This window comes from bacterium, assembly GCA_016699045.1.
GTDB lineage: Bacteria > Babelota > Babeliae > Babelales > RVW-14 > AaIE-18.
The window spans coordinates 346,029-461,371 of record CP064957.1 but is presented as its reverse complement, the minus strand read 5'-3'; the positions used below and the strand labels follow the sequence as shown (position 1 = coordinate 461,371).

Genomic DNA, 115,343 nt, shown 5'->3' with positions numbered 1-115,343 from the left:
CTTATTTTGGTCCATTTATTGAAAAGGGCCCCGTGCGTCGCGTTTTTGATTTTTTGATGAAAACATTTCGCTTAAAATTGTGTGGCAAAAAAATTGCGAATGGCTGTTTGTATTACCATCTTGGTATGTGTGCGGGTTCGTGTCGTGCAGATTTTGATCAAGAAGCTTACAAAGCTCGGCTTGAGTTAGCGAAAAAGGCCTTAGTACAAGGCCATAAAAAGTTTTTTACTTATCTTGAAAAACAGATAAAAGATTATAGTGCCAACCGTGAATTTGAAAAAGCGCGTGAGTTGCACGGGTATCAGCAGGCATTTGAGCGTGTTTTTATGACGCTTGATGTGAAACCAACTCGGGTTGAAATAGTTGGCCTTAAGCATGTTTGGATACTATCGCTTGATAATCTCGTGCTTTTTTTCTTTGTTGAGCGTGATGGCGTGTTGCAAAAAAAACGACTTTTTTATTTACCATTTTTTAGCGAAAAAGATGCGCAGCTTGAGATTGTTATAGAATATTTTTTAAGTTACTATCGCATGATGCCGCCCGCTTCAACTATTTTAACGAACATTGATATTCCCAAACATGAGCGCACATTGCTTGAAAAGTTTTTAGAAACCTGGCATGAGCGAGAGGGTGATATTTCGATCAGCAAGCCAACGCAAGATCATCACGCGGGTATTGTGCGCATGGCGCTCATTCATGTCGAAGAAGAGCTTAAAAAACATGCAACTTTGGGTAAAGAGCTTAAGCGGTTACTTAAGCTGCCTCTCGAGCCGCGTACTATCGATTGTTTTGATATTTCGCACAAACAAGGAACGTTTATGGTTGGGGCCTGCGTGCGATTTAAAGATGGGCAGCCCGACAAAGATAACTTTAGACGTTTTAAAATCAAAACCGTGCACGGGCAAGATGATTATGCCTGCTTGCGTGAAATTGTGTCGCGGCGTTATCACAACGTTGCCGAGCTACCTGACCTGATCGTTATTGATGGCGGCAAGGGGCAACTGAGTGCCGTAGAACACTTATTTCCTCAAACCGAATTTGTCAGCCTTGCAAAACGCGAAGAAACCGTTTTTTCAAAACGATTTCCCCACGGGTTAATGCTTGATCAAAAAACGCATGCTGCCCAATTGCTGATAGGTTTGCGTGATTACGTTCATCATTTTGCCATTACGTATCATCGTTCATTGGCAACTATTTTTTAACTAAATTGTCGGCTTTGCTCATCCTCTTCTCCTTTGTCGCTTTCAAAAGGCTTTGAGTAAGATGCTGATGTGAGCAGCGATGATGTTGAGCTTTGGCTGTGTGGCGATGGCGTGTGTGGTGAGTTAGCAGCGGGCGATGAGGCTTTGCTTCTGCTGAATTGCGATGGAAGCTCGGTCTTGTTTCTTTGAAGTGCTTTGCTGATGCGTAAATTGCCCAGCATTTTTCTTGGTGCATGAGGTGGGTATTCTTCGCTAGATTTTTGCGATGGCGTGCCTGGACGGTGAGGACTTCCTGAAGAAGGGCGTCCATCTTCGCGCAGAGAGAGTCGTTTTATCAAAGGATTTGTTTGAGGAGGCGAGCTTGTGTCTTTTTTGTGCACAACTTCATCTAGGCTGCCGCGGGGATTGATAACGCTTGATTTTTTGAGTGGTGGAGAGGGACGTTTAGGTTTTTCTTCGTCTAGAGTTCTTGGGGATATTTCTTTTCCATTAAGCATTCCATGATAGTAACTTTAGTTGAATTGCTTTGGCTGCTTTTTGGCTGATGAATTTCTAAAGGAGCCACTTTTTTTACGGGGCTTATGCGTGTGAGTGGCGACGAGTATCCATGTTTAGGAGGGTTGTGCGTGAAGTCGCCATCGCAGTCTGGGCTTCTGTCTATTCTGTCGAGATGGTGTTGTTTGAGGGATAATCCATGTTCTATCGTTGGCGTAGTTGGCATACTTGAATGCCTTTTGATTTTATCGTCTGATTCATTGCCGCTGCTGCTGACCGGGCTGTTTGAAAAAGTCGATCTTATACGGCTGCTGCCTTGTTTGAGCGAAGAGAAGGGTGATTGTGGCGTATAAATAACGATTTCTTTGTTGTATTCTAATGTTTCAATTAGATTATACCAATAAAAATTATTGCCGGCGTTATATAAAATTATTTGTATGCATTCGGCTACATTTTCTGCCAATCTTATGTTTTCATCATCTTCAAAAAAGTATAAAGTGTAATCTATTAAGATTTTTTCAATATCAGGTATGTCTGGTGATGGGGGGAGTTTGTCGGCTACAAACTTGGTTATTTTGTCAAGAAGGAGCCCTATCTTGGTATCTTGCTTTTGATATTCTTTTGGATAAGTAAGTAAAAAATTGCACAGATAACATAAAATTGTTGTTTCAGTTTCAAGTCTTAATTTTTTTGTTTCGCCGAGCAATGTGCATAACTCAACTATTTTTTTATGTATTTCTTCAAAAAAAAGGTAAGGAACTTTTGTTTTTGATGAGACGATTTTGACTATTTTGCTCGAAGGATCTTCTGTATCAAGTGTAATAAATTGCAATGGTAAATTGGCTGCACCATGAATTTTTATGCGGCATGAGAGTGTTGTCATTAATCCCATGAATATTATTTTTTTCACGATCTGCATTGTCTTGTTGTTAATTGTGTTGAAAAATTGATTCTTTTTTACCATATTGGTTTTTATTTTTTTTAATTTTTATTTTTCTCATTTTTTCTAATTCATTAATAGTGAAATGACAATAAAAATCTTCAATGAGCTCGGTAATAATTACTTGAATGCATTGATGTGCCATGTCGGTTATCATGCCATTATTTTTGATAAGAAAAAAAGCATTATGCATTGATTGTGTTAAACCAAATTCTTGAGCAAATACCATAATGTCGTGAGTAAGAGCTTGGCCTGGTCGAGCGGCAAGAAGGTGTTTGAAAAAATTAAAAAAGCGTTCTTCTTCGCGTGGTTGTAATTTTTTTATATGAGCGAGATGCGAAAATATGGTATCAATTTTTTTTTCTATTTCTTTAAAATATAAAAAAGGAATTTGAGTATTTGTTGCAACAATGATAATGACGCTTTGTTGAGCGGCAGATAATTCGCTTTTAGATCTGTACAGAAAAAGTTCGCGTGCTGTTCCGTATCCGCTTATTGTATAAAAAATATTTATGAGGCTTAAAGCTGCTATTGTTTTTTTTTCCATAATCTTATGTGCTTTTCAGAAGACCTGTGGCAGAATTTGTTTTTTGCTTTTTTAGTTAGGACAATTCTTTTTTTTGCATTTTTTTTGATTCGAATATTTTTTTTCTTTTGTGATTCTTTTTTAGGTTGATTGTATTGATTGACGATATCTGAGATTTGCACAGCTTTACAATACTCAAGATCTGAGATCATGTTATACCAAAAATAGCCTGATTGTTGTTGGTAAAGTATCAGTTGAATGCTGTGATAAATCATGTCCGACATGGTATTATCATCGCCAATGAAGAAGAGTGATTGCTTGCAAGATTTGGTAAGGCCATAACGCGTAGCCGCGATGATGACATTTTCAGAAAAGGCTGTCTTTGGTGCGTTTGTATGAAAAGCTTCTAATAACATTAACAAACAAGCTGCTTCTTCTTGCTTGTGATATGTTTTTGCCCGATAAAACATTTCACAAAGGTAGACTATTTTTTCGTGTATTTCTTGAAATAACAGGTAGGGAATTTTGATTTCTGACGCGGTAAGAAAAACCATTTTTTTGATTAATTCTTCGTGGGTGGGCTTGGGACGTGCCGTTAGAGGTGCTGCTCCGTAATTGGAAGGAGCATAAATATTTACGAAGATTCCCAATGCTACGAATATTTTTTTAAGCATTTTTTCCTTCGCATTATGAAAGATTATTTTAAAAAATTACTTGTTTAGGTACAGTAGCATGGTTACTAAAAAAAAAGCAAATAATGTTTTTTAGAATAAAAAATAGTCTAGATTCTATGGTTATAATCAAAAAAGGCACGGTATTTTGTTCCGTGCCTTTTTACGATAAATATAAGAAAACGTGTTTATTCTTTAAGTAGCATGAGTTGTATTCAGAAACTTGTAACATGCATTAAGTTTTTTAGTAATGTCATGATCTGACTGAAAATTCAGCGCTGTTGTATAGTGTCTAATTGCTTGCTGGAAGTCTTGCCTTTTTTCCGCAAGTTCGCCCAAATCAGCATAAATTTTACTGGTATTTTGGCAGTAAGCGTTTTTACTATAAAGGTGAGCATCTTCCGTGTTGTTACGTGCAAATAATAAAAATGCCCACCAAAAAAACAGTAAGCCGCCTAAAAACATAACAGGAATTTTAATGCGGTTAACCATCTTTGTAAGCTCCTTTTTTTATTAATTAAGATTTATCAAGGTCCTTAAAAAGTGTTTTAATGCCACTTAATGAACCCATAACAGCACTTGCTTCATACGGAATTACAATGAGTTTGCCATTTTTATCTTTCATCATTTCTGGTAATACCTTGATGTAATTGATGGCGGTCATGTATGGCAGTGGGTCTTGGTTTGGAATTGCATCTCGCACCAATTTTATAGCATCTGCTTCACCTTGCGCCAGCAAGCGACGAGCATCAGACTCACCTTTTGCGCGCATGACTTGAGACATTTGCACGCCTTCAGCTTCTAAGATGGCCGCACTCTTTTTACCTTCAGCTTCCAGAACCGCAGCTGTTTTAAAACCTTCAGCTTCTAAAATGTGGGCACGGCGATCACGTTCTGCTCGCATTTGTTTTTCCATCGCATCTCTAATATCGCGTGGTGGGTTGACTTCTTGGAGCTCAACGCGATTAACTTTAACGCCCCATTTATCGGTTGCTTCATCAAGAATGAGCGTAAGTTTTTCGTTGATCATATCGCGTGAAGTGAGCGATTCATCAAGATCCAATGAGCCTATAATGTTACGTAAGGTTGTCTGGGTGAGTTTTTCAATACCTTGTGGCAAGTTGTCTATTTCGTACGTTGCAGCTATTGGATCGGTAATTTGGAAATAAAGCAGGGCGTTAATTTCCATGGTAACGTTGTCTTTGGTAATAACGTTTTGTTTTGGAAAATCGTAAACGCTTTCGCGCAAATCAATACGTTCAATATAGCGAGAGAATCGATACATTTTTCCGCTGCGTGCTTCTTCTTGAATAAATGTCCACAATACTTGGCGGGGTTTGTCTGCAAATGGCATAACAAAATTGAGGCCTGGCTTTAAAACACGTTGAAAACTACCAAAGCGTTCGATGATTACAACTTCAGCTTGTTTGACAACGTACGTTGCTTTGATCAGCAAAAAAGCCAAGAACAAAAAGAGAATGCCGAAAAAAATGAGAAAAATCATAGTGGGTTCCTTTATGTCTAATTAATCTGTTTTGACAATAACTTTATTGCCTTTGATGCCAATAATGCGAACTGAGGTTCCTTTTTGTAAAATGATCGTGTGGTTGGCGCTTAATGCTGGCCATTCTTCACCGTTAATTTTTACACGGCCTGCGGTATGGGTCTCAATGGTTTTTACAACAATTCCATGTTTATTGATTAATGCTTCGCTGTTGGTGGGCAATGTTGGTTGTGCTGGTGCGCCAAAGTAGGAGCGCAGGCTGGCAAAAGCGAGTGTTGTAATGCCCAGCGCTACAAGGCACTGGGAAAAAAGGCTGTAGTCAAGCAGTGCTAACACGCTCGCAGTAAAACAGCCACAAGCCAAAGCGATGCAATAAAAAAGCCCCGGCATGTTGATTTCAATAATGAGCACAAAGATGCCAAGAACAAACCACCCCAGGCTGATGAGGGCTTCAGGCGTTGTGAATGATGAAAAATGGGGGTAAAGGAGTTGTTCGAAAAAAACAACGAGTGAATCTAAAAAGATCATAATGGAACTCTTTTTTGTTCTCAAATAAAACAGATAATATGTTATGAAAATCATAACATGAGGAGTCCAAAATGGCCAGAGAAATCGTATGCTTTGGTGTATTTATTTTATACAACGAGCAGGGCGTTGAGTATGGCATTTTTGAGGGGTTGAACTAGACTTTCTAATTTGGTTGATCCACTCAGGCCAATTTCAATAACCAGAGCGCTTGGCTGGATGCCGGTTAATGCCTTAAGCGGTCGACCAGAGGGGCCATAACAATCGAAAAGTTGTTGGTAGTCGGTGCTTGATAGTGTCTCTTTTATGCTTTCAGCTCGCTTGATCGAGAGGCGCAGGTTAGGTAGATGGGCTTGGGAAAGGGGGGTAAACGTACGATCGTTTACGGTCGGGCGGGGGGCAAGGTCGGTGAGAGGGTTATGAAGCTTGTAGTAAATGTACATGCGCGGCTTTGCCGTGAGCTCGTGGTAACAATGCAAGCGCACAAACAGGTTTGTCTGAAGCCGGTTGGCAAAAGATGCTGCCTGTAGCGGGAGGCATTGCTCGCCTGGTTGGCGGCTTAATAGCGGATAAAGTCCTGGTTCTTGCGAGAGCTCGTGGTGCAATTTTTCGGCCAGCGTGAGCGTTGCGCCGCGCTCATAACCTTGCGCAAGTTTGCGGCCCAGCTCATGCGAGTCCCCGGCTGGATCAAACATGATGACCGTGCGCGGGTTGGCCGGCACGGTCAGTGTCAATATGAACAATAATAAAAGGGCTTGGTGGGTTGGTTTTATCATGGTGTCTGAATTATTAAGAGTGAGATTCGGTGACTATGTTAACAAATTCCGAGGTGTCTTCATCTTCTGACGTGTCTTCATCGTGAGATTTAGGTACCATACTAATAAATAAATTAATCGGGTCGATCGTGCCTTCATTAAAAAATTCTTTGTAATTGTTGTAAAAAATTTCTATGGGAGTTTCTTTTTCAAAATTTTCTGCAAATATATCAGCGCCAGATTTGATGAGTCTTTCAATGCACTTAAGGCAACCTCTTTTGCTGGCAAGATGAAGAGCGGTATTTTTGTATGCAGTGGCAGGGTTGGCGTTTGCACCGGATTGCAATAAAAGTTTAACGCATGCACAGTTATTTTTATTATGATTCCACCAATAAAGTGCGTTGAGCAATGGTTCTCCATCAATTTTAAGGGCATGCGATACTTCAGGTTGAGCGAGAAGGACGCTCAAGCACTGTACGTTTCCTTGCTGAGTGCATGCGGCCATAAATGTGCTGAGCTCGCTTGGTGTTGGCGTATTTGTTTCAAGTAAGTTTATGACTTCTTTTGTTTCATTTTCTTGGCATAACTTAATGCCATAGTTTAAAAAAACGGCTCTTATTTTTCTTGCTTGCGATCGCGTGGTAACGCTGTGTGCTGACGAAAGTATGAGCGAGAGTGCGCACAACAATAAGCTTATTTTCTTCATTAAAATTCTCCGGTTGTGATGCGTAGACCATTCAAAAATACTATGTTTATTTTTATAGCCGATGGGTTGCGTGATGTCGAGAAAAACAATCATGAGCGTGATTTTAGGAAAGTGTAGAATTTTTTAGACTTTCATTTTTTCGTGCTAGGCTTTGGCTGGTTAATGTTGTCTAAAAAAGTTATGAAAGGAGATTATTGTCATGAATCGTTTATTTTCAAAAATTATGAGTTTATTAGTGTTCTGTGTGTTTTCTGTATCTTTGCGAGCAATGCCAAATGAGTTGCTATCGGTAGAGTCTGTTGTTGATAAAGTCATGAGCATTATTGAGTTAGGTAAAGATTATGATTATATCGGCGAAGCAATTACGCAGTATGAACACGCCATTCAATGCGCGTATCAAGCGAGGTTGGCCGGCTGCGATGACCAAATTGTTATTGCTGCCTTGCTTCACGACATTGGCCACTTGTGTGCTGCAAAAGATAGCGAGCAAATGGATGGCTATGGCGTTGCGCATCATGAAGATATTGGCGCTGATTTTTTGAAACAACATGGATTTTCAGATCTTGTTGCAGCACTTGTCGGAGCTCATGTGCAAGCGGGTATCTTGTTTCTCGGCAACCCGATTATTTACAGCAGATTTCGCCCGCAAGTCAGGAAACATTAAAGCGTCAAGGCGGGGCTATGACTGAACAAGAAGCTGAAGCTTTTGAAAAAGATCCATTGTTTAAAGAAAAATTGATGATACGTCGTTTAGAAGAAAGCGCAAAAACGGTGGGAGCTTCTGTTTCTGAGCTTGCAGAGTATCGGCAGATGTTGGTTGATCATCTTGCATACAATGCTTACAACAGGCAATAACAAAGCATTTTTTAGCATCAAAACAAAAAATATTGCAAAAAATAATGCGTGATGTACACAATTTGAAAAAAAATGTTGATAGTTTTTATTTGCAGGCCATTATTGTTTTGCTACATTATGCGCATGTTTTTTATTCACATTTTTCGGTTTTTATCCAACGAGGAGAGTAGTTATGGGTATGCCACGTGCGCTGTTGTTCAGTGTTCTTTTTTTATGTTCAATGTCATTGAATGCAGTAAAGCATGAATATGTTGTGTACGATCATCAATTTAATAATTTTCTGAAACAACGGTGTCAGTTTGATCTTGATGCCAAATGGAAAAGCATTTTTAAAAAAGTAGTGTTTGACGGGGGAAATCAATTAACAGATTTACAAAAACGATCACTGAGTCGGCTGCAAGCAGAGATGATGCCTGCTGTTATGGCACATCTTTATACTGATCTTGCATACAGTGAAGCGTTTCGTTTTTCTGCCGATGAGCTTGATAAGTTGCTGACGCCAAGAATGCCAGAGCTACCTGGTATTCAAGATCAAATTCAGCAGCAATTGATGTTAATTAATGCTGCCGTGTGTGAGCGTGCTGACAGGCATGATGGTGGTGGTACATATTGTCATATGAGTGTAAAAAATTATAATAAACGAGAATTTCTTGAGCGCTTATTTAATTTGATTGTCGATTTTTTTGATCCACGTTCGATACAAGTTCGATTGACGAATGATAGGTCAGGTGGTGCTCTTGTCAAAAAATCACCACTTGTAACGATTCTGATTTCATATGACGATGAAAAAGAATCGATGGAAACAAAATCATTTCCTACGGAGACGTTTATTAATGGCGATCAAATTCTTGATTGTCCGCATATTTTGTATGACGATGAGTCTGCTCAAAGTCAATCATGGGTCATCAAAGCTTGTGGGTATGGTTTGTTGGCATTGTTGGTAGGCGCTGGCATTTATGAAAATCGTGTGGCGATTTCAGAAAAAGCTCATGATGTAAAAGATGCGCTATGGAATCCAAATCAATGCGATACCCACCTGTTTGCAGGACCTACGTGTATAAATGCATGGCAAATTCGTTGCAAAAAACAAGAATATTCGATTAATGATAAGATTGATTTTTCTTGTATTAATGCGTCGAAAAATGATGGGTCAAGTTTGTTGCCAATAATACTTTGTAATGGGAAAAACTTAGCTTTTGTTGGCGATGTAACTCCGGGCGCATGGCATTGTTCCGTTGGAAAAAAAGGATTTCATTTTTTACCAGACGGTCGCTTGTGTTTTCAAAACTTGCCGGTGATTCGCGAAGGAGTTGAAAAACCTTTTTGTGATAGAGATAAGCTATATTGTGATTTGCCAGATGGCTTGCGATTGTACCGACATGGCAATGATATGCTGCTGACCCCGCCATGTGGCAATGGTGTTAAAATTTGTACTGTTGATGATTTAAAATTTTACCTTCATGAAGATGGATCGTATAAAGAAACGTCGCCGTGTGCTGATGGCGAGCACTCAGAGGCTGTCTGTATTTTTGATGAAAACATCATAGAATTTTGGAATTACCAAGAAAAAAAATGGCAGAATAAACCGGTTAATTGGGCTGCAAACAAAAAGCTCTATCGCTTTATTAAATCTGATCAAAGTGGCGTTTTAGTTTTTTGCAACAAAGATGGTAGTTGCAGCGTCAAATTTCCTTGCCAACCGCGTGAAGGAATTTGCATTGTTGATGGGACTGAATTTTTCAGAAAAAAAGATGCTTCGAGTTGGACTGAGGGTATGCCGTGCGATGCGTACTCGGACAAATACTGCGTTCTTGAAAATGATGCCGTGTACTATCCTCACATAAAGAATGGAACCAGTTCTTGGGAAGATACGCCAGCGTGGGATTGGTCTGTATCGCACCAAGGTGTTTTTAAAGGACCTGATGGACGTATTTTTATACCAAATGATGATTGCACGGGCTGGGTTCGTCTTGAAGATGCAAGTAAGTGCATGATTCAAGGAACGACCCTAAGCTACTGTACCAAAGATGGCAAGGTTAAATATTGGAAGAATATGGGTAATGGCTGCTGGTGGAGTGATATCCCTTCTTGTGATGATTTTGCCGACCTTAATTATTGTGTGGGCGTTGATGGTACGTTATTTCAACGCAATGCTGCCGGATACTTTGTTGAGTTAAAAGAACCTGAAGATGTAATCAAATCTCGTTTAGTTGATTTTGGCGATGGTAGAAACTACGCAACCTGGGATCCTGAGCAAAAGAAGTGGCTTATTAATGATGCACCGCAGGCTTGTAAAAAAGCGAATAGTGGTGGATTGTTAATGAGGCTTACTGGTCAAACAAAGGGCTATTGTACACTTGATGATGGCAATAGACTGTATGCTGGTACGCTTGATGGCAAGACGCTGTGGCTTTTAAATCTTGATGTTGCACTAGATGTTCGCTTGATTAGATTTGGAGATGGTGCGTATTTTTGGTTTGGCAATGATGGATGGAAGCCGGCCGATTTATGTGGCGATAAATCATCTGTGCCATATTGTAGGCAAAGTGATGAAAAAACGATTCTGTATCGCCATGGCAATCAATGGAGCTTAGAGCCTTCATGTGAAAAAGATTCGGTGCTTTGTCGTGTTGGTGATCTCAAGCTTTATTTGCGTTCTGATGGAACGTATAGTGAGGTTTCTCCATGTGGTGTTGGTGTATCGGGAGAAGTATGCGATCTAGGCGGTGTTTTGGAATTTTGGAGTGCGGCAAATCAGCAGTGGCAAAATACGCCTGAAGATTGGAATGATCAACAAGTATTGTATCGTTTTGTTAATAAAGCTGGCAAAAAGATAAATGTATTTTGTGATGAAAATGGTCATTGTTCGTTAAATCCACCGTGTGATTTGAGTGCTGGTATCTGTGAAGTTGATACCAGAACCGATTATGCAACAACGTTTTATTCAAAAAAAGATTCTGGTGTTTGGACTGAGGGAATGCCATGTACGCTTGAAGAGGCAGATTGTATGCTGCAAAATGGGCGTATTTTTTACCGCCATTTTGAGGATGGTGTACTTTCGTGGCAAGATGTTCCGTATTGGGATGAGGAATCATCAGAAGTCTGTGCGGGTAAATTTGTTGGTAAAGATGGTAAAATCTTTATACCAAATGATAATGCTAATGCGTGGGTTTCGTTAAGCGGTTCTGATTGCTTTTTTGATAACGCAGGTAATTTGGCATATTGTGATCTAAATGGCGATGTTTATTATTGGCATTCAGATTGTGATGATTATGGTTGGTATGATGCGCCAATGTGTACTGGTAATGAACGCGATGGCATGTGTATGGGGCCAGATGGTCGCGTCTTTATACTTAATGATGATTTGACTGAATGGGTTTTAATGTCTGATGATTGCAACAATGACTCTGCATTGTTTTGCATTAATGAAGACAGTGACGCTGAAAATAATGCAGTGAAATATTGGCATCGCGGAGAAAGTGAAGACGAAACCGGACGATGGGCCAATGTTCCTGATTGTAAAGACTTTGCGGGACAAGAATATTGTTTGGGCCCGGATAATCGGTTGTTTAAGTTGAATGAGCAAGCCAGTCAATTTGAGCTTTTCAGCCCAACTGACGTTGCAAAATCTCAATTGGTGACGTGGAATGATGGTGCACGTTTTGCAACGTGGGATCCTGCACAACACATGTGGCTACTAAATACAGCCCCAGCTTCCTGTGAGCTAGCGGATCATGACTGTTGCTCTCTTGATGATGGCAATGAACTTTTTGCAAATAAAGATAAAACGGCGTGGGCTCTTGCGCCGCATGCTGAAGCAAATGTAGATGTATTTAAGTGTGAAGATGGTACTCGTCGTTGGAGGCAATTGCCACATCGTTCGTCTTTGTGGACAAACGTGATGCCGTGTCTAGATTCAGACAAATCGTTTACGGTATCTCCTGAGCTTTATGCAAGGGCTGCGCAAATGCAGGATGAAAACGGACGAGCAAAAGTGTTGGTAGATGAGGATACGTGTAAGAATGTTCGCGTTGCAAACTTGCATGAAACCTGCGATAACTGCCAGGTTAAAGAATAATTTTTTAACATTTAAAGAGAATTTTTGTCTGAGGGGCATTCGAAAAAGAGTGCCCCTCTCGTTATTTGTGAGTTGTGAGATTGTAGTTTGCTCAAGCATATTTTTTCCGTTACATTGTGCAGCAAGCAGTTAGTAATAAACGCTTTTTGTGAGTGTAATGTGTGGCTAATAAAAAAGGATGATCGTATGATGCCCGCTCGTGATGATCGATTAAATAGAGAAAATTTTTGGGAACAACAAGCTGAAAAGTTAGCATGGTTTAAGCGTTGGAAGAGGGTTCTTGATTGGCAAGAACCGTACGCGCATTGGTTTTCTGGCGGCACGCTCAACGCGTCGTACGCTTGCGTTGACGTGCATATCAAAAATGGTCTTGGTAATAAAGTTGCCTACCATTGTGAAGACGAGCAAGGAAATGCTGTTACTTGGACCTATGCCGAGTTGTATAAACAAGTTAATCAGTATGCGCATGCGTTGCAAAAAATTGGCGTGAGCAAAAATGATATTGTGATGGTCTACCTGCCAATGATTCCGCAAGCGATTGCAGCCATTTTGGCAATCGCACGCCTTGGTGCTACGCATTCGGTGGTGTTTTCAGGTTTTAGTAGTCATGCGCTCAAAGATCGAATTGATGATACGCAAGCAAAATTTGTTATCACCGCTGATGCGGGTGTTCGTCGTGGGAAAAGAATTGAACTTAAAAAAATTGTCGATCATGCCGTGAGCGAATGTTCTTCAATTGAAAAAGTGTTGGTGATAAAACGCTTTGAACAAGAAGTTTTTTTACAACCAGGTCGTGATGTTGTTGCGGATGATTTTTTTGAAGAGAATGTTTTTGTTGAACCGGTTGCGGTTGAAGCAAATCATCCGTTGTTTATATTGTACACGTCAGGAACTACGGGAAAACCAAAAGGCTTAATGCATTCAACTGGCGGCTACTTGACGTACGCACGAACGACGATGGAGTGGGCGTTTGATCCAGATCATACGTCGGTTTATTGGTGTACGGCAGACATTGGCTGGATTACTGGTCATTCGTATGTTGTCTATGCACCATTATTGCTTGGACTTACCTCCGTCATTCATGAAGGCACGTTGGACTATCCAGATCCATCGGCATGGTGGCGTTTGGTTGAAAAATATCGTGTTTCAATTTTTTACACGTCTCCAACTGCTATTCGCATGTGCATAAAGTATGGTGATCAATGGCCGGCAGCGTGCGATCTTTCAAGTTTAAAAATATTGGGAACCGTTGGGGAGCCAATCAATCCTGACGTGTGGCGCTGGTATCATGAACGCATTGGTGCCGGGCGTTGTCCAGTGATTGATACCTGGTGGCAAACAGAAACTGGTGGCTTTATGATTGCGCCAACCGCGGGCCTTGATTTGGTAGCGCTCAAACCTGGTTCTGCAACCGTGCCACTGCCAACCATAGCTGCAGAAGTTGTTGATACGCATGGCAATCCAGTGCCGGCAGGAACCAAGGGATATTTAGTTATCAAAAAACCATGGCCCGGTATGACGATTGGTGTGTACAATGATCCAGAGCGATTTAAAGAAGTTTATTGGAGTCGCTTTAAGGGCATGTATTATACCGGCGATTATGCGCGCGTTGATGAAGACGGTTATTTTTGGTTACTTGGTCGAGCTGACGAAGTAGTTAACATTGCAGGGCATCGCATTGGTACGGCAGAAATAGAAAGTGCTGTGGTAACGTTGCTGATGATTGCAGAAGCGGCAGCGATTGGCGTGCACGATGAATTGCGCGGTGAGGCGGTGGTGTTGTTTGTTATTTTGAAAAATAGTGGTAGTGAATCTCACGATCATGTCAAACAACAGATTACCCAGGTAGTGCGTGAGTACATTGGTGCTTTTGTGATGTTGTGTGGCATTTATTGTGTTGATAAATTGCCTAAAACACGTTCAGGAAAAATTATGCGTCGCTTGCTTAAGGCGGTTGTTGAAGGATCGCCGGTTGGTGATGTGAGTACGCTTGAAGATGGCGCGTCGCTTGAAGAAGCGAAACAAGCGTATTTGCAATTGCAAACAATAATTAACAAGACAATAGCGACATAATAAATAGGTATGTTCTAAGTCCCGTTCTCCCTGAGGAGATCGATGTAATCGATCGTCTCGAAGGGTCGATGTATATTCAACACTTCGAGATGCGCCTATGGCGCTCCTCAGTGTGAACGGAAAAAATAGTGCATTGGGGGGAAGGCAGGCTAAAATTATCGAGTTCGCCTCATTTATCCTTGTATTTGAGTGCAAAATATTTTTCAACTGTGTTGACTTGCGATGTCGGATATTTGAGTGCCGACTTGGCGAGTTTGTCTCTAAATGCTTGTGATATATCAATGTTGGTAAGGTTCGCAAAATTTAGGCAGCAAAATAAAATATCGGCTAGTTCTTCTTTAACTTGAGTTTTGAATTTTTCATTTTGTTCAAGCTCTGTATAAATTTTTTCGGTTGAGCGCCACAAAAATAATTCCAAAAGTTCGCCAGCCTCAACGCTTAAACTGGCAGATATATCTTTTGGGCTGTGGTACTTTGCCCAGTCGCGTTCGTTGATGAATTTTTGTGTAAGTTCGCTGAGTTCTCGGAGTGTTGTGTTGGTATCGTTTTTCATGATGGGCCTTGTTTTTTGTGAAATAATATCAGCAGCGATAAATGCCTGCTCGTTTGCTCAGTGGCCTGCGACCTTTGCCAAAGCGCACGCCTTCTTCTGGCGTTGGTATGATACTTGGCGGGGCACCCGTTGTTTTTTTTTCTGATGTTGGTTGCGCTGTTTTTGGTGCGATAGTTCTAAAGGTAATATCAGTTATTTGTTCACGGTTGCCATCTTCATTTACCACCCATGCTTTGGTAATGACAGGAACCATGAGTGGTTCCTGCAAAATGCGTCCTTGTTCTTCGGCAGAATCTTTTACTGTCGGTTCTTGTTTTTCTTCTGTTGTTGGTAGAGCGCGTTGCGTTTCTGGCGTTGGAATAACATAATTGCCTGAAGGGTCTATGAGTGGCAGTACCAATTTGGTTATGTAATCTCGCTGCTCGTGCGATGGAAGTGGTGACTGCAAAAGATTGAGCAAGAGTTTTTTGAACGCAAGTTTTTCTTCTGGCCCTTGTGTTGGCAGTTCGTAAAAAAGACTCATAAAAATAGCTTTAATATCTTGTTGTATTGCTTCATTTAAAGCGTCTTTTGGTGTTGTTTTAATGAGTAGATTGAGTGTATCTATTTTTTGATTAAAATTGAGCGACATTAACATGTCTATATCTGAAATGTTTGTTGAGAATAACGATCCAAAGCTAAAAAATATGCCAAACAGTAAGCCTATTTTTAATAATATTTTTTTCATGATATGGTACACGCTTTTTGCTTATGTTCTTTTTGCCATGTTATTTCTGCTGTGCGTAGTAGGGCTGCAAGCTCTTGGTGACCGAGTTCTTCTGCGTAATCTGCTGCTGTTTTGTTTGTGGCATTTTTTAGTGTTGGGTTGGCGCCGGCAGCTAGAAGCAGCGCTATGCAATTAGTGTGATTTTGTTTTGCTGCCCAATGTAATGGTGTTGCTTGTTCAATGAAATTAATTGCATTAATTGGTGCATTATTATTCAAAAGAAATTGTACGATGTCTGTGTAGCCTTTCCATGCAGCGCAATGGAGAGGTGTGCCGCCGTGTGGTGTGGTGGCAGAAATATCAGCACCGTTATTAACGAGTAATTCAGCACATTTAAGATGTCCTTCACTCGCTGCATGATGAAGCAACGAGCCTTCTTCATATTCAAGATTAACATTTTTATGGAAAAGAAGAATTCGTTCTAATGCTTCGTGAAGCCCTTTTTTTACCGCCGTGATCAGTTGTTTGTCTTCAAGGCAAAAGTCATCGGGAATGCTTGGGCAGATGGAAAATTCTTTTTCTGTAGCAGTTCCTGCTGCTATGGCGGTGCTGGCAAATATTACAGCAAAAATTAGCGAGTAGTGAAATGTTTTCTTCATAACAGATTCTCCATAATTTTAAAAAAAATGATTTCGATCTTTTGTTATGACTGGATTATAGCACGCTAAAAAATTATGCCAAAAAAGAAGTGCTGGTCAATGGTTACTTGCAAGAATATGAACCGCTACGGTAGAGCCAATGCCGCCCATGTTGTGTGCAAGGCCAGTGCGTGCATTGGCAATTTGTCGTTTGCCGGCAGTGCCGCGTAGCTGTCTGATAAGTTCAATAATTTGTGCAAGGCCAGTGGCGCCAACGGGATGTCCTTGTGCTTTGAGTCCACCAGACATGTTGACGGGTAGGGTGCCATTGAATTTTGTGGTGCCTTTTTGTGTTGCGTAAGCTGCTTGTCCCGGTTCAAAAAAACCTAAATCTTCAAGCGCCATAATTTCGGCCATGGTAAATGCATCGTGCACTTCAACCAGATCAATATTTTCCGGCTCAATGCCAGCTTGTTGATAAGCACTATGTGCGGCTAATTTTGTGGCGACAAAAGATGTGAGTGTCGTGCGTTCGCCAAACATTAATGAATCAGTGGCAACGCCAGAGCCAATGATCAACACCGGCTTGATGCCTTTGCGTTTCGCAAATTCTGGTGTTGTGATAATGATCGATGCAGCGCCGTCAGAAACTGGTGCGCAGTCAAAAAGACCCAGTGGGTCGGCGACCATTGGTGCGTGTAGCGCCGTTTCAAGAGAAATGTCTTTGGTAAAATGTGCGTTGGGGTTTAAGCTTGCGTGCAAATGATTTTTAACGCTCACGTGTGCAAGGTGCTTACGCGTAATGCCGTGCTCATTAAAATATAAACGCGTGATGAGTGCAAAAAGGCTTGGGAAAGTAAGGCCCACAAAATGATCTGTTTCCTGTAAGCTGGCGCCAATCATACTCGTTGCCAGTGTGCCGGCATCAACATCAGTTAATTTTTCAACGCCGCTGACTAGTACTACTTCTGCCTTGCCGGCTTCAATAAGTGCTATACCTTGTTGCAGTGCTAACGCACCTGATGCACAGGCTCCTTCAACGCGCATACTTGGAACATTGAGATTTAAAATATGTGCAGCTAGTGCGCCAAGATGTACTTGACCTCCGGTACTTTCTCCACACATGTTGCCGACCACCAGTGCTTCAATTTCTTGTGCTGAAATATTAGCATCTTTGAGGGCTGCAAGTTGGCTGTATGCAAGTAAATCTTGCAGCGAACTTTCCCACAATTCACCGAATTTTGTTTGGCCAATGCCGATAATCGCAATGTTCATAATGCACCGTACAAGCAGGTTAAATGATGAAGATATGTTGCGTAGGAAATATACTTTTTTTCTGCCAAATATTCTTGGGTGCGACGTGCTTTATTTTGGACCGATAAAATTTTTTCAGTTGTTTTAATTACGAAAGCATCGCAGCCGCTGCCGCTGCCATAACTAACTAATAGAATAGTTTGGTTGGGTAGTGCGTTGTCCAGTACCGCCGTAAGACCCAAAAGTGAATTAGCGCTGTACGAGTTGCCCATTTTTTCAACAAGTAAGCCGTTGGCCAGTTGGGCCCGAGAAAAACCAAGTTGCCTGGCGGCCATCACGGGGAATTTACCATTTGGTTGATGAAAAATAACATGATCGATGTCGGTTGGTTTGAGGTTGTGTGCCGTTAAAAGTTGTTGTGTTGCCGCCACAACATGCGCAAAGTAAGCTGGTTGTGCAGTAAAACGTCCGCCATGTTCTGGGTAGGCAGCTGATGAACGACGCCAAAAATCTGGCGTGTCTGAACTGTACGATAATGTTCGTTCAACAATTGCGCACGCTTCATCAAGATTGTTTGAAACAATAAAAGCGGCGGACCCAGCGGCGGCGGCATATTCTAAAATATCTGTTGGCTTTGCTTGAGCGGTATCGCTGCCGGCGGCCAACGCGTACGAGGCCATCCCAGCCTTAACCACACCAAGAGCGGCTTGCAGGGCAGCGGTGCCGCCTTTGCAAGCAAATTCAAAATCGGCAGCCATATAATTGGTGCCAATCCCTAAAGCTTCACCTAAAATTGTTGCGGAAGGTTTGACGGCGTAGGGATGGCTTTCGCTGCCAACATAAACTGCTTGCAGTGATGGTGCTGGTAACGTTGCCCGTTTTAAAGCATTTTTTGCCGCAGCAACGACCATCGTGAGGCTATCTTCATCTTTGCCCGGGACTGATTTTTCGGCAATTGCTAGTGAGTTGATAATCTGTGTAGCATTGTCGTCAAGAGCTTGTGCGAGTTTTTCAACGCTGATTCGGTAGCGTGGAATGTAAGCCCCGTAGCCCATAATGCCACCAATCATAGGGACCCTTTCGTCAAAAGTGTGCGCGCATGCGCAACTGAAATTTTTTTCTTTGTGATCATTTGGTGGGCAATATTGTCGATAGCCTGGCCGGTAGCGCCCGCGGTAATGGCAATGTTTTGGCTGTGCAGTCGCATGTGCCCGTGCTGAATTCCTTCAGTTACCAATGCACGCAGGGCGGCAAAGTTTTGTGCCAGTCCTACAGCTGCAGTAACGCCGGCAAGTTCTTGTGCGCTGGTAATGGTAAGAATTTTTCTGGCGATACAGGCAGTTGGATGACTTTTAGTTATTCCGCCAACGGTTGCGATGGGTAGGGGCATTGCTAGGTGTCCCACTAAATCGCCTGCTTCATTTTTTTCATACCAGCTAAGTGGTTGGTAGCGGCCCGTGAGAGCGGCGTACCCATGTGCTCCTGCTTCGATGGCCCGGGTATCGTTGCCGGTGGCCAACGCGACCGCAATAACGCCGTTCATAATTCCTTTATTGTGTGTTACGGCTCGATAGATATCGGCTGCTGCAAAGGCACTGGCTTGTATGATAGCATCGATAGTTGGTAACCCCAGCGTTTCTTGGTCCCAGGTGCCGGTAACGTGGACTAAGCGATCGGGAGAAAAATTTGAAACAATACACAATCTGACCAGGCCACCGCATACTTTTTGAATGAGTGGTGCAATAAATTCTGTCATGGTGTTAACAATGTTGGCGCCCATGGCATCACCGACATTCACGTGCAATTTTATAGAAAGGCATAGGTCTTTGTTGAGTACAAGCTCTTGAGCAGTCAGATCTACTGCCCCTCCGCCATGCTCGAGCAGTATGGGGTCGAGTTGGTTGGCAAGCGCAAGGAGCTCTCTTTTTTTGTTGTTCAAAGCTTCGAGTGCGTTAGCAGAATTGGATATATTTGCTAACAATATTTGGCCAATCATGAGTGGATAGCCGCAACTAGTGGTAAAACCGTCGGCATTTCGCGCGAGTTTGGCGCCGTGCGAGGCGGCTGCAATGACGCTTGGTTCTTCAGTGACCATTGGAATCAGATAATCTTGACCGTTGATCATGAAATTGGTGGCGACGCCAAAAGGCAAAGACATGACTGAGATGACATTTTCGCTCATTTTTTCGGCGAGAGGAATGGGAAGGGAGGCCCCCGACTCTAGCTCTTTGATTTCTTGATGAGTAAGGTTGGCAAAGGTTTCGACGTATTTTAAACGCTCGCTGAGGGATTTTTTATGAAAAGCAGGGATTCGACTGTTTTTGTCTTTCAATGTAACCACCACGAGATCAGTCTATTTTGGCTTGCTTGTTTATCTCTAATTTGAAGAATATCGTGGAATGTAATGGATATTCGGGCCTCTGTCAATTGCTTATTCTTGAGGCTTTTATTCTTGAAAATGCTTTCGTTCTTATAATTTTTACTAAAATCATTGCAATTAGTAATTGCTATTTGATATTTTTGTAAGTAGTAGGCGGTAATAATAAGGAAGGAGTATCATGACGACATTGTGCTCAATGGTAAGGAAAGTGTGTGTGTTGCTGGCGGTAGCTGTGCTGACAATGCATTCCGTTGCTTTTGCGGCTTTTAATATTCCAGACAATTTTGCAAGTCAGGCAGATATTGATACCCTTATTAAGAGTTATTTTACCAAAATTGGGGCTATGGCAGTTGTGGATCAGAAAATTCAAGCGCTATCTTTGTTGCTTGACCGTTCTGGTAGGGCGACATTTAATGCTAGAACCAAAACTGATTTTGGTAATTTACTTGATGCTACCAACAAATTGGCTACAACTGAAGGTACGCAGCTTGCCATGTTGCCGATTCTTTCTCGAGCACAAGCGAGTTCATTGCTTTCTCCGGTCCAGCAAAAGTATGTGGCAAAAACCATGGTGCCAAGACTTTTAAAGAGTCTTGTTATGGCGGCAGCACAAAAAACTACCTTTCAGGATAGTTTGCAAAGTCTTTCAGCGCTTGCAAATCCAACTAACTTTTCTACCAAGGGTGGCTTGCGAGTGGTTCTTAATGCTGGCATTCGTGATATGTTTTATAAATCACTTGTTCAGTTGTACGATCAACGCGCCAGTCAGTCTGATCAGGCACAAGCGCAATTGCGTGAGTTGATGCGAAACGTTTTGCAAGGCAATGTACCTTTGCTGGATAAGGTGCGTCGTCAGTATGTAAGCCAGCAATTATTGCCAGCGTTGGACAAATTCAAAGATTTAAAACAAGCAAATGTGCTTGGTGTATCGCCAGCGGTTGCGACGGTAGCAAATGCATCAATGGTTGAGTCGGCAGACGTGACGCAGCAAGTATTGACTGATGACCGCGTAACGCGCTTGCTGGCAAGTATTAGCAAACAGCCGTTGCTTGATGATCGGTTGCGCTTTTTGTCAAAATTAACAGCAGGGGCTAGTGCGGGTGCTTTTAGTACCGCAACGCAGCAAGCATATGCGGATGCATTGGTAGCGCTTGCTACGCAAAGTAAAGATATTGCAAAGAAAACACTTGATTTGCTTAATGCAGCGCGTACGTCTCCACTTTTAACTAAAGACCAACAAACGTACGTTTCTTCGACCATGATACCGGAGCAGATCAAGCCTGTGGTGGTAGTACGTGATAATCAAGCGGGTACTCCAACCAAGCCTGGCAAAAGAGTAGGCACTAAAAAACAACGGAAAAAAGCTCAACAGCAAAAAAGTGGCGCTCGAAAGGGAGCCAAGATTGGCAAAAAGATGATGAAAAAAAATCCTAAAACGAATAGTGTGAATTAAATGAATTATGATGAAAAGAGGAGATATGAGATGAGTGGAAACATAGTGCAGGCTATTTTTTAAACTTTGGTGCAGGAACAGAATCTTACGCTGTTACCAAAGCATCTCATTATGAGCGACAAGTAAATAAGTAAGAAAGTAGTAAAGGAAGTGGAAGAGATTACAGCGAAAGCTGAGGAATCGAAATAATAAGGAGATCGATGATGAAGAAGATAAGTTTGAGTGGGCTCTTGTTAATAGCCCTTACGTTGGCATCAAGTGCCATGTTTGCAGCTAAATCAGACTCGACAGTCAAGACAGTCAAGACGGGTAAAACGGGTAAGAAAAAAGCTAAGAAGGTAGTTAAAGTTAAAAAGCTAGTCGCTGTTAAACCGGCTGGTTCGGCAAAAGCCTCTACCAAAGATCTTACCGATGAAAGCATTCAAAAGTCATTGCAAGATTTAAGTAACAAATCGCACGCTGATAAAATAAATGAATTGGTTAAATTGGCCTCAGAAGCAGATGCTGGCGATTTTACCGGTAAAACGCATCGTGCGGTTGGTAGTGGCGTTGCACAAGTATTAAAAGAACATAATGATCTTACAACTGCAATGCGCAATTTGTTAGTACAAGCAAGTACTTCGCCTCTTTTGGCACAAGCACAACAACAATATGTTATCTCGACATTGATACCGAATTTGCCACAAGCTATGCAAAATGTTCCAACGTTGGGGCAACCTTCCGTTGGTAAGAAACAAGTTTCTACGAAAGCTCAAGTCGCTAAGAATATTAAGAAAGCTCGTGCCGGAAAAGTTAAAGTAGGCAAAGTGAAAAAAGCTGGTAAAAAAGCTGTAGGCAATGTTGGTAGTCAAAAAACAGGCAAAAAAATACGTAAAAAAGGTAAAGGGAAAAAAGTAACCAAAAGTACCACTACTGCCACATCAGGTACAACTGTAGCAGCAGACAATGCCGAGACAGAAGACTCAGTTGTAGATGATCAATCCGCTGATCAAAATTAAAAAAATAGGAGAATTTAATCATGAATAAGAAGTTTATAAAATCACTTGCTGGGGTTGCGATGTTGGCAACCAGCATGGCTTACGCAGATGATGCGTCAGTTCAAAATTCGATCAATCAATTCAGTGGACAATCGATTGATAGTACATTGATAAATAATGTTACATCGTTGGCTACTTCTAATAGCGCGGGTACTTTTACTGCTCAAACGCAGCAAGCGTTTGCTAATTTGCTAATGCAATTGATAAGCGAACATGCAGCGAGTGTTACTCAATTACAGACATTGCTTCAATTTTTAAGTTCTTCCCCATTGTTATCAAAAGCTGATCAAAAAGCAATTACTCCCGTAATTGCAAGCTTGACGGCAGTGGGGTCAACTCCTTCGGCACCGGTAGCAGCGGCAGCAACTCAAGCAGCAACGCAAGCAGCAGCTTCGGCAACGCAAGCAGTAGCTGAATCAGCAGCGACTGGTACGTCGGCAGCAGCAGCAGTAGCTGCAACGACAGCAGCAGCTGCAGCAACACAAGCAGCAGTAACAGCTGCAGCGACAGGAACGCCAGCAGCAACACAAGCAGCAGCGGTTGCAACGCAAGCAGCAGCGACAGCGACGCAAGCAGCGGCGGTAGCAGCTTCGACTGGAACGCCTGATGCAACGGCAGCAGCTCAAGCAGCAGCTGAAAAAGCAGCTCAAGCAGCAGATAAAGCAGCTCAAGCAGCAGCTCAAGCAACACAAGCGGCAGCTCAAATATTGGCTGAAAAAACAGCAGCTGAAAAAGTAGCAGCTGATAAAATAGTAGCGGCTTTGAGTGCGTTGGCAAACCCTGCTCCAGGTTCTTCGCCAGCTCAATTAGCTCTTAATGCGTTGCAAGCATTCCAAGGTATGCCATCGTTGGATTCAAGTATTCAAACTGCTTTGAGTCAAGCAATTACTGCTTTACAAGGTAGGATTGCAGTAAGTCCAGTAACGCCAACAGGTACTCCAGTACCTCCAGTAGTTGTTTCTGTTGACCCAGTGCCGCCAGTCGTAGTGGCAGGTCCAGCTCCAGTTGCAAATCCAGCGGTTACGCGGACATTGAGCGATATTGCTGCGTTGAGTGTTCTTGTTAATGCAGGAGTTACCGGTGCTCCTATGACGTCAGCCGTTCAAACAGTTAACAACGATTTAACAGATCCGGTTGTGGCTAATGATCCATCAGTTGTGGCTGCTTTGACGCCAGCAATTAGAGCGGCTCTTGTTGTGCCACAAGGTGTTACTCAAGTTTCTGGAACATCAGCAGCGTCAGCTCAACAAATTACGCAAGCATTGACTGACATTGCAACATTGGCCAGCCTAGTAGTTAACATCTCGGATTGGAATAATGTAAAAAATATGGTTGCTGTAGTACCGGCAGTTCAAGCGGTTAATGCTGCTTTGGCTGTTCCTGAGGTTTCAAGTGATTCATCAGTTCAAGCTGCTTTAAATCAAAATCCAACAATTCAGGCTGCGAGAAATACTGTTGCTCTAATGCCACAGTTGATTGTTAAGACTTTGACTGATATTGCTGTGGTAGCTAAAATGATGCCAAACGCTGCAAATACATCTCTTGATGAGCAAGTTGCCGTAGTGACTGTAGTACAAGAAGATTTACAAAATTTGAAGAATATTAAGTCGCAAAATAATCCATTAGTTCAGGCAGCGTTGCAGCCAATTCAGTATTATATGGACCAAGTTAAAAATCTTCAAGCAATGGCAGCTCAAGGCGGTCAAGGTGGCAAATACAACAAATACAACAAATACCAAGGTAAGAAAGAATACAAAGGTAAAAAAGGCAAAAAATAAGCGCCAATTTTAACTAAGTTTGAGTGAATTTTAAATTCGCTAGCAAAATAAGAAAAGGCCGCTTTTTTAGCGGCCTTTTCTTATGCCATAATTTTTTGTTGTTTGACAATAACTCATTGTTTGATAAAGTTTTTGCACGGAAAAAATATGTGCCTTCACTCTATAAACACAGCTAAGAAACAAGGGATTTTTCTATGCGTAACTTTTACGTCAAATTGATAGTTGTTTTTCTTTGTTCGCAGAGTTTGCTTTTTGCTGGTCGAGAATTTACGGGCCGAATGTATGGAGACTTTGAAGGTTGTATACAAAAGTTTTCGCAAAATTTTGAGCAGACCTTTTTAGAGCGACGCGAATTAGAGCCACGTGAACGAGATCGTTTTTTATTGTTAGAAACTAACGAGAATGATCTTACAATCCTTCATAGTGCTGTGTACGATGGAAATCTTTCATTGGTAGAAAATCTTATAAAACGGGCGCGAGCATGTCTTTCAGATGACGAATTTCATTATTTTATTAATAAGCCAGAAAAAAGTTGTGGATGGACGCCTTTGCATATTGCGGTGGCAGTCAAGTTTGTTGAAATTCAAGCAACACTAATTTATGCTGGGGCGAGTGTTTTAAAGAAAGATTTTGAAGGCCTTATGCCGGCAGAACTTGCTGAGTTGATTACTGATCTTGAAAATTTTGGTAATAAATAAATTGTATAGAAATGTTATGTATTGAGAGCTTGCGAATTGCATTCGCAGGCTTTTTTTTTATAAAGATACGCCTATACTTTGGTGATATTTATCGATCAAGAAAAATAAGGAGTGGCGTATGTTTAGCGATAGTCCGATTATCGATTGGCGCTTGTATCCTCAACGATATCGCTTGATGGGGGTGCAATGTGCTGTGTGTTATCAAAAATTTTATCCAAAAAAATATTTATGCACGTGTGCAAGCACGGAATTTAAGCCGGTTGAGTTGAGTCATTGTGCGACGCTCTTGTCGTTTACGCAGGTCATGCATGCGCCGCGTGAGCATAAAATGTATGAGCCGTACTGTGTTGGTTTCGTTCAACTAGCAGATGGTCCGCGTATTATGACGCAATTGGCTGATGTTGATTTTGAAGAGCTGATCATTGGTATGCCTTTAAGAGCAGCTCTGCGCAAATATTATGTTTCTGGACTGAATGGCATCATTCATTACGGTCTTAAATTTGTGCCGGAGCATCGCGCATGAGTAATGTGGGTGGATACGGTAAAATAATTTTGTTTGGTGAGCATTTTGTTGTGTATGGCTTGCCAGCTCTTGTATTTGCATTGCCGCAGCAAACCCATGCGGTTGCAAAAATTATTAGTGGTCCGTCGCGCGTTGTTGACCAGCGTTGTTTTGCTGATAATTCATTGAAATGTTCGGCTGAAAAACTGAATCATTTTTTATCAGCGATAATCAATTTTTTGGGCATCACGCAATCGCTTGAAGTTACGTTGTCGGGCGATTTAGTGGTAATGTCGGGCGGTACCGGTTCCAGTGCGGCAGCTGCGGTGGCAACTGCGCGAGCTATCAACAAAACATGTAATCTCAATCTTGATGATAATGCTATCAGTATGGCTGCTTTGCAGGCTGAGAAAATAGCGCACGGCAACCCGAGTGGGATTGATAACACGGCAGCAACGTTTGGTGGCTTTTTTATTTTTGAAAAAGGCAAAGACCTACATTTTTTTGGATCACGAGCAGACCTGCACTTTGTTGTGATTGACAGTGGCATGCGTAGTCAAACGAGTGGTGCAGTGGTTGCAGTTCAACGTTATCGTGCTAGGCGGTCTGAATGTTTTGCTCGCTTGTGTGCTGATTATGAGAAACTTTTTTCGTTGGGTGTGCAAGCTGTTGAGCAAGGCAATCTTACGGCATTGAGCATGTGCATGACCATGAATCATGAGTTATTGAAAGAGCTTGGTGTTTCAAATGCGGACCTTGAAGCTATTATCAAAAAGACTCTTACTGCCGGCGCGCTGAGTGTTAAAGTGACGGGAGCTGGTGCTGGCGGGGCGCTTGTTGCGTTGACAAAAAATAAGCAGCAGCAACACGAAGTCGCTACTGCTTTACAAGCGCAAAATTTTTTTGTGATGCCGGTTACTTTGAGCATGCCTTTGCAAAATACTCAGCAACCACAGGCCAGTTGATTACATTCCACCACGTGTTAACATAATCAATGCGTTTGTTTTGGTATTTTAAATAATACGCATGTTCCCATATGTCCAAGCCAAGAACAGGGATTAATCCATCCATCATGGGATTGTCTTGATTGGCGGTTGATGTGATCACCAAATTATTATCGCTATCAACACATAACCATGCCCAACCGCTGCCAAAACGTGTTTTTGCTGCTTCAATAAACAATTTCTTAAAATTTTCAAAAGAACCAAATGTCTTATCAATTGCTTGTGCTAATTTGCCTTCAGGTTGTCCGCCGCCTTGTGGTGACATAATCAGCCAAAACATTGAATGATTGGCATGTCCACCACCATGATTTTCAACGACCTTGAGTAAACTTTCTGGTAATGTTTTGGTGTGAGCAATTAAATCAACGAGTGACTTGCTTTGAAATTCTGGATGTTTTTCAAGGCATTCATTCAAGCTGTTGATGTACGCTTGATGATGTTTGGTGTGATGAATATTCATGGTTGCTTCGTCGATGTGTGGCTCAAGAGCATTGTAAGTATACAGCAGTGCTGGCAGTGAAAACGGATATTTGAGATCGCCAAACGTGCGCAGTGCGCGTGTGGTTGTTTTCTGTATTGATGTTTCTTGTGTGCTGCGAACGTAAAAAAGTACCCCCACGCCAAAAATGACGATAACGAGGCAATAGAAAAATAATGACATGAAAAACTCCTTGTTTGATTATTACATTAAATAAGGGCAGGTGGCTAGCAAGCGTTCTTTATGCTACACCAAGAATATTATTTAGAAAAGTAGGGGTACGTTTTCTGTTTATATAACGCTCTTTCGATCATTATGATTTTTGTAAATTAAATGATTGACCCTTTACTCACCGTCGATGGCCACACTTGTATATTCCAAAAGATTGCATACATTTTTCTGTTTTTGCATCATGATCCCGCTCGTGCTGAGCTTGTCGAAGTATGGCGGGATAGAAGTGGGCTTCGATTCTTCTCGGCTTTTCAGACAGACAAAAAAGAGCCCGTTCAGATGCTTCGACAGGCTCAGCACGAACGGAAAGATACAAAAAACTGCTCTGGTCAAGTAAATGTAGATACTTTTTAAGAGAGATTTAATTTTTTTTCATAGGGTTCAAAATTACCGTGTTGATAATTTTAATACCCATTGCCGCCCACTCGTGATTGATGTTTTTTTCGCGGTTATTTTCAAAGCAGATTGCAATCACGCAGTCGCCTCCACCAGCGCCAGAAAATTTGGCACCAGTGCCGTGCTTTTGCGCCGCGGCAATAAGCGAACTCATGACGGGAATGTCAATTTGTGCGTCAGACAAATCTGACAAATTTCGCAGTGATTTTTGTTGTTGATTAATTAAATCAATAATTGTTTGTTGTTTATTATTTTCAAGAGCTGTTTCTAGTTCAAGAATAATTTTGTTGGTTGTCGTGCACCAGTTTTGGTATTGTTCGGTATGCTCATTTTTAAAATGTAAAATGCGCTGCGCAAGGGTGGTTGTTGAAGCGCTTACGCCGGTGAAGCCGACGCACATATGAAACTTTTGCGGCAGTGTGATTGGCTTGATGATCAGCCCTGGCCATGGTTGTTCTATAATTTTTTTAATCGAATCGGTTCTTTGTGTGGCAAGCCATGCGGCATCAAAGCGCTGGTAGCTGAGTGGCTGGGCGTACGTTGACGCAGCGATATCAAACCCGCTGCCGATTTTTTTTTGTGCGTGATAATGTGCCAGCGTTGCTAGTTTGAAAATAGTAAGATCGTCTGCAATAAATTGATGCAACGTAAGTAACGCGCGTGTTATGCCAACGCACACGGCAGCACTGCTGCCAAAGCCGAGTTTTTGTTGATGATAAAAAAATTGGTCGGTATTGATGGTGAGATTAAATTTTTTGAGTGTGACCTTGTGTTCGTTTAAAAAACGCAATGTGGTGTTGAGTACCGCTTGTGCCATAAAAAGTTGTGAGTCGTTCGATGCAATTTTGTATGCATAATTTTCGTACGTAATTATTGCATTGGCAATGCCCAGCGTTGGTGCTGATAGTGTTGATTCTGTTGCTTCTTGAATCTGACAGATTGCAAAACGATTGATAGGAAGAACGATGCAGCGATTATCTGGTTCAAGAACGCTCCATTCGCCCGCGAGCATCAGTTTGCCGGGCGTGTGAATGGTAATCATGTGATTATTGGCTCACATGCAATGCGATTACGGATAATGTTGTTTACTTCGTTTAATGCCATGAGTGTTTGTTCGATAATTGCCGCATCGCGTTCTTCACACAAAATTTTAACATTGGGGCCGGCGTCGGTGGTAAAGTAGCAGAGTATGCCGGCAGCGCGCAGCCGCTGGACCGTTTTAATAACTACCCACGATGCGCCTGAAAGATACTCGAGTGGTGGTTGTGTATCGCGCATGGACTTATACATTCCGTGCCAGTCAGCTTCTGCTAACATCCCGACCTGTTCTAAATCGCGTTTTGCAATCGCTTGGTGCATGGCACTGATGCGTTTTTCAGATTCTGTGCACCAGGTGTTAAATGATGGGCTGGTGGTAACGGTTAAGCGCATGCCGTCTCGTGAACTCATTTTTTTTATTGATGCATCAACGACTACCACCAAAATGCGTAATGTTGGCCAATGGTTGGCATCGTACAATTGTTCGGCAAAGCAATTGTTTCCGTTTGCAAGAGTGCCTTTATGCCACACAACAAAGCCACCAAGGACTGAGCGAGCGGCAGAGCCTGAGCCCAAGCGTGCGCGTTGAGAAAGTTCTTGCTTGCCGAGTTTGAGATCAAATAATTTATTCAAACCGAGTGTAAGAGCTGCAAAGCCACTCGCGCTGCTAGCAAGGCCGGCTGCCGTTGGAAAGTGATTGTGTGTGGTGATTTTGATTGGTTGGGTAATACCGTAATCACGGCGTAACTCGTTGACAAAGTTCATAATTTTTTTTTCAAAATTTGATTGGTGGTGCTCTGTTGTTACGATCTTGTCGTGCTCTGCTGTTTCAAATTCTGTTGTCGTTGTGAGTGCTGAAAGTCCCACAGAAAGACTACTTTTGGCTGGCAGCATGAGCCGTTCGTCGCGCTTGCCCCAATATTTTATGAGAGCGATGTTGGCGGTGGTCGTTACAGACACGGTGTTCTTTTTCATGATGCAGGGAAACTTTGTTGTTGGGATCTGAGCTTTATTATTGCTACTCTCCGCCCTAATTCAGCCCCGTAGAGGATGGTGCCTGCTAAACCTATAATTTCTGCAATCTGATCGTTGAGCCATTCTTTTTCTGTAGAGGATAAAAAATCTGCTAGAGATATATTTTTTTGTAAAAGATGGAAATTATTTTTGATAATTTTTATTGCTTTAATGAAATACAAAAAACTTTCTTTGTTTTTTGGAGTAACGTCCTTTTCAAATTGTTGAGGGAGGAGATCTATATCGTCCAAATCTTCTTGGGAAAAACTTGTCCCCATGTTGAGCTTTTTAAATAACTTTTTGTTTCCGTGAATATCTGCTTCTTCAATAAACAGTTGAATTTTGACAAATAAGTCCATTATTTTATTTGTGGTCTTAGGAAGGCAATTTAAATCAAAATCGCGAATAGTTTTCATGCTGAGCGAGATGGTAGTCTTAAAATCTTTTTTTTGATGTGTTTCTGTTGCCGCTCCAACAAGAGTTTTTATGCTGAAAAATGCGATCAATAAAATATAAATCATGCGATTCATCTGTTGTCTTTCTATCAATAGTTTGGTGAGGGTTGGTATTGTTAGGATTTCAGATTATGATTATAAACTTTGAAAATATTTATTCAATTCGAGTGGCGTTCTTGCTAATAATTAAAGTTCATGCTGCTCAATTGTACATTCAGTATTGCTAGGTCATTTTGAGTAAGAATCTCGCTCACTGATGTTAGTATATTTTCGATATGGTTTTCGATATCTTTTTGTTGCTCTGCCAAAAGATAATGTTTTGATGAACGGACTTTTTTTTGTAGGAGTAAGAAATTTCTTTTGATGATTCTAAGTTGCTTGATCAAGCTGGTATATGCCTGATTATCAGTTTCAAATGGCGTAGTGATCGGCAGGTCTATTTCTTGACTGGTAAAATTTGGTCCTAAGCCTAACCGTGGCAGGAGCTCTAAAGGTGTTGCTATGCAACGAATGAAATAATTGATTTGCTGAAACAACTTAAGCAATGTTGGATGTGACTGAGCGTATGTATGAAATCTCCACAAAGTTTTTATGCTTTCAATGATAGCATTTTTATATTTGCTGGTGTACTGGTAACTCTGAAGAACATTATTAATGTTCTCTATAATTTGGTTGATTACGCTTTGCGTCCATGCTCGATCGCCACGGTTCATTGTTCCTAATTCTGAAAGATCACTGTTTATGCAATAAAATCTTCCTTTGAGAATAGTAAGAGCTTGAATAAAAGATGGTGTTTCTTGGGGAGTAAGATTTTTTTCTCCATCCAGTTGAAAGGATGCTAATGTATCAAGTTCGTCAATTTCTTGTTGCCGAAAGCTAGGTCCCAGCCCCAGTTTTGGAAATAGTGCTGACGACATTTCTTCGTCTGTCATAAATTGTTTGATTGTTACAATTACATTAAAAAGCGATTCTTGTCTGTCATATTGGTTATAAAAATAGGTAATAATTTTTAAGTTGTGCAGAATGGCTATTTTACCATCTTCTGGCTTTTCTGCTTTGTTGGCGGCGCAATGCAGCTGTGGCATACTGAGAAAGGCAATAAAAAAGAATGGAACGATAAGAAGCATGTGGATACCTTTCTTTAAATAATCAATAAAGCATATCCTCAGATGATCGTATGATCGTGCTTCAAGTATTTTTAGTCTTTTTGTTGATTCGAGTCAATAGTTTGCGATTTAGTCGAAAAATAATTTTTTTAATAATTTTTGTTTGATGTTCTGTAATTGTTTTTTATATTAAAAAATTATCGAAATTCGATAAATTCTTATTGATATTCGATATTTTAACTGATAATATTTGAGCGGAGTAAAACAAATCAACAACCTTTTTCTGAAGGGAATTTTCTATGAATAACGTTAAACGTTATGCTCGTCGGCTCGAATTATTAAGTATGGCTTTGGTGCCACTGGCTTTCTGCTTTCTTTTATTGAAATGGTTCTTTTGCAAAATTCCGATGGACGGAAATTTTTGTAATTTTTATCTTCGTTTGGCATACGATTTTGAAGCAGTAGAGCTGCCTTTAATTTTTAGATTTTTTGGCATCATGATTGATGGTGTTGGCCTTGGTCTTTTGTGCTACGGGATTGTGTTGTTTACCAAAAGCTTGCGTTTGTTTCAGCGGGGCGAATTTTTTTCATTGCACACCACCATACTTTTTAAGCGTATCAGTAAAATATTGCTGTGTTGGGCTGTGTACTCACCACTCAGCAAAACCTTGAGCACGTTGGTGGCTACCGCAACCAACTCGTCGGGTAATCGAGTGCTTGCGATAACGTTTGGCCATGACGATCTGCTCAATATTTTTATGTTTGGTTTTTTGGTAATGATTACTTCATTGATGCATGAAGCGTACCAATTGAAATCTGAACAAGATCTTACGGTTTGAGGTTTTTTATGAGTATTATAGTGAAACTTGATGCATTATTGGTAGAGCGCAAAATGAGATTAAATGAATTGGCCGAGCGCGTTGGCATTACGGAAGCGAATCTTTCTATTTTAAAAATGGGAAAAGCGAAAGCGATTCGTTTTGCAACGCTGGAGCGACTTTGCAAAGAACTGAGCTGTCAGCCGGGTGATTTGTTGAAATTTTGCGACGAAAAAGATGAGTAATGTTTTTTTGTGAGTTTCAAAAGAGGCTGATTGTAAGGAGAAGGATTGTGTGATGAAGAAAAAATTTTTAGGATCATTTTTACTTGCGTTAGCTTGTGCAACCAATGCTATGCCAGCGGCTGAAAAAGCGTCAGAGGCTGAGTTGGATCTAATCGATGCTGCTTGGCGGGGTGATTTGAAAAGCGTTAAGAAGCATCTACAAATTCCTGGGATTAATGTTGATGCTAAGAACGTGGATGATGATACAGCTTTGTCCCTGGCTGTTATTAATGGCGAGGCTGAGTGTGTGAGAGTACTTTTAGTTCATGGTGCTGATGCCGATGTTCTAGAGTGCGATCAGGGTACGCTGCTTCATATGGTCGCTCGCAAGGGCTATATTATTTGCTTGGAAGAGCTTCTTAAAAGACCGCTTACTAATGTCAATGTGCAAGACTGCTACGGCAATACACCTTTGCATCATGCAGCAGCAAAAGGTCATATTGAATGTATTTTAGAGCTAATGCAACATGGTGCCGATGTTACTCTTGCGAATAATGATGGCCAAGTACCTTTGCAATTTGCTGAATTGAAAGGTCATGTTGCTTGTGTGGAAATACTTCAGGCAGCTGGCAAAAAACAGCTTGAAGAGCAAGGCTAGAGTGGAAATGATATTGAAGAAGATATTATTATATTAACCGAAGAAGGCGATGTAGGTCCTTCTAAATTGTAGCGAGAGGCCTATGGAAAAGCATCATAAATTGCATGTTAGCTAATTTATGTGCTTTTTTAAAAGTTAAAAAGAGCTTTTTTCCTGTTGACTCTGACACGATGTCATACTTTATGATCGGTTTAGAAGGGAACAATGATGGCACAATGGCGTATTAAAGAAATGAGCGATCTGACGGACATATCGGTCCGCATGTTGCGGTACTACGATAAAATGGGTCTGCTCAAACCGTCAGCGCGCTCGGCCAATGGGTACCGCTGGTACAATGAGCAAGACTTGGCAACGTTGCAGCAAATTTTGGCACTCAAGTTTTTTGGTTTTGATTTGAATCAGATTAAAACCATGCTGCAACAAAAGCTCGGGATTCGGCAACATTTGCATGCGCAGCAAGAGATGCTCAAAGAACAAGCGGCGCAGTTGAGTCAGGCACATGAGGCTTTAGAAACGGTCATTGCTCGTCTTGGACCATCAGGCATTCCCGATTGGAATGATTTAATTTCATTAATCGAAAGGTATCGTATGAGCGAAGCAATAAAGAAAACATGGGCTGGAAAGAATCTTAATAAGAATCAATTAGCAGATTGGATTGAGATTCGCAAGCAGCATCCCAAAGAATTTGAGTTATACGAAAAGTTAATTGAGCAAATCAATGAGATGAAATTTGGCAAACCTGAAAGTGCGCAAGCGCAAGAGATTATTTTGCAATTGATTGATATTAATAAAAAAATCAAAGACACGCTTGCGCAACTACGCAAGTTGAATGCTGATATCATACGCAGCATCCAGGTGGGCAATATTTCTGATTTGGCGTTGACCAGAGAAGGTAATCTGTGGTTCCAACGAGCGCTGCTGTTTTATTGGCTTGGCCGTTGGGAAAGTTTGTACCAAGAGATTAAGAAAAATCTTGGTGCCGATCCGCACGGTGCTGCCGGCAAAAAAGTGGCGCAGGCATGGCGCGGTCTTTTGGCCGAACAGTGTGTTGGCACATCGCCAGATTTAGTTTTAGGAACCATGCTGTGGCACGATATGGCGCGGCAACAGGTTCAGTTGCCAGCAAAAGCTGCCGCATCGCCAGCAGAAGAATTGATGAAAAATATTCATATTGATTTTTTACTTGACGCTGACGCAATGAATTGGGTTGAAGTAGCGCTCAGTTCGCATTAAAAATAGTTTTAGAAATGGGCTGATCGCGGTTTGCGGCTGGCCCCTTTTCTATGGTTCGGAATGGCTTCAAAGTAAGCAAATAGCACCCTTTGGTTGAAATTAGTTGCAAAAGGTTTCCGTTTGTGATATGCTCCAAATAAGAGCTTGTTATCAATAAATTTGAGGAGGAAGTCATGGCAACTGCAGTTAAATTGTCAGAAAGTATTGTTTCTAAAGCCAAGAAAATTTCAAAGGCTTTAAATCGTTCGGTGGCGGGTCAGATTGAGCATTGGGCAAAGATTGGCAAAATTGCTGAAGAGAATCCCGATTTAACGTATGAGTTTATTAAAAATATTCTCATAGCTCAGCAAGAAGCAAAATCAGAAGATTTAGAACCATATCTTTTTGACAAAAAATAATGCTTAAGATTGTACAAACACCAACTTTTTCTCGGCAGGTAAAAAAGTTGCACAAGAATCAAAAAAAAGATTTGGATGTTGCTGTCAGTACGATTTTAGCAAACCCTTTGGTTGGTGAAATGAAAAAGGGTGATTTGGATGGTCTCCAAGTTTATAAATTCAGAATGGTTAATCAGCTGATGTTGTTGGCGTACGAATTTTATGAAAATGAAGTACGCTTGTTATTAGTTGCTCTTGGATCGCATGAAAATTTTTATCGTGATTTAAAAAAGTAAGAAATTCAGATCATGGACCTCAAGCCATTAGACCAAAGCACGATCAACGAGATAAACAAGCGTCTCGTAAAAACATATAATCCGCGTGCTATCTATCTTCTTGAACCTGAAAACGACGATTATACAATTGACGTGAGCATTTTAGTGATTGTTGAAAATGCCAATCTTCAACAGCGTTATGCTTTGATGGCTGAGGGGCATAAAGCGCTGATTGGTGTTGATGTTGCTAAAAATATTTTGGTATACACCCCAGAAGAGTTTGCCGAATATTCACAAGATTCTTCTACGCTGAGCTACGTCATTAAGAAACGCGGAAAGCGTGTTTATGCACAAGCTGGGCAATTAGAGCCCTACGCCATCAGTTTGGACTGAAGCGTCTTTGGCACCTCTGCCAATTCATGAACAACCGTAAATAATTCAGGTTTTAAACGCGCGATACCAAGCGCATTCTCTCGTTGGTGGGCCGTTGTTTTAGTGATGAGCGGGACCACAATGCTGTGCTTGCCAAAAAATAATAATTCAAAAAGTGTGCCAGCGCCAGCGCGCGTGATTACTAAATCAGCCGCGCGATAAAAATTTTTAAGACTTTGTTGGTACGCAAACGTGTGAGCGGGAATGTTACGTGCACGATAAAACTCCTGCCAGCCGGCAGCATCGTACTCGCCCGTCTGATGAATCACTTGCACTTTTTGTGACGCATCATGCATCGTAACAAAAAAATCTTTGAGTGTTTTATTGAGCGAAACCGAACCTTGCGAGCCGCCCAAAATTAACAACGTGGTGCGGTTGGTAGCAAAGCCAATGGTTTGTAAAAATTCATGTTTATTAAAACTACTATCATCGCGGTCTGCCGTACTGTAGCGCAGAGGATAATCGTACGTTGTGCATTTTCTTGCCGGTAGCTTTGGGTGTGTAATGGAAAACGGCAGCATGATGGTTGTAGCAAAACGTGCAAGAAACATGACCGCCAAGCCGGGCTCGGCATTCAACTCATACAACTCGATTGGGTAGCTTTGCAGCCAGGCCGCAACACAAACCGGCAGCGAAACAAAGCCGCCAGTAGAAATAATTTTTTCCGGTTTAAGTTTGCGCAATACAAAAAAACTTTTTACAACCGCCGCTATCAACTGCCCGGCCATGAGCGGCAGCATAACCATTTGCTTAATACGACCGCCAGAGCGTTTTGCCAGTGATAAAAAACTAGTCGAAAAATTGGTGGTCGGCATGTCGCTCAGCGCATCGTTAAACCATTGCCGCTGGCGCGTAACGTCGGTTATGAGCACAACGTTGCCGTCTGGGCATTGTGCAAGCCAGCGCTTACCAAGCACGAGGCAGGGAATAACATGGCCGCCAGAGCCGCCGCCAACAAGAACGATGGTTGGTCTTTTATTTGATGTCATACTTTGCTTGTTTTAAATGTTGTTCAATAATACTGTCGTTGGGTGCCAGTTCGAGTGCCTTTTTAAACACGGCTGTCGCTTCTTGGTTTTTTCCAAGCTTCAACAAAACATATCCTTTGGTATCTAAATAGTCATGGCGCTGGGGTGTTTTTTCAAGTGCTTTATTCGCGAAAACCAATGCTTGCTCAAGCTTGGTGCCTTGGTCGGCGTAAAGATAGGCAAGGAGGTTGTAGGCTGAAGGGTAAGCCGGTTCATGTTGGATTGCTTGCAAAAGTTTTTCGCGTGCGCTATCGGCATTTTTGTTCATAAAATGGACGTAGCCAATTTGGAACAATACTTGTGATTTAAATTGGTTGTGTTGCGCTAGCTTATAAACTTTTTCGTACGCGTGGAGCGCTTGCTCTTTTTGTCCAGCTTCTAAATGAAGGTCGGCCAGAGCTGATGTTAATCGCAGATTTTCAGGATTTTGCAGACCAGCTCTTGTAAGGCATCAGCCAGAAGCGAGACCGGTACATTTGTTTTGCGTAGCAATAAAAATGTGTGCAGCGTTGTTTGGCTCATTGGGTCGTTGGCGACCAGGCCGGCCATGAAGGAAACGGCATCTTTTGGTTTGGCATTAGCCAGTAAAATTTCTACTTTAAGCAATTGTGCTTGTTTAAAGCCAGCTTCTTTAGCCAACGTTGTTGATGGCTTTGAGTGCTTCTTCATATTTTTTTGCTCTAAAATTTAAGAGTGCAAGATCAAAATGGTGGCGCGGGGTATCATTTTTGATGCGGCTCATGTACAACGCAGCTTCATCAAATTTTTCTTCAACAAAAAGGAGCTGAACAAGTTGTTTTTCTATTTGTTCGTCGCCGCCTGTCAAATCGAGAAAATGTTTATAGCCTTTGATTGCTTCTTTCGTGTTGCCCAGTTGTTCCATCAGCATCGCTTTGACCAGCCAACCGCGATCAAATTGAGGAAACATTTTTATACTTGCTTCGATGGTGCGCAGGGCTTCGGTATATTTTTTTTGATCCAAATAAATTTTTGATTGCAAAAAGAGAAAGAGAAAATGTTTTTGTGCAAGTTGCGGATTTTTGATGCATTGTTCAAGAAATTCGAGCGCTTTGGGGATATTATTTTTTTTGATGTACGACATCGCGGTAAAGTAAGCGATTTGTGGATTGTCGGGAAATTTTTTGAGCAGCTTTTGAAATAGATCTTCTGCTTTGTCTTCTTGGCCGGTAAATGCGTACGTTTGGGCAAGAATTAAATCATGTTCGTGTTGATCTTTAAAAAGTTCTTTGAACTCTTTGCCTTTGGTTGCGTAGAGTTTTTTTATGACGTCAAATTGACCGGTATCTGCCAATAGTTGTATGAATGAATCGTAAACGAAGGGCGAATGTTTTTTTGCTAAAAGAGCACGAAAGCTCTGCAAGGCTTTTTGAACATTGCCTTTGCCGTACTGATAATTGGCGGCTAAAAATTGTGCGTATTGGTCTGCCTTGCCACTGGTTGTGTCTTTACTCAATTGAATTGATGATTTGGCTGATGACTCAATTCCCAAAACAAGTATCAAAACTAAGAAGGTGCTTAAGCACTTCATAATTAACTCCTCTTTGTTTTTTTGCAATGAATAAGAAATTTTTGTAATGATGCGCGTAGTTCGTTATCTTCAACTTTTTCAAGGTGCTCATATTCATCATTATTCAAAGCGTATCGCTTTGGATCATCTTCTTGCAAGGAGTTGTTGTCCTGATGGTTTTTTTTTGTTGGGTCCGGCTTTTTTGTTTTTAAAATGCGGAAGCGAATTTCTTTAACACGCTCTTCTTGTAAGACCGTATTAATTTTTCTTTTGAGCATTGGAGCCAGCATCATGAGCTCTTGAGCCCATGCGGGATGAGTGACGCCAAGATAAATACAATCGTTGGTGATAGATTCAAGTGTAACGTTTTGTTTCATGGGACCAATGATATCTTCCCACTTTTGTAAAAGCGTTATCTTCCAACGATGTTCTTGATTAATACAGTCAAATATTAATCGTTTAATTGCAGTTGCCACAAAATCCCTAATTATAATTTTTTGAAGAGTGAATAAAGGTATACAAAATATTTACAAAAATTTAAAGTTTTCTGATAAAATATTCATGCGTTTTTCGAAATAATTTTTTTATTAAAAAATAGTTGAGAGATAGTTTGTACGTAGCCGTTAATTGAGTGTGTTTTTTATGGGAGAGAGAAGAATGAAGAGAGTAATGAGCTTCTTGGTTTTTACAATGTTTTGTGAAGTTGGGCTATCCAATTTGATGGCAAATTTTGAACAGCAAAGAATTGCAAGAGTCTGTGCCTCTCAAGCCGTTGGAATTAGTCATGAGGTCCGTGAAAAATTAGCAAAAGAAGTTTTTACGCCGGGCAATATAGATAAGCTAAATGAGCTGTTTGATAGTCACTATAAAGTAGGCTTTCAATTTAAACATACCAATGCTGACATTCAAAATCTGGCTGAACTTTTTATTTCTGGTGTATTGAGTCTTCGTGGGAACTTTGATGAAAAACAAAGTAAATCTTTTTCTCAAGCTCTGAAAATGTCTTGTGGGATAAAATCTCCTTCGCAAAAAAGAAAATTTACGAGGGAAAGTTTTGAAGATGCTACGACAACGCTTATTGCTCAGTTTTTTAAACATTATTGGGAAGTTCGGGATGTTAGTAAGTATTGGGACGAAATTGCTGAAGTAATTGACTGCTCTTATGGTTGGCGGTTTGTGAAAGAATTACTTGCACTTTTTCCTTCAGAAAGCGATGCATTTTTGGATAAACTTGTAGAAATGAATCTTGGTGATAAAGTTGAAGTGCTTCAGGTTGAATCTGCGGTAAAAAAATTTATAGCAGATGCTATTTACGATAACGAGAAGCGTTGGCCATACCAAGCTTGCCCTGCAAACTATTGGAAGCCTGCTTTTGATCGTACGGTAGCGGATTTGACTCAATGTAGTTCAACTGTTGGCATCAGTGCCATAGTTCTCGCAGCATTTATGGAAACACTTGAAGCTGATGGCTATATTGATCCTGTTGATAACGTTGTTATGGTCGAAAATTAAAAAGATAAAGGAATTGTGTGCAGAACTCATGGCTTGTTTTATTACCACCGTTGATAGTGGTTTTCTTGGCAGCAACGACGCAGCGTGTAATATTTTCGCTGTTGTCTGGTATTTTGACCGCGTTGTTAATTGTTAATGATTTTTCCATAACGAAAGCGGTGCCGCAACTTCTCGCTCGTATTTGGGCGCGAACCGAGTTGGGGACCATTACCTCATGGCAATCATTTTGGGCAACGTGGAATCTTTTTATCGTGTTGTTTTTATTAATTTTGGGCATTTTGATTGTTGTCATTAATGCATCAGGTGGCGCGTACGCCTACGCTGATGCGGTGAGCAAGCGTCTCAAAAGCCCAAAGCATGCCGAGTGGTCATCGTTAGTTCTGTCACTCTTTTTCTTTGTTGATGATTATTTTAGTTGTTTAACGGTTGGATCGGTAATGCAGGCCATTACCGACCGCTTCAGTATTCCGCGCGTCAAATTGGCGGTACTGGTTAATTCGATGGCGGTGCCGTTGGTGGTTATCGTGCCGGTTTCAAGTTGGGTTGCAGAGATTACCATGCAGCTGCGTACGTCTGGTGTTGCAGCAGCAGGTGCATCTGATGTTTTAGTGGTTGGTGATCCATTTTTTATTTATACGCACGTCATTCCCTTTATTTTTATTCATTCATTTTGGTTGCATCTGTGTTTTTTATGGTGAGTAGTCGTTTGTCTTTTGGCTTGGTCAGATTGCATGAAAACATAGCGCTTGAAAGTGGCAATCTTTTTGGTGGAAAAATTCCAGTTACGCGTCGCGTGAGAAATCTTGATCATGACTCAATGAAAAAAAGCTCTGTCATTGATTTTATGTTACCCATTGGCGTTCTCTTTGGTGCCGTTGTTGTTGGGATTCTTTATTTTGGTAATTATAGTGCCATGGGTGGCAGTAACTCATTAATTGAGGCCTTGCAGCAAACCAAAATAGCGCCGGCCTTATTTGTGGGTGCGGTCGCTGCATTGATTGCCAGCTTGGTGCTCTACCTCATTGAAGGCAAATTTTATTTGCGCGAGATCCCCGGCCTTTTTGTTGACGGAATCAAATTGATGGGGCAAGCGGTTTTTGTTTTAATTTTAATTTGGACATTAAGTAAGTTAATGATCAATGATTTGGCGATTGGCACGTATTTGGCGAATGTTTTAATTGGCCACTTACCGCTTGCGTTTTTACCGGTCATGTTTTTTGTTACCGCTGTTTTGACTGCTTCAACGATGGGTTCGGCCTGGGGTAGCATTGGCATTTTGGTACCGATTGCAGTTCCTATGATAACGAGTTTTTCGTCGGTGCATGGGGCGATTGATGTTGCGGCTTTGCCTATTTTGTATCCGTTGATTGGCGCAATCATTTCTGGCGCGGTGGTGGGCAACCACGTTTCGCCGATTTCTGACACGATGCTAATGTCTTCAACAAGTGCGGGTGCGTATCATCTTGATGTGGTGCGTGCACAATTTGAGCTTACGTTTCCAACGATTATTTCAACTGCTTTGGCATTTTTGATTGCCGGTGTGTTGATGGCAAACGGCCATTCATGGCTGATAAGCTCTGGCGCTTCGCTTGGCGCTGGGCTTGTGTGCAATGTTTTAATTTTGTCTTTGTTAAGCAGACGACTATAGATTTAAATATCTTTATTTCTTATAAAAAAATTATGGCCCACAAATTCTAAGAACTTGTGGGCCATTTTAATTATCAGGACTTGTGTACGAAGCTTACTTAAGTTTACGTTAGATAAAATTCGTTCTTTATGGTTTCAGGCGCCGAACGATTTTTTCAATAGCTGGATAATAGTGTGCAATCTTGGTGCTTAGAATTTCGGCAACTTCTTCCTTGTAGCGATGGGAGGTCTCATTGCGATAATCAATCATTTCAATGAGAAGACTTGCTTCTTGCTCAGAAATAATCATTGCTTGGCAACATGTGCGAATAATTGGTCTTGATGCTTGAATTTCGTGTACAACTCTAAATTTTTCATAGCTGTAATCTTTTAAATATTTCCAAAGATTTTCTATGGTGTATTCAAAGCGCTGGATCATGGAATCTCGTATATGAAGTTCGAGATCATGTACGAGATCGGCGGCGTATTCTTTTGGTGCTGTTTTTTTTACTTTTTCTAAGTTTACAATAGCATTTTCCAAGGTAGCTAAGGCCTTGCAAAGATATTTATGTTTTACTTCTATTTTTGCCATAAAATTCTGTCATTCATAATTTCGTTTTTTAGATCTGGAGAGGCGTCTTGCAGATCTACGAGATCTACAAAAATAGGAATGGTTGAATCTTCAATATCAGATTTAATTTTGAATAAAGTAGAAATATCGAGTTTTTTCCCACAATCAAGCGCCAAATCAATATCGGCACCCTCTCGATGAGTATTGCGTGCTCGAGAGCCAAAAAGGTATACTGAGCATTCGGAAAGATGCTTGTTGATGATTTCAAGTAATTTGTCTTGATAGTTTTCGATTGTTGGTATCATGTCGAATCTCCACGAGTTTCACAATAATTACCTGTCAGGCTACTAAGAACGTATCATTAAAAATATTTTTGATCAATAAAACTGTTTTTTGAATGAGTGTTGACAAAAATTAGGGCCCACAAGTTCCAAGAACTTGTGGGCCCTAATTTTTGTCAGTCTATAAACACGAAACTTACTTACGTTTACGTTCGCCTGCTTTCAAATAACGCTTTCTCAAGCGAATTGATTGCGGCGTAACTTCGATAAGTTCATCGTCGTTAATCCAGTCAAGTGCTGTTTCCAGTATCATGACTTTTGGTGGGGCAAGTTTAACCGCATCATCAGTGCCTGAAGCACGCATGTTGGTCAATTTCTTACCTTTGGTTGGGTTAACGTCAAGGTCATTATCGCGGCTGTGTTCACCAACAATCATGCCTTCATAGCATTCTTGAGTTGGTTTAACAAACAGAATCCCACGAGGTTGCAAGCCATCAAGCGCGTACGCGGTAATTTTGCCGCCTTCCATAGAAATCATAGCGCCTTTTGAACGACGATCAAGGTCGCCAGCATAAGGCCCGTAGCTGTGGAAACGGTGGCTCATCAAGCCGGTACCGCGCGTGTCGGTCACAAATTCACTACGGAAACCAATCAAGGTTCGAGCAGGAATTTTGAACTCAAGTTTAACTTTGTTCGTGCCGTAATGGGTCATGTTTTCCATGAGACCTTTACGCTTCCCAATGTTTTCCATGAGTACGCCTTGGTGTTCTTCTTCAACGTCCAACGTTAACAATTCGAATGGTTCGTGACGAGCACCATTAACGGTCTTATAAATAACCTCAGGTGCTGAAACTTGCAATTCAAATCCTTCGCGACGCATTTCTTCAATCAAGATACCAAGATGAAGCTGGCCACGACCGGACACTTTGAACGTGTCGCCGTTTTCAGTTTGTTCAATACGCAACGCAAGGTTTGTTTTAATTTCTTTTTCCAGGCGGTCCCAAATTTGACGCGAGGTCAGCAAGCTGCCTTCTCTGCCGGCAAACGGAGAATCGTTTACGGAAACGTAAATGGACAAGGTGGGTTCATCGATGTCGATGTATGGCAATGGGATTGGGAAACCAACGTCGCACAAGGTCGAGCCGATGGTTAATTCTTCCGCAAAGCCGGTAACCGCAACGATATCACCAAAGCGTGCGCTTTGTGTTTCTTTACGTTCAAGGCCTTCGAAAAGGTAAATTTTGGTTACTTTGATCGGTGCACTTGCTTTTTCGCCCTTGCAAATAATAATTTGCTGACCAACGCTTAGCGTGCCGCTAAAGATTCTACCAATACCAATTCTGCCCATGTAGTCTGAATAGTCCAAGTTGGTAATCAGCAATTGTAAGGTTTCTGCTTTTGCAACTGGGGCCGGAATGTGTTCCAAAATAGCATCAAACAATGGTTGCATGGTGCCGCTGGTAACGTTTGGCGATGTGGACATGTAGCCGCCACGTGAAGATCCGTAAACAATTGGGAATACCAATTGGTCTTCATGTGTTACCAAATCTAAAAATAAATCGTGAATGAGGGCTTCTGTTCTTTCGATGTCGGCATCTTTACGATCGATTTTATTAATAACAACAATTGGTTTCAAATTGAGTTGTAATGCTTTTTGTAATACAAAACGAGTGCCTGGAAGTGGGCCTTCTGCCGCATCAACAAGCAACAAGAAGCCTTCAACCATTTGTAATGTTCGTTCAACTTCTCCACCAAAGTCCATGTGGCCTGGGGTATCAACAATGTTGATCTTGCCATTTGGCAGTTGGATGGAGGTGTTTTTAGCGAGAATAGTAATACCACGTTCACGCTCAATATCACCGGAGTCCATGACCCGCTCAGCATGTTCAACAGCTGTGCCAGATTGAGTAAGCATTTGATCAACTAACGTAGTCTTGCCATGGTCAACGTGTGCTATAATAGCAATATTTCTAATATCGGTACGTATTTGCTGATTATTCATGGATATCCATTTTAAATGTGGTGAATTGCACAGAACGGTAACAATGCCATACTGCGAGCAGTTTTAATGGCACTAGAAAGTGTACGTTGATGGAAAAAACAATTGCCGGAAACGCGTGAAGGAAGAATTTTGTGACGTTCAGTCAAAAACACTTTCAAGAGTCCGGTGTTCTTAAAATCAAGCAAGCGTTCTTGTTCTGGCTTTGAGCAAAAGCGGCAATGCTTTGACGTTGAGTAAGATTGTTTACGTGATTTTTTCTTAACAAGACGTGAGCTAATACGAAGACTAAATCTTTTTGACATAATGAAATTCCTTAAATCTGGTTACTTGGATGGTCTCATGTCGACATTAAAGTCGTCAGCACCGAAATCATTGCTATTTGCTTCTACGCTATCAAGTAAATTTTCGATTTTGTTTTCTTTTAGGAAAGAATCGAAATTATTGTTGCTTCTTGTAGCATCAAGCGAATCTGGACGATGGTACTCAGCAGGAGCATCAGCAGGAATCCGTACGCTTACATGTCTGATGATGGTTTCGCTGTGCTTGATAAGCAAAAGGCTTTTGATTTCTTCAAGCGTTTGGAAAAGGACTGCTTTTGGTGCTTCATAGCGTGCCAAAGCATAAACGCCATAACTATGGCCTTTGATTGGATAAGCAAGTTGAAACTTACCCCATTTGTCAAAACTGGTCAATTGACCGTTCGCGTTAGCAGCGATTTTTTCAATGCTACTTTCAATCGCTGAAAGTTCGTCATCGGTAATCTCGGTTGGCGCGAGCATAAGTGTTTCGTAACGAATATTCATAATACAGGTTCTCCCGAATAGGTGGTGGTTAAACTATAAAACGTTCAACATTGGGGGAGATAGCAATGCAAACAATGCATTACTAACGGTACCCAAAGAATTTCAATAGAAAGTATATTATAGCAAAAGAAAGGCCTTTCTTCAAGGCCCAACTCGATATTTTACAGTGCTTGATAGCGATAAATTACCTTGCCGATAATGCGGAAGGAGTCTTTGCCGCGTACCAGGGCGATTGGCGCCTTTTTATGGTTCACTGATTCAAAAACCACAAATTCTTCCATGTAATTTACCTGTGCAATTTCACGAACCGGGCTTTCATCGCCATACTCAACAGCAACTAAATCGCCTGAATTGGTCCATTGACCAGGAGAAATAACAAGGAAATCGCCTTTTGCAAAGCGTGGTGCAAGCATGTTGTCTTTGACATGAAGACAAAACATGGCGTCATCATTGGTACCCAAAACCGGAACAAATTGGTTGTTATAGCCGGTAGCGTGTTGCGTAATTTGGTTATTATAAGCCGATGGCTGTGCTGGAATTTGCCCAACAACAGGCACTACTTGAATAGCCAAATCGATTTTTTCTGCACTTGATGGCAGTTGAATGTCTGCGTTTACTTCGTTGGTGCGGTCTTTTTTATAATCAAAAAGATCCGTAGGAAGAAGTTCAAATGCTGCCGCCAGCTTTTTAAGTGCGTCTTCGTTCCAGCGACGTGTTCCATTTTTAATGTGAGTCAGATAACTTTCTGACATCCCTGTTTTCTCCGCGAGAACTTTAGTCGTCCAACGACGCTCTCTCAAGAGTTCTTTAACGCGTAATCTTGTAGATAATAACATGGTAGTTCCCCCTACAATTGATAGTACTTAAATCCCTAAATTTAATTGCTATTAGACGCAAAGGTGCTAATTTTGTAACTTAGATGTCTTATTATTCTAACTAAAGCTTTCAGATAGTCAAACGGGTGAAATAAGGGCCTTTTTGAGTAAAAAGAGATAGTGCAAGATCAAAAATAGGGCTTTTACGTTATTTTTTTATTTGGCGTTACTCGACAAATGGTATTAGATTTTTTGACTAATTTTTAGTTTCTGAGTGATTTTGTAAAATATTATGGAGTGACATTCTGGGGAAAGGCTTGCCTTTCCCCAGAATGGTTGATTTTTGACTTAAAAATAGCAGTTAATTTATTCACTTTTATAAAAGGTGGTAGTTCGGGGTTTTGATCAAATGTTAGTATCCCATCTTTTTCAAACGTAAAATTTTCAAAACCATTAATGCCTTGTGCTTGCAATTCAAAAGGTACCTTTGGCAGCCAGCGACCGATAATACTGCTACGCATTTCGATATGGTCGGGGCTGGCTTCTTGTTCATAACCAAGAAGCCAGTTAATAAAATCAAGCATAATGTTCCAAAATCCTTCTGTGTCTTGTTCGTTTTCTGGTATAAAAAATTCAAGATTAATGGCGCGCGATGGATTGATTGTTATTTTTTGGCCGCTTACGAGTTCTTGTACGAGATCGTTTTCAGACCAGCCATTAATAATATACTGAACGGTGGTCGTGTCGATTGGGAATTCTACCGGGTCTGTTGGGGTTGCTAGCGTGTAAACAATGTTGATATAATAATTTTGGCCATCTTGTTCGGTGCGAGTTGCTGTTGGCAGGGCATCAAATGTTTTAAGCAAGCTACTTGTTTGAGCGATTTGTTGCTGTGCGTTGCAAAAATTTTGATTAAAAGATTGTTCGTTATCGTTTGAATATATCAAGGCATCTGTTGCGATGCGTGCGCTTGGTTGTTGTGTGGTATCGACTACTTCTATCGATGGCTTATTTGCATTTAAAAGTTGGCTTGCAAGAGCTGTTACATGCCCGCCGTAGCTATGTGCAATGATAGAAATTTTATCGTAACCGCTTGCTTTGAGCATAATCACCAACGTTGCGAGTTCTTTGGCTGCGTTAATTTTTTCAATATCAAAAAGGCCGCCAAATGGTTGCTCCCAGTAGTACGGATAAATATCGGCGGTGTTTTTAGTTGCAAGCTCGACGTTTTTATAAAATGCTGAGCCAGGCAGCATCCAGGTGTTTGAGGCAGCAAAAGCGCCATGTGTAAGAATGATGGCGTCTTGAGCGTGCAGCATGCGTGTAAAAGCAGCGAAAGCAAAAATACTTAGAAAAAAAAGCCTTTTCATAATTATTTCCTTTAGTTTTTTTAAGCAAACATCATAGCAAGTTGTAGAGCCAGTTTAGCGGCATCTACAACGCCTTCTTGTACCTTTGGATCTTGAGCTGCGGTACAAATACAAGCACCCGCACGTTGGTACCATTTTCTTTTTTGTGCTGGTGGCAATGCGGCATTTTCTGCGCTTTGTTTTTGAATAATATCGCCCAGAGCTGTTGCTCCTTCCAAGGCACCGTGGATTTGTTCTGAATTTTCGTTGGCGAATTTTACCACGTCTTGAACGTCTTCTTCCATTTGATGAATGTCGAATCCACGGCTGTTTGGGGCTGCGACCTGTGAATTGAGTTCTTGAAGAAATTCGAGAGTATGGTTTTCAGGGTAAACTATCTTAACTGCTCGAGCGCCCGCTTGTTCGTAAGCTGTTTTTAATGCCGCTAAGTATTCGTTACTGGTGTCGTGTTTTGCTGCGTCTACTTCGTGTGTTAAAAGTTTTGCAAACATCTTGTTTGTTTTGTGCAGTTTTTTTACGGCGGTGATAATGTCGCTCGTGCGTGTGCCTTCATAATCTTCGTTAGAATTGTGAACAAAAATAACGATTGCTGCTCCTTCGCAGTTTTTTTTGAGTTTTAATTCTTCGTGAGCTGCCCCGTTAAGTTGCATGCTTGCGTTTACCAGTAAGGCCGATGCTAAAAATAACTTTATTCTATTCATAAAGTCCCCTTCTCCCCAAAATAAATTCATAAAAGACATTCTACGTAAGTTAACTATAAGAAAAGGTAATTTTGAAATACAAGGGAATTATGAATGTGGATTATTTTTGATTGAGGGTGCGCAACATTCTCAAGTAATCTTTGGCGCTTTTCCACGTCATACAGGAAAGAAAATTAATCAAAGGCTCGTGATTGCCTTTGTTGCCAGCCTTAACGCTTGTTAAATAGTCGGTTCGGACAACGGGTGGAATAATAGTTATTGGATAGCCGGCTTGTATCAGTAAAAGATTCATGAGTAAGCGTGCGGTGCGACCATTGCCATCAACAAAGGGATGGATGGTAACTAATTGGTTATGCGCGATGGCGGCATATTCAATGGGATGTTGTGCTTTTAAGATTTTTTGATTGTTGACTAAATCGTTCACGAGCGAAGCAATTTTATGAGGAGCGGGAAATTCAAAATCTGAGCCAGTAACAAAAACAGGCACTGCGCGGTAAACGCCTGCGTTTGAACGGTCTATTTTTTCAAAAAAAAGTTGATGCAATTTTTTGATATCGTCTTCGGTAAAACCATCTTGATGTACCAATGTGAGCAGATAATTGTACGCTTGCGCATGGCCCACAACTTCGTAATGTTCGCGCAGTGTTTTGCCGCCGATGGTAATGCCATCTTCTAAAATAACTTTTGTTTCAGTTTCTGTGAGCGAGTTGCCTTCAAGGGCATTGCTGGTGTACGTTAAACTGATTCTGAAATATTCTTTGAGTTGATTGCGTTGAAAATCATTAAGTGGGCGATAGCTGGCAATCTCTTGCTGGAGAGCTTCAGCTTCTTTAATTTTATTTGGGTACATATCTGTTCCTAGAACATTTTGAGAATTAAAGAAATCAAAATCCAAAGCGATTCACAAGCAAAAACACCGGCACAAAATGGCATGTAGCGCTGTTTGTTTTTAACAAGCTTTGTGCACAAGCCGCCAAGAATAAGACCGAAAGAAATATGGTTTGGCATGATAATGCCGCCCAACGTCATGGTTGGGTTAACTTTTATTTGTCTCAAAAACAAGCCATACAAAAAGCCCATACCAACAACGTACGGATTAAAGTTGAGTGTTTGAATGAGCAACGCTTTGGTTCTGCCGCGATGTGCAAAAAGATCTTGCGAGCCAATGCCAAGCTTGGTAAACAGTAAGTATAAAATGGCGCCGACGGAAAGTGCTGTTACCACAAGGCCCAGCCATTGCGCGCCGTGCAGGCGGCGTTGGTTGCTGGCGGCAAGCTCGCCGGTTTTAAAATCAAAAAGATAATCTGAGGCGGTTGAAGCGCAGATTGAAAAAAACATGCAAATAACGGTAATTTGAATGGGGTTCGGTTTGAAAAAGAGCAGCATAGGAATTAAGACAAAGGTTGCAAAGCGTCCAAATTGGATAAGCCCAATCTCGCCGCCAATAAAACAAATTTCGTAGGTGGCAATAACGGTAGAGAGCAGAAATACTCCTTGAGCCAACCAACTGAATTCTAAGTACCATAAAAGACCTATTGAACTTGCAAGGGCGGCAACCGTTTCAATATGGAACAAGCTGATGTTTTTGAAAACAGCCCCGTGTTTTGTTTTTGTTGAGCGTTGTGTTAGGCCGAGTGCATTTTTAATGGTGGAAGCCGCAATATTTACCACGTAGGCAATGTTGGCGGCATACAATTTAAAGCGGTTGACCATGATGGCGGGGTTTTTTGCTAGGCCGGCAAGAAAATCGGTCAGGACCAGGCCGGAGCAAAAAGCGGTCGAAAATGTTACAAAATCAAAAGGGGTAAACAAATTGAAGGAAAGATAATTTGCGTGATCGTTGAGTGGCTGTAAAACATAATAGCGCGAAATAATGCCTACCAAAAGCGGAATGGCAACGCCAAGGCCTGCGGTAAAGCCGATCGACCAGAGGGTGGGCCAAATTGACAACGCAAAGACGCTGCCAAAAACTGATGGAAGGAGTGTTACGGTTTTGGGTATAAATCCCTTGAGCGCAAAGATTCCGTCTCGGGCTACGCAAAGCAGGGTTGTGCTTGCTATGCCCCAGCCAAGGCTTTTTGCTTGCGTGGCATTGGCATCTGAGTTAGCTACGCTGTACGTTAGCTGGCTGACAGGGAAGGACAGTTTTTCTTCTTGGATCATTGGCTTTACAAAAAAGCGTCCCAGCATGATGCCAAAGCTGCCGGCAGCAAGGCAGCAGAGTGCGATAAAAAGGCAAAATTGAACAGGGCTTGCAAGCCAGGAGTTTAAAATGTGTTCATCCAGAAAATAAAGCATTGGCAACGTGAAGCCAATACCGGTTGCAATGGTCCCGCCAACAGCACCTACGGCTTGAGTAAAAACTAGTTCTTGTTTAACCTTGTCAGTGCTAAGAGAAGCTGGATACATTTTAAAGAGTATTTTGCCCAGCAAAACGAGGGTTGGGGCCATCCATGGTCCAACCATCGTGGCAATCGATATATACGACAAGGTCGCCGTGCTGATAAAAGTAAAAAAAATACCTAAAATTAGGCTAAAAATATTCATAGTGGTTACAATGTAATCAAGATTGAGGGACTCTGTCAATACCGGCTTTAGATCGGCTTTTTGGCTTAATAGCCCTGCAATTGTTTGAAAAAAGTCTAAGAAATGGTTTTAAAATCGGCATTTTGAGCCATTTATTTATTGCTTTTCTTGCTGAAATGATTTACAATTAGAAATTGAAGAGGTATGTCTTTGTGCAGGGAGTACCCAAAAAGTTGTTTTTTGAATTAATTTTGAAGGGCATGAGTAAGGTATGAAACATGAAATATTTAACTAAAAAGTACCTTTTGTATCTCATTTTTACCGCCTTTGCCGCCGTAATTGCGACGAGGGCAGCCTATCGCTTTTTGCATGAAGAAGGCGATGTCGTTCGTACGCCCCTGCCTTATCACCTTGAAAAAGTTCGTATTCGCGAGCTGACCGAAGGTTCAGATCCCCTTGTTGGCGGGAAAGTTAGCTCCTTCGATTTTGGCGAATTAATTAGATTGATTGATAATTGCTCGGCAGTTAAGCGTGAGCATGTTGCCCGCTTTGATAATATGCATCCTAAAAAATTAGATGTTGATTATGTTTCTGGCATCTTGCAGCGCTTGCTTTTTGAACGGACAAAGCTGCGGGAATATATTTGGGAAGTTAAAGGTGGTTCGCGCTCGGCCATGCCAGTGAAAAAATATCGGGCGCTGATGTACTACATGGAAGTTCTTGATTATAATATTGCGGATATGCAAGAACTGTTGCGTGGATATCGGTTGGCTGCTGATGATGAGAGTAAGAAATAAAAAGTAAAGATTAGCTAAAAGGGGTGGCGCTGTCTCAGCGCCACCCCTTTTTTAATTAGACTAGTTTTGGCAAGAGAACGTGATTTAATACTTCTTTAACATCGTCAACCAAAAAGATATTCATACCTTCAGCTACTTTTTTCAAGGTGGTTAAATCCTTTTGATTAAGTTTTGGCAGAATAACATTGCAGAGTCCGTGCTGTTTTGCTGCCAAAATTTTTTCTTTAAGTCCACCAATCGGAAGTACTTTGCCTTGCAAGTTGAGCTCGCCGGTCATCGCAAAATCGCCATTAATTTGGCGGCCTGTTAAAACCGAAAGCACTGATGATAGCAATGATATGCCGGCGGATGGGCCGTCTTTAGGAATGGCGCCTGCAGGTAGATGGATGTGTAAATCGTAGCTGGTAAACATGCTATCGGCAATACCAAAGTCTTGTGCATGCGATTTTGCGTACGTCAAAGCGGCTTGAGCTGATTCTTTCATAACATCGCCCAATTGGCCGGTGAGCAAGAGCTTGCCGCTGCCTGGCATCAATGCTGCTTCAACCTGCAAAATTTCGCCACCAAATGGTGTCCATGCAAGGCCGTTAGTGACGCCAATTTTGTGTGATTTAACTAATTCTTCTGGGCTGATGCGAGAAGGTCCAAGATACTTTTGAATGTTGTCTTCGGTAAAAACAAGTTTCTTATTTTTTTCAACCAAGTGGCGTGCGTATTTTGAGCAGAGCTTTTGAATGTAACGATCAAGGTCACGAACCCCAGCTTCTTGGGTATAATGGCGGATTATGTAATCAATAATTTCTTTGCTTAAAACCATGCCTTTTTCATTAAGGCCTGAATTTTTGATAGCTTTGGAAACCAAGTGTTTTTGCGCAATTTCGCATTTTTCATCGTTGGTATAACCAGAAAGTTGAATAATTTCCATACGATCGCGTAATGGTCCAGGAACGTTACTTAAATCGTTGGCGGTTGTTACAAACAAGCATTGTGAAAGATCAAAATGTACGCCAAGGTAGTTGTCGTAAAATGTTTTATTTTGTTCTGGGTCCAATACTTCAAGCAACGCAGCTGATGGATCGCCACGGTTTGACATACCAATTTTATCGATTTCATCAATGATGATGAGCGGGTTCATGCTCTCTGCTTTTTTTACTGCCTGAATAAATCGTCCAGGTAGAGCGCCGACATACGTTCTGCGATGGCCACGAATTTCAGATTCGTCGTAAACACCGCCAAGCGAAATGCGGTAATAATTTCTGCCTAAGCTATTGGCAATTGCTTTGCCCAACGATGTTTTACCAACGCCTGGAGGGCCGGCAAAACACAAAATAGGAACGTTACAATCTTGCTTGAGTGATTTGATTGACAGGAAATCCAAAATACGATCTTTAATATCATCAAGGCCGTAGTGGTAATTATCAAGTACTTCTTGGGCATGTTTGATATCAAGATTGTCTTTGGTGTAGTGGCCCCATGGCATTGATAAAACCCATTCAAGGTGCGTTCTGATAACGGTTGCTTCCATAGATTCTGGAGCTGTTTTTGTTAAGCGATTAAATTGCTTAATACATTCAAGGCGTGCTTCTTCGGTCAGTGGAAGCTCGTGTATTTTCTTTTGTAAATCAGAAAGATCGGTTTCGCTTTCTTCCCCAAGTTCTTTTTGGATTGCTTTCATTTGCTCGCGCAAATAATATTCTTTTTGGGAGCGATTGATAGATTCTTGTGTTTGATGATAAATTTTTTCTTTAACGCCATTGAGCTCATATTCTTTGGTTAGGTAGTCGTAAATGCCGCTCAGGAGCTGGTTTAATGTTTTTTTCTCAAGTAATGCTTGAGCTTCTTGGACGGTGAGGTTGAGGTGCGAAAGAATAAAGTCAGCTATGCGCATTGGATCTTGAATTTGAGAAAGAATAACTTGAAAGTCAGGACCAAAGACGCGGCCTGATGATGCAATTTTTTCAACTAAAACAAGTAGCTGTTTTATTTGAATGTCTGATTGTTCTGCGTCAAACTCGACTTCGTGCGGGTTGATTGTTTGTATGCGTGCTTCAAGCGTATCGTTGGTTGATAAAATTTCTTCAACATGAGCTTTGACCAGCCCTTGTGTTAAAATTTTAATACCACCTTCTGGCAGTTGCATGACACGCATAATGTTGCCTACCGTACCCACTTTGTAAAGATCGCTGATGCTAATGGGATTTTGGTAATCACTTGGTTGTTGGTGCGCCGCCAACAGTAAAATTTTGCGTGAGCCTTCCATTGCCTCTTCAATTCCTGCGATGATTTTTTCATCAAGAATGAGTAATGGTACTACCATTTGAGGAAACACCACCACATCGACGGTAGGAATTACCGGTAATATGAGTGGAATTTCGTCCAATAAATAATCGTTAATATGTTCTTTCATATCCTTCCTCCCCAAAATTCAGAATAGTTTAAGCGAGCTGCGCTACAAAGAGTGCCTAACGGCATGTTTGTAGGAAAAGCAGGCATGTCCTGTGCCTGTTCACATCCCAAGAATAAAAGATTTTCTTTCAGCAAAACAAGAGTCTTGGTAATATGACAAACAACCCTTTGGTTTTCGATGTAGTTCGTTTTTTAAAAAAAAGAATTTCATGTCTCTCTTTGAGACACTTGAGTGTTTTTTTAACGCGGAGGTTGGTTCTATGGCCATCTTGAAAATGCAGAATATAAAAAAAGATTTTGTGCAGGGCGGAAAAACGTTGCAGGTTTTGCGTGGCGTGTCGCATGAGTTTGAGCAAGGAAAATCGTATGCGCTTGTTGGCGCTTCAGGAAGTGGGAAATCAACGTTGCTGCACATTTTGGGGGGCTTGGACCAGCCAGATCACGGCACCATATTTTTTGAAGGTCAGGATATTTTTAAACTTAAAAATAAAGATCAATTTCATAATCAGCATCTTGGCTTTGTGTTTCAATTTCATTATTTGATCAAAGAGTTAACCGTCTTAGAAAATATTATGTTGATGGGCCAGATCAAGGGCGACAGTGTGAGCGCATGTAAAGGCCGTGCTAACGAATTACTAGAAGCCGTTGGGCTTACTGAAAAAACACATAGTTATCCCGAACAGTTGTCGGGCGGGCAGCAACAACGTGTTGCGGTGGCGCGTGCGATTTTTAATAAGCCGGCATTTTTGCTGGCAGATGAGCCGACTGGCAATTTGGACGCTGATAGTGCTGCCTCTTTGGTTCAATTATTACTTGGTGCGGTACGAAGTTGGGGTATGGGGCTGGTGCTTTGTTCGCACGATAAAGCGGTTTATGAAAAAATGGAAACGGTCTTGTTAATGCACGATGGTGTTTTAGTTCAACGATAAAAAGGTCAAAGGTTTTGGAGCTCATGCCATATTCAAAAAAAGTTAATCTTCATCTCAACAAACGTTCTATTGTTAACAAAACGATGCAAGTGGGCCTTGCCACGCTGATGAGCCGCTTTCTCGGTATTTTGCGAGAGTTTTTGCAAGTGAGTTTCTTGGGGATTGGTGGGGTTTCAGATGCGTTTATAACCGCTTTTAGGATTCCCAATTTTTTAAGACATATGTTTGCAGAAGGTGCTTTGAGTGCCTCGTTTGTGCCGATCTTTGTGCGAGTGATCAAAGAAAAACGCGAAGATGCTGATGGTTTGATGAGTTTGTCGTTGCTTTTTTTGCAAGGCATTTTGCTGGTGCTATACCTTTTTATTTTGTTAAAAACTGATCTGGTGATGGCTATTATTGCTCCCGGTTTTTCCTCTTTTCAAACGGCGTATGCGGTTCAATTTTTGCGTATCATGTTTCCGTTTATCTTTTTGATATCAGCCAGTGCGCTTTTTGGTGGGGCTCTTAATGCCGTTAATCATTTTTTCATCCCTGCGTTTGGTCCTGCATTGTGGAATTTTTTTTATGTCATTGCGCTTGCATTATGTTTGCATTTTCAACTCAGCCCGCTTTACTTGTGCTTGGGCGTTATTGTTGCTGGTGCTTTTCAGTTGATAATGACGACTGTTGCTTATTTTGTGTACAACTTTAAATTTGCATCTATAACCGCTGAGTCGTGGGTACATTTTAAAGAGATTATACTGAAATTTATTCCCTATCTGATGGGCGTGAGTATTGTAGAAATCAATTTGTTTGTTGGTGGTAGTATTGCTTCGTTTTTGCCATCAGGTTCTGTTTCGTTGTTGTACTATGGCAGTCGATTTATGAATATTCCGCTTGGTGTGTTTGCTGTCGCGCTTTCAAATATTTTATTGCCTCATTTTTCACGCATTGTCTTGTACGCGCCAAAGCGCATGAGTTTTTATTTGTTAGAAGTTTTGAAATTTGTTTCGTGGGTTATTATTCCCATCACGCTCTTTTTTGCGTTTGTTTCTTACAATTTATTTGACAGCCTTTTTCTTTTGCGTAAAACGGTCGATCATGCTCAGCTTGTTCTTGCTGCTCAGATTTTAATTCTGTATCTTGGTGGGCTGTTATTTTTTTGCATTAATAAAGTGCTCATGAGCATGTTGTACTCGCTCAAAGATACGCGTTCAACGATGCTGGTGACGGGCATTGGCGCTGGTGTTAATGTGTTGGGTGATTTGGTTGGGATGTATTTTTTTGGCGTGCACGGCATTGCCGCGGCTGCTTCTTTTTCTGGGCTGGTTATGACCATTGGTTGTATTTATTTGCTGGTTACTAGGCATCATATCACGTTGTATGCCGGGGCTTACGGACGTTTTTGTGTTTCGTTGTGTGCACAAATTGCCTGTGTCGCCGGTTTATTTTTGCTTGGTTTTTATGGCTCGTTGATGCTGGCAAGCTTTGCTGGTATTACCTTTTTTGCGTCACGATTGGGCTTTTGGTTTTTATCACTTTCGTTGGCGGGTTTACTCTTTTTATTTATGATGGTGACCAAGCGTTTGTTTGGTTTAAAACTTTATTTTCTTGGCCGGTAAATACGCAGCTATTCATTGCTTTTTTTTGATCTGAAAGATAAGCTTCTGGAGTGAGTTTTTAAGGAATTAGGCTAACTTCTTGGGAGAGGAGATTCTTCATGCAAAAAAAACGTTTACTTGGTCTTTTTGCTACCATCGTTTTTGGTAGTTTTTCGCTTGGCGCTTCGGTTCATGAAAGCAACTCTGAGCGGTCTTCAATTGCTCAATTTTTTTCTGATGACTCAGCCCGTGCGGTGTCTGGCATACAAGAAGATAATATGAGCATGCCTATCGCATTTGGCCAAACGGCGGGCGATGGTTTTGGTAATTTTTATTTGGGCGCCAGCGTTGCCAACAAAGCTGATAGTGCTGTTATTCGAACCAGCGTCGTAAAAGACAGTAATGGGGTTTCTTCAATTTCAATAACGCCGCTGGCCGGTCTTGTCTACGATGCAAGTGGTGCAACGGTAGACAGCCCGCTCAAAAATAAAATCATTGCGCACATGAAGTTGGTGGGGCCGTCAAATAATCAGCTGTTGGCGGTGGTTAATGATGCCGAATTAAATGTGCATCTCATGACCAGCGTTCGTGATGGATTGCGCATGGTTAACTCTGTAACGTTGAAAGATACCAATCAACAAGACATTGATGCAACGCCGTTAGCGGTTGAAGGAACTGATGTACAGAATCTTTCAGGCCGTTCTTTTTTTTCTGTTGTCGCACCAAATTCGACATTGTCTGTTGGTTCAGATCCTGGTGTTGCTCTTTTAAATAGTTCATTGACACAAATTGCGCCACAAGTTGCGGGCGCCGTGCAAGCGCAGCCAATTGTGACAGATGCGGCAAGTGACCTTGTTGATATCAATGGCGTTAATGCCGTGAATGGTCTAGCGTTTTACGCTAATGGGACAAGTGATCCAATTACAAAAGCATTATTATCAAATCCTACGGCGTACGATCTTCATTGGGACGAAAAATTGCAACGCTTGTACGTTGCGGTAGATAATGTGACGCGTGATGATAATGCCAAAGATGGCGGCATCATGAGCATTTTGGTGGGCGGTTTTGATGAGAATAATAATTTTTTCTTAAGACCGATTGTACCAAATCCGCAAGCTGGCATGTTTGCAAGTCTTGGTTCGTTTAATTATCAGATTGGTTTTTATGCGCCGGCAGCAGATACCGATGCGTATGTTGTAAGTGCTCGATTGGTGCGCACCATGCATACCAGTACCGGCAAAGATTATATCATAGTGAATGGCGGTTTTTCTCTGGATGCAAGTTTGGTTGCTGATAATGTTGTATCCTTACCGGTTTTGCCAGTTGGGGATGCTAATGCAGGGCAACTAGCGCGTGTTAATGGCGCCGATGATTATACCGTTGCGGGTATTGATCCCATGACCTCCATGGTTGAAGATTTAGCTCTTAATACCGTGCCGCTCGTGGTTGGAAATAGTATCTATTCTGGCCCCGTGAATGATATGCAAATAGTTGGAGATAGTGTTTTTATAGCGAGTATTTATGGTATTTTCAAAAGCACGGCACTATTCGATGATAATGGCAATATAAGGCGTTGGACAAGGTGGCAACGAGTTGCAAGTACACAAATTGGCGTAATGTATATTGGTGCTTTCGGTTTTGATATCAACAGTGCTAACGGGAATTTTCAATATTTGACGAGTGCTGATGGTGATTATATGAATCCAGCAACAACGATCAAAGGTACGGTGTGGGGTGCCAGTTCAAGCGTTACTGATGGTATGAGTCGTCAGTTGACTGATGTTGTTAATAGCATTTGTACCGATGGCGTATATCAAATTTTTAATTTTGCTCAATCTACGCCAGGTTTTAATCAAATTACCGGAGCGTTTTCAATGCTTGTTGCTGTTGGTGCTGACAAGGTTGCGCTTATTCAAGCTGGTACAAACGATGTCTTTACTATTATTCCAACGACAGAATTTATGCTTGGGACGAATGTTTTTAGTTTTAATGACCCAGCATTGCAAGCAATTGCGCCGATTGTTACGGCTGAATTAAGTCGAGTTGTAGATAATAATTATTCGGGATATGTGTACGTTGGTGGTTACAACGGTATTGCTCGATTACAAAATGGTAGTGGGGATGGGTTTAATAACAATGGTAGCTTTAAGGAATTTGATCCAATGGGCTTTCCTGGTAACGGGTTTGCATTTGAAGAACTTGGAAATTTCCAAAATGTTGTGGCGATTGCGAGTGCTGGCGATGGTTTTATTGATGTTCTGACGCGCGATGCTTATTACTACAAGTTGGATTTCGATCTTGCCGGTGGGACTGTTGTTACTGATTTGCCGTATGGCGTTGATTTAGTGGTAACGCCTGCATTGCGCATCATTGCAACAACGCAGGGACTTTTTACGACAACAGACGGTGTTAATTTTACGCAAATTTCGCAAGTTCAAGGCTTGCCGATCAAGCTGATCTATCTCTCAGAAACCGAAGGTGTTCCTTCATCGCAAGGCAATTTGTATGTTTTGTCAGTTGATCGCGATGATGATAGTGGTATTTTACAATTGTTTAGCGTGAATGGTGCCAGCATGACATTGCTCAATGAAAGTGTTATTAATTTACACGCGTTTAGAGAAAGCTTTTTTACCGATGGTGCCTTTTTCTTTAATCAGCAACAGCGCGATGTTAATCAAAAAGATCTGATACGTTTTGGTACGCGCGATCAAGCGAGTGCGTCGTTGACCAGTTTATTGCCGATTGATTCAAGTACGAATACGCACATTGGTTGGCCGGTACGTGATACCGCATCGGGCTGTTTTGTGCTACCAGGTGATTTTGGCATATTTGTTAACGAATAATTGAAAATCAAAAAAGAGGATTATTGCATATGAAAAGAAGAATGTATGTTCTGGGCCTGGTGTTCGCGTTGTTAAGTATGCAGCAAGCTCAAGCTTTTGTGCCGGTAAATTTTTTTCGGCCGTACGATTATGCCTTGCGTTTGCCGTACATAAAAAATAGAACATTTAGTTGCGGTGTTTCAAACCTTGAATATGGTGCTCGTTGTACTGGTTTGAATTATGATGATCATCGTCGCAATGTTTTAGCTTTGCACAATGATACTGAGTCGGCAATTAGCATGACGAGAAACCCAACCTTACCAGTTGGACTTGCTATGGGTGCGCCGCTTAAAGGTTTGTACGATACTTTTGATGATGTTGATAATCAAGGGCACCAACAATTGCGTGGTAAATTTAGTGGCCTTGATTTTGTGCTTTTTGCAAGCTACGTAGCGCCCTTGAAACCAGAAGATGGCACCTTGGCATTTACGATGCATTTGCCAATTGTGTGGCGAGAAATTATGGCAAAAAATCCTCTCGTTACTGATTTAACACAAGTTGGCGTGCTGACGCCGATGGGTGCTAATATCAAGACCTATTTGACCGATGATTTAATTGCCAACGTTAAAGAGTTTGGCGGGCTTACCATCGCGCCGTGGAGTAAGAGTGGCATTGGCGATTTAGATCTGATTATGGAATGGAGCAACCGTTTCAAACAAGAAAAAGAATATTTAAAAATGGTAATGCTGTATGCCAAATTGGGCATTACATTTCCTACGGCGCGAGAGCGTGATCTTGATCAAGCATTTAGTATGCCGCTTGGCAACGATGGTGCGTGGGGGATCCCGCTTGGTATGGCGTTAGAACTTGGCTTTGTGCACAACGTGCGCGTTGGTGTTGATGTCGATTTTTTAATTTTGTTTGATACCAACAAAGAATATCGCATGAAAACAGATAAAAATCAGACCGATTTTTTGCTGCTAAATAAAGGGTTGGCAACTAAAGAGTATGGCTTTACCTGGCAGTTTCATTTGTTTTTGCAAGGACTGAGAGTGTGGCAAGGTTTGTCGGTCAAGGGTGCGTATCAATTTGTAAAACATGATGACGATCGTTTGATTCCGCATAATAATGTATTTGATTATTCTATCGTGAATACATCAAATAGTTTAAAGGAATGGACGATGCATAATCTTATTTTTATGGCAAACTATGATTTTTTCCGTGATTGCAAAGATTGTGCGGTAAATTCTCAACTGAGTTTTTTCTATAAACTACCGGTTGATGGAAAAAATATTATTGATAATCACTCGGTTGGCGGTCAATTTTCTTTGTTATTTTAAATGCAAGCCCGGTATATGCCGGGCTCTTTTATTTCTTCTTCACTTATTCACATTCTTTGGGTTAGACTGGTTTGCATAAAGTTTATGAATTGAAAGGGAGTATATGAAGAAGTACGGTCTAGTCGCGTTTTTTCTTATGAGTTTTTCTGCTGCCAAAGCATTTGCGCCGACCAATTTTTTGTCAGCACATGATCCGTTATGGCAGCCATATCATACCCATGTTAATGGTTTTGATTTTAGTCTTGGTGTTGAATTTGCAACCAAACATACCAGCAGCGATATTCAAGGTTATCGTCAAACATTGATTGGCGTTTACAATCCAACACAGTCAATTCTTGCCATGCTTGAAAATCCGCAAGGCGATGTTCAAGCTGGTGCTACCGCGGCATTAAATAGTTTTGGATTTCCACGAGCCGATGATGGTGTGCGTGGGAATGTTCGTATGTTTGGTACGCTCAAACAAACGAATATAAATTTGGTGAGTGGTTATACATTTGATATTACCGGGTTGCCTGGTTATTTTACGTTCAATCTTTATATTCCTATCAAAGATATTCGCGTGACTGATTTTAGGTTTCAAGATTTAACAAAATCAGACTTTGCATCAGAGCTGCTTATTCAAGAGTTCATTCGTGATTTAGCAAATGAAACGCAAGAGTTGGGTGGGCTGAGTCTTCACAATTGGCATGAGGCTGGACTTGGCGATATTGTTTTGTTGTTAGATTGGTCGACTAAAATAATGCCTTCGTATGGCAAGCTCAAAGTTATTACGCCGTATCTTCGTTTTGGTGTGAGTATTCCAACTGGCGAGTCAGTTGATAATAAAAATATGTTGAGCATGCCGCTTGGCAATGGTGGGCCGGTTGGCTTACCGTTGGCGGTTGGCTTTGATTTTGAATTTGCGAAATATTTGCGTGCTGGCGTGTATGCTGAAGTTATGTACTTTTTTGATCATACGCATGAGCGCCGCTTGAAAACATCAATCTCGCAAACAGAACCTTTATTGCTTAATAGCGGCAATGCAACTAAAAATTTTGGTGCAACCTGGACATTTGAAGCATATGCTGAAGCATTTAGAATCTGGCATGGTTTATCGATAAAGTTAGCATGGCAATATGTTCATCACGATGATGATAAATTGTTTACTAAAGACCCCGCTTTTTCTAACGATATTATTAATACCGCCAATAGTTTGAGTGATTGGACTATTCATAATTTGATGCTGGAGGGGATCTACGATTTTTCAAAAGAATTTGATCACACGTGGGTAACGCCGTACGCCGGTATGTTTTATAAAGCAGGCCTTGGCGGTAGGGGTATTATCGACAATAGTACTTTTGGGTTTATGCTGGGTGTGGGCTTTTAGAAGATTCTTCACAAGAGAGAGATCCCTTGTTGAATGTGGTTCATTAATCTGAATAAAAAGCTTGGAGAAATGATGAAGAAAATGAAGAATCGTAAGCTATTGCTGAGTCTTTTACCAAGGGCATTTTTGTTGGTAATCTGTTTTGCTGGTCAAGCGCATACTAAAAAATTTGTACAAGAATTGGAAATGCCGCAGGTTGTGGTGGGGAGCTTAGCGTTGCCGCCACGAGTTGCCGGTGAGGTTGAGGAAGAAATTCCTGGTTCAGTAGCAACGACGCTACAGCTGCCAAATTCTGGAAACGGCGCGCCAGTACCTTCGGGTCGAGCAAAAAATAAATCGCCATTGCCGTCATTTGTAGTATCTGCAGATGAATTTGAAGATGATTCGGTGCCTAGTTCTGGTGTTAAAAAAAAATTGTCGGTCCGTCCGCGCACTAAAAAAACGGTGCCGTCAGCCGCGGTAACATTTGAACATGAAGAAGGGATGCCAGAGATTGTCGTTGATGATCTGTCTCTTGATTATGAAGGTAATGTTGTTGGTGGGCAAGCAAGTATTGGCGATCAATCATTTGAATTTTCTGTTGTTGATAATCAAGTTGCTATTCCTGAAACAGTTTTTTACGATTTTTTTGATCAAAAAAATAAGCAATCGGTTTCAGAACAAGCATCGACAGCGCTTATATCCGGACAAGCTGCTGTAGCACAGCCAAGATTATCACCAACGATCAGTGTAAATCGTGATCAGTTGCGAGAAGAAATTCGTTCAGTTCTTCAAGAATTTTTGCAACAATTTTTGATAAGTTTGGGTGGTGCTTCTCACGATGATGCGCGTTCAGTTTTCAAGCCAGTAGCTCAATTTGCTGAAGATAAGCATGTTTATGATAATGAAAATTTTGGATCAAAAAAATTTACGCCACGGCCGACGCCACGTGCAGCGTCAACTGAAACGCCAGCATCGGCAACGGTTGATATTGGACCTACAGCATTTGGCGGGACGGATCGTTTTTTTCTCGGTTTTATGAATGATTCGACAGGAGCCAGTAACACACTGGTGCGTGCATCGTTGGGTACGTCAACCGTGCCAGAAACTTTGGGTCAAAAAATTGTGCAAACAACACCAATGGTGCCAACAACACAAGGAAGTTTTACTTTCAACGGTGTTAGTTATGATATTTCTGCCGATCCGTTAAAAGATACGGGGACGGCTCATCTCGCATTGGCGGGCAGTGAAAAAAAATTGGTGGTGGTGCCACTTGGTGGGCCAGCGCTATTTGATCCAATGGCGGGGCTTGACGCGTTGACAGTTGCCAAAAATCAAAAGGGTGCTTCTGTTTATTTATTACCAACTGATGATGGCGCTCGTTTGATTACGAACAGTGCTTCAGATGGTTCTGATAAAGATTTTATTAGAGATGCTGCCGGGGTTTCAATTAATCAACAAATTGTTTCCATGACGGCATCGCAGCCCGAAGATTTTGATCAAGCATTAATTTTTGCTGCTGTTTCTGATGGGTCTATTGTGCCGGTAACGTTTAAAGACCAAGCGACTGAGATGATAATTTTGGCACCAAGTGGCTCATTAAAAAACTGGGCGTCTGATACTGTTACCGATACGAGTGTTGCTATGCCAGTTCCGCAACTTGTTTACGATGGTGCAACTGAAGTTGACGTGATTGATGGCGTTAATCGTGGAGTTGCGGTGCTCAAGCGTTCGCGTGGTAATGCTGGTAACGCGGTTGATGCATTGACGGTGGTAAGTGATGATGGGATTCCTGCGAATAATAAAGCGCATAAGTTACGTGTTGATGCGGAAAGCGACGGGTTATATCGTACAAATCCTGCAGAAACAATTGCGTTTTATGCGCCGGGAGATCCAGAACCCATCACGCGTGCAATCATTGGGTCTGACGTTGATATGGTCTGGGATGAGCCGCTGCAACGCTTATTTATTGGTTTGTCTGATGTGACGCGTGGGCACAATGTTGGTGCCGTAACTAATAAATCTGGGGGTGTGTGTTCAGTGTTGGTTGGTAAAGTTGATGCTAACCAAAAAATTACGCTTTATCCCGTTCTTAAAAATCCAAGCTCATATCTTTTTGCTGATGTACGTAATCCAGATGCAGCGAGCTTTGTAGAAAAAGATGCAGGAAATTACAATAAATACATTCTTGGTTTTTATGAAAATAATACTAACAATAACAACACAACCACACCCGTCGATCTTTTTGCTAGTGCACGAGCCGTGCGAACGATGCATACCAGTACTGGCAAAAGTTATTTGATTGTGAATGGTGGCGTTGGTTCGCGTACCAATAATCCGCGCAATGTAAATACGCAGATTTATGCTATGCCATTGGTCGATGAAGGCAATGATGCCGGATTTGTTGGTTTTTTTGATTCAAATGGTGCTGCGAGTGTTCTTGATTTTGCGCCATTTTTTGAAGCTGTTCGTACGAATATTCAAGATGCGATCAACGAAGTTGATGGCTTGGCAAATCCTTTAACAGCAACAGCAAAAATGGCGGTAAAGGATATCGTTAACCAAAATCCACCATTGACTGCTAACGCACTTGCATCAACAATTTTGGAAGAAATTTATAAATATAGTGATCGTAGGACAGCTGCTCTTGCTGTTGAAGCACGCGTAAAAATATCTGGAACACAAAATCCTGTTACCGTTGCTGCGGCGCAAGCATTTTTAGGGAGTCCATCTGGTATTGCCACGGCTATTCTTCAAAATAGAATTTCTGAAGTTTCGGTTAAAAGCGATCTTCAAAAAGCGGCTAAAAAAGCTGTTCGTGGTATGGTGGCTAATAATAAAGAAACTGGTGCAGCTGCGGCAATTCAAGCTGGTGCTGGCTGGGCTTTGCATCAAGTGTATGAGAGTACGTTTAGAGATGATTTCTTGCAGTTGGTACACAATATGCCTGTCAGTTCTCAGGTACAAACGATTGTTGGAGCCGACCCACAATTACTTTCATTTGATACGACTTTAACAATTACTGATATGCAGGTTCATGGTGATACGATTTATGTTTCAGTAGCGGGTGAGCGTGATGCTGAGCATGTGGGTGAAGCCGGTATTTTTGCAAGTAAAGCATTGTTTAATGAAAAAGGCGCTATTCGTGCTTGGACCCCGTGGCAGCGCGTTATGGGGCGCCCAGAAAAAGTGTATGGTTTTGATTTTGATGATGAGACCAGTAACTTTTGGTTTGTAACAGAAGATTCGAGTCAAAAAATAAATACGGTGCGTGTGACTGAGTGGGGCAAGGGTGACAATGTGTTGCATAGCGATACGCAAACAATGAATGCGCCGCTGTCTTCGGTTCTTGATACCGTGTTTGCCAATGCCGGTGGGCTCTTTGGTTTGTTTGATTTTTCACCAGATACTTACGGGTTTAAAGAGCGTAATCTACAAGCTGTGGCGCCAAACCAAAGCCAACGCTATGAACAGTTTGGTATGATGGTGGCGACTGGTCAAGGCCGCGTTGCGTTAATCGAAAGTGGTATTTTTGCTAATAACGTTTTTGCGCCAACTGGTCCTTTTATTAGTAGCTCAACCAGCGATGTTTCAGTACGAATTTTTAGTGCCAATGATGCTGATGGTGCAGGGTTGGCTCTTGGGCAGCTTGGCGCCATAACGTGTGCTGAAATTGCACGCATGCCGCTTGATGATGCGTCGCCAAACAGTGGTCGGTTATTTGTGGGTGGGGAGTTTGGTGTTGCTGTTTTTGTACAAGGGTTTAATGGTAAAGGCTGGGACACACGTATTAATAAGGGCTTGAATAAGTTTTCGAGTAGTGCTGCTAGTGCGAGCTTTCCACGTGGCAAAAACTGGCGGTTTCTACGTTTAATGAAGTTGGCGGACGATGGAACGACAGAAAATATTTTTAAAGATGTGCGGCGCATTATTTCTGATCAACATAATTTTTTATACATTTTAACGCGTGATACGTTATACCGTCTCGATATGAATCAGTTAGAAAAAGGTAGCGGAAACAGCATTTTCGAACAAGATACAGCAACAAGGACGCAGGCGAATATTAAAGATAAGTATCTGGTTGAAGTTGCAAGCGTTGCCAAATCGATCGATGGACTAGCAAATATTTTTGATCCTGAACTGGATGAATTTTTTGATGTTATGGTTTTGCAGCGAGACGTGCAAGGTTCATCAATGAGCCCTGTTGATCTTACAAAAAATACCACAACGTTGTTGCTTGCAACAACCAAAGGTTTATATGTAAACGATTCGGCTACATTGACCGATGATTATCAAAAGAAATATCCAAAACAGGCTGATGTTACGAATATTTTTTGGCAGCAGAAAAAAGACCTTGGGCCAACACTCATGTTTGAGTTTTATTCATCATCGCGTGGCAATCGTTTAGTGCAAGATGTTAATCAACCAGATCAGTCAAAAAAAGTAGCTGTTTTTACCGCAGAAGGAAATTTGTATACTTTTGCACTTGATCAAAATCAAGAGTTTTTAGCGCGGTATCGTTTTAATGTGAGTGCTGGCGATATCACGTCAATTGCAGAACCGTACGTTGATGCGAACAATACGCCGACCGATTATTTCTTTAAAGTCGGCTCATTTGATGAACCAATCAGCGACGCAGAGTTTATGGGGCTGCTCGATTATTATGCGCGAACCAAACATTTTGGCGGTGATAATTTTGTGAATGCAGTACCCGTACGACCAGCATCAAGCTCTTTCATAAAAAATCCAATCACTCATAAATTTGAAGAAATTGACTTTGATCTCAGCTTAAGCTTGCCATTGCAGCAAGCGCGGTTGGTACAAGATACGGCTTCGGGTGCGGTGTATGTGCCAGGCGAGTTTGGTGTGCGCGTGAATGAATAAGGATGAGCATAATGAAAAAGATATTTTTTTTAGTAGTTCTTGGCATTTACCCCTTTGTTGGTGCGATTATAAAAAGTGTGCCAGTTGTTTCAAACGTTCCAAGCGTTTATTTTGATAAAACGGCTTATGCGGTAGTTGATGACCAGCCGATGCTTTTTCTTGGTTCTGCTACCGAGTTAACGACCACCAATCCTGCCATAATGCCCAATGAAACGAATTTTACGCTTGCGCGGTTAGTATTAGAAAATAATAATGAAACCGAGCAAGTTGCGGTAGTTCAATCATTGACGCCTGCCAAAGTGACGTTAAATGGTGTAGCGAATCAAGATAATCAGTTGCTAACAAAAAAAGTTAAGCATCTTGGCTTGTATAAAAATTCGTATCCCATTGTGGTGCCCGAAACACCAGCTACAAATGCGTCACCAACCAGTAACCAATTTTTTGTTGTTACTGATGTGGCTGCTGGTACTAAAATGTTGAGTACGAAAGAGAATGCGCTTATCAAAGATGCGGCAAATCAAGATGTGACAACGGCATTGGCAAATGTTGCTGGCGGCAATGATTTTGTTTTTGTTGCCGTGCCAGATTCAACAGCAAGTAGCTTTGGTGCTGCTGCTGGTGTTAATCGTGGCGTTGCCATACTCAAAGAAGTTTCAGAAAAGCAGGAGGCGGCAACCGTTTCATCGTTTCAGCAACTCAATGCGCTTGATATTGCAACAACAACAGAAGTGCCTGCTGCAAAAATTTTTGTTGATGCCGTCGACCAGCTTATTGCTTTTACTCAAGGTAGTGGTACAACATCAATTACATCTGCCGTGATTGGTAATGATGTTGCGATGTGCTGGGACGAGACGCTGCAACGTTTGTATGTTGGCTTTTCTGGTGTTGAGCGTGATGATGCTACCAAAGAAGGTGGCGTTATGGATATTATCATGGGCTTTGTTGATACGACCGCCAATATTGGCAAAGGCAATACGTTTTTGCTGAGTCCATTTATTTACAACCCAACGAAAGCTCATTTTTATGACGATCAAAACATTGGCCATGATTATGATGTGGCGGTGTATAATGTTATGGAGCAGATGGATAAGGCAAGTGCTGTTGCGGGGCAATCAGGTGCCAACGCTGCAAGCGTAGTAAATGCCGTAACGCCGGTTCCTTTTGGCGCATTTCTAGTAAACAATGTTGATGGTGGGCCGCTACTAAATATGGATGGCGTGCCAGTGACGTACGCAACGTTGAAGGCTAATAAATTTTTACAAACGTATACTTCGTTAACGGCGGTGCTAGTGGCAGCTCAAAAAGCAGCAAATGGTGGTGGCAGTGCTGCGTCTGTCCGCGATGCGGTAAATGTTGAGGTAATGAACCAAATTATTGCGGTACAATCGGCTTCTAATGCTGCGATAGCAAGCGAAAGGGTTAATACGATTGAAGTGCCGTTTGGATTTTATTTTGATGGTACAACCAATCGTAAATCAAGTCGTGGTGTGCGTACAGCACAAAATAGTGGCGATGCTGACATTACGCTTTCTGCGCCGATTCTTAAAACTATGCAAACAAGTACTGGTAGGCCGTACCTAATTTTTAATGGCGTTACCAGTCAATCGCCTGTTGCGGTTGGTGGGGTGTTGTTTGGTGGGGGGCTTGAAGATCGTGTGTATGCTATTCCATTGATTGGTGAGATGGTAAATGAAGAGCCAGCCTCTAAAGGTTCCGTTGCAAAAGTGACGACGCAGGGCGTAACTGCTTATCCGTACAATGTACCGACAAGCATCAGTGAAATGCCGCTCAAATCGCATTCTGCTGTTGCGGTTGGTGGTAGCGATCCTTTATCCGGTGCTGATATCCAAGATATTTTTGTGCAGGGTGATTCGGTGTTTATGGCGCTAGCCGGTTTTGATAATGGTAACGTCGGCATATTCAAATCAACGGCTATTTTAAATGAACAAGGTTTTATTGTTGATTGGACGCCAGCAGGGCGCGTTATGGGTTCGGTGCAAAAAGCATATGGCGCGGGGCTTGATACAACAACCGGAAATTTTTATTTTTTGGGCACACAAAACGACGCTGATCCACTCAAGCAAATGATTCCCAATGCTGGTCAAATTACCACGTGGGGCCTGGGTGATGCTTCGCTTCATGGCGGCACACAAGATGGTTTATTGAGTACGCAATTGAGTGCATTGTTTTCTGCAAATACGGGCGGCGTGCATCAAGTTTTAAATTTTGATGAAAACACACCAAGTTTTTATCGTGGTCGTTTTTCAATGATGGTGGCGGTGGGTTCGCGTCAACTTGCACTTATTGAAACAGGTGCGGTTTTGGCTGGGGAGTTTGTACCAACAGCTAACTTTGCTGGTACGATTTATGTGGAAACTGATCCTTTGCTGACGGCGATTGCGCCCTTGCGTTGTGTTGCCATAACGCAGCAATTTAATCGGTTGAGTACTGATACAACACAACCAGACGGTAATCCTGCGACTGGCCAGTCGCTTATGTTTGTGGGTGGTTTTGGTGGTGTGGTAAAAGGAACGGCCACCGATGCTGCAAATGAAAAGAAAGGATTGCTGGATGTTTCTGAAATTACGTGGTCAAACAGTAATCTGACCGATATCAAAGACCCCGTGATAAAAATAGAGGCCTTGCCTGACCAGATTTATGTTGACGCTACTGGCGCTCGCAGGGTGCGCAACGGTGCGCTGTATGTGCTTACTAATAAAAAATTGTATCGTCGCGCGCTTAATGGTGCTGCCAATGGAAGTCTTGCTGTTGAAAGCGGCAACGACTTGGTGGTAGCGCGTGATAGTAATAACAATGATGTTGTTTTTGTTGCAACGCCGCAGGGCCTTTTAGGGTCGGTAAATACTCTTGGCGGGTCGCTTACCGAGTTGCGTGCTGTTTCTGGTGGTGGTAATGAAACGTTGCAACTTGATTATTTGTCGGGTAATCGCAACGGTGTGCCGCAGCTGCCGGGAAATCTGTACGCGCTTATGCGTGGACAGCGTGTTTTAGATCCCCTTGAAGTTGCTGAAAACGAAGCAAATGATATTGTGCCGTCGCGAGATATTGTTACGCAGGTGTATCGTTTTGCGGTAATCGAAGATTCTGTAGGGACTATTAACATTCAGATTATCGACAAACGCGGTGCTGATGCGACTCAACAAGTTGCAGGCCCGCTGGTGCAATATGATCAGTATCGTAGTAGTTTTGCAACTGATGGTGCGCTTCTTTTTAACACCAATCCAAAAGATCAGACTTCAAATGATTTTGTGCGCGTTACCTCAATTTCAACCACAACAACGCAAGACAGCGTTTCAAATGATAATTCAATTACCGCAGCGCTTAATGTTGATCTTGATAAAAATTATAACGTCGGTACTATCGTGCGTGATAGTGCCTCTGGTGCGTGGTATGTGCCCGGCGATTGGGGAGTGCGCGTTAACGAATAAAAAAACGAGAGAAAAAACAACATGTCGATACAAAAAATAATCGTGTGTATGTTGATGTTGACCGGTTTTGCATTACATACATCGTTGCATTCGTTTTCGGTTGAAATGTCGTGGGTGAAGCTTAATCTGCAGGGCGATGAAGATGAGGCTATCTGGTGTGCTGCGCTTTCAGCCTCGCCAGATAATAATACGATTTTTGCCATGGGAACTGATACTGGTCAAGTGCTCTTTTTTGACGCAGAAACGGGAACTCGATGTCCGTATGAAATAACGATGCCGTCCAGGAATTGTCGTGCTGAGAAACTTAAATTCTCTCCAGATGGACGCTATTTAGTCTGTCTTTTCGGTTCTTTTGATGATGACGTCTCTACGGTGCTTTGTCAGTATAATGATAAGACCAAGGCGTATGAAATTGTATACTTTTTTAAGAGTGATTTTTTGGGCTTACCAAGTGTCGATTTTTCTTCTGATAGTCGCACTATTGGGTTGGCTTATCAAAGTGGGCATGTTTTTGTATGGGATCTTCAAGCGGCAAGCCACATACAACAGCACGGTAGTTTTACCAGGAATGATCTCAAAGATTTGATTGACAAGCAATGTGCATTTTCTACGTACGTTCCCAAGGGCGTGCGTCATTTTTCTTTTAAAAAATCTTTTTCAGACTTGTGCTTTGTTGTCGGATCGCAAACCTCTGCTCATAGTCCAACAATGATGCTACGGTTTTTTGAGGGGCCACGATTTGCACCGAACGAAACTAACATGGGACCTGTTTCTTCTCTTGCGCCATACTTTATATTACGCAATAGCAAGGCGAGCTTTCTGACCGATTTGCTGTATGACTCACTGGACTCTCGTAGTGACAGAGAGTTTATTCGTCATCTTCTCAACCCTTGCAGAAGGTGCTTTTATTATATGGATTTTTTTGATGAGCCAAACTTGATCATGATGGCATTTCGCGGTGATGATGGGAAAAGAGGTTATCGTTCAGAGCTTGTCATTGCGTCTCGAGCTAATCCCAAGAATGCCTGTACGATATCGTTGCCAGCGGGAGTCGCCTTTTCTGGGATTTCATGTTGGCATTTTGTTACTCTTAACGGTGGTGTGAAAAAATTGACTTTCTTGAGATCTCAAAGGAACTTTGAATTGATAACGCTCACGTTTAAGCCAACAAACTTTTTTTCAATGGTGCAGCAGCGGCAGAGAACGGGTGTGATGCCGCGTTATCATTATTCGATGACGGATGATTATCAACTGTTGCTTGATGGGTCGGCAGTGCCGAGCAACGATCTATGATTTTTCGAATAATTTTTGTAACTTTTTTTCTATCGGCAAGTTTATTTTTTGGTGTTGGCTTATTTTTTCTTGAAAATAATTGGGTCGATTGTACTGCCCTAGAGCGTCAAGAAAAAGTGTGTCCGTCAGTTGTTTTGGATGACCACGGTAATGAGTTGGCGCGCTTTGAACTAGATCGGCGCGAGCTTGTTTCGTTCAATCAAATTCCAGCGGTGGTGGTGAACGCGTTTGTGGCTGCTGAAGACCACCAATTTTTCAATCATTGCGGTTTTTCAATCAAAGGCATTGTGCGCTCAGCGCTGGTGAATGTGTATCACGGTCGCGTGGTTCAAGGTGCCAGTACCATCACGCAGCAAGTAGCGCGCTTGTTATATCTTTCGCATGAGCGAACCTGGCTACGAAAAATTAAAGAATTGTTTGTTGCCTTGCAGCTTGAGCGGCAATTGAGTAAACAGCAAATTTTAGAATTATATTTAAATAATATGTATTTTGGGCGCGGCATTTATGGTGTTCAAGCAGCGTGTAAACGTTTTTGGAATAAGGCAGTTGAGCAGGTTGATACTGATGAAGCGGCTATGTTGGCAGCTGTTGCAAAGTCAGCGCGTTTTTATTCCCCGCTCAATGCTCCGTTGACCGCGCGCAAGCGGCGCAATGTCGTGCTGCGCAGCATGTACAACCTTGGCTTTATTGAAAAGCAAGATTGTGAGGTGGCACGAGAAAAACCATTGGTGGTTGAAGATTATATTCCCGGCAATCCAATGCGTTTGTATATTCAAGAATGGATTCGTGCGTGGGCTGAAAATAAATGGGGTAAGGAAGTTTTATATTCAAAAGGCTTACGTATTAAAACGACGATTAATACCGACATGCAGCAAGCGGCAGAAAATGCGTTTGCACCAAAAATAAAAAAAATGCGTGACGAAATGGGCGAAATATTAAATGGTGGTATGCTGTGCATGCACGCTCAAACGGGTGGTATTAAAGCACTCATTGGCGGGTATGATTTTAAAAAATCACAATTCAACCGTGCTTTTCAAGCGTATCGACAACTTGGTTCTTCATTCAAACCAATTTTATATTCGTTGGCAATGACGTCTGGCTTTGAGATGGATAATGTTTTTATTGATGAACCGATTGAGCTTGTTTCTGATCAAGGAAAAAAATGGCAACCGCGCAATTGGAATCGTAAATATGAAGGTTCTATGACGCTGGTGCGTGCACTTTCGCTTTCAAACAATATTATCGCCATTAAATTGTTGATGCAGATTGGTGCGCCTAAAGTTGCCGCATGGGCGCAGCGTTTTGGGATTACGCGCGATCTGACGCCATACCCATCGTTGGCGCTTGGAACCGCGCACGGTTCGGTTGAAGAAAATGTGGCTGCTTTTAATGTGTTTGCCAACAATGGTGTTTATGTAAAGCCGCATCTGATTGAATGGGTTAAAGATGAGTGGGGTCGTAAAATGTGGGAGCATGAACCAATTCAGCATCGTGTGCTGGATACCAAAACAAATTCAAAAATGGTTAAAGCGCTGACGTACCGTTTGGTTTTTGCTAAACCGATGTATGAAAAAAAAGGGTGGTTGCAGAGCGAAGCGATCGGTAAAACTGGTTCAACCAACGAGGCCATGTCAACGTGGTTTGTCGGTTCAACGCCAGAATATACCATGGCGGTGTATGTGGGCCGTGATGACAATAAGCCGATGGGTCGGTATGTGTACGCAAGCTCTACCGCTTTTCCAATTTGGCTTAACTTTGCAAAACAAGTGCCCTGCACCAAGAAAAATTTTTATTACGATCCCGATCTCACACCGGTTGCTATCAATTGGTTATCAGGCAAAAAAACGACACTTGATGATCCTGCGGTGGTCACTATTTTGCAATAAAATAAGCAGTTATTCTTTATATTTGTTTCTCAAGAAAGCGTGTGCTATAATCTGGGCCGAGCTAGCAAATAATGCTTTATAAATCTATATTGTTGCATTTTTTACATCAAAGAAAAACTATGAATAAACTGCTTAAGCTTTGGCTTGTAATGATTCTTTCCAGCGCCTCTTTTTTTTTAGATGCTAAAAGTGTTTCGGTACCGTTTGTTGATATTCAACAATCATTTTTTATGCAAGCGTTTCCGATGCTTGACCGCGCTGAGCAAGAAGAATGGCTTACTATTTTTGTGCATGGGACGTATGGGTCGGCGTTAAGTTTGATCAGTTTTTTTCGTTTATTAAATGACAATACTAAACATTCTTGGTATCGCTCGCTGCAAAAACAATTGCGTGCAAGTGAGTCGCTATATTCTGGGCGATTTATGGGACAGCGTGGTTTGTGTAAAGTTGATTGCTCAATCAACTTGGCAGATAATAAATCAATTGTGGTGCCTATTGTCAGCGCGTATCGCGCTTTTGCGCAGCATGTTAACCCGGCAATAAATGAAACATTTTTTACGTTTGGTTGGAATGGGTTGTTAAGTCAAGCAGAGCGCCGTCTTGAAGCGGTGCGGTTTTATAACGAACTCAGTAACTTACTAAAAACATATCATGATCGGGGCGTTAAACCAAAAGTGCGTCTTATTGCGCATAGCCACGGCGGTAATGTTTGTGCCAATTTGGCCGGTATTTATACCATTTTGCACAAGAAAAAAGCAAGCGTTGATCATGATTTGCTCAAAGACTATCTTGAACTTTTCGATAATTTAGAAACGATAAAAAAAGATAAAAAGCATAAAGAGTTGTACACGCGTCCAACTAATAAAAAACTGCATGTTGATGAGTTAATTATTTATGGTACGCCAATTCAAGATGAGACCGAGCCGTTTTTCTTTTCGCCATTTTTTGGCAAAGTGTTTAATCTTTATTCTGACAACGATAGCATTCAAGCGGCCGATTTTGTTTCAACGCGTGGGCGTAGAAGTCGGCAGTGTATGCGAGCACCGTTTTTGGAAAGTTCACAAAATAGGATTATGCAGGCGCGCATTATGGTTGAGCGCGATGTTAATGCCGAGCCTGTTTTTTCTACCAAAAATTTCAATATCTGGGCAGCGTTACGTGGTGGCAGTCTTTTTTCTGCTTACCCGTACGATCCAACGCATGCAGACTTTTGGTATGCAGATTGGGAAAAGCGCGAAACGTTTTTCGATCCATTGCCGATTGTTGTTTTTACGCCGCTGGTGCTGCAAGCGCTGCACAAGTGTGAGCAGGCGTGCGATGTATCATTGAATATTTCAAATATCAAAGACCAGGTGTTCTTTTCATGCTTTGATGGCGTGCATAAAAAAGCGGTGGCTGATTATGCTTTTTCTTTCAATACCATGAAAAATATTCGAGATCATTTTAGAGCTGCCAAAAGCGATTGGGCAGAGTTGCGGTTTCAGTTAGAGTTGGCTTTTCAAAAGGTTACCTGATAGCGCTGTTAAAATCGGGTTGTAATCAAATTCTTGCTTTCAATCAGCATGATTTCTTATGCTACTTCCCAAGATTCTTCGGTTCAGAAATTTTTGGAGAGGATTTGTATGAAGCTATTGCGACGTGCGTATGTTCTGTTGGCCGTTCTTTTCTGTCTTGTTTCTCAAGTTGCGCTGCATGCGACTGGCCTTTCACCGCGAGCTTTCAAAAATGTTAATCAGTGTTTTAAACCAGGCTATGAGTACTATTCGCCCATTTTTGGGTCGACTGCATTGTCGTGCGGCATCATTGAAAATCTGCGTTTTTATAATGTTGAGGCGGCGCATGATGCTGATGGCAAACGGGTTTATATTAAAGATAAGGTGCCGGCAAATGATCCAGTGCTAGAAATTATTAAAATTTTGTTTCCATCGCCGGCTGGGCAACTGACGACTGAAACAGGATATTCTGCTAATTTTGGAAAATATTGTACGGTAGCCCATGTTGCTGCTTTGCTCAATTTTTCTTATGCCGTTCGAAAATGGCTAGAAACGAATGAAAATCTACCATCAGAAATTGATAATATTTTGTCGATAACAAATCAGAAAGTGGTGGTTGCAGACGCATTTCCAAAGAATAAGTTTTTGAAAAAAAACTCAGAAACTCCGTTGTATGACCTTTTACTGAATATTGCCAAAGTTATCAAAGCAGAAGTTTCTCTTAAAGTCAGTAATGGTTCTGTTTTTTATCCTTATTATTTTGTTGAGCAAATAATTACTGCATTTTTTTGTCATAAGTTTGCTGACCAAAATGATATAAAAGCGTTGCTCAGTGGGTTGAACGAAAATATTGTTGATAAAAGTAAGATCGATCAAATTAATGGCTTGCTTGAAAAAGAAGATATTATGCCAGCTCTTGAACGGATTGATCAAGGCAGTTTGGATGACTTGTGGATTATTGCAAATCGAGATGTTTTTACTAGAGCTATACCGTACAAAAATGGCACAACCCCTATTTCAAATGGTAATGCGCAAATGTATCAAAGAAGCACTAATACATTCAGTAATACAACCTTTGCTGATTGTGTTGAAACTACCGTGCGGCATATTATCAATTTTATGTTTTATAATCGAGAATTGATGATGTTTAATATGGCATCACTTGATGCGCATATGAATGGTAAAAATGCTGCATATATTCCCAATCTCCAAGCATTTTACGCTGTTCAACCGCCAGATAAAGCTAACGCGGGGAGCCAGATTATCAGAAGTACTTGGAACAAGGTTGTTGCTGATCTTGGGCATGACGTTGTGTATTGTCAAAAATTTGTTGCTGCTGATGCAGAAAATAATAATGAGCTTGATACGGGCATGCTCAATTTTGTACGTGTTTTTAAAACTATTTTTAGTCTTGAGGCAGCGGCTGAGCCAGTCTTGGTTGCGGGACAGGAAGAAGCATTTAAAGAAAGTGTTCAAACATTGGTAACCGATTGTTTGCAAAAGTTTTGTACAGTTCTCAATGCTGAGCATTCTTGTGATGTTGATTATGCTGATGTTTCTATTGATTCATTAAGAAATGATCTTCTGGGAAATATTGAGGTTGTCGTAAATAGTGGGCCTGAGCAGCTTTTCGGTTTTACTGTTAGAGTTTTGGTTGGGCACATCGATATTCAGAATTTACAAATTTCGCAAAAAGATTCTATTGGGTTGAAAGATGAGGATATTCAAAAAGCAAGAACCACACTTTTGGCTGATCAAGAAAAAACAATAAATCCATCGATGCTTCTGCTCGATGCGGCTTTAACAAAAGATCTTTCAGCAATAAGCGTTATCTATCAATTATTTAATGAAAGTATTAGCGATACAAACTCAATAGTTAAGGCTTTAAATAATGTTCATGATATGTTTGAAAAAAAGGCTATTTCTGTAGATCGGGCTGTTTTAATTCTTAAAAATCTTTTGCATTCTTTTCTGTGGGAAGATAAGGCAAGTGTGCAACAAATTATGACTACGCTTATAAAATTAAAAGAAGAATCGTTTTTTGAAGAAACGATTAAGGCTGAGGTTAAGAGTTTAGTTTTAAAAAATGACAATGATTTTGTTTTGTTGCTGTTTTTTCAACATGTATCAACATTATTTCTGGATCAGGAAAGTACTATTAAAGTACTTGATCTCTCAATGTGTCCTCAGCTCAAAAGAATTAACGCATTTGAGGATAAGCAACTTGAATCTATAAAATGTTCTGCAATAATGGAATTTCTTGAAGAGGTGGATCTGAGCTTTGCAAAAATAAAAAGTATTGAGTTTATGAAATGTCCTCAATTAAAAAAAATCCATTTAATGCGTACTGAGAATCTTGAATTTGTAAAGTTTTCTGAGATAATGGAAAGGCTTGTGGAGCTTAATCTTATGTCTTCAGGAATAAAAAAAATTGATCTTTCAAGGTGTCCTCAATTAGATTTTATCAATTTTCGTGACGCTCAAAAACTTGAGGTGATAAAATTTAGCGATAGAATGGATAGTCTTCAAAAAATCGATATGTCTAGGACGAGAATAACAGCTATTGAGTTCCCATTATGTCCTCAGTTAAAAACTGTTAACTTACGTTTGAATCAAAGACTTGAGTCGATAAAATTTAGCGACAAGATGGATAGTCTTCAAGAAATCGAGATGTTTGCGACGGGAATAAAAACTATTGAGTTCTCATTATGTCCTAAGCTTAAAAAAATAGATTTAGCCCATACTGACAAGCTTGAAGTGGTAAAATTTAATGAGACTATGGAGAGTCTAGAAGAGATTATACTTGAGGGTTCGAGAGTAAACACTATTAAGTTGTCAGCATGTCCTGTACTTACTAAGATAAATTTAAAAAATACTAGGAATCTTGAATCAATAACATTTAGTGGTGTTCTGGAGAATTTAAAAGAAATTAGTTTTGATTTGTCTGCGCCTCTCAAAGAAATTTCTTTACCGGCATGCCCAATTATGCAGAATATTAATTTTTCTTTAGATATGGCATTCATAGAGTTTACGGGGCCTATGCCCCAACTTAAAAGGATAAATTTTTTCAGATCATTGAAAAAAATTAAGGGCCTTAAGTTTTGTCCTGAGCTTGACAAGCAAGGCATACCAGTAGAAAAAATAATCGATTAAAGATTTTGTGAGCAAAGAAGAAGAAAGCCCCGCATTCAAAACGCGGGGCTTTCTTCTTCTTGAAACTAATACTAATTATTGCTGTTCAAGCCAGTTGCTGACTTGTTGTTTTAATTCTTTTGGCACATCGGTACCGCCACCTTGCAAGAAGGTTTCATTACCGCCGCCTTTGAGATTAAACGTTGTTTGCAAAAATGCTGCAAACTTTTTAAGATCAACTGCAGCTGGGCTTTCTTTGCTGACAAACCCAAAGAAGGTAAAGCGGCCAGGAGCTTTTGAAAGCAACAAGTAAAAGCCTGGTTTTTCTTTACTTAAGTCTTGGCAGATATTTTTCATATCGTCAGCTGATGCATCGTCCAATTCAAGGTACAAAAATGGTACGTTGCCAACAAGTTCAATATCTTTCTGCCAGTTTGGTACAAACGCTTTGTACATTTGCTTTTTGAGCTGTTTGATCTGCGTTTGTGCTGCTTGCAACGTTGCTTGTTGTTTTTGAACGGCATCATAAACCTGCTCTTGTTTAACTTTAAACAATTCGCTTAAGCTTTTGATAACGTCAAAATTTTCTTGAAACGTTTCAAGTGCGACAGGGCCGGTCACGGCAACAATACGGCGAGTGCCGGTTGCCAGTGCGGTATCGCTCACAATTTTAAAGCAGCCGATAATGCCGGTTGAGCTTGCGTGTACCGCCGCACAACTCAGCAGAAAAGCCAGGAATTTCAACAATACGCACTTTTTCTGGATTGTATTTTTCACCAAAAAATGAAATCACGCCTCTGCTTTGTGCATCTTTGAGCGACGTCCACATAATGTTTGTTTTGATATCAGCTTGGATTTTTTCATTCACGATATCTTCAACTTGCTTGATTTCAAGTTTGGTCATCGCTTGATGATGCGCATAGTCAAAACGCAAATATTGGTCGTTAACGACAGAGCCTGCTTGTTTAACGTGCCCACCCAAAACAGTTTGCAAAGCTGCTTGCAACATGTGCGTAGCGGTGTGGTTTTTGACCGTTCTTTGACGAACAGCTGCTTCAACAATTGAATGCGCTTTGTCACCAACGTTGATTTGTTTTGCTGGCTCGCCGTCAATCGTAGTTGCAGGAATTTTAACTAAAATGGCGGGGTTGAATGTTTCGCCACTTTTTTTAAGATCGACAACTTTAAATGTTTGCTTGTTGATGATGATGCGGCCGTGGTCGTTAACTTGACCGCCGCATTCAACGTAAAATGGTGATTCTTGTGTGCTCAACCAGATATGATCGTCGGCTGCGCTGACAAATTGGATGGTACTTTCATTTTCAAGAACTTCGTACCCAACAAATTTTGTTGGCATGTTTTCAAGCGAGATGGTTTCAGAACCTGCTGATTTCATTTTTTTGCCAGAAAGTTCTTTTTGTTTGGCCATCTCTTTTTCAAAGTTTTCAAAGTCGACGGTAAAGCCATCTTCTTGGCAGATCAGCATCGTGAGCTCTGGCGGAAAGCCGTAGGTATCGTACAATTTAAAAGCTTGGTCGCCTGAAATTACCTTAACGCCTTCTTGTTTGTTGAGCTCAATATATCTTTGCAAAATGCCTTGGCCGTTGATTAAGTTTTGTGCGAAACGTTCAATTTCGCTGTCCAGAGCTGCGCAAATGAGCTTTTCATTTTTTTTCAATTCTGGATAAATGTCGCTCATGCTGGCAATAAAGTCGAGCGCCAAATTGGAGAATAATTTTTTATCATCAGAAATTTTTTGAGCAAACAGTGCTGCACGACGGATAATTTTACGCAACACATAACCACGGCCTTCGTTGGATGGCGCGCAACCGTCGGCAATTAAAAGCGATGATGAGCGAATGTGGTCGGCAATCACGTGAAAGTTGGCACGCATTTTTTCTGAACTGTTTTTGTATGAAACACCGGTTCTCTTTTCAATGCTGGCGGTTAATGTTGCAAATTGATCGGTTTCAAAAACACTGTTCACGCCTTGTGTTACCATGCACAAACGTTCAAGGCCCATGCCGGTATCAACGCCGGTTTGCGCAAGTTCTTGAAAGCTGCCATCTTCTTGGCGGTTGTATTGCATAAATACCAGATTCCAAATTTCAATGAAGCGTGCGCAATCGCAGCTTGGTCGGCAGTCGGCAGAGCCACAGCCTTCGTTAGCACCGCGATCTAAATAAATTTCGGTGCAGGGGCCGCATGGTCCGGTATCGCCCATTGCCCAAAAGTTGTCTTTCATGCCAAGTTTGACCAAATGATCTGCTGGAATATTAAGTTCTTGATGCCAAATGTTGTATGATTCGTCATCTTTTTCATAAACAGAAACATAAAGATCTTTTTTAGGTAGTTTCATTTCAACGGTTAAAAACTCCCACGCAAACGTCATGGCATCTTTTTTAAAATAGTCGCCAAATGAAAAGTTACCCATCATTTCAAAAAACGTGAGATGGCGTGTGGTAAAACCAACTTGATCAAGGTCGTTGTGTTTACCACCGGCGCGTACGCATTTTTGGATACTTGTTGCACGTTTGTAGGAGCGTTTTTCTTTGCCTAAAAAAACATCTTTAAACTGATTCATGCCCGCATTAGTAAAAAGGAGCGTAGGATCTTCGGCCGGAATGAGGGAGGAACTTGCAACGACTGTGTGCTTGTGTTTTTGAAAAAAGTCGAAAAACTTTTTGCGAATTTGAGAGGAATTCATATTCTATGCCTCATTCGTTAAGTTAAAAATCTAACCGTTCTTAATGCGAGATTAGGCTTATTTTAGCACCTTTTTATGAACGAGTAAATGTAGCAGCTTGGCCTGCTGCCATACTTGTGCATCTTTGCAAGAAGTCTTGCGTATTGTTTTTCAAAAAAAGTATAATCAGCTCAGTAATAATCTAATTCGGGGGGAATGAAGATGAAAAATAAGATGATACTACTTGGCAGTAGTTTTGCTATGTTATTGGGATTTGGGGCTTCGTTTTTTGCTGCTTACAACATTTTTAATCGAAATGGTACCGGCGGGGCCTTGCTCGTCGCTAACGATAGTGTTTCGCGTTGGAGTCTTTTACATAAAGCAATTTATGCTAAAAATAGTTCTATGTTGGCATCACTACTGAAAAAAGGGGCTGATGTCCATGAAGCTGATGCTCATGGGCGTACTCCGTTGCATTATGCTGCTTCGTTGGGTTTTACGGCAGGGGTTGATGTTTTGTGTGCGTATGGAGCTTGTGCAGATCAACAAGATTGCAAAGGCTATACGCCGTTGCATTGTGCTGCAGGCAAAGGCCGTGGGGCCTGGGTGGAGCAGATGCAGTACGCCGCTATCATGGACCGTTTATGTAAACAATCTTCAATAGAAATCGCTGATTTAAAAGGGCGTACGCCTTTGCATTATGCCGCCATGCATGGGCAGGATCTTTTGGTTGCGCATTTATTGGCTCATGGTGCACGGGCTGATTTTTTGGATATGTTTGGCCGTGCACCCTTGCACTATGCTGCGGGGGCTGTAGTTGGGTATTATGCGATTCCTCATGACTATGATAAAGTTGTTGATTTATTACTCAAGGCGGGTGGGTCGGCAAATAGCAAAGATAAAGATGGTAAAACACCATTGCATTACGCCGCGGCATCGGGCGCTTTGTGTGTGGTTGATGCTTTGATTAAGCAAGGTGCTTCTTTGAGTCATTGTGATATTGATGGTGCAACACCGTTGCATTATGCTGCGGGGAAAGATACATTGCGTTTTAAACCGCGTCGCTACTGGTCGCATGTGCGTTATCGAGCGCAAATGCGAGCTTATGGTCGGCAGTACGAGCGCTCATTGCGCCAGCATACTGCTATTGTTGCGCATTTATGCTCGTTAGGTGCTTCTGGGCAGGTGGCAGACAAGTATGGCAAGACGCCGCTTGATTATGCCCGCTCAAGTAGCCACGATCGCTTATTTTGTGCGCTTGAAAATTCAAATAGAAAACATTGCCAGCCGTTCTAGGCGTTTCGTTATCATAGCGTATTAAAAAGCCCATTCTAGCCTCAAAAACGCTCATTTTGGGGCCTTTTACAGCCCTCTTAAAATGGGGTAATCTAACTATATCCCAAGGCCTTTTTTATAAGCCTTTGGTAGCTTAAAATGGTTTAGGTTATTTGTTAGATGTTTGATAATGGGGGGGTTTCGTGAAGCAAACAAGATTCTTTTTAATAATGTTAATGATAATGCTCGGTTTGAATTGTTCTGTTCAGGCAGGAGAATTTCATTTTGTTCATCCAGAGATTCTGATAGATGGGCAAGGTGGAGCTGGAGAAATAATGCCAGATTACCCGTCGCAACAAGAATTTAGTGCGACACATCAAGAACTTGTCCATAGAGTTAGGACTAATCCTGGACTGTTTTTTTTATCAATGGTGCAGGCAAGCTTGCACAGAAATGTTCGTGAATGGATGGCTTATTTTGGGTTTATAGAATCATAAGATATTGATTGGTTAGTTAGTTATAATTATGGGGGGATTTTCCATGAAAAATACAAAATTGTTTTTAGCTCTATTGATGGTAACAATGCTTTCAATTCATACTTCGGTTTCGGCAACCGCACAAGTTGTTGAGGTTGATGGCGTTATGATGCCGTCAGCTGAACGTAAGCTTAATTTTGAAAGTGTTTTTACGATAGATAATCTTGCTAACCAAGTGCCTGTTGATATGACGGTTGCTGGTAAGCCATTGGCGGCTTTTGCGGCTGGTGTTGTGACCTTGTTTGGCGTTAAAGGTCTCTGGGCATTTTGGGATGCTTTGGCTAATCAAGAAGTATCATTGAGTGTTTTGATTGATAATGCATTGGTCAACAAAGCAACTGAGCTTAGTGTTGCCGCTGCGCCGTATTCGCCAGGTTTAATGTGTTGGCCGATTTTTTCTGCTATTGATAATGTGTTGTACAGACGCACGACTCTTGGTTTGTATGAAAGTGCCTACAAGTTGTTTGCCCAGGTAGCAAAAGAAATTTCCAATGATAACATTGCAGGTTTTTTGTTTACTCAAAAAGATAGAATTGTGATTGAAGCGCAGTTGCGTTTTGGTGGGGAAGAAAATGCCATGAGAACGGCACAAAATGTTGCTGGTCGCCAGGCTGATGACCTGATGAATGCGTTAACATTGGTAAAAAAGGCATTGCACAAAGCTAAAGATGATGCAGAAGTCAATGCGTGTGTCGACTTGAAAAAGGCTATTGAGTTGCTGTATAAGACGGTTAATGATCGTCGTATGAGTATTGCTTCAGCTTTCAACGCGCAGGCTGAAAAGGCTGCGGAGCGAGCTCGTGTAGCCCAAGGGGCTGCTCGTTGGCGTAATGAGGCAGCTGACAATCGATTTGGTTTTGGGAATGAACTAGCTTCAAGACCTTATATGTTGCCAGGAGTTGTACCACCGGTTGCAAATCGGGCTGGTAACGCTGGTAATAATGCTCGATAAATTCTGTCTATCGTCATCATATGATTTTTAAAAAAGCCGGGTAACAACCCGGCTTTTTTTTATGAACTTGCCAGACAATTGAAATAACGGTACCTTTGTTTATCTGAAAACTTACGTCAATACTATCGATTTTAAGAAGGATATTTTTTATGTCGAGCGCACCGGTAACACTTGATAAAATCACCGCCTTGTGTAAACGAAGAGGCTTTGTCTTTCAAGCTGCGGAAATCTATTCTGGCTTGAACGGTGTTTATGATTTTGGGCCTTTGGGCGTCCAGCTTAAACAAAACATCAAAGCGGCATGGCTTAAAAATATGACTAGCTGGCCTGAAGAGGTCTTATTACTTGACGGTTCCATTTTGGGTCCTGAAGCGGTATGGCAAGCGTCTGGTCATCTTGAAAATTTTAGTGATCCGATGGTGGACTGTTTAAACTGTAAAAAGCGTTTTCGGTCAGATGAAGATGGTTTTGATATCACACGTCCATGTCCTTCTTGTGGCGTTAAAAACTGGACAGACGTAAGACAGTTTCAATTAATGTTTGAAACAAATCTTGGTGCGGTAGCGGCAAGCAAAGCGTATTTGCGTCCCGAAACAGCACAAGCAATTTTTATCAATTTTAAAAATGTGTACACGAGCAATCGTGTTAAAATTCCTTTTGGGATTGCGCAAGTTGGTAAGGCATTTCGTAACGAAATTACGCCTAAGCAATTTTTGTTCCGCATGCGCGAATTTGAGCAAATGGAAATTGAATTTTTCTGCAAGGGCGAGCAAGCTGATGGATTCTTTGAATTATGGCTTGAACGTCGTAAAGCTTTTTATGAGCAAATTGGTCTTAACAAAGACAAAATTCGTCTACGTCCGCATGCAGCTGACGAGCTTTCACATTATTCTAAATGTTGTACCGATGTTGAGTACAATTTCCCTTTTGGCTGGAAAGAGCTTGAAGGTATTGCAAACCGCACTAACTTTGATCTTTCTCGGCATTCACAATTTTCTGGCAAAGAGCTAGCGGTTTTTGATGAAGAAACAAAAGCATCGTATATTCCGCATGTTGTTGAATGTTCTGTTGGAGTTGATCGTCTTTTCTTAACCTTACTTTTTGATGCGTATCATGAAGATGAAGTTGACGGCGAAGTGCGTACTGTGTTACGCTTTCATCCCGCGATTGCTCCTGTGGTAGCAGCTGTTATGCCGTTAACCAACAAACTAAAAGAGCAGGCCAGTCAAATTTATATTGATTTAAAGAAAAAAGGCTATCGCATACAACTTGATGAATCGGGTTCCATTGGAAAACGTTATCGCCGTCAAGATGAGATTGGAACGCCCGTTTGCTTTACCTTTGACTTTGAGAGTCTTGAAGATGGTAAAGTTACAGCACGGGATCGTGATACGCTGCAACAAGAGCGTATAGCTATTGATCGTTTACAAGAATATCTTGATCAAAAGCTCAAAGGATAGTTCGCTAAAATCATGTCCGTAACCAAAGGGAAGAGGTAATAATGAAGTTCATTAGAGATATCTATGATTGGATGGGTAGAAAAGTTGAGAAGCCTTATGCGGTTGCCTGGCTTTTCGCCCTCTTTTTTATTGAAGCTTCATTTTTTTTTATACCAGTAGATCCCCTGCTCATCCTTTTTTGTGTGCAAAATCGTAAGCGATCATTTTTTTATGCAACAATAGCGACTATTGCGTCGGTACTGGGCGGCATAGGTGGTTATATTATCGGTTCAACGTTGTGGTTGAGTGTTGGGTTTCCACTTGTTTCATGGATTATTTCTGAAGAAACGTTTAATCATGTTGTTGCACAGTATGCTTTGTATGAATCGTGGGCGGTCTTTATCGCCGGCTTTACTCCAATTCCTTACAAGGCCGTAACTATTTCTGCTGGTTTTTGTAAGTTGCCATTTATACCTTTTGTGGTGTATTCCATCTTGGCACGAGGGGCGCGATTCTTTTTAGTTGCTGGTGCAATTCGTCTGTGGGGCGTTGCAATTAAAAGAATTATTGATGACTATTTTAATTATCTCGTGGTTGCATTCACCATTTTGCTCATTCTGAGCTGTAGCGTGTTTAAAGGAGCCATATGATTGAGTTAAGTATGCCTGAATTGAAAAGAATTGAATCGGTTGTGCGGAATAATGAAGGTTATTTGTCTTTTGCGCAAGGCGCTTTGCGTTTGCGTGGTGGGATTGATTCTTCCATAAAAGAATATGCACAGCAAATTTTACAAACGGACAAAGCTGATTATTATCAAGATGCGTTAGGCATTTTGCCGTTGCGCAAAAAAATTGCTGAAATGCTAGCAAGTGAACATAAAAGTCCTATCAGTATAGATAATGTGATGGTAACGCATGGTGGTAGCGGTGCGCTGACAAGCCTGGCATTGACACTTTTGCAAGCAGGCGATGAAGTTATTTTACTTGAACCATCGTATCCCGTTTATGAAAGTATTATAAAATTTTCAAAAGCGGTGCCGGTGTTTGTGCCAGCATTTGAAATGAAAAAAATACAGGGACAGAATCAGTGGGTGCTTGATGTTGCGGTTATTGAACGCGCTATTACGTCTCATACCAAAATGATTATGCTTTCAAATCCATCAAATCCGTGTGGGACCGTTTTGTCCCGCGAAGAGCTTGAACAACTGCGTAGAATAGCAGAGCTGCATAATATTTATTTGGTGGTTGATGAAGTGTATGATGATTTTGTTTTTGAAGGATCATTTTACTCAAGTACGCCATTAGTACCACAATCTGACCGTATTTTGCGTGTTGGTTCTTTTTCAAAAAGTCTTGGCATGAGTGGTTGGCGGGTTGGTTTTCTTGTTGCGCCATTTCGCTTAATTAAAGCTATTTCAACGTTGCAAAGTTGTGCGTTTAATTGTCCGAGTGTTATTGGCCGCAGCTCTTTATGGGCTTGAGCATAAAAATGATATTGTTTCACATTCTTTTGATCAAGTAAAAAAAAGTCGCGATTTTTTGTGTACTTTTTTCGATCGTCTTTCCGAGCAGGGTCTTATTTCTTATGCCAAGCCTACGGCCGGCTTTTATCTGTTTTTTAAAACACAACATGAAGACAGTTTTGAATTAGTTATGAATATTTTGCAAGAAGTAAAAATAGCGATGGCACCAGGTTGCGATTTTGGGCCAAATGCAAAATCGTTTATTCGTTTTTGTTTTGCGCGAGATCCTGAAATAGTGATTGAAGGAATTAAGCGTTTGCAAGATTATTTTATACGTAAAAACATTTCTCAAAGCCTTCACATGATGAGCAGTTCTTTATAAGCACTCAAAAAAAAGGATGAGTACTATGAAGCGATATTTCTTTTTGTTGTTGTTGATTGTTGTCGGGATTGAGACAGTTTCTGCCCAGAGTGCAGATATGCTTGAGTTGAGCATGCCATTTTTAAAGAACATAGAAACGGTGGTGCGTAACAATGAAGGCTATATATCTTTTGCTCAAGGGGCGTTGCGTGTGAGTGGTGGCGTAAATCCTGCAATTAAACAATATGTTCAGGAAATTTTGCAAACGGATAAAGCCGATTATTATCAGAATGCGTTGGGCATTTTGCCGCTGCGCGAAAAATTAGCGGAGGTTTTAGCGCGTGAGCATGACATTCCGTTAAGCGTTGATAATGTTATGATCTCGCATGGTGGTTCAGGTGCATTGTCATGTTTGGGCCTGACACTGTTAAAAACAGGCGATGAAGTTATTTTGCTTGAGCCTTCGTATCCTGTTTACGAAAGTATTGTAAAATTTTGCAAAGCTGTACCTGTTGTAGTTCCTGCCTTAACGATGAAACAAGTTGACGACAAGTTGCAGTGGGTGTTTGATAGCACGGCGATTGAACGTGCGATTACAGATCGTACTAAAATGATTATGTTGTCAAATCCATCAAATCCCTGTGGCAGTGTTTTGTCGCGTGAAGAGCTTTGCCACCTGATAAAAATTGCAGAAGATCATAAGATTTATTTGGTTGTTGATGAAGTGTACGATGATTTTGTTTTTGATATCACGTTTCATTCAAGTATGCCATTTATTCTAAAATCCGAACGCCTGATGCGTGTTGGTTCTTTTTCAAAAGGTTTGGGCATGAGTGGTTGGCGGATTGGGTATCTGGTTGCGCCGGCTCATTTAATCAAAGGTATTTCGATGGTGCAGGGTGCTGCTTTTAACTGTCCAAATGTTATTGGTCAGTACGCTGCGTTATATGGCCTTGAGCATAAAAACGATATTATGCCGCTTGCTGTTGACAAAATTCAACAAAGCAGGGACATTGCTTGCGCATTTTTTGATCACTTGCAAGAACAGGGTGTAATTTCTTACGTTAAACCGATGGGTGGTTTTTATTTATTGTTTAAAACTCACGATGAAGATAGTTTAGATTTTGTTATGGATGTTTTGCACGAAGCAAAAGTAGCGATGGCGCCTGGTAGTGATTTTGGTGCTACCGCTAAGCCGTTTGTTCGGTTATGTTTTGCGCGTGATCCTGAAGTAGTGAGTGAAGGCATTAAGCGTTTACAAGATTATTTTACGCGAAAACTAGGTGCTTAAAGTCTTGACGTAATTGAGTAATGTTTGTACAAAACTCAAAAAAAGGACAAGTACTATGAAGCGATATGTATTCTTACTATTTTTTATTTTTGCAGATCTTTCTGCAGCACCGCGCGATGCTCGCGATGTGAATCCCTTATTTGCAGAACCGAATCCGGATCGCGAATTAACGATTATGGGTTTTCTTGAACGATCTGGAAATTTTAAACAAATGTATGCGTTGTTTGATGAGTTATTGCTCGATACCAAGTTGGGCAAAAATAATTTACTTGGTGCCAACAATGGGAAATACACCGTCTTCTTGCCAACCGACGATGCTCTGATTCGGTTTGGTAGGCTTGCGTTGTTAAGAACGCCGGATGCCGTTAAGAAAGGTTTGCTTTCAAAATTTGTTCATTATCACATTGTGCCAGATGCCATTTCTAAGCGTGCTTTGAAAGAAGGTCCTAAGCGCTATTTAAGTACGTTGAGTAAAAGAAACTTATGGCGTCAAAATATTCCTAAGCCAATTTACACGGTAGAAGTCGTGAATGGGATTATTTATGTTTTGGATAAAGTACTCATAAATCCTGAACTTAAAGATGTTTTGCATGTGTCGTCAAAGGGAGCCGCTAGCGGTGGTTAGTTAATCGGTTGAGTTGGCAAATATCTGAGCTGCGTTTGACGTAAAAGTCTTTTTTGATATCCTTCAATATACGTTTTTTGTTGAGGATAAAGGCTTTTTATCGAAAGTAGCATCGTGGTTGGCTTGCATAGTATTAAAAAATTATCATTAGTGACGCTTGTTGTTAGTTTGTTTTTTTGCGGAGCTATGCATGCTGCAGGCACAAGACGTCAAACATATCGAGAAGTTAAGTCGTTAACACCAGCTCGCGCAGCACAAGTATATGCGTTGTTGTTGCGTGTGCCATTTTTTATGGCAGCACAGTACCATCGTGCACAGAATAATTCTGATGCAGCTGTAAAAAATAAAGTAGTTGCTAGGTTCTGTTGACTTTTCATCGTAACCATAAAATTGCTCCAACAAAAGAAACGAACGATAAGTAATTCTGGGCCTTTTTGTCAAAGCGAGAAAAGACATGTCTGAAGTGTTTGATTTTAGAGAAAAAAAGGCATCCACTGTCGCATGAATTTTTGGTAAAACCACCTTTACTTCTTCCCAAGCCTTCTCTTTGTTTGCCATAACCCGCTGCGCAAGGATGCGATCTTACTATTGTGGCATCAATCATGACGTATTCAAGGTCGGGTCGTCAGCACAAAATGTTAACAATTTTTCAAAATTTTCTTTTACTCCACACATCAAATCGCTTGAATACGCTATTCCAGTTGCCATAACGGTCAGGCAGTTCTCGCCATTGAGCGCCTGTTTTTAAAATCCAATACACACCCACTATGAACCTCTTTACAAAGACCTTCATTTCTAACATAAATACCTTTTTCTTTTTAAGAAACTGATATATTTTCCGCCACGCTTCATTTGTGATATACTCTCTTTGCATGATAACGCCTTTTTGAGTTTTTAATAAACTCGTTTTTTTTGTTGGTGTTATCATGCACTCAAATCACATTTTTGAAAAGTCAACAGAACCTAGTGGGCTTTCTTTATTGAATGGATTGCTCGATTTGTACAACAACGGCAAAACTGATCGGTGTCTTTATACCTATCCTTGGGCCGCTTACGATTTGTATGAAATGGCTGACGCTCTTTATTCAGTGATGAATAAGCATGAGCTAGAAGCGGATGCGGCATCGCTTGATGATCCGGCACAGGTGATTGATCCACAAGCGCAGCCTCAGGTTTCTAAGCTTGTTTATGCTTTGATTCTAATAGAAACCCTCTTGGGAATGGTGCCAGCAAGTGAAGGTGATAACCACGAAATAAAGACTGGTCAAGCAATGGCGATAAGAGAAGTAGCGAGAGGTTTACGATCGCTCACGCGTTGTGGTACTGAATTTTTTGCAGCAGATAAAGCATCACAAAAACCAATCTTGTTTATTCTTGCAGCGTTGGCACATATCTATGGTTGTGGCCAGGACTTTGTCGAGCTTGGCAAAATTATCGAGGAAGATAAAAATAACAATAGCTATAACCAGCATAGCTATGGGAATAGTTATAATCAGTGGAATTTTCCTGATCCAGCCGGAGAGCGGCGCAAAAACCTTGAAGTATTAGGCTTGCCAGAGGATGCTTCTGACGATGAAATTAAGAAAACTTATCGTCGATTGGCGCGTCAATTCCATCCTGACAAAAATCCAGGAAATAAAGAAGCAGAAGCGCGCTTTAAAGAAATTAGTGAAGCGTATGACTTGTTAATGAAAAAATAAAACTGAACTATCATAAAAAAAGCCTCTACAAAATAGAGGCTTTTTTTGTTTTAACTATAAGTCTTTTTTTACGTAACGATGTTTGCATAATCAATGCTGCCAATCAAATCTTGCGGCTTCAGTGCTTTCTTGGTTTGTTCATCAAATACCGTAACGGTACCATCTTTTACCAACCATAATTTATTACCGAGCGTTAACGCAATCTGAGGATCGTGTGTAATCAACAGCGCGGTCATGTGGTGCTGTTGCATAAAACGATACGCGCATGATAAGAGCGTGGTGGCTGCTTGCGGATCAAGCGCTGCAGTTGGTTCGTCCAAAAGCAGGAGGCGAGGGTTGGTAATTGTTGCCATTATAAAAGCAATCAATTGGCGCTGTCCACCAGAAAGTGATTTCATGGGCGTTTGTAATAATGGCTTAAGATCGATGCCATAATTTTTTTGAATATCGTCAATGACTGCTGGCGTAACAATTTTAAGTGCATCAGCAAGTGATGCTGATTTTTTTGCAAATAATGCCAGCGCAAGGTTTTGGGCGACGGTCATGGTGTCAACCGTGTTATGTTCGGGATTTTGCAACAGGCGGCCCATCCAGTGTGCGCGAACATGTTCGTTGGTGGTAGTAATGTCTTTATTATCAAGCGTGATTCTACCGGCCGTTGATACTTGTGTGCCGGCAATCAAATCGAACAACGTTGTTTTGCCGGCGCCATTGGGCCCCACAATTACAATAAAATCGCCTTGTTCTATCGTGGTGTTAACGTTGACAAGAGTTGTTTTGTGGCCGTGTTTTTTACTGATATTTTTTAATGAAATCATGTTAGTCCTTTTCCGTCACTATTTTTTTCCCAGCCAACAGTGCGATAATGAACAGTGCGGTAATAAGCTTGTTCCAGTTGGGATTCAGCTGCAGCTCAAAAGTGAGCGCAATAACAAGTTGGTACATGATGGCGCCAGCAATGAGCGCGGCGTTAACACGCGTGCTGAGCATTTCTGCCAGCATGAGTCCCGCCAACGTTATAATAATTGTACCGACGCTTGACCAGATTGAAAAGAACCCAACGTATTGCACCAACAGTGAGCCGGCAAGACCTGCCAACATGTTAGCGAGTACGAGACCAAGTGTTAAAAAAGACGTTGGGCTTTTGGCAAATGCTTGCACAACGCGTGGGTTGTGTCCGGTTGCTTGTAACAAAAAACCAACTTGCGTTGTGAGCAGCCATCTGACAAGTATCACGCAAGCAAACGCGAAGAGCGCTAAAAATAATAATTTGTAGTCAGTCATAAAACTGCAAAGCTTAAAAATAGTTTGATGTGATGCAAGTGAAATATTGGCACCCGCCAATATGAGGTTAATGGAAAAAAGGCCGGTGGTCACAATAATGCCGCTCATCAAAACATTCAGTTGCAAGGTTGTGTGCATCAGTGCGGTGATAAATCCGGCCGCACCGGCAGCAAGCATTGCTAATGGCATGGCAAGTAACGGACTGAGCCCTTGACTTAACAGCAGAGCGGTTAATGCCCCACCAAGTCCAAAGCTTCCTTCAAGCGTCATGTCATCAACTTTAAGTACGCGCGAACTTAAAAACATGCCGAGTATCGGCAACGAAAAAATAAGACCGCATTCAATACTTGTTATTAATAAAGCAAATTCATTCATTGGTTTTCAATCTCAGTAATCTGTTAACAATATTTTTATTCATCATAAACCGTGCGCACTTGTACATCGTCGCCAAAGTTTTGTGGTACCGTGAGCTCACAGGCGTGTGCCGTATCTTTGTTTACAAAAACCGTGTTGCATTCTGGTGTAATCGTTTTCAAAGCTGATGGCTTTTGATGTTCAATTAAAATGTGGCGAGCAAGGTCGGCAGCGGTCATGCCACTGGTAAAGTAGTCAACACCCCGTGCAGCAAGTGCTCCGCGTTGTACCAATAAATTATCGCTGACAAAGAGTGGGATTTGTCTTGATCGTGCCATTGGCGCTATAAAATCGATTGTGCTGGCAACTGTGTTATCAATTGGCGCAAGAATAACCTCTGCCTTGCCACATGCTGAGGCAACAGCGGCTGGTATTTCTGATTCGTTGGTAACGCAGCATTGGATTGTGGTGAGACCTAATTTTTTAAGTTCTGGTTCCATCTGTGCTACCATGCTGGTTGCATTAACTTCGCCCTTGTTGAAAAGTAACGCGACGGTTTTTGCGTTTGGTGTGAGCTCACGAATCAATGCGCATTGCTGAGCAACGTTGATACTATCGGTTGCGCCACAGATATTTTGCCCCGTAAGTCCTGCTGCCGTTGGGTCAGTAACCGCGGCAAAAACGATTGGCTTTGATGAATTGAGGGAAGCCATTGCTTGTGCTGCTGGTGTGGCAATAGCGAGTACTAGATCGATCGATTGATTTTGATTGAAGCTTTGTGCAATCATGTGCGCGTTGCTGGTTGAGCCTTGTGCATTTTGTTCAATAAAACCAACATCGCCCAGTTTTGCCAGAGCTTGTTTTTTAAAGCCTTCTCGTACCGCATCAAGAGCTGGGTGGGAAGCTGTTTGCAAAATGCCAACGGTAAATTGATGTGTTGGTTGTTTGCGTAGATGTTTGAATGCAAAAAGAGCGCCGACCAGCATGAGAGTGCCGGTTGTTAACAGTAACATTTTTTGAATTTTCATAATTGGTCCTTGGATAAAAGTAGTAATAAAAAAAGAACAAAAAAAATCCCCAGCTTTTTAGGCTGGGGAGTACGTCTCAAAATTTTAAATCTAAATTAAGTAACTATGAGTGCGTGCAAAGAATCCCCAGCGTTTGTATAAAAACGATAGCTATATGAGGCATACATATACGCGCAACAAAGAGAGAAAACCCCGTGGAGGTCCCCCGCAATTTTTTTTGACAAAGCAAGGTGGTCAAAACACCAATTTTTATTTTTCATATTGTAATTATAACATATTTGTTGATTAACGCAAGGCGTTAAATTTGGCGCATTTTGGCTAAAATAAAGCTAAAAGGGCTATACGGAAAAACCGTATGGCCCTTTTTAAAATCTACGAATAAGCGTTTTAAGCTATTTTGCGCAATTCTACTTCAAAAAGTAAGGTTGCATTTGGTGGGATTACATTGCCAGCACCACGAGTCCCATAAGCCAAATGTGCAGGAATTGAAACAAGGCGTTTTTCGCCAACCTTCATATCAAGAAGTGTTTGATCCCAGCCTTGAATAACTTGGCCGATACCAACGACAAATCTAAATTCTTGGCCGCGATCAACGCTGCTATCAAACTTAGTGCCTTTTTGGCCGTTATTGTCTAACCAGCCGGTGTAATGAACAACCACTTCTTGGCCTTTGGTTGGCTTTGCAGCGTTGTCGGGTGCAGCTGTTATGATTTCGTACTTTAATCCTGAATCTAATGTTACCACGGGGCTTCCCTTTGTTGTTGCCTGAGCCTTTGTTTCCTGCTCAGTTAATTTTGATGTTGTTGTCGTTGACTGTTCAATGTTTTTGTTACTGCAACTTGAAAACACTGTACAACATAAGCCTACCGTAAGTAATTTTTTGAACAACTTATTTTTCATATATGGGCTCCTTTTGAGTTATTTTTGATAATTTAAAACAAGATCAGTTAACAAACGAACGCCAACACCGGTTGCCAATTTGCTGTTTAAGTAGCTGACATTTTCAACTTTATTCGAGGTTCCAGCAATGTCAAGATGCGCCCACGGCGTATTTTCAACAAAGTTTTCTAAAAAGTGGGCGGCGGTAATAGCACCAGCGCCGGTAGCAGATCCTGCCAAATGTGCAAAATCAGCGTAGGGTGATTCTAAACTTTTTTTGAAATCATCGCACATTGGTAGTTCCCAAAGTCGTTCGCCAGAGTTTTTTGCGGCGTTAAACAGTTGATCTTTCAAATCTTGGTTGCGGCTCATCATGCCTGAAAAATAATGGCCGAGAGCCATGACGCAGGCGCCGGTCAACGTGGCAACGTCGATAATGGCATCTGGCTTGTAAATTTTTTCTGCATAACTTAACGCGTCAGCCAAGATTACGCGGCCTTCGGCATCGGTATTTAAAATTTCGCCGTGCTTGCCGTTAAAAAATGTGATGATATCTTGTGGGCGATATGCTTGGCAGCCCGTTTTATTTTCTACTGCTGGTGCGATAGCGATAACGTTAATATTTGGTTTGAGTTGGGCAATCGTAAAAACGGTGCCCAGCACTGCAGCAGCACCGCACATGTCGTATTTCATGCCAATCATGCCGGCTTCAGTTTTTAAATTAACGCCGCCGGTATCAAATACCACGCCTTTGCCGACCAATGCAATAGTTGGTGCATCAGGATCTGGTGTGTGATATTCAACAATAATAAAACGTTCTTCTGATGCTGATCCTTTGCCAACAGCAACAAAACCATTGAGGCCGAGTTCTTCCGCTTGTGCGCGATCAAAGACAGTGCAAATGCAGTCATGCTCAGCAGAAAGTTTTTTTGCTTGTTCTGCCAAAAAATTTGGCGTTACAATGTTTGGTGGGCCATCTGACCAGCGACGAATGGTGTTGGTCATGTCGCCAATAACGGTGCCTTGCCACACGGCGGTGGCTGTTTCATCGCCAGCGTTTTCTTGTACGAGTGTGAGTACATGGTCAATATGTTTGTAATCGCTTTTGAAATCGCTGTATTGATAATCAGTTAAGAGTGCTGCTATTGTTACTTGTTTTGTAAGTTCTGCTGAGGCATCTTCTGGCATGTGCAGAATGGCGTTAGGAATCTTTTTTGTTTTGAGTTCGTTAACAATTTTTCCGGTAGCGCGTCGCATGTTTTCCATGCTTTGTTCATTTTGCTCGTCAACGCCGGTGCCGGCAAAAATAAAATAATGAAGAGCATTATTGACGGGTGCTGGGATGCAATGAATAGTGCCAGCAGCACCTTTAAATTCTAACGAATTGAGCAATGTTCCAAGGTCGCTGCCAAGCAACGCTTGTAATTGCAAACTTTCTTCTGCTGCTAAAAGAGCCGCATCTTTAGTAAAATTTTCTTTGAGTAAAAAGCATGTTGCTTGGTAGGGTTTTTGTGTAGTTTTTTGCGCAAGATCAATGGTGATGCCAAAGACATTGTGTGAAGCTGTCAATAAAAAAAGACTTAATATTATGATGCGCGCCTTCATATGTTTTCCTCTCTCCTAAAAGGTTTAAATAGTAGTGCATAGTTCAGGAGCGTAACGCCTTTTACGCTGATGATCAAGAAATATTTTGCGTTCTTACATGATGATTTTTTTGTGCTATAACTGGCTGCAGAAGTGTAGTTAGTTTTCTAAAAAAAAGGAGAACAAGGTCATGAGAAAAACAACGAGTTTTTTAGTCGGTATTATTGTGTTGGCGGGGTCGGTTTCTGCGGATATTGAGCCGTCACTACAAAGTGGTTTGCTTGCTAAATTGCAGAGCAAGTTTGCAGCTTATCGAGTTGATATAAAGTCTGATATCTCGTGGCTGATTGCTGATTTAAGATTGAAAGATGGCAAGGTAAAAATTTGTGAATTTGGCGAGGGGATGCGTTCTCGCTACAAAGGTCATGATGCAATGCATGGCAAGGGAGCGATGTGGCAGCTTTTTTGGAATTATTTTAAGCAATTTAACCTACCACCTTATTATATTGGTCCCGGCATATTTAGTGCTGAAGACCGTCAGGAAATTCGTAATGCTCAATTGTTAGCATTGGGCGGTAAGACGATGGGAAGAACTGCTGATCTTGCAAATGTTCCTGCTTTTAGAAATTTGCGAAGAAGAAAACATTCTGCTGTTTTGTCAGATCATGCTGGTTTGTTAATGTTTCGGCATATAGATGCTTCTGGTTCGCATATTTTAGCGTTCAAAAATAATAATGAAGATTTATTAGTTTTAGGAGCTGCTGTAGCGCCTTTTGTGAATAGTAAATATTTAACTAATATTTTATTTTTAGATAAAGAGTTTGCGCCTTACAAGCCAAAATTTGTTTTATGTACCAAAGAATATTCTACAGATTTGGCACAAAAAATTCATGAAGCATTGCAATGTGAGCGCTATGTTATTAAGCCGCTGAATGATTTTAAAGGCCGCGGTATAATCATGGCCGACCAACAAGATTTGGATACGGTTTTGCAGTGCATGCTTGATAAAAACAGTTTGCAAGAACCAAAAAATCAAAAAATATATAGTAACGATCGTGAGCTTTTTAATTATTGGCATACGACGGGCAAGTATCATTTTTTGGTTGAAGAATATTGTCCATCAAATACCATGACGATTGATGGTGCTGATTTTGATCCAACTATGCGTTTAGTATTCACGTTGCATTATGATCGTGGCCAAACGCATATTACGTATCTGGATGCTTTTTGGAAAATTCCTACCAAGTCGCTTGATCGTGGGTTTGGTAGTTTAACGCAGCGATGCAAATCAAAAGGTACGATTCCTGCCATGGTCAGCGATGAAGATTTTGCCGCTGTTAAAGCGCAATTTGATATTTTTATGCTGCGTTTGTATAAAAAAATGATTGACTTGATTAATGGTGATGTATTTTTGTAATTGATTAGAGCAAAGAGTGCCTGCAAAAATCTGCAGGCACTCTTTGCTTATTAATTTGTTGCTGATTCTTCTTTAGTGAGTCTTTGATAGGCTTCAGAAATTGCTTTAAATTTTGTGTTAGCTTCTATTTCATTTCCTGGATTTTATCAGGGTGCCATCGCATAGCCAATGTACGATACGCTTTTTTAATACTAGGATCACCTTTTGGAGTATTTGCTGGTAGCCCCAAAGTTTTAAGATCTTCGATTGGTTGATTATATTTGTCAATCATTTGGCGAAGTCTTATACTTTCTGGATGCTGATCTCCAAGTATATTGATTGCTTCCTCGGCCTCGGTTAGTGCGTGGCCTTCTGAAAAGAGCAGTACGAGAAGAAAAACTGCTCTTTCAATGGCAATGTCCGTTTCTGAAGCGTGATTTTTTATGATCTTCATTGCGACATCAGTTGCTTCTTGTACTCCTATTTTTTGCTCAAATAACATTATTAACGTTCCTGAGCACGATGTTTCTATATCTGTATCTTCGGTCTCAAAATATATTTTTGAAATTATTGAGAAAGCTTGGTTTAGTGAAGCAATTGGCAAAGCTTTGTTCTTTTCTGTTAATAGATAAATACTTCCTAATGTTAGCTCGAATAATTTTTGGTTCAATTTTTTGTGATCTTTAAGGATATTTATGATCAACAGTGTTATCTTTTCAAGGTTGTTGTCATTTTGAGCGAACGACATAAGTAATCCAAGGCCAAGCTTTTTTTTCTTTTGATCATTATCATTACCGCATTTTTCTGCAAAATCTATAATGCTTGTTATTTCGTCTTGTAGATTTAGTGCTATTAATGGCTTTATAAGTATAGACAATACAGCAGCCTTATTCTTTTCATGATTTTTACTTAATGTTTTTTTTACCAGATTTTTTATAGTGTCTTTGACTAATTGCTCGTGTGCAAGCTTAGAGCAATCGTATTCGCTTAGCAGGTATGCGATAGCTGCTTGGTATACAAGTTCTTCATTGGTTTCGTCTTCTTGCAATGGTAATGCATCAATCAACCTGCAGAACAAAGAGATAATTTTTTTTGGTATTGGATCAAAATCTAAAATTTTTTTTATGATCGGTACTTTGTTATGGTTTCTAAATAGATTTGATAAAAAACAGAAATAAAAGAAAGGAAATTCATTATTTTCGGTTGGAGTAGGGGCAGTGAGGTTAGAATCGTCAGAGTAGCGTGAGTAAATATCAAGAAGCAATGGAATAATCATGTTTTTACTATCATGAAATTTATTCCATAATGAGACGTTCAATGTTTTTTGATATTCAGCAGGCTTGAGTCCTGAGTTGTTCTTTTTAGCATTGTTTCAATAAAGACGTTAGCTGCGAATTTATTTACCCCAATGGTTTGAAAAATAGTTGCGTCGTTTTTTCCATTCAAGGTATTTTTAAAGTCTTCATACAAGGAATTATATTCATCGGCTTTGAAAATGTTTGCAATCCAGCCTGCATCAAAATTAATTGGTTTTACAAAAAAACTGGGATCGAGTGCTTTAAAGAAAGTGGCAAAATCATTTTTTGTTTGAGCTTTTTGGTAAATCCATGCAAGGAGCGCGTGCTGTGTGGTGTATGGTCTGTATAATTTTGAATTGTCAGCATCTTTGCGGCATTCATGTAACGATGCAACAAGATTTTGTACAAATTTTGTATTTTTTTTCGGGTTGTTGAGGGGTTGTTGCATGGTGTTGAGCGTTGTTGCTAAGGCAACAAGTTTTGCTTTTAAAAGGTTTAAACTATAGCTAAGTTGATCCAGAGGGCTGGCATTTTGCCGAAGAGGAAGAGGTGGCGGAGTGCTTTTTGAGGAAGCAGGAGCTCCTGAAGGCATGGCTTTAGTAAGTGCTGCAGTCAATGTTACATCATCTTTATCTTTGTTAAGTTCGAGTAGATTAAGAAGTTGAGCAACGACGGGTATTGACAATACCTGGTCATGTGGCGTAAGGCCGGTTGGTTGAGTGGCCTTGAAAAGAGTTTTGATAACTTTAGTAGTGGCATCTTTGGGATCGGCAAAGTGGTACAATTTTTCGAGGTATTTAAATTCAATGCTAGCGGCACCGCATGCTGGCGAGAGCGCCATGCGATGCTCAGGTTTGAGCAACGCCCAAGTGTCTTTTATATCATGAATATTTCCACCAAAAAGTTCATTTATAAAACTTATAAAAACAAGCAAAAATATTGATAAACGCTTCGAAATTATCATGATTTATCCCCGCTTCAAAGAAAATAAAAGATTATTATCCCCATGGTTTTATGATAAAAAATAGAACGTTGTGTGATCAAGATAATTGCTAATTTTTCTAAAAAGAGGGGATAAGTACTGCAGAAATGCAGTACTTATCCCCTCTTTTTAGGATTTTCCGAATAAGATTTTTTTAGCTTATGGCTTCTTCGTTGTTTTCTTCTTGTGGGTTATAATATCGCGTCAGCATCTTCCAATAAATTTGAGGCAGTGCTGGTTGTAGAATATCATAAATTTCGCGTAAATCGTTTGCATTAACTTCCAGCCCGAGTGATTCGAAATGATTTGGTGCATGTTTGGAAATATGTTTTTCTCTAAAAGTTCCGCTTTCGTTGAGTGCTTTGATAGGGCGTTTCCAATAAGCATTAATAAATTTGGTATAAATTTTGCCTTCATGATAATGCTGCGTAAAAATAATGCGCATAGTTGCATCATAAGGTTTTTTGTTAACGGTAATATTTTTTGAAGAAACATATTCTTCAACCAGGAAATTTGGATTACGGTCATGTCGCCAGTAGCCAGTGGTCAAAGGAACATACGGATTGTAGGAATAGGTTTCACTGACGGCGCTTGGCTTATAGTCATCTAAAATTAATTTTAAAGTTGCATCAAGGTCGCGTGCTTTGATGATTAAAATGCCATTACCTTTTCCTGAGTTTATAGGTTTAATGACATAATATTTACTCCCTATTTCATTAATAATCTTATTGGCCAATTCAGGGGTGTAATTTTTTGGATAGATAACGCGTTTTGGTCGATAAGCAGCAAGTTGTGGCTCATCAAATAAATCGTCAGTTGCTTTTTTATTTAAGACGAAATTTTTTGCGGCAGTATTAATTACGAGAAACTGTGGATAAGTTTTTTTAAATTTTTCAATAACTTTTGTGCTGCGTTCTCTGGTCGCAATAATTCCTCGATAATTATGAATGTTTTGAAGATCTTCAGGATTAATGCGGTGTCGTGCTTGTGCTTTGAAAAAAATATTGCCTTTTAATTGATTGAGTGATGGGACCATTTGGCCATTGTATCTTTGTAAAGTTTGAGCGCCGATGTAGGGCGTTCTACCATAGTAATAGCCAGCATACCACATCGGGAGTTTAAATTTTTTGAGATAATGCCAAAAATCTTCCCATACTTTTCCTATGCCAATTGTGTGGTCAAGTACTTTAAAGCCAGAGACGCAGCCATCGCCATATTCCAAAATTTTAACTTGCTGATCGTCAGTATATTTTATGTCGATAATCATAAATGATACATCGGCCGGAATTGGGTTTTCTGGTGTTTCGTTAGAAAACGATTGATTAAAAAAAGCGGCTGATTTCCTTAATCTCGTGAGTTTTTCGTTAAACATTTCATCAATATTTACAGAATACTCAAACGGAGAAAAGTCTACCTTTGCGCTTGCTGGCAAGGTTATGCAGCACAGCGATAATAAAATGGCGTTGTAATTGAGTTTTTTCATGCGGTTTCCTTTCTTGAAACTTTATGATAATAATTTTCTCTTTTATGTGTGCATAGTAAGTAATATTTTGTCAAGGGGTCAATGATCTTGAAATAAGACGAAAAGCATGCTGGTTTACGATAATCTTGATTTAAAAAAAACTTTTTTGCTAATATCTTTTTTGCTATCATAGTGAAGCATTTATTTCATTGGATAGAGAGATGGAGAAGAAGTTTTTTGACGGGGGAGAGCATGAAGAAAGTAGTATTATTAGCTTTTGCGTATTGTTTCATGAGGGGGCTTTTGGGGGACAAAATCGTAGAAATGGAAACACATTTTAAAGTTCGGCCAGAACTTGATGTTTTTTTAAAAACTGGCGTTTCTTCACAGATTGTTCAAACTCATGAATGTACGAGAGCCATTTGCCAACAAGGCATAGTTTCTTTATCTCGAGATGCTGATATTAATGATGTTGTTGTTGCGGTTAATAGTGCTTATAGTTTGCATTTTGCTTCTTTGTTGGATGAAAATGATGAGCAAACTATTCAGCAACATATGCTTTACGAGTTACTTTCTAAACATTATGCATTGAGTTATTTACAGTCATTTTCTCGCTCGGCACAAGAGCGTTATCAAGAACTTATTGGCAACGAATCTTCACTCGAAAAAAGGCTGGTCATTGATTTTCAACAATTAATAAATGACAACGCACTAGCAGCAGACAAAGCAGCACTTTTGGGGCAGTATCTTTTAGAAAAGTACGATAACATTTCAGAGCTTCAAGCACCGATTAAGGCTGCCGTACTTGCCGCTATTGATGTGCTATCGTTGGCCATACCTGCGCATATTTTGATGACGCAGGGTGGTGATGATCGGTTATTTGTTTCCTCGCAGACTGGTCTTAATAAATATTATACTTCGTCGTTGCCAAGTGTTGACGTGATTATGCGCTCAAGTTGTACCAGCAGTTCACCATCGATGCATGCGTACCAACGAGCTGAGTTTATGCGTCGTTCTCTTTTAAAAAAAGCTTTGCAGTCATCAACTCTTGAACAATGTTTTGACCAGGCAATGGAATCTTTACGTCGTCAATTTAAACAGTATTTTCATGCCCAAGATAGTTGCATTGTAACGACGCCATCAGGTTCTGACGCTGAAATGATTATGACGTTGGCGGCCCTTGCTCGGCATCCGTTGTGGAAGTCTCGTGCGTATGTCAGTGGCCAACCATTAGTAACGACAATTTTAACGGCAGCAGGTGAAGTTGGTAGTTTGTCGTATGCTGGTGCGATGTGTACTCATTTGTCAGATTATTTGCCAAGTGGTGGACGTGTCAAAATTGGTACAAGTCTTGCTGGGTTGCCGGTAGGGGTAGTGCAAGGCATAAAAATTAATGCGCGCAATCAGATTGATGGTAGTGTGAGTGAATTACGTGATGTTGAAAATCAAATTGAAGCAACGCTTGCGCGTGTTGTTGGGCAAGAAAATCAAATAGCTGTTGTGCATTTGGTGCATTTCTCAAAAACTGGACTTTCTGTTCCGTCTTTTGATTTTGTAAAGCGCATGAAAAATTTATATGGTAAAAATTTGATCGTTATTGTTGATGCGGCACAATCACGTGTTGATGATACTATCATTCGTACTTATTTGGAGGCACAGTTTAATGTTTTCATTACCGGGTCAAAATTTTTTGCAGGCCCGCCATTTTCTGGATTAGTGTTTCTTACGCCTGATGAAGCGCTGGAATTTCAGAACCAAAGTAGTAACATTCCGGCTGCGTTTGGCGATTATTTTACTAAGTATGATGCCGATAGCCAATTGCCGGCATTACGAGATTCGTTTGCTCAGTGTTGCAATTATGGTTTGTGGTTACGCTTGGAAGCGACATATGCAGAAATGGAACGCTTTGGCGCTCTTGATTGCAGCGTACGGGATGCTGTTATTGGGCAATGGGTAGGCGGTGTTAGATCTTTGATACAGCAAAATAATTGTACGAGTTTGCTTGACGAAAAAATTTCTGATCATACTTCATGTGTTGTACCATTACTTGGTAATATTAATTCGGTGGTCGTCTTTTTACTTTCGTTGTCAGATGGGACGGAGCTTGATTTTGAGGCGCTTCAACGTATTCATATGTGGTTGACGCAAGATATTTCTCAAACTTTGCCAGACAAAGCTACCGACCAAGAGCGAGCTATTGCGCAACAAAAAATTCTGATTGGGCAACCTGTCAAATTGACGAGTGTGGGTAGAGAGTGTGCCGTGCTGCGCATTGCGCTGAGTGCTCCAATGATTTCTACGATGGCGCAAACGCCTTATTTAGAAAACGTTCGCGCCATGCTTAAGCAAGATAAAAAAATTATACAAAAACTTAACGTGATTGTGCGCAACTATTCATTTTTACAAGATTGTCTTGGTTCGGCTGAAAAGAAGTAAATGCTTTTGGTAAAAGATCCGAGAGTACTTGTTGGGCAATAGTGTGCATATCGGTGGTGATAACGACCAGATTCAGTCCGAATTCTGCCATGAATTGGCGGCATATGCCGCATGGGTAGGTATGTTTGTTGTGAGAGCCTGCAATAGCTATTGCTTTAAAATTTTTGTGTCCGTCAGAAACTGCTTTGACAAATGCAACACGCTCTGCACAAATTGCTGCGCCATATGATGCATTTTCTATATTGCAGCCCGTGTAAATAGATCCATCTTTTGTTTGTAAGGCGGCGCCAACTTGAAAGTTGGAATATGGTGAGTAGGCGTTTTTTTGAGCTTCATGTGCTTTATTTAAAAGTCCTTGTGGATTAATCATTATTTTGTACCAATCTTTTTAAGATTATTGATTTGAATAAAGTTTTTTTAATATCATAAACCGGTCACTGTTGTCAATCATCAAAAGGAGTATGGCCATGGTTTTATGTATAGCGATTTTTTGGTCAGTTTTTTTAGCAAGTAATTTTTTTGTAGATTTGTATGCAAGCGCCCAGCAGCTATTTCCTGCTCACATGAAAGCGTTACTTAACGATACGCTTGTTACCAAAATTAATGCTCGAGTAAAAGAGAAATTGAAAGCTGATATTTCGTTTATTGGTATTGATTTGAAATATAGCGAAGGGATTTTGAAAGTATGCGAATTTGTTGAAGCAAAAAATGCTTCGGCGTTGAGAAGTGAGGCGCTGGTCAATGAGGTACCGACCGTATTAAATGCGCCATACTGGATTTTCTTTTGGCATTACATGCGGCAGTTTAATATTCCCATTTGGTATGTTGGCAAAGATCCTCAACAAAATGTTATTTGTGATCACAGCATTACGTTATCAGAAAAGCTTTATTGGGATGACTTTTTGCGTTTGGGTGGTCGGTATGCTGCCAGTCTTGCTGAATTAAAAAATGATGTAATTTTTATGGAATGCCTTCTGGATGGTAAGCAGTTACGAAATATGAAAATTGATCATTTTGAGGATTATCAGGGTTTAATTATTTATGGGTATCGTGACGATCGTTTTTTAGAAAATAATCAGGCTCTTAAAGCTTTTCAAAAACAGTATCCACAGTTTTTAATTTTAGATGAACATTCAACATCTTTTGCGGCTAGTAAAAAACGAACGCGAGAATTGTTTATTGGTCCTGTTTTAGAGCAGTTTAGACCACGTTGGGGTTTGCATAAAAAGCTTTATACTTCACGATTGGCTGGCGATATTATAAAAAATTTACAAAGTGAGTATGTGGTAATAAAGCCATTAAATTCTGGCCGCAGTAATGGTGTTATCATTGTGCATTACGCAGAATTGGATGCTACTTTAAGAACTATTTTTGATGCCAAGCGTTATGCTTTTAATCATCGTCCCAAAGAATCGAGTACGTATGAATATTGGAAAGGCGATAAAAATAAATTTTTTCTTGCAGAAGAGTTTTGTCAGTCAAAAACGATCACGGTTTACGACCAGCCATATGATCCCACCATGCGTGTGTTTTGTATTATGCGCTACGACAACGGTACCATTTATACAACCATATTGCCGGGCTTTTGGAAGGTGCCGCCAAAATCTTTAATCGAAGATGGTACCTTTACTGACAAGCATAAGACGGTGCCCACCAGTAATAATAAGTTGAGAGGTATTCAAATTTCAGCTGCAGATATGAAGGGTGTTCGAACTCTTCTAAAAAAAATGATGCCTGAAGTTTATTTGAAAATGTTACAAAACAAATCATAAGCTCTTGGCTTGATAGTCCTGTTTGGTGCGCGCATAATTTTTAAGCATTTCAGTATAAATTTTTGGTACGGCATTGTTCATAATAGTTTGCATCATGGCAAAATCTTCAGGGTCTATTACTTGTCCACAATATTCACCTGGTAATCCGAGAGTGATGTGTTTTTTGATCAAATCACCTTCTTGGCTGAGTGGTATTTGAGGTGTTTTCCAACCTCCGCCCAGTAATGTCATTGAGATCGTGTTGCGCTCGTGGGTAACCACAAAAGCGAGTCGGAGTGTTGGGTTGTAGTCATTTCCATTGATCGTCAGTGTTTGTGACTGTATAAATTCTTCCACGATAAAGGTCTTATTTTTGTCTGTTTTCCAATAATCAAGATTTTTTTTGCCAGTTGTTTTATTTTTTTGTGACGCATCAAAAAGTAGATTGAGCGTTGTGTCAAGATCCTTTTGGGGGACAATGGTGACGCCCGTGCTCCATGTTGAATTAGTTGGTTTAAAAACGTACATTTCGCAATCAAAATCATTGATAATTTTTTCAGCAAAATTTGGAGTATAGTTTTTTGTATAAGTTTTCCAGCGTGGTTTAAATTGTTGAAGTTCAGGTTTTAAGAAAATACGGGACATGAGTTCTTTGTTGCCGGTAAACCATTGTGAGACATCGTTAAGCCATAAAAAATTTGGATAATATGCTTTAAATTTATCAACGATCGCATTTGATTTAAGAAGGTCTGCACCAAATGGTGAGGTATAAATAATTAACCCACCATAATTACTGAGTGCTTGTTTATCGGTAATATTCTTTTTGCTTTGTTTGATAAACAGAGGATCTTGGATAAGCTCGTCCAAATTTTTATGATATGCATAATGTTGTTCAAAAAAACTATCAAATTCGAGAGCTTCTGGTTTGTAGATTGGCCCTACAAACCAAACCGGTATATCAAATTGTTTTACGTAATGCCAAAATACCTTCCAGAATGGACTGTAAACAAAATACTTTTTATCATCAATTAAGAGGTTATATTTGCTTGTTGCAATACCTGGTACGGGGTTGAGTTCACAAATTTTTAGCGTGCCTTTGTTATATTTTATATCGGCACAAAAATAAGCGATGCTTGGTTGGTTGGTGACAGAAGAATCAAGGGGCATGGTTACTGTTCTTTTGAGAATTGATGCAATGGCCTGATTGTCAAAAGAAAGAGTATCTTTTTCGGTTGTTGATGTTGGTGGCGTGTAAAATTGTTCTTCGTGTTGATTGAGTGGTTGATTGTAAGCATCGAACAACTCATGGACAACCCCAAAAGATTTATTTACAAAAAAAAGAAGCAATAATAAAAAAAAATTTATTTTCATTGGTTATGTTCCTCGCGTGCATTAAGCATTCCTAAATACATTGTTGGCAATAAGGAGCCAAGTATTTTTTTAACGTCAACCATATCGCGTTGGCTTATCGGAATGCCAACATAAAAAGGGCCTTGAAAAGGAATAGTTACATTTTTTTCAATTAACGAAGCGCTAAAATCATCAACTGATTTGAGAGGAATTTTCCAAAAGCCACCAAAGATATTTAGCGAAATAACACCTTTATTGTGTGTTAAGCCAAAGACAATGCGCATGGTTGGTTGATAGCGCCTGTTGTTGCGTGTAATGAGGTGTGACTCAGCAAATTCTTCTACAATAAAATCTTTGCTGCGGTCACGTTTCCAATGGCTGAGCGAACGGTGAGCATGTGCTGAAATAGTATCAGTATCGCGTAAAATGAGTTTGAGGTGTTCATCGAGCTCCACTTTTTTTATAATATTTACGCCACGGCTTTGCATTGATTTGACTGGCTTGATTACTACAATATCACCGGGAATATCGCGTGCAATTTGTTGCGCAAGATTGGCGGTATATTGTTTGGGATACGTATGCCATATTGGTTTAAAATCATGTAAGTCGTTTTCTTCCAAAAGCTGAGCGGTAGCATTTTTAGCGGTATAAGAACGCGAAGCGTCATTGAGCAATAAAAAATTTGGATATTTTTTGCAAAATGCTTGTCGATTGCGGTATGTCTCGCCGCGAGGACGACGGTAAATGATTATACCTGCATAATCTTCAATTGCAGCATGTGCCGGCAATTTTTTTGTAGTATGTTTTTTAAAGAGTAATTTTGTTTCTAAATTTTTTAAACTTTTGGCGTACTTGCCGCCCAATGCTTTGAATGATCCATAATTCATACGGTCTTTTTCTGCAATCCAGCCAACAAACCAAACGGGAACATTGAACTTTGCCAAATATGGCCATAAAACTTCCCAATAGGGAGATACCATGCTTTCTTGTCTGCCGTTTACAAAAATTTTTGAGTCGGTAAGCCCTGCATGAGTAGACGCGCCAAGCTCGCAAATTTTTAGATTGCCGTTGTTATATTTAAAATCTAAAAAAAGAAAACTAATGTCCGGAGCTACATGATTTTGCTCTTTGGTTGTAAGAGTAATCGTTTCTCGTAAAAGATTGTTGATGACGTGGCGCCGGTGGGGTGTACTCAAAAGAGTCTTGAAACAAACAAAAAGAATTGCTAAGTAGACAAAATATTGCTTCATGACAGCCTTTCAATTTAAAACGTATTATTAAACATTACCGCTTTTAAAAGCGATAGATCAATAGTTTTAAAAAAAGATTGGATGAGGAGTATTATATGTTCAACAAAAAAATTATAATTTTTGTATTGGTTGGCTTAGTTGTTTCGGTATCTTTGCGAGCTGAACAAGATGTTTTTTTCGAACGGGCCTGTGAACTTTTCTACGAATATTTTGTTAGTAACGAAAAAGACAATATGCCAGTTGTCGTGCCGCTCAGTCCTACAGCATTGCAGAAAAAAATTGATTTTCGTATTGGTTTTATGGGAAAAACGGATGATGAATTACTTGATTTGATGGCTCACTATTTAAAATATAGCGTGAGAACAAATCATAAGAAATTTTGTAATCAAACATTTTCAGGCTCATCGCCAGCAGCTATGCTGGGTGAGGTTATGGCAGTGTTTTCAAATACCTCGATGTATACGTATGAAGTGGCGCCGGTAGCAACGCTGATTGAAGCGACCTTGCTGAATAAATTGTGTTCATTAGTTGGTTTTGAAAATGGAGAAGGTACGTTTGTGACGGGTGGCAGCAATGCTAATTTGATTGCGCTTTTGGCGGCGCGCAACGCCTTTTTGCCACGCGTAAAAGCAGAAGGACTGTATCATCGGCGCGATGAGTTAGTGATTTTTGTTTCAGATCAAGCGCATTATTCATTTAAAAAAGCAGCGCATGTTTTGGGGCTTGGCGAAGACAATGTGGTGTTGGTAGCCTCAGACGAGTACGGACGGATGTGCGTTGATAAGCTTGAAGCGGCTATTCAACAAGCGCTTGATGATGGTAAAATTCCTTTTTTTGTTGGGGCTACAATTGGTACCACGGTACTTGGAGCCATTGATCCATTGGCTGATATTGTGCCGCTGGTACGACAGTATGATTTATGGTTGCATGTTGATGCGGCGTTTGGCGGTTCTAATCTTTTATCACCAACGCGGCGTGCATTGTTGGCGGGTATTGAGCAGGCTCATTCGGTTGCCTGGGATTTTCATAAAGTGTTATCGGTGCCGCTTATGTGCTCGGTTATTTTATTTAATAAAGAAGGTATTTTGCGTGATATTAATAACGTGAGTGGAACAGAATATATCTTTCACGAAGCGACCAATGTTTTTGATCTTGGCCATTTTTCATTGCAATGTGGCCGACGGGTTGATGCGCTTAAGCTATGGCTCGATTGGCAAGCGTATGGTGACCAAGGCTATGAACAAAAAATTGATCACTTGGTTGATTTGGCGACGTATGCGTGTTGCGTGATTCAAGAAGACCCACGCTTATTTTTAATGTGTCTATCAGATTGGTTGCCGGTTTGTTTTCAATATGTTCCTACGTATTTGTCTTATGATAATGAGCATGACAGAAAAGACATTGATTTTTTTAATGTTGAACTCCGTAAACGCTTAGTTAAGCGAGGACGTTGGATGATTAATTATGCCTGGATTAAAGAGCGCATTGTGTTGCGATTGACCATGGTAAACCCAGCATTAACGTATGAAGATGTGGATGATTTTTTTGCTGAAATTATGAGTATTGGCCAAGAGCTTGAGCGTGATTATCAGCATGTTTTTGTACAGCGTGATTCTACTGATCATCATGCCCAGCATCAAGAAATAGTACAGAAGGCTTTGCGTGGTATTCACGGGTAAGAATTTCTTTAACGATTAAAAGATTTGGTGTACGATGCCAGCGTAGACTTGTTGGATTGTTATGAAAGGTTTGTATGATTGCTACCAGATTTTTATCGTTTTTTTTAGTAACGTTGTCACTCTGTTCTTCGTGTACTTTTTTTGCGCAAAAAAATGTTGATGATGTTAAAAATGAAAGCGTTCAGCCTTTCAAGTCCCCATCGGTGTTTGACTCGGCTGGTAAGCTAAATACAGATTTATTGTCATTGCTTGATTTGATGAATATTCAGCATGATGGCTCGTTGGCTGATGTAGTAACAAAAACACAAGCTCAATGGTTGAGGCAGGTTGGCAAAGAGCGCTGGGAAATGCCTGAATTTGTTGTTGATCAGCTCGATCAATTCTTATCGCTGCTTGACCGTCTTGGTTGTATTACGCAGGTAGCGCCAGCACAACAACACTACGACTATGCGTTGCTTTTGGGTGCAACATTGGCACGAATGCGCACCCGGTTAGGTTATTTAATTACGTTGTGGAACCAAGGAATTCGTTTCGATAAGCTTGTCTTATTGGGTGGCCAACGTATTTTGGAAAAAGATTTTGAAGGGCTGGATGCATTGTTAGATCGTGAAAATATTGATTTACCAATCAGAAAAGATTGGCAATTTTCAGGTACGCTGCCAACAACTGAAATGCAAATGATGGTGTTGGTGTATGACCAGGCAGAGATGCCCAAGGAAATGAGAAATGTGCCAGTTGTTATGGTTGATAGTCCCATGAGGCAGCGATCAGATGGAATGCCAACGCGACCAACGACTATTGATACGATTACTGATTGGTTGAAAACAAGTCCACTTGCCGGTTCGTGTCTTGTTCTTTCAAATCAGCCCTTTGTTCAGTATCAACATTCTGTAGTAAAAACAGCGTTGCCTGAACAATTCTTTGTAGAGACAGTTGGGCATGCTGTTGAAGGAGAAAATCATCACAAAGCTGTTTATCTAGATACCGTTGCTCGTTGGCTTTATCAAGAAAATAAACGATTGGGTCGCTAAAAAAGGAATAATAATGAAAAGGCTTGCGCTTATTAGAAAAAGAAGAAAAAATTAAAAATATACGTGCTTACTTACTTTTTGTAGTAACCATTCACAATAAAGTCGAGCAAAAGACCTTTAATGTTGTATTGTTATTTACTAAAAAACTCAAATTTGAAGGAGGGTGCGAATGAGTAAACGAGCGCGTTAAGCAATCGGCCTTAAAAGTGCTTGGGCTTAAAAATCCCAACCAAGGTCGCTAATTAAGAAGTACATAAATTTGTAGTACTTCGAAATTTGATTATTCATTGTTTATGAAAGGCTTATCATGATTACTCCCAGATATGTATCGTTTTTTTTAGTAACATTGTCACTCTGTTCGTCCGGTACTTTTTTTGCTCAAGAAAATGGTGATGGTTTTTATACTGCGATTGATTCGACGGGTAAACAGTTAGTTGTCAGTAGCGAAGAACGTGGCAAGGGACAGGACTTTGTTGAACCAAGTGCTGAAATCAGTGCCTTTATCGAAAAAATTAATGCATTATTGGACGAAGGTTTTCCTTCTGATGAAGTCTTGCGTTTATTAGAAAATGAGGCACCAACGCTTGCGCAGCTTGAGCCTTATACCTTTTTTTCTGATAAAGGGTATATGCGTAATTTAATTCATAAAACGGCTGATTATGATCTTTTATTAATGTGCTGGGGTCCGGGGCAGCAAACTCCAGTGCATGGGCACGAAGGTCAAAGAGGTTGGATTGTAGTACTTGATGGAAAGCTTGAATTTACTGATTACCAAGAAGAACCAGAAGGATCGGGTAAATTGGTGAGTGAGGTGGCTGTCAATGTTGGGCAAGCAGGGGATGCTGGTGGGCCAGCTGGTATTCATGTGGTTGCAAACGTTTTTGATACGCCTGCAATTTCATTACATTTTTACTCGTTGCCATTTGATCAATGCGAAGTGTATGATCTTGAATTGAATGAAACAAGAAAAGTGCCATTAGTTTATAATACTATTCGTGGCAAAATGATGCAGCCTTAAAAATTGATTTAGGGTATTGTATTAATAAAACGGAGGGGGCGTGGGATGCACTTAAATCGTACGATTGTTCAGATTTGTTATGTTGTGGTGGGATTTGGTTTTTATGGATTATTGGCGCAGGGAGAAGACATGAACGTTTCATCAGAAACATTGTCCGTAGAAAGTACTGCGTTTAAAGAGGGGCAGCCAATTCCACCACAGTATACTTGTGATGCGAACAATATATCGCCATCGTTATCGTGGGCAGGAGCGCCGCAAGGCACGGAAAGTTTTGTGTTGATTTGTGATGACCCTGATGCTCCTGGCAAAACATGGGTTCACTGGGTGATATTTAATATCCCTGCAGAAATAACAAGATTGCCTGAAAATATTGAACAAGGTAAGGAAGCGTTTGAAAATGGGATGCGGCAAGGCAAAACTGATTTTGGTAAAATTGGTTATGGCGGGCCGTGTCCGCCTTCTGGGGTACATCGCTATTTTTTTAAAATCTATGCTCTTTCAAAGAAGCTTGATCTTGCGCCAGGTGCTACTAAAAAAACGATTGAAGAAGCTATGAAAGGGAGCGTTCTTGGTTTTGGTCAATTGATGGGAACTTACCAACGTTCTGGCGGGTAGAGCTGCAAGAAATCTGTTTTTTTAAGAATTATTGAGCATTCACCGTTCTTTTTCTTATGCTTTACCAGGCTTATTAACAAGCTTTAGCATAAAGAAAGGGAGCTGGTGAATGCGTATTTTTTTATTGATAGTTTTAAAAAAAAATTGAATCTTTTAGCGATAGATTTTGAAAAGCCGTGGTGGCAAGTTATTGTCGATCAAAAGGGCTATTTGTCGTGTGCATTGATTGGTGAAATTATTGCATCGGCATTTCGGCCAATAGCTATTTTGTTAATCGGATGGATTTTTTCAATCCAGCGCTATGATTATTTTGGGTATTTATTTTTGGTGTGGGTGGGAGTTTATGGCATTCAGCTTGTCTCGCGTTTATTTAACAGCGTTGTGCAGCTGAATTGTGTTCACAGCGTTCATTATCGAGCGCATCAATTCTTTTTACAAGTTGATCCTATTTATCACGCACGTCGATCAAGTGGTACCATTTTGGGAAAAATAGAGAGAGCGTCAAAAGGGTATGAAGATTTTCTTGATGCGGTTATTGCTGAAATTTTACAAATGGTAGTGGGCGTTGTTACTGTTGTTGTTTCGCTTACCTGTTATTTGTGGTTACTGGGTTTGTGTGCGGGGTTTTTGCTGACCATCATTATGGTGGTTGGTGCGATTGCCGCCAAGCTTATTATTGTTCCGTACGAAAAAAAATTGATTCGTGTGGCAGACAGATCCCGCTCTGTTGGTGTTGAAAATTTAGCGCAAAATAATCTTATTCGGACTTGTTTTGCGTCCAATGAAGTTGATGAACGTTTGTGTGAAAAAGATAAGCGCTTGATGCATAAAGAAGGTAAGTTATGGTTTCTGTACAACTACATTTATGCTTTTATAAAAATTCTTTATGTGAGTAGTATTTTTGTGATTGGTGCCTGGTTACTTTCGTTGGTAAAAAGTGGGCAACTTGAGGCAGCATTGGGGTTTTCGCTTTTGTTGATGTACTTGCGTGGTACGCACGAAATTGTTAAAGTTGAAAAACCGATTCGTAAAATTTTAACGTATTCAACAAGAATCAGTGACTTGTTTTCTTACGTTCATGAATTTGGTAAACAAACGTATCCTGTTTTGCAAATGGTTGAAGCCAACTGTCATTTAACTATTACGCAAGTTCCGCGGCCGCAATTTTCGCTTCAGGCTCTCGATATCTTTTTTGATTACGATGCAACGACAAAAATTTTTGAAGGACATACGTTGAAGCTTGATGTTGCGTCTACGCAAATGAATAAGCTTTATGGTGTGATTGGGCCTTCAGGTATTGGGAAAAGCACGTTGTTTTCAATTTTAGGTGCGCAGCTGCGTCCAACTGCTGGCAAAATTTTTGTTGATAATGTTGATATTTATCAAATTGATGACATGGCGCGTCGGCGCCTCATTGCCGTGCAATGTCAAGTAGCAACTAGCATTCGCGGAACCGTAAAACATAATGTTTTGTTTGGGTTGCCCGCCAATACCAATCTTTATAGTGATGATCAAGTTTGTGAGTTGTTAGAAAAAGTTGGGTTGTGGTCGCTGTTTGAAAAAAAACAAGGGTTGACAACATTTGTTGGCGAGGGTGGCTTTACGTTGTCTGGCGGTCAACGCCAACGGCTTAATTTTACTAATTTGTATTTGCGTGCCATGCATTTTAAACCACATCTTATTTTGATTGATGAACCAACGAGTAGTCTTGATGAAATGAGTGAAAAGGCAATCACTGATATGATTGCCTTTTTGGCTGAAAATGCAGTGACTATCGTTATTGCGCATCGACTTAAAACGTTGGATCGTGCGGTAGGGTTGCTTGATTTTTCATTACTTGCTCGTGACAAAGAATTGCGCTTTGTGTCGCATGAGCAGCTTGAAAAACAATCTGCTTACTATCGAAGCTTGTTGGTTGGGAATGAGTCGTTTGATGATTAAGCGGTAGCTGGTGCCGGTTTTTCCTCAGAATGAGTATTCCATGAGAGAGAGCGGTGCATTTTTTGCAAATGTTTTACTTTGATTTTTACTGCCTCAAAAAGAGCATCTTGGTTGTCTTCAATAGCTTTACTCATATGGGTACTTAAACGCGCAAATTCGGTTGGGGTGTACTCAAACTTGCTGGTAGGGTAGTCAAGTTCATTGGGAACGTATACAACAATTGGTATGGTCATGTCATGAGAATCCATAAAAATTGAAACACGTTGTTCATCAAGTTTTGTATAATCAATGCGTGGAAATTTATGCCCATTTTTTTGTGCGTAGTCTATGGCTTTTTTCAACTCATCGCCTATTTTTCCGCCCATTGATGCATCGCAGAAAATATAAATATCGACATCGCGGCGTAGCATTGGCGGGAGCGGTAAGTTAAACCCAATGCCGCCATCCATCAGTGTGAGATGTTTTTCGTTTCGCATTGCTTGAGAGCGCATACCGTAGGTAAAATTACGGATTTTTGCGGCAGTTGCGCGCCAACCGCCTACGTGCGTTACGTTGGCAATTTTTTCAAGTGTCGAAGCTAATGCTGTGCTGGTAAAGTTATCTTTAAAAATTCTTATTAAGTCACGAGCATTGACTGAAAATGCCGAACCAAAAATGCCCATCAAGTAACCAAAAGTTTGTTCTGAATCAACTGATGTGGCAACGCCATTTTCAAAGGTGCTATTAAAGGCTTTGGTTGGAATAAAAGCATTTAGTTCGTGCGAGCCTATTTCAAAGGGAGAGTATTCAAACCATGCGTAGTTTTCGTAAAAGGTTCCTATTGAAGTAAAAATTGGAACCGGAAAATTGCCGGTTTCCAAATTGACTGCCAATTCAGAAAGGTATATTTTTCGTCCGCCTGGTGTTAAATTACGCATGAAGGCATTTGCGAGTAAAATGCCCCAGATATCGACAAGGCTTGTATCTTGTTCGTGTTTGATTTTTTTATACAAAGTTCTATAAACCGCTTCAAGGCTGAGTGGGGTGGTGAGTAAATGTGTTGCTATTTGATCTTGGAGTAAGGGCTGAAGAAGTTTTAAGGGAATATTTTGTGCCATCCAGTTGCCTAAAAACCAGGTCGAGCCTGACAGCGTTGCCATGTACATTATCGCATCCAGCATGTCGATATTTTGAAGGCCTTTGGTAAGGCCAAGTGTTGCAATCGTGGCGCGGTAGCCGCCGCCGCTGGCAATGACGCTGATATTAGGAAGATGCTTGTACGAGAGTCTTTCAGATACAATATTTTCAATACAATTTCTGACGCGTGGCAAGCGCTTTTTGACCGCATTAATTTCGCCCGCAGAAAGATCTTGCCCTTCACGAACGTAAGCAATTTCTCGTTGAGTTGAAATACGAGCGTCTTCGTCTTTTTCGAGTGCTTCAAAATTGACAATGTCGTGCATTAATGAAAAGCTGGCGTTGTTGATTGGCTGCAATGTTTCAATGGAAAAATCTTTGAAGTTTGGATTAAATTCGTTGAGTGTTGGGGCTGGAGGGGTATTTGCGTGTACTAAGAGCTGGCATGAAAATGCGAAAGAGAAAAAGCTAGTTATTCTTTTTGATGTCTTCATAATAATCTCCTTTTTTTAGATTTTATTTAAACAAAATCAAGACGTCGCTTGAGCCTCCGTATGCTGATATACGCAAAGAGAACAGTGACGCTTAGCGCGACTGGTGCGCAGATGAAAAATGGTAGAGAATCTTTTGGATCTAAAACGCAAGCGCGTAAGCCTTCGGTGATATAAATAAATGGATTTAATAAACAGATATAAGAAAATTTGGGAGAAAAATTGTTCAGTGCATGCCACGAAAATTGAGAGCCGCCGAAAAACCAAATGGGAAACAAAAAGCGTGGCCAGATAATATTGAGGCTTCTCATGTCTGGTAAAATACTGGAAATGAGTAGACTCAAAAAAGCAGAAAAAAAATTGGTTAAAATAAAAAATGGGATGAATTTTAAAAGAGAAAAGTGGCTCAAGTCTAACTTGCTCAACAGTATTAATTTTGCGATTGGGAAAATAAATATTGAAAGAAGACTGGTAAGAAAAGTATAGCCACATGCTTTTTGTATGATAATCAACCACGATGGCAAGGGCAATGTTAATTCATACGCAATGATTTGCTCGCCGCAAAGATCTGAAACAAAGTTTGCGGTATGATCAAATACAAAAAATATACTCCAGCAGGCCATGCCGCCAATGGCAAAGCAGGGGCCAAAAGATGCTGTCATGCCCAATGATGGGAAAACGTACGAGGTAACAAAGATAGTGCTTATTGCCCATACGATAGTATCGATGATTGAGTTTGGTATATTTTTTCGTAAAATAAGCAGATCTTTTTTGCATAAAAACCAAAAAGTCTTAGCGTACGATTGTATTTTTTTCATAACTTTTTCTTTATGCTGGATTCATAAAAAATGCCGGCCACATCTCTGACCGGCATCATAACGTTG

Annotated in this window: 102 protein-coding genes and 2 pseudogenes (1 of these 104 only partly in view); 52 read left to right on the top strand and 52 right to left on the bottom strand. The window is 40.9% G+C overall.

Annotation, left to right across the window (positions count from 1 at the left end; genetic code table 11):
• Window positions 1-1,202, top strand: the 3' portion of a protein-coding gene (gene uvrC / locus IPF37_02050) for an excinuclease ABC subunit C (GenBank protein ID QQR49605.1). Its footprint begins 373 nt before the window's first position; only the last 1,202 of its 1,575 coding nucleotides appear in the window; its start codon lies beyond the left edge, outside the window; its stop codon occupies window positions 1,200-1,202.
• On the opposite strand, the gene IPF37_02045 is transcribed toward uvrC, so the two are convergent.
• The 9 genes from IPF37_02045 to IPF37_02005 form a co-directional block, all read right to left on the bottom strand.
• Window positions 1,199-1,699, bottom strand: a complete 501-nt coding sequence (locus IPF37_02045) for a hypothetical protein (protein QQR49604.1) — start codon at window positions 1,697-1,699, stop codon at window positions 1,199-1,201. The genes uvrC and IPF37_02045 overlap by 4 nt on opposite strands.
• On the bottom strand, window positions 1,663-2,607 hold the full coding sequence (locus IPF37_02040; GenBank protein QQR49603.1) for a hypothetical protein: 945 nt from the start codon (window positions 2,605-2,607) through the stop codon (window positions 1,663-1,665). Before IPF37_02040 ends, IPF37_02045 begins: the two co-directional genes overlap by 37 nt.
• A gap of 19 nt (window positions 2,608-2,626) precedes the next feature.
• Entirely contained in the window at window positions 2,627-3,184 is a 558-nt protein-coding gene (locus IPF37_02035; protein ID QQR49602.1) for a hypothetical protein, read from the bottom strand.
• Window positions 3,166-3,837, bottom strand: coding sequence for a hypothetical protein (locus IPF37_02030; GenBank protein ID QQR49601.1), 672 nt, complete (start codon window positions 3,835-3,837; stop codon window positions 3,166-3,168). Before IPF37_02030 ends, IPF37_02035 begins: the two co-directional genes overlap by 19 nt.
• 192 nt (window positions 3,838-4,029) lie before the next feature.
• Window positions 4,030-4,326, bottom strand: a complete 297-nt coding sequence (locus tag IPF37_02025) for a hypothetical protein (GenBank protein QQR49600.1) — start codon at window positions 4,324-4,326, stop codon at window positions 4,030-4,032.
• A gap of 25 nt (window positions 4,327-4,351) precedes the next feature.
• Complete coding sequence (locus tag IPF37_02020; GenBank protein ID QQR49599.1) at window positions 4,352-5,338, bottom strand: SPFH/Band 7/PHB domain protein; 987 nt, start codon at window positions 5,336-5,338, stop codon at window positions 4,352-4,354.
• Between the two features lie 21 nt (window positions 5,339-5,359).
• Window positions 5,360-5,866, bottom strand: coding sequence for an NfeD family protein (locus IPF37_02015; GenBank protein ID QQR49598.1), 507 nt, complete (start codon window positions 5,864-5,866; stop codon window positions 5,360-5,362).
• A gap of 107 nt (window positions 5,867-5,973) precedes the next feature.
• A complete protein-coding gene (locus tag IPF37_02010) occupies window positions 5,974-6,639 on the bottom strand; it encodes an N-acetylmuramoyl-L-alanine amidase (GenBank protein QQR49597.1) in 666 nt (221 codons plus the stop codon).
• Between the two features lie 13 nt (window positions 6,640-6,652).
• Window positions 6,653-7,324 (bottom strand): ankyrin repeat domain-containing protein, encoded by a 672-nt coding sequence (locus tag IPF37_02005; GenBank protein ID QQR49596.1) that lies wholly within the window; start codon window positions 7,322-7,324, stop codon window positions 6,653-6,655.
• Between the two features lie 268 nt (window positions 7,325-7,592).
• Here IPF37_02005 and IPF37_02000 point away from each other — a divergent pair.
• From IPF37_02000 to acs, 3 genes and pseudogenes are all read left to right on the top strand, one after another.
• A pseudogene (locus IPF37_02000) lies at window positions 7,593-8,179 on the top strand (HD domain-containing protein).
• 172 nt (window positions 8,180-8,351) lie between these two features.
• Complete coding sequence (locus tag IPF37_01995) at window positions 8,352-12,257, top strand: hypothetical protein (GenBank protein QQR49595.1); 3,906 nt, start codon at window positions 8,352-8,354, stop codon at window positions 12,255-12,257.
• A gap of 186 nt (window positions 12,258-12,443) precedes the next feature.
• A complete protein-coding gene (gene acs / locus IPF37_01990; protein ID QQR49594.1) occupies window positions 12,444-14,330 on the top strand; it encodes an acetate--CoA ligase in 1,887 nt (628 codons plus the stop codon).
• A 169-nt stretch (window positions 14,331-14,499) separates the two neighbouring features.
• On the opposite strand, the gene IPF37_01985 is transcribed toward acs, so the two are convergent.
• The 6 genes from IPF37_01985 to IPF37_01960 all read right to left on the bottom strand — a co-directional run bounded on the left by IPF37_01985 (window position 14,500) and on the right by IPF37_01960 (window position 19,822).
• Window positions 14,500-14,883, bottom strand: coding sequence for a nucleotide pyrophosphohydrolase (locus IPF37_01985; GenBank protein QQR49593.1), 384 nt, complete (start codon window positions 14,881-14,883; stop codon window positions 14,500-14,502).
• A gap of 28 nt (window positions 14,884-14,911) precedes the next feature.
• Entirely contained in the window at window positions 14,912-15,610 is a 699-nt protein-coding gene (locus IPF37_01980; protein QQR49592.1) for a hypothetical protein, read from the bottom strand.
• Window positions 15,607-16,248, bottom strand: a complete 642-nt coding sequence (locus tag IPF37_01975; protein ID QQR49591.1) for an ankyrin repeat domain-containing protein — start codon at window positions 16,246-16,248, stop codon at window positions 15,607-15,609. The genes IPF37_01980 and IPF37_01975 overlap by 4 nt, the downstream gene beginning before the upstream one ends.
• Window positions 16,249-16,344: 96 nt before the next feature.
• Window positions 16,345-17,502, bottom strand: coding sequence for a thiolase domain-containing protein (locus tag IPF37_01970; GenBank protein ID QQR49590.1), 1,158 nt, complete (start codon window positions 17,500-17,502; stop codon window positions 16,345-16,347).
• Window positions 17,499-18,551 carry a hydroxymethylglutaryl-CoA synthase gene (locus IPF37_01965; GenBank protein QQR49589.1) on the bottom strand — a complete coding sequence of 351 codons (1,053 nt, stop codon included), beginning with the start codon at window positions 18,549-18,551 and terminating at the stop codon, window positions 17,499-17,501. Before IPF37_01965 ends, IPF37_01970 begins: the two co-directional genes overlap by 4 nt.
• Window positions 18,548-19,822 carry a hydroxymethylglutaryl-CoA reductase, degradative gene (locus IPF37_01960; protein QQR49840.1) on the bottom strand — a complete coding sequence of 425 codons (1,275 nt, stop codon included), beginning with the start codon at window positions 19,820-19,822 and terminating at the stop codon, window positions 18,548-18,550. Before IPF37_01960 ends, IPF37_01965 begins: the two co-directional genes overlap by 4 nt.
• Window positions 19,823-20,039: 217 nt before the next feature.
• Here IPF37_01960 and IPF37_01955 point away from each other — a divergent pair, with 217 nt between their 5' ends.
• From IPF37_01955 to mvk, 6 genes are all read left to right on the top strand, one after another.
• Window positions 20,040-21,314, top strand: a complete 1,275-nt coding sequence (locus IPF37_01955; protein QQR49588.1) for a hypothetical protein — start codon at window positions 20,040-20,042, stop codon at window positions 21,312-21,314.
• Window positions 21,315-21,514: 200 nt separating this feature from the next.
• Window positions 21,515-22,312: a hypothetical protein gene (locus IPF37_01950; GenBank protein QQR49587.1), complete on the top strand. Its 798-nt coding sequence runs from the start codon at window positions 21,515-21,517 to the stop codon at window positions 22,310-22,312.
• A 20-nt stretch (window positions 22,313-22,332) separates the two neighbouring features.
• Window positions 22,333-24,129 (top strand): hypothetical protein, encoded by a 1,797-nt coding sequence (locus IPF37_01945; GenBank protein QQR49586.1) that lies wholly within the window; start codon window positions 22,333-22,335, stop codon window positions 24,127-24,129.
• 194 nt (window positions 24,130-24,323) lie between these two features.
• Complete coding sequence (locus tag IPF37_01940) at window positions 24,324-24,827, top strand: ankyrin repeat domain-containing protein (protein ID QQR49585.1); 504 nt, start codon at window positions 24,324-24,326, stop codon at window positions 24,825-24,827.
• Window positions 24,828-24,945: 118 nt separating this feature from the next.
• Window positions 24,946-25,350 (top strand): Zn-ribbon domain-containing OB-fold protein, encoded by a 405-nt coding sequence (locus IPF37_01935; GenBank protein ID QQR49584.1) that lies wholly within the window; start codon window positions 24,946-24,948, stop codon window positions 25,348-25,350.
• Entirely contained in the window at window positions 25,347-26,294 is a 948-nt protein-coding gene (gene mvk, locus IPF37_01930; GenBank protein QQR49583.1) for a mevalonate kinase, read from the top strand. Before IPF37_01935 ends, mvk begins: the two co-directional genes overlap by 4 nt.
• On the opposite strand, the gene IPF37_01925 is transcribed toward mvk, so the two are convergent.
• On the bottom strand, window positions 26,245-26,994 hold the full coding sequence (locus IPF37_01925) for a superoxide dismutase (protein ID QQR49582.1): 750 nt from the start codon (window positions 26,992-26,994) through the stop codon (window positions 26,245-26,247). The two genes, mvk and IPF37_01925, sit on opposite strands and share 50 nt — an antisense overlap.
• Window positions 26,995-27,144: 150 nt before the next feature.
• On the opposite strand from IPF37_01925, the gene IPF37_01920 reads away from it, so the two are divergent.
• Window positions 27,145-27,396, top strand: coding sequence for a hypothetical protein (locus IPF37_01920; GenBank protein QQR49581.1), 252 nt, complete (start codon window positions 27,145-27,147; stop codon window positions 27,394-27,396).
• 7 nt (window positions 27,397-27,403) lie between these two features.
• On the opposite strand, the gene IPF37_01915 is transcribed toward IPF37_01920, so the two are convergent.
• The 4 genes from IPF37_01915 to IPF37_01900 form a co-directional block, all read right to left on the bottom strand.
• The gene (locus tag IPF37_01915; protein ID QQR49580.1) at window positions 27,404-28,480 is read right to left on the bottom strand and encodes a phosphomevalonate kinase; all 1,077 of its coding nucleotides are present in this window, start codon (window positions 28,478-28,480) and stop codon (window positions 27,404-27,406) included.
• A complete protein-coding gene (gene mvaD / locus IPF37_01910; GenBank protein QQR49579.1) occupies window positions 28,477-29,451 on the bottom strand; it encodes a diphosphomevalonate decarboxylase in 975 nt (324 codons plus the stop codon). Before mvaD ends, IPF37_01915 begins: the two co-directional genes overlap by 4 nt.
• Window positions 29,448-29,906, bottom strand: a complete 459-nt coding sequence (locus tag IPF37_01905; protein ID QQR49578.1) for a hypothetical protein — start codon at window positions 29,904-29,906, stop codon at window positions 29,448-29,450. Before IPF37_01905 ends, mvaD begins: the two co-directional genes overlap by 4 nt.
• A 218-nt stretch (window positions 29,907-30,124) precedes the next feature.
• Entirely contained in the window at window positions 30,125-31,072 is a 948-nt protein-coding gene (locus IPF37_01900) for a hypothetical protein (GenBank protein ID QQR49577.1), read from the bottom strand.
• Window positions 31,073-31,350: 278 nt separating this feature from the next.
• On the opposite strand from IPF37_01900, the gene IPF37_01895 reads away from it, so the two are divergent.
• The 7 genes from IPF37_01895 to IPF37_01865 all read left to right on the top strand — a co-directional run bounded on the left by IPF37_01895 (window position 31,351) and on the right by IPF37_01865 (window position 35,029).
• Complete coding sequence (locus IPF37_01895; GenBank protein QQR49576.1) at window positions 31,351-31,890, top strand: DUF2975 domain-containing protein; 540 nt, start codon at window positions 31,351-31,353, stop codon at window positions 31,888-31,890.
• Window positions 31,891-31,898: 8 nt separating this feature from the next.
• Entirely contained in the window at window positions 31,899-32,114 is a 216-nt protein-coding gene (locus IPF37_01890; GenBank protein ID QQR49575.1) for a helix-turn-helix transcriptional regulator, read from the top strand.
• A gap of 52 nt (window positions 32,115-32,166) precedes the next feature.
• Window positions 32,167-32,751 carry an ankyrin repeat domain-containing protein gene (locus tag IPF37_01885; GenBank protein QQR49574.1) on the top strand — a complete coding sequence of 195 codons (585 nt, stop codon included), beginning with the start codon at window positions 32,167-32,169 and terminating at the stop codon, window positions 32,749-32,751.
• A gap of 207 nt (window positions 32,752-32,958) precedes the next feature.
• Window positions 32,959-33,984, top strand: a complete 1,026-nt coding sequence (locus IPF37_01880; GenBank protein QQR49573.1) for a MerR family DNA-binding transcriptional regulator — start codon at window positions 32,959-32,961, stop codon at window positions 33,982-33,984.
• A gap of 173 nt (window positions 33,985-34,157) precedes the next feature.
• Complete coding sequence (locus IPF37_01875) at window positions 34,158-34,382, top strand: ParD-like family protein (protein QQR49572.1); 225 nt, start codon at window positions 34,158-34,160, stop codon at window positions 34,380-34,382.
• Window positions 34,382-34,657: a type II toxin-antitoxin system RelE/ParE family toxin gene (locus tag IPF37_01870; protein QQR49571.1), complete on the top strand. Its 276-nt coding sequence runs from the start codon at window positions 34,382-34,384 to the stop codon at window positions 34,655-34,657. The genes IPF37_01875 and IPF37_01870 overlap by 1 nt, the downstream gene beginning before the upstream one ends.
• Window positions 34,658-34,669: 12 nt before the next feature.
• A complete protein-coding gene (locus tag IPF37_01865; GenBank protein QQR49570.1) occupies window positions 34,670-35,029 on the top strand; it encodes a hypothetical protein in 360 nt (119 codons plus the stop codon).
• Here IPF37_01865 and IPF37_01860 read toward each other — a convergent pair.
• The 5 genes and pseudogenes from IPF37_01860 to IPF37_01840 all read right to left on the bottom strand — a co-directional run bounded on the left by IPF37_01860 (window position 35,008) and on the right by IPF37_01840 (window position 38,100).
• On the bottom strand, window positions 35,008-36,057 hold the full coding sequence (locus IPF37_01860) for a UDP-N-acetylglucosamine--N-acetylmuramyl-(pentapeptide) pyrophosphoryl-undecaprenol N-acetylglucosamine transferase (protein QQR49569.1): 1,050 nt from the start codon (window positions 36,055-36,057) through the stop codon (window positions 35,008-35,010). The two genes, IPF37_01865 and IPF37_01860, sit on opposite strands and share 22 nt — an antisense overlap.
• A 139-nt stretch (window positions 36,058-36,196) precedes the next feature.
• Window positions 36,197-36,529: pseudogene (locus tag IPF37_01855) on the bottom strand (tetratricopeptide repeat protein).
• A complete protein-coding gene (locus IPF37_01850; GenBank protein ID QQR49568.1) occupies window positions 36,502-36,765 on the bottom strand; it encodes a hypothetical protein in 264 nt (87 codons plus the stop codon). Before IPF37_01850 ends, IPF37_01855 begins: the two are co-directional and overlap by 28 nt.
• Window positions 36,728-37,645 (bottom strand): DUF3808 domain-containing protein, encoded by a 918-nt coding sequence (locus IPF37_01845; GenBank protein QQR49567.1) that lies wholly within the window; start codon window positions 37,643-37,645, stop codon window positions 36,728-36,730. The genes IPF37_01850 and IPF37_01845 overlap by 38 nt, the downstream gene beginning before the upstream one ends.
• Before the next feature lie 2 nt (window positions 37,646-37,647).
• Window positions 37,648-38,100, bottom strand: a complete 453-nt coding sequence (locus IPF37_01840; protein QQR49566.1) for a DUF721 domain-containing protein — start codon at window positions 38,098-38,100, stop codon at window positions 37,648-37,650.
• 181 nt (window positions 38,101-38,281) lie between these two features.
• Here IPF37_01840 and IPF37_01835 point away from each other — a divergent pair, with 181 nt between their 5' ends.
• The 3 genes from IPF37_01835 to IPF37_01825 are packed head-to-tail and all read left to right on the top strand — an operon-like array spanning window position 38,282 to window position 40,784.
• Window positions 38,282-39,136 carry a hypothetical protein gene (locus IPF37_01835; GenBank protein QQR49565.1) on the top strand — a complete coding sequence of 285 codons (855 nt, stop codon included), beginning with the start codon at window positions 38,282-38,284 and terminating at the stop codon, window positions 39,134-39,136.
• A 17-nt stretch (window positions 39,137-39,153) separates the two neighbouring features.
• Window positions 39,154-39,834, top strand: coding sequence for a hypothetical protein (locus tag IPF37_01830; GenBank protein QQR49564.1), 681 nt, complete (start codon window positions 39,154-39,156; stop codon window positions 39,832-39,834).
• Window positions 39,819-40,784: a hypothetical protein gene (locus tag IPF37_01825; GenBank protein ID QQR49563.1), complete on the top strand. Its 966-nt coding sequence runs from the start codon at window positions 39,819-39,821 to the stop codon at window positions 40,782-40,784. The genes IPF37_01830 and IPF37_01825 overlap by 16 nt, the downstream gene beginning before the upstream one ends.
• A 126-nt stretch (window positions 40,785-40,910) precedes the next feature.
• Here IPF37_01825 and IPF37_01820 read toward each other — a convergent pair whose 3' ends face one another.
• The 10 genes from IPF37_01820 to IPF37_01775 form a co-directional block, all read right to left on the bottom strand.
• On the bottom strand, window positions 40,911-41,354 hold the full coding sequence (locus tag IPF37_01820) for a nucleotidyltransferase substrate binding protein (protein ID QQR49562.1): 444 nt from the start codon (window positions 41,352-41,354) through the stop codon (window positions 40,911-40,913).
• Window positions 41,342-41,638: a nucleotidyltransferase domain-containing protein gene (locus IPF37_01815; protein QQR49561.1), complete on the bottom strand. Its 297-nt coding sequence runs from the start codon at window positions 41,636-41,638 to the stop codon at window positions 41,342-41,344. Before IPF37_01815 ends, IPF37_01820 begins: the two co-directional genes overlap by 13 nt.
• A gap of 172 nt (window positions 41,639-41,810) precedes the next feature.
• The gene (typA, locus tag IPF37_01810) at window positions 41,811-43,601 is read right to left on the bottom strand and encodes a translational GTPase TypA (GenBank protein QQR49839.1); all 1,791 of its coding nucleotides are present in this window, start codon (window positions 43,599-43,601) and stop codon (window positions 41,811-41,813) included.
• A 26-nt stretch (window positions 43,602-43,627) separates the two neighbouring features.
• Window positions 43,628-43,918: a 30S ribosomal protein S18 gene (locus IPF37_01805; protein QQR49560.1), complete on the bottom strand. Its 291-nt coding sequence runs from the start codon at window positions 43,916-43,918 to the stop codon at window positions 43,628-43,630.
• A gap of 21 nt (window positions 43,919-43,939) precedes the next feature.
• Complete coding sequence (locus tag IPF37_01800; protein QQR49559.1) at window positions 43,940-44,419, bottom strand: 30S ribosomal protein S6; 480 nt, start codon at window positions 44,417-44,419, stop codon at window positions 43,940-43,942.
• 161 nt (window positions 44,420-44,580) lie between these two features.
• Complete coding sequence (locus IPF37_01795; protein QQR49558.1) at window positions 44,581-45,255, bottom strand: helix-turn-helix domain-containing protein; 675 nt, start codon at window positions 45,253-45,255, stop codon at window positions 44,581-44,583.
• Window positions 45,256-45,524: 269 nt separating this feature from the next.
• Window positions 45,525-46,604, bottom strand: a complete 1,080-nt coding sequence (locus tag IPF37_01790; GenBank protein QQR49557.1) for a hypothetical protein — start codon at window positions 46,602-46,604, stop codon at window positions 45,525-45,527.
• 20 nt (window positions 46,605-46,624) lie between these two features.
• Window positions 46,625-47,305 (bottom strand): hypothetical protein, encoded by a 681-nt coding sequence (locus IPF37_01785; GenBank protein ID QQR49556.1) that lies wholly within the window; start codon window positions 47,303-47,305, stop codon window positions 46,625-46,627.
• Between the two features lie 100 nt (window positions 47,306-47,405).
• The gene (locus tag IPF37_01780; GenBank protein ID QQR49555.1) at window positions 47,406-48,155 is read right to left on the bottom strand and encodes a Fic family protein; all 750 of its coding nucleotides are present in this window, start codon (window positions 48,153-48,155) and stop codon (window positions 47,406-47,408) included.
• 8 nt (window positions 48,156-48,163) lie between these two features.
• Entirely contained in the window at window positions 48,164-49,852 is a 1,689-nt protein-coding gene (locus IPF37_01775) for an OPT/YSL family transporter (GenBank protein ID QQR49554.1), read from the bottom strand.
• Between the two features lie 257 nt (window positions 49,853-50,109).
• Here IPF37_01775 and IPF37_01770 point away from each other — a divergent pair, with 257 nt between their 5' ends.
• Window positions 50,110-50,628, top strand: a complete 519-nt coding sequence (locus IPF37_01770; GenBank protein QQR49553.1) for a hypothetical protein — start codon at window positions 50,110-50,112, stop codon at window positions 50,626-50,628.
• A gap of 55 nt (window positions 50,629-50,683) precedes the next feature.
• On the opposite strand, the gene lon is transcribed toward IPF37_01770, so the two are convergent.
• Complete coding sequence (lon, locus tag IPF37_01765; GenBank protein ID QQR49552.1) at window positions 50,684-53,035, bottom strand: endopeptidase La; 2,352 nt, start codon at window positions 53,033-53,035, stop codon at window positions 50,684-50,686.
• Window positions 53,036-53,294: 259 nt separating this feature from the next.
• Here lon and IPF37_01760 point away from each other — a divergent pair, with 259 nt between their 5' ends.
• The 11 genes from IPF37_01760 (at window position 53,295) to IPF37_01710 (ending at window position 77,208) form a co-directional block, all read left to right on the top strand.
• Window positions 53,295-53,963 (top strand): ABC transporter ATP-binding protein, encoded by a 669-nt coding sequence (locus IPF37_01760; protein QQR49551.1) that lies wholly within the window; start codon window positions 53,295-53,297, stop codon window positions 53,961-53,963.
• 23 nt (window positions 53,964-53,986) lie between these two features.
• Entirely contained in the window at window positions 53,987-55,564 is a 1,578-nt protein-coding gene (gene murJ, locus IPF37_01755) for a murein biosynthesis integral membrane protein MurJ (protein ID QQR49550.1), read from the top strand.
• Window positions 55,565-55,662: 98 nt separating this feature from the next.
• On the top strand, window positions 55,663-58,386 hold the full coding sequence (locus tag IPF37_01750) for a hypothetical protein (GenBank protein ID QQR49549.1): 2,724 nt from the start codon (window positions 55,663-55,665) through the stop codon (window positions 58,384-58,386).
• Between the two features lie 29 nt (window positions 58,387-58,415).
• Window positions 58,416-59,705: a hypothetical protein gene (locus IPF37_01745; protein ID QQR49548.1), complete on the top strand. Its 1,290-nt coding sequence runs from the start codon at window positions 58,416-58,418 to the stop codon at window positions 59,703-59,705.
• 103 nt (window positions 59,706-59,808) lie between these two features.
• Complete coding sequence (locus tag IPF37_01740; protein ID QQR49547.1) at window positions 59,809-61,071, top strand: hypothetical protein; 1,263 nt, start codon at window positions 59,809-59,811, stop codon at window positions 61,069-61,071.
• Window positions 61,072-61,152: 81 nt separating this feature from the next.
• The gene (locus IPF37_01735; protein QQR49546.1) at window positions 61,153-65,934 is read left to right on the top strand and encodes a hypothetical protein; all 4,782 of its coding nucleotides are present in this window, start codon (window positions 61,153-61,155) and stop codon (window positions 65,932-65,934) included.
• A gap of 11 nt (window positions 65,935-65,945) precedes the next feature.
• Complete coding sequence (locus IPF37_01730) at window positions 65,946-69,383, top strand: hypothetical protein (protein QQR49545.1); 3,438 nt, start codon at window positions 65,946-65,948, stop codon at window positions 69,381-69,383.
• Window positions 69,384-69,404: 21 nt separating this feature from the next.
• Window positions 69,405-70,676, top strand: coding sequence for a hypothetical protein (locus IPF37_01725; protein QQR49544.1), 1,272 nt, complete (start codon window positions 69,405-69,407; stop codon window positions 70,674-70,676).
• On the top strand, window positions 70,673-72,562 hold the full coding sequence (locus tag IPF37_01720; GenBank protein QQR49543.1) for a PBP1A family penicillin-binding protein: 1,890 nt from the start codon (window positions 70,673-70,675) through the stop codon (window positions 72,560-72,562). Before IPF37_01725 ends, IPF37_01720 begins: the two co-directional genes overlap by 4 nt.
• A gap of 119 nt (window positions 72,563-72,681) precedes the next feature.
• Window positions 72,682-74,076 carry a hypothetical protein gene (locus IPF37_01715; GenBank protein QQR49542.1) on the top strand — a complete coding sequence of 465 codons (1,395 nt, stop codon included), beginning with the start codon at window positions 72,682-72,684 and terminating at the stop codon, window positions 74,074-74,076.
• Window positions 74,077-74,184: 108 nt separating this feature from the next.
• Window positions 74,185-77,208 carry a hypothetical protein gene (locus IPF37_01710; GenBank protein ID QQR49541.1) on the top strand — a complete coding sequence of 1,008 codons (3,024 nt, stop codon included), beginning with the start codon at window positions 74,185-74,187 and terminating at the stop codon, window positions 77,206-77,208.
• Window positions 77,209-77,283: 75 nt separating this feature from the next.
• Here the strand turns inward: IPF37_01710 and IPF37_01705 are convergent, their stop codons facing one another.
• Both IPF37_01705 and alaS read right to left on the bottom strand, forming a co-directional pair.
• Window positions 77,284-77,931, bottom strand: coding sequence for a hypothetical protein (locus IPF37_01705; GenBank protein QQR49838.1), 648 nt, complete (start codon window positions 77,929-77,931; stop codon window positions 77,284-77,286).
• Window positions 77,858-79,894: an alanine--tRNA ligase gene (alaS, locus tag IPF37_01700; GenBank protein QQR49540.1), complete on the bottom strand. Its 2,037-nt coding sequence runs from the start codon at window positions 79,892-79,894 to the stop codon at window positions 77,858-77,860. The genes IPF37_01705 and alaS overlap by 74 nt, the downstream gene beginning before the upstream one ends.
• A 201-nt stretch (window positions 79,895-80,095) precedes the next feature.
• On the opposite strand from alaS, the gene IPF37_01695 reads away from it, so the two are divergent.
• The 10 genes from IPF37_01695 (at window position 80,096) to IPF37_01650 (ending at window position 88,183) form a co-directional block, all read left to right on the top strand.
• On the top strand, window positions 80,096-81,169 hold the full coding sequence (locus IPF37_01695) for an ankyrin repeat domain-containing protein (protein QQR49539.1): 1,074 nt from the start codon (window positions 80,096-80,098) through the stop codon (window positions 81,167-81,169).
• Between the two features lie 182 nt (window positions 81,170-81,351).
• Entirely contained in the window at window positions 81,352-81,645 is a 294-nt protein-coding gene (locus IPF37_01690; protein ID QQR49538.1) for a hypothetical protein, read from the top strand.
• A gap of 43 nt (window positions 81,646-81,688) precedes the next feature.
• Window positions 81,689-82,636, top strand: coding sequence for a hypothetical protein (locus tag IPF37_01685; GenBank protein QQR49537.1), 948 nt, complete (start codon window positions 81,689-81,691; stop codon window positions 82,634-82,636).
• A 149-nt stretch (window positions 82,637-82,785) separates the two neighbouring features.
• On the top strand, window positions 82,786-84,096 hold the full coding sequence (locus IPF37_01680; protein ID QQR49536.1) for a glycine--tRNA ligase: 1,311 nt from the start codon (window positions 82,786-82,788) through the stop codon (window positions 84,094-84,096).
• A gap of 41 nt (window positions 84,097-84,137) precedes the next feature.
• On the top strand, window positions 84,138-84,725 hold the full coding sequence (locus tag IPF37_01675) for a DedA family protein (protein QQR49535.1): 588 nt from the start codon (window positions 84,138-84,140) through the stop codon (window positions 84,723-84,725).
• Window positions 84,722-85,555: an aminotransferase class I/II-fold pyridoxal phosphate-dependent enzyme gene (locus IPF37_01670; GenBank protein ID QQR49534.1), complete on the top strand. Its 834-nt coding sequence runs from the start codon at window positions 84,722-84,724 to the stop codon at window positions 85,553-85,555. The genes IPF37_01675 and IPF37_01670 overlap by 4 nt, the downstream gene beginning before the upstream one ends.
• Entirely contained in the window at window positions 85,506-85,919 is a 414-nt protein-coding gene (locus IPF37_01665) for an aminotransferase class I/II-fold pyridoxal phosphate-dependent enzyme (protein ID QQR49533.1), read from the top strand. Before IPF37_01670 ends, IPF37_01665 begins: the two co-directional genes overlap by 50 nt.
• A gap of 25 nt (window positions 85,920-85,944) precedes the next feature.
• Entirely contained in the window at window positions 85,945-87,189 is a 1,245-nt protein-coding gene (locus IPF37_01660; protein QQR49532.1) for a pyridoxal phosphate-dependent aminotransferase, read from the top strand.
• A gap of 55 nt (window positions 87,190-87,244) precedes the next feature.
• A complete protein-coding gene (locus IPF37_01655; protein ID QQR49531.1) occupies window positions 87,245-87,814 on the top strand; it encodes a fasciclin domain-containing protein in 570 nt (189 codons plus the stop codon).
• Between the two features lie 114 nt (window positions 87,815-87,928).
• Window positions 87,929-88,183: a hypothetical protein gene (locus IPF37_01650; protein QQR49530.1), complete on the top strand. Its 255-nt coding sequence runs from the start codon at window positions 87,929-87,931 to the stop codon at window positions 88,181-88,183.
• 280 nt (window positions 88,184-88,463) lie between these two features.
• Here IPF37_01650 and IPF37_01645 read toward each other — a convergent pair whose 3' ends face one another.
• The gene (locus tag IPF37_01645) at window positions 88,464-88,688 is read right to left on the bottom strand and encodes a transposase (protein QQR49529.1); all 225 of its coding nucleotides are present in this window, start codon (window positions 88,686-88,688) and stop codon (window positions 88,464-88,466) included.
• A gap of 397 nt (window positions 88,689-89,085) precedes the next feature.
• Here IPF37_01645 and IPF37_01640 point away from each other — a divergent pair, with 397 nt between their 5' ends.
• Entirely contained in the window at window positions 89,086-89,514 is a 429-nt protein-coding gene (locus tag IPF37_01640) for a DnaJ domain-containing protein (GenBank protein QQR49837.1), read from the top strand.
• A 68-nt stretch (window positions 89,515-89,582) separates the two neighbouring features.
• Here the strand turns inward: IPF37_01640 and IPF37_01635 are convergent, their stop codons facing one another.
• The 5 genes from IPF37_01635 to IPF37_01615 all read right to left on the bottom strand — a co-directional run bounded on the left by IPF37_01635 (window position 89,583) and on the right by IPF37_01615 (window position 94,664).
• Window positions 89,583-90,332 (bottom strand): ATP-binding cassette domain-containing protein, encoded by a 750-nt coding sequence (locus IPF37_01635; protein QQR49528.1) that lies wholly within the window; start codon window positions 90,330-90,332, stop codon window positions 89,583-89,585.
• Window position 90,333: 1 nt separating this feature from the next.
• Window positions 90,334-91,173 (bottom strand): ABC transporter permease, encoded by an 840-nt coding sequence (locus IPF37_01630; protein ID QQR49527.1) that lies wholly within the window; start codon window positions 91,171-91,173, stop codon window positions 90,334-90,336.
• Window positions 91,174-91,208: 35 nt separating this feature from the next.
• Window positions 91,209-92,180 carry an ABC transporter substrate-binding protein gene (locus IPF37_01625; protein QQR49526.1) on the bottom strand — a complete coding sequence of 324 codons (972 nt, stop codon included), beginning with the start codon at window positions 92,178-92,180 and terminating at the stop codon, window positions 91,209-91,211.
• A 387-nt stretch (window positions 92,181-92,567) separates the two neighbouring features.
• Complete coding sequence (locus IPF37_01620; GenBank protein ID QQR49525.1) at window positions 92,568-93,080, bottom strand: FKBP-type peptidyl-prolyl cis-trans isomerase; 513 nt, start codon at window positions 93,078-93,080, stop codon at window positions 92,568-92,570.
• 18 nt (window positions 93,081-93,098) lie between these two features.
• Window positions 93,099-94,664: a leucyl aminopeptidase gene (locus IPF37_01615; GenBank protein ID QQR49524.1), complete on the bottom strand. Its 1,566-nt coding sequence runs from the start codon at window positions 94,662-94,664 to the stop codon at window positions 93,099-93,101.
• Between the two features lie 169 nt (window positions 94,665-94,833).
• Here IPF37_01615 and IPF37_01610 point away from each other — a divergent pair, with 169 nt between their 5' ends.
• Complete coding sequence (locus tag IPF37_01610) at window positions 94,834-96,060, top strand: hypothetical protein (protein ID QQR49523.1); 1,227 nt, start codon at window positions 94,834-94,836, stop codon at window positions 96,058-96,060.
• A gap of 124 nt (window positions 96,061-96,184) precedes the next feature.
• Here the strand turns inward: IPF37_01610 and IPF37_01605 are convergent, their stop codons facing one another.
• The 3 genes from IPF37_01605 to IPF37_01595 form a co-directional block, all read right to left on the bottom strand.
• A complete protein-coding gene (locus IPF37_01605; GenBank protein QQR49522.1) occupies window positions 96,185-97,315 on the bottom strand; it encodes a J domain-containing protein in 1,131 nt (376 codons plus the stop codon).
• A gap of 38 nt (window positions 97,316-97,353) precedes the next feature.
• Entirely contained in the window at window positions 97,354-98,301 is a 948-nt protein-coding gene (locus tag IPF37_01600) for a hypothetical protein (protein ID QQR49521.1), read from the bottom strand.
• Between the two features lie 172 nt (window positions 98,302-98,473).
• The gene (locus IPF37_01595; protein ID QQR49520.1) at window positions 98,474-99,802 is read right to left on the bottom strand and encodes a hypothetical protein; all 1,329 of its coding nucleotides are present in this window, start codon (window positions 99,800-99,802) and stop codon (window positions 98,474-98,476) included.
• 231 nt (window positions 99,803-100,033) lie between these two features.
• Here IPF37_01595 and IPF37_01590 point away from each other — a divergent pair, with 231 nt between their 5' ends.
• The gene (locus IPF37_01590; protein ID QQR49519.1) at window positions 100,034-102,217 is read left to right on the top strand and encodes a hypothetical protein; all 2,184 of its coding nucleotides are present in this window, start codon (window positions 100,034-100,036) and stop codon (window positions 102,215-102,217) included.
• On the opposite strand, the gene IPF37_01585 is transcribed toward IPF37_01590, so the two are convergent.
• Entirely contained in the window at window positions 102,153-102,587 is a 435-nt protein-coding gene (locus tag IPF37_01585; GenBank protein QQR49518.1) for a cytidine deaminase, read from the bottom strand. The genes IPF37_01590 and IPF37_01585 overlap by 65 nt on opposite strands.
• A 97-nt stretch (window positions 102,588-102,684) precedes the next feature.
• On the opposite strand from IPF37_01585, the gene IPF37_01580 reads away from it, so the two are divergent.
• The gene (locus IPF37_01580; protein ID QQR49517.1) at window positions 102,685-103,989 is read left to right on the top strand and encodes a hypothetical protein; all 1,305 of its coding nucleotides are present in this window, start codon (window positions 102,685-102,687) and stop codon (window positions 103,987-103,989) included.
• Here the strand turns inward: IPF37_01580 and IPF37_01575 are convergent.
• Entirely contained in the window at window positions 103,984-105,339 is a 1,356-nt protein-coding gene (locus IPF37_01575) for a hypothetical protein (GenBank protein ID QQR49516.1), read from the bottom strand. The two genes, IPF37_01580 and IPF37_01575, sit on opposite strands and share 6 nt — an antisense overlap.
• Window positions 105,336-106,568, bottom strand: coding sequence for a hypothetical protein (locus tag IPF37_01570; GenBank protein ID QQR49515.1), 1,233 nt, complete (start codon window positions 106,566-106,568; stop codon window positions 105,336-105,338). The genes IPF37_01575 and IPF37_01570 overlap by 4 nt, the downstream gene beginning before the upstream one ends.
• 95 nt (window positions 106,569-106,663) lie before the next feature.
• On the opposite strand from IPF37_01570, the gene IPF37_01565 reads away from it, so the two are divergent.
• The 5 genes from IPF37_01565 to IPF37_01545 all read left to right on the top strand — a co-directional run bounded on the left by IPF37_01565 (window position 106,664) and on the right by IPF37_01545 (window position 112,852).
• Window positions 106,664-108,247: an aspartate aminotransferase family protein gene (locus IPF37_01565; GenBank protein ID QQR49514.1), complete on the top strand. Its 1,584-nt coding sequence runs from the start codon at window positions 106,664-106,666 to the stop codon at window positions 108,245-108,247.
• A 74-nt stretch (window positions 108,248-108,321) separates the two neighbouring features.
• Complete coding sequence (locus IPF37_01560) at window positions 108,322-109,278, top strand: hypothetical protein (GenBank protein QQR49513.1); 957 nt, start codon at window positions 108,322-108,324, stop codon at window positions 109,276-109,278.
• Window positions 109,279-109,585: 307 nt separating this feature from the next.
• On the top strand, window positions 109,586-110,296 hold the full coding sequence (locus tag IPF37_01555; protein QQR49512.1) for a cysteine dioxygenase family protein: 711 nt from the start codon (window positions 109,586-109,588) through the stop codon (window positions 110,294-110,296).
• A gap of 129 nt (window positions 110,297-110,425) precedes the next feature.
• Window positions 110,426-110,911: a YbhB/YbcL family Raf kinase inhibitor-like protein gene (locus IPF37_01550; GenBank protein ID QQR49836.1), complete on the top strand. Its 486-nt coding sequence runs from the start codon at window positions 110,426-110,428 to the stop codon at window positions 110,909-110,911.
• 105 nt (window positions 110,912-111,016) lie between these two features.
• On the top strand, window positions 111,017-112,852 hold the full coding sequence (locus IPF37_01545; protein ID QQR49511.1) for an ABC transporter ATP-binding protein: 1,836 nt from the start codon (window positions 111,017-111,019) through the stop codon (window positions 112,850-112,852).
• Here the strand turns inward: IPF37_01545 and IPF37_01540 are convergent.
• Together IPF37_01540 and IPF37_01535 are read right to left on the bottom strand one after the other, a co-directional pair.
• Window positions 112,849-114,462, bottom strand: a complete 1,614-nt coding sequence (locus tag IPF37_01540; GenBank protein QQR49510.1) for a hypothetical protein — start codon at window positions 114,460-114,462, stop codon at window positions 112,849-112,851. The two genes, IPF37_01545 and IPF37_01540, sit on opposite strands and share 4 nt — an antisense overlap.
• A gap of 26 nt (window positions 114,463-114,488) precedes the next feature.
• Entirely contained in the window at window positions 114,489-115,277 is a 789-nt protein-coding gene (locus tag IPF37_01535; protein ID QQR49509.1) for an ABC transporter permease, read from the bottom strand.
• Window positions 115,278-115,343 lie beyond the last annotated feature (66 nt).

What these genes read in the sequence shown, in the direction of transcription:
- IPF37_02045 (QQR49604.1), bottom strand. Translation starts at nt 1,699, where the DNA reads ATGCTTAATGGAAAAGAAATATCCCCAAGAACTCTAGACGAAGAAAAA.
- IPF37_02035 (QQR49602.1), bottom strand. Translation starts at nt 3,184, where the DNA reads ATGGAAAAAAAAACAATAGCAGCTTTAAGCCTCATAAATATTTTTTAT.
- IPF37_02030 (QQR49601.1), bottom strand. Translation starts at nt 3,837, where the DNA reads ATGCTTAAAAAAATATTCGTAGCATTGGGAATCTTCGTAAATATTTAT.
- IPF37_02025 (QQR49600.1), bottom strand. Translation starts at nt 4,326, where the DNA reads ATGGTTAACCGCATTAAAATTCCTGTTATGTTTTTAGGCGGCTTACTG.
- IPF37_02020 (QQR49599.1), bottom strand. Translation starts at nt 5,338, where the DNA reads ATGATTTTTCTCATTTTTTTCGGCATTCTCTTTTTGTTCTTGGCTTTT.
- IPF37_02015 (QQR49598.1), bottom strand. Translation starts at nt 5,866, where the DNA reads ATGATCTTTTTAGATTCACTCGTTGTTTTTTTCGAACAACTCCTTTAC.
- IPF37_02010 (QQR49597.1), bottom strand. Translation starts at nt 6,639, where the DNA reads ATGATAAAACCAACCCACCAAGCCCTTTTATTATTGTTCATATTGACA.
- IPF37_02005 (QQR49596.1), bottom strand. Translation starts at nt 7,324, where the DNA reads ATGAAGAAAATAAGCTTATTGTTGTGCGCACTCTCGCTCATACTTTCG.
- IPF37_01995 (QQR49595.1), top strand. Translation starts at nt 8,352, where the DNA reads ATGGGTATGCCACGTGCGCTGTTGTTCAGTGTTCTTTTTTTATGTTCA.
- acs (QQR49594.1), top strand. Translation starts at nt 12,444, where the DNA reads ATGATGCCCGCTCGTGATGATCGATTAAATAGAGAAAATTTTTGGGAA.
- IPF37_01985 (QQR49593.1), bottom strand. Translation starts at nt 14,883, where the DNA reads ATGAAAAACGATACCAACACAACACTCCGAGAACTCAGCGAACTTACA.
- IPF37_01980 (QQR49592.1), bottom strand. Translation starts at nt 15,610, where the DNA reads ATGAAAAAAATATTATTAAAAATAGGCTTACTGTTTGGCATATTTTTT.
- IPF37_01975 (QQR49591.1), bottom strand. Translation starts at nt 16,248, where the DNA reads ATGAAGAAAACATTTCACTACTCGCTAATTTTTGCTGTAATATTTGCC.
- IPF37_01970 (QQR49590.1), bottom strand. Translation starts at nt 17,502, where the DNA reads ATGAACATTGCGATTATCGGCATTGGCCAAACAAAATTCGGTGAATTG.
- IPF37_01965 (QQR49589.1), bottom strand. Translation starts at nt 18,551, where the DNA reads ATGATTGGTGGCATTATGGGCTACGGGGCTTACATTCCACGCTACCGA.
- IPF37_01955 (QQR49588.1), top strand. Translation starts at nt 20,040, where the DNA reads ATGACGACATTGTGCTCAATGGTAAGGAAAGTGTGTGTGTTGCTGGCG.
- IPF37_01950 (QQR49587.1), top strand. Translation starts at nt 21,515, where the DNA reads ATGATGAAGAAGATAAGTTTGAGTGGGCTCTTGTTAATAGCCCTTACG.
- IPF37_01945 (QQR49586.1), top strand. Translation starts at nt 22,333, where the DNA reads ATGAATAAGAAGTTTATAAAATCACTTGCTGGGGTTGCGATGTTGGCA.
- IPF37_01940 (QQR49585.1), top strand. Translation starts at nt 24,324, where the DNA reads ATGCGTAACTTTTACGTCAAATTGATAGTTGTTTTTCTTTGTTCGCAG.
- IPF37_01935 (QQR49584.1), top strand. Translation starts at nt 24,946, where the DNA reads ATGTTTAGCGATAGTCCGATTATCGATTGGCGCTTGTATCCTCAACGA.
- mvk (QQR49583.1), top strand. Translation starts at nt 25,347, where the DNA reads ATGAGTAATGTGGGTGGATACGGTAAAATAATTTTGTTTGGTGAGCAT.
- IPF37_01925 (QQR49582.1), bottom strand. Translation starts at nt 26,994, where the DNA reads ATGTCATTATTTTTCTATTGCCTCGTTATCGTCATTTTTGGCGTGGGG.
- IPF37_01920 (QQR49581.1), top strand. Translation starts at nt 27,145, where the DNA reads ATGATTGACCCTTTACTCACCGTCGATGGCCACACTTGTATATTCCAA.
- IPF37_01915 (QQR49580.1), bottom strand. Translation starts at nt 28,480, where the DNA reads ATGATTACCATTCACACGCCCGGCAAACTGATGCTCGCGGGCGAATGG.
- mvaD (QQR49579.1), bottom strand. Translation starts at nt 29,451, where the DNA reads ATGAAAAAGAACACCGTGTCTGTAACGACCACCGCCAACATCGCTCTC.
- IPF37_01905 (QQR49578.1), bottom strand. Translation starts at nt 29,906, where the DNA reads ATGAAAACTATTCGCGATTTTGATTTAAATTGCCTTCCTAAGACCACA.
- IPF37_01900 (QQR49577.1), bottom strand. Translation starts at nt 31,072, where the DNA reads ATGCTTCTTATCGTTCCATTCTTTTTTATTGCCTTTCTCAGTATGCCA.
- IPF37_01895 (QQR49576.1), top strand. Translation starts at nt 31,351, where the DNA reads ATGAATAACGTTAAACGTTATGCTCGTCGGCTCGAATTATTAAGTATG.
- IPF37_01890 (QQR49575.1), top strand. Translation starts at nt 31,899, where the DNA reads ATGAGTATTATAGTGAAACTTGATGCATTATTGGTAGAGCGCAAAATG.
- IPF37_01885 (QQR49574.1), top strand. Translation starts at nt 32,167, where the DNA reads ATGAAGAAAAAATTTTTAGGATCATTTTTACTTGCGTTAGCTTGTGCA.
- IPF37_01880 (QQR49573.1), top strand. Translation starts at nt 32,959, where the DNA reads ATGGCACAATGGCGTATTAAAGAAATGAGCGATCTGACGGACATATCG.
- IPF37_01875 (QQR49572.1), top strand. Translation starts at nt 34,158, where the DNA reads ATGGCAACTGCAGTTAAATTGTCAGAAAGTATTGTTTCTAAAGCCAAG.
- IPF37_01870 (QQR49571.1), top strand. Translation starts at nt 34,382, where the DNA reads ATGCTTAAGATTGTACAAACACCAACTTTTTCTCGGCAGGTAAAAAAG.
- IPF37_01865 (QQR49570.1), top strand. Translation starts at nt 34,670, where the DNA reads ATGGACCTCAAGCCATTAGACCAAAGCACGATCAACGAGATAAACAAG.
- IPF37_01860 (QQR49569.1), bottom strand. Translation starts at nt 36,057, where the DNA reads ATGACATCAAATAAAAGACCAACCATCGTTCTTGTTGGCGGCGGCTCT.
- IPF37_01850 (QQR49568.1), bottom strand. Translation starts at nt 36,765, where the DNA reads ATGAAGAAGCACTCAAAGCCATCAACAACGTTGGCTAAAGAAGCTGGC.
- IPF37_01845 (QQR49567.1), bottom strand. Translation starts at nt 37,645, where the DNA reads ATGAAGTGCTTAAGCACCTTCTTAGTTTTGATACTTGTTTTGGGAATT.
- IPF37_01835 (QQR49565.1), top strand. Translation starts at nt 38,282, where the DNA reads ATGAAGAGAGTAATGAGCTTCTTGGTTTTTACAATGTTTTGTGAAGTT.
- IPF37_01820 (QQR49562.1), bottom strand. Translation starts at nt 41,354, where the DNA reads ATGGCAAAAATAGAAGTAAAACATAAATATCTTTGCAAGGCCTTAGCT.
- IPF37_01815 (QQR49561.1), bottom strand. Translation starts at nt 41,638, where the DNA reads ATGATACCAACAATCGAAAACTATCAAGACAAATTACTTGAAATCATC.
- IPF37_01805 (QQR49560.1), bottom strand. Translation starts at nt 43,918, where the DNA reads ATGTCAAAAAGATTTAGTCTTCGTATTAGCTCACGTCTTGTTAAGAAA.
- IPF37_01800 (QQR49559.1), bottom strand. Translation starts at nt 44,419, where the DNA reads ATGAATATTCGTTACGAAACACTTATGCTCGCGCCAACCGAGATTACC.
- IPF37_01795 (QQR49558.1), bottom strand. Translation starts at nt 45,255, where the DNA reads ATGTTATTATCTACAAGATTACGCGTTAAAGAACTCTTGAGAGAGCGT.
- IPF37_01790 (QQR49557.1), bottom strand. Translation starts at nt 46,604, where the DNA reads ATGAAAAGGCTTTTTTTTCTAAGTATTTTTGCTTTCGCTGCTTTTACA.
- IPF37_01785 (QQR49556.1), bottom strand. Translation starts at nt 47,305, where the DNA reads ATGAATAGAATAAAGTTATTTTTAGCATCGGCCTTACTGGTAAACGCA.
- IPF37_01780 (QQR49555.1), bottom strand. Translation starts at nt 48,155, where the DNA reads ATGTACCCAAATAAAATTAAAGAAGCTGAAGCTCTCCAGCAAGAGATT.
- IPF37_01775 (QQR49554.1), bottom strand. Translation starts at nt 49,852, where the DNA reads ATGAATATTTTTAGCCTAATTTTAGGTATTTTTTTTACTTTTATCAGC.
- IPF37_01770 (QQR49553.1), top strand. Translation starts at nt 50,110, where the DNA reads ATGAAATATTTAACTAAAAAGTACCTTTTGTATCTCATTTTTACCGCC.
- lon (QQR49552.1), bottom strand. Translation starts at nt 53,035, where the DNA reads ATGAAAGAACATATTAACGATTATTTATTGGACGAAATTCCACTCATA.
- IPF37_01760 (QQR49551.1), top strand. Translation starts at nt 53,295, where the DNA reads ATGGCCATCTTGAAAATGCAGAATATAAAAAAAGATTTTGTGCAGGGC.
- murJ (QQR49550.1), top strand. Translation starts at nt 53,987, where the DNA reads ATGCCATATTCAAAAAAAGTTAATCTTCATCTCAACAAACGTTCTATT.
- IPF37_01750 (QQR49549.1), top strand. Translation starts at nt 55,663, where the DNA reads ATGCAAAAAAAACGTTTACTTGGTCTTTTTGCTACCATCGTTTTTGGT.
- IPF37_01745 (QQR49548.1), top strand. Translation starts at nt 58,416, where the DNA reads ATGAAAAGAAGAATGTATGTTCTGGGCCTGGTGTTCGCGTTGTTAAGT.
- IPF37_01740 (QQR49547.1), top strand. Translation starts at nt 59,809, where the DNA reads ATGAAGAAGTACGGTCTAGTCGCGTTTTTTCTTATGAGTTTTTCTGCT.
- IPF37_01735 (QQR49546.1), top strand. Translation starts at nt 61,153, where the DNA reads ATGAAGAATCGTAAGCTATTGCTGAGTCTTTTACCAAGGGCATTTTTG.
- IPF37_01730 (QQR49545.1), top strand. Translation starts at nt 65,946, where the DNA reads ATGAAAAAGATATTTTTTTTAGTAGTTCTTGGCATTTACCCCTTTGTT.
- IPF37_01725 (QQR49544.1), top strand. Translation starts at nt 69,405, where the DNA reads ATGTCGATACAAAAAATAATCGTGTGTATGTTGATGTTGACCGGTTTT.
- IPF37_01720 (QQR49543.1), top strand. Translation starts at nt 70,673, where the DNA reads ATGATTTTTCGAATAATTTTTGTAACTTTTTTTCTATCGGCAAGTTTA.
- IPF37_01715 (QQR49542.1), top strand. Translation starts at nt 72,682, where the DNA reads ATGAATAAACTGCTTAAGCTTTGGCTTGTAATGATTCTTTCCAGCGCC.
- IPF37_01710 (QQR49541.1), top strand. Translation starts at nt 74,185, where the DNA reads ATGAAGCTATTGCGACGTGCGTATGTTCTGTTGGCCGTTCTTTTCTGT.
- alaS (QQR49540.1), bottom strand. Translation starts at nt 79,894, where the DNA reads ATGAATTCCTCTCAAATTCGCAAAAAGTTTTTCGACTTTTTTCAAAAA.
- IPF37_01695 (QQR49539.1), top strand. Translation starts at nt 80,096, where the DNA reads ATGAAAAATAAGATGATACTACTTGGCAGTAGTTTTGCTATGTTATTG.
- IPF37_01685 (QQR49537.1), top strand. Translation starts at nt 81,689, where the DNA reads ATGAAAAATACAAAATTGTTTTTAGCTCTATTGATGGTAACAATGCTT.
- IPF37_01680 (QQR49536.1), top strand. Translation starts at nt 82,786, where the DNA reads ATGTCGAGCGCACCGGTAACACTTGATAAAATCACCGCCTTGTGTAAA.
- IPF37_01675 (QQR49535.1), top strand. Translation starts at nt 84,138, where the DNA reads ATGAAGTTCATTAGAGATATCTATGATTGGATGGGTAGAAAAGTTGAG.
- IPF37_01670 (QQR49534.1), top strand. Translation starts at nt 84,722, where the DNA reads ATGATTGAGTTAAGTATGCCTGAATTGAAAAGAATTGAATCGGTTGTG.
- IPF37_01660 (QQR49532.1), top strand. Translation starts at nt 85,945, where the DNA reads ATGAAGCGATATTTCTTTTTGTTGTTGTTGATTGTTGTCGGGATTGAG.
- IPF37_01655 (QQR49531.1), top strand. Translation starts at nt 87,245, where the DNA reads ATGAAGCGATATGTATTCTTACTATTTTTTATTTTTGCAGATCTTTCT.
- IPF37_01645 (QQR49529.1), bottom strand. Translation starts at nt 88,688, where the DNA reads ATGCAAAGAGAGTATATCACAAATGAAGCGTGGCGGAAAATATATCAG.
- IPF37_01640 (QQR49837.1), top strand. Translation starts at nt 89,086, where the DNA reads ATGGCGATAAGAGAAGTAGCGAGAGGTTTACGATCGCTCACGCGTTGT.
- IPF37_01635 (QQR49528.1), bottom strand. Translation starts at nt 90,332, where the DNA reads ATGATTTCATTAAAAAATATCAGTAAAAAACACGGCCACAAAACAACT.
- IPF37_01630 (QQR49527.1), bottom strand. Translation starts at nt 91,173, where the DNA reads ATGAATGAATTTGCTTTATTAATAACAAGTATTGAATGCGGTCTTATT.
- IPF37_01625 (QQR49526.1), bottom strand. Translation starts at nt 92,180, where the DNA reads ATGAAAATTCAAAAAATGTTACTGTTAACAACCGGCACTCTCATGCTG.
- IPF37_01620 (QQR49525.1), bottom strand. Translation starts at nt 93,080, where the DNA reads ATGAAAAATAAGTTGTTCAAAAAATTACTTACGGTAGGCTTATGTTGT.
- IPF37_01615 (QQR49524.1), bottom strand. Translation starts at nt 94,664, where the DNA reads ATGAAGGCGCGCATCATAATATTAAGTCTTTTTTTATTGACAGCTTCA.
- IPF37_01610 (QQR49523.1), top strand. Translation starts at nt 94,834, where the DNA reads ATGAGAAAAACAACGAGTTTTTTAGTCGGTATTATTGTGTTGGCGGGG.
- IPF37_01605 (QQR49522.1), bottom strand. Translation starts at nt 97,315, where the DNA reads ATGATTATTCCATTGCTTCTTGATATTTACTCACGCTACTCTGACGAT.
- IPF37_01600 (QQR49521.1), bottom strand. Translation starts at nt 98,301, where the DNA reads ATGATAATTTCGAAGCGTTTATCAATATTTTTGCTTGTTTTTATAAGT.
- IPF37_01595 (QQR49520.1), bottom strand. Translation starts at nt 99,802, where the DNA reads ATGAAAAAACTCAATTACAACGCCATTTTATTATCGCTGTGCTGCATA.
- IPF37_01590 (QQR49519.1), top strand. Translation starts at nt 100,034, where the DNA reads ATGAAGAAAGTAGTATTATTAGCTTTTGCGTATTGTTTCATGAGGGGG.
- IPF37_01585 (QQR49518.1), bottom strand. Translation starts at nt 102,587, where the DNA reads ATGATTAATCCACAAGGACTTTTAAATAAAGCACATGAAGCTCAAAAA.
- IPF37_01580 (QQR49517.1), top strand. Translation starts at nt 102,685, where the DNA reads ATGGTTTTATGTATAGCGATTTTTTGGTCAGTTTTTTTAGCAAGTAAT.
- IPF37_01575 (QQR49516.1), bottom strand. Translation starts at nt 105,339, where the DNA reads ATGAAAATAAATTTTTTTTTATTATTGCTTCTTTTTTTTGTAAATAAA.
- IPF37_01570 (QQR49515.1), bottom strand. Translation starts at nt 106,568, where the DNA reads ATGAAGCAATATTTTGTCTACTTAGCAATTCTTTTTGTTTGTTTCAAG.
- IPF37_01565 (QQR49514.1), top strand. Translation starts at nt 106,664, where the DNA reads ATGTTCAACAAAAAAATTATAATTTTTGTATTGGTTGGCTTAGTTGTT.
- IPF37_01560 (QQR49513.1), top strand. Translation starts at nt 108,322, where the DNA reads ATGATTGCTACCAGATTTTTATCGTTTTTTTTAGTAACGTTGTCACTC.
- IPF37_01555 (QQR49512.1), top strand. Translation starts at nt 109,586, where the DNA reads ATGATTACTCCCAGATATGTATCGTTTTTTTTAGTAACATTGTCACTC.
- IPF37_01550 (QQR49836.1), top strand. Translation starts at nt 110,426, where the DNA reads ATGAACGTTTCATCAGAAACATTGTCCGTAGAAAGTACTGCGTTTAAA.
- IPF37_01540 (QQR49510.1), bottom strand. Translation starts at nt 114,462, where the DNA reads ATGAAGACATCAAAAAGAATAACTAGCTTTTTCTCTTTCGCATTTTCA.
- IPF37_01535 (QQR49509.1), bottom strand. Translation starts at nt 115,277, where the DNA reads ATGAAAAAAATACAATCGTACGCTAAGACTTTTTGGTTTTTATGCAAA.